The sequence below is a fragment of the Brevibacillus sp. HB1.3 genome (assembly GCF_013186635.1).
Taxonomy (GTDB): Bacteria; Bacillota; Bacilli; order Brevibacillales; family Brevibacillaceae; genus Brevibacillus; species Brevibacillus brevis_D.
Window position 1 is genome coordinate 115344 of sequence record NZ_JABMIT010000001.1, and the last position, 115343, is coordinate 230686.

116 protein-coding genes, 1 pseudogene, 3 riboswitches and 2 other annotated features (2 of these 122 cut by a window edge) are annotated in these 115343 nt (G+C 47.1%); of the genes and pseudogenes, 69 read left to right on the top strand and 48 right to left on the bottom strand.

The features are described from left to right. From argS to HPY31_RS00620, 3 genes are all read right to left on the bottom strand, one after another. Positions 1-1423, bottom strand: partial view of an arginine--tRNA ligase gene (gene argS, locus HPY31_RS00610; protein WP_172137649.1) — the 5' portion only. It extends 293 nt beyond the left edge of the window; 1423 of the gene's 1716 nt are visible here — the first part of the coding sequence; its start codon is at positions 1421-1423; its stop codon lies beyond the left edge, outside the window. Next, positions 1424-1663, bottom strand: coding sequence for a hypothetical protein (locus HPY31_RS00615; RefSeq protein WP_172137651.1), 240 nt, complete (start codon positions 1661-1663; stop codon positions 1424-1426). 121 nt (positions 1664-1784) lie between these two features. Beyond that, positions 1785-2309 carry a hypothetical protein gene (locus HPY31_RS00620; protein ID WP_253901634.1) on the bottom strand — a complete coding sequence of 175 codons (525 nt, stop codon included), beginning with the start codon at positions 2307-2309 and terminating at the stop codon, positions 1785-1787. A 138-nt stretch (positions 2310-2447) separates the two neighbouring features. On the opposite strand from HPY31_RS00620, the gene HPY31_RS00625 reads away from it, so the two are divergent. Together HPY31_RS00625 and HPY31_RS00630 are read left to right on the top strand one after the other, a co-directional pair. Beyond that, complete coding sequence (locus HPY31_RS00625; RefSeq protein WP_172137653.1) at positions 2448-3020, top strand: sigma-70 family RNA polymerase sigma factor; 573 nt, start codon at positions 2448-2450, stop codon at positions 3018-3020. Next, a complete protein-coding gene (locus HPY31_RS00630) occupies positions 3011-5215 on the top strand; it encodes a YcdB/YcdC domain-containing protein (protein WP_172137655.1) in 2205 nt (734 codons plus the stop codon). The genes HPY31_RS00625 and HPY31_RS00630 overlap by 10 nt, the downstream gene beginning before the upstream one ends. A 65-nt stretch (positions 5216-5280) precedes the next feature. Here the strand turns inward: HPY31_RS00630 and HPY31_RS00635 are convergent, their stop codons facing one another. Then, positions 5281-5388: a YjcZ family sporulation protein gene (locus HPY31_RS00635; RefSeq protein WP_012685906.1), complete on the bottom strand. Its 108-nt coding sequence runs from the start codon at positions 5386-5388 to the stop codon at positions 5281-5283. A 213-nt stretch (positions 5389-5601) separates the two neighbouring features. Beyond that, positions 5602-5703, top strand: a riboswitch (SAM riboswitch). Positions 5704-5824: 121 nt separating this feature from the next. Between HPY31_RS00635 and metH the strand changes: the two genes are divergently transcribed. Both metH and HPY31_RS00645 read left to right on the top strand, forming a co-directional pair. Continuing rightward, positions 5825-9271 (top strand): methionine synthase, encoded by a 3447-nt coding sequence (gene metH, locus HPY31_RS00640; protein WP_172137657.1) that lies wholly within the window; start codon positions 5825-5827, stop codon positions 9269-9271. 26 nt (positions 9272-9297) lie between these two features. Beyond that, a complete protein-coding gene (locus tag HPY31_RS00645; protein WP_253901635.1) occupies positions 9298-11169 on the top strand; it encodes a bifunctional homocysteine S-methyltransferase/methylenetetrahydrofolate reductase in 1872 nt (623 codons plus the stop codon). A 63-nt stretch (positions 11170-11232) separates the two neighbouring features. Here HPY31_RS00645 and HPY31_RS00650 read toward each other — a convergent pair whose 3' ends face one another. The 5 genes from HPY31_RS00650 to HPY31_RS00670 all read right to left on the bottom strand — a co-directional run bounded on the left by HPY31_RS00650 (position 11233) and on the right by HPY31_RS00670 (position 15765). Next, complete coding sequence (locus tag HPY31_RS00650; RefSeq protein WP_172137659.1) at positions 11233-12222, bottom strand: phosphotransferase; 990 nt, start codon at positions 12220-12222, stop codon at positions 11233-11235. A 73-nt stretch (positions 12223-12295) separates the two neighbouring features. Then, a complete protein-coding gene (locus HPY31_RS00655; protein WP_172137661.1) occupies positions 12296-12874 on the bottom strand; it encodes a mismatch-specific DNA-glycosylase in 579 nt (192 codons plus the stop codon). Between the two features lie 114 nt (positions 12875-12988). Then, positions 12989-13138: a hypothetical protein gene (locus HPY31_RS00660; RefSeq protein WP_172137663.1), complete on the bottom strand. Its 150-nt coding sequence runs from the start codon at positions 13136-13138 to the stop codon at positions 12989-12991. A gap of 208 nt (positions 13139-13346) precedes the next feature. Beyond that, positions 13347-14066: a 3-ketoacyl-ACP reductase gene (locus HPY31_RS00665; RefSeq protein ID WP_172137665.1), complete on the bottom strand. Its 720-nt coding sequence runs from the start codon at positions 14064-14066 to the stop codon at positions 13347-13349. A 178-nt stretch (positions 14067-14244) separates the two neighbouring features. Beyond that, positions 14245-15765: a carboxypeptidase M32 gene (locus HPY31_RS00670; RefSeq protein WP_172137667.1), complete on the bottom strand. Its 1521-nt coding sequence runs from the start codon at positions 15763-15765 to the stop codon at positions 14245-14247. A gap of 186 nt (positions 15766-15951) precedes the next feature. On the opposite strand from HPY31_RS00670, the gene HPY31_RS00675 reads away from it, so the two are divergent. Together HPY31_RS00675 and HPY31_RS00680 are read left to right on the top strand one after the other, a co-directional pair. Next, positions 15952-17550, top strand: coding sequence for a peptide chain release factor 3 (locus HPY31_RS00675; RefSeq protein WP_172137668.1), 1599 nt, complete (start codon positions 15952-15954; stop codon positions 17548-17550). A gap of 70 nt (positions 17551-17620) precedes the next feature. Further along, complete coding sequence (locus HPY31_RS00680; protein WP_172137670.1) at positions 17621-18217, top strand: histidine phosphatase family protein; 597 nt, start codon at positions 17621-17623, stop codon at positions 18215-18217. Here HPY31_RS00680 and HPY31_RS00685 read toward each other — a convergent pair. Genes HPY31_RS00685 through HPY31_RS00695 form a run of 3 tightly spaced genes read right to left on the bottom strand, consistent with a single transcriptional unit; the run spans position 18214 to position 20442 of the window. After that, positions 18214-18753 (bottom strand): GNAT family N-acetyltransferase, encoded by a 540-nt coding sequence (locus HPY31_RS00685; protein ID WP_172137672.1) that lies wholly within the window; start codon positions 18751-18753, stop codon positions 18214-18216. The genes HPY31_RS00680 and HPY31_RS00685 overlap by 4 nt on opposite strands. Then, positions 18754-19842, bottom strand: coding sequence for a M24 family metallopeptidase (locus HPY31_RS00690; protein WP_172137674.1), 1089 nt, complete (start codon positions 19840-19842; stop codon positions 18754-18756). Positions 19843-19890: 48 nt separating this feature from the next. Further along, on the bottom strand, positions 19891-20442 hold the full coding sequence (locus HPY31_RS00695) for a helix-turn-helix domain-containing protein (RefSeq protein ID WP_016739815.1): 552 nt from the start codon (positions 20440-20442) through the stop codon (positions 19891-19893). A gap of 171 nt (positions 20443-20613) precedes the next feature. On the opposite strand from HPY31_RS00695, the gene HPY31_RS00700 reads away from it, so the two are divergent. Continuing rightward, the gene (locus HPY31_RS00700; protein WP_172137676.1) at positions 20614-21762 is read left to right on the top strand and encodes an MFS transporter; all 1149 of its coding nucleotides are present in this window, start codon (positions 20614-20616) and stop codon (positions 21760-21762) included. A 186-nt stretch (positions 21763-21948) separates the two neighbouring features. Beyond that, positions 21949-22932, top strand: coding sequence for an ABC transporter substrate-binding protein (locus tag HPY31_RS00705; protein WP_172137678.1), 984 nt, complete (start codon positions 21949-21951; stop codon positions 22930-22932). Between the two features lie 56 nt (positions 22933-22988). Here the strand turns inward: HPY31_RS00705 and HPY31_RS00710 are convergent, their stop codons facing one another. The 5 genes from HPY31_RS00710 to HPY31_RS00730 all read right to left on the bottom strand — a co-directional run bounded on the left by HPY31_RS00710 (position 22989) and on the right by HPY31_RS00730 (position 27841). Next, positions 22989-23783 carry a DUF817 domain-containing protein gene (locus HPY31_RS00710; protein WP_172137680.1) on the bottom strand — a complete coding sequence of 265 codons (795 nt, stop codon included), beginning with the start codon at positions 23781-23783 and terminating at the stop codon, positions 22989-22991. A 39-nt stretch (positions 23784-23822) separates the two neighbouring features. Continuing rightward, positions 23823-24626 (bottom strand): alpha/beta hydrolase, encoded by an 804-nt coding sequence (locus HPY31_RS00715; protein WP_172137682.1) that lies wholly within the window; start codon positions 24624-24626, stop codon positions 23823-23825. After that, entirely contained in the window at positions 24623-25624 is a 1002-nt protein-coding gene (locus tag HPY31_RS00720; RefSeq protein ID WP_172137684.1) for an ABC transporter substrate-binding protein, read from the bottom strand. Before HPY31_RS00720 ends, HPY31_RS00715 begins: the two co-directional genes overlap by 4 nt. Positions 25625-25670: 46 nt before the next feature. Next, complete coding sequence (locus HPY31_RS00725; RefSeq protein WP_172137686.1) at positions 25671-26861, bottom strand: helix-turn-helix domain-containing protein; 1191 nt, start codon at positions 26859-26861, stop codon at positions 25671-25673. Positions 26862-27013: 152 nt separating this feature from the next. Continuing rightward, the gene (locus HPY31_RS00730) at positions 27014-27841 is read right to left on the bottom strand and encodes a sulfurtransferase (protein WP_172137688.1); all 828 of its coding nucleotides are present in this window, start codon (positions 27839-27841) and stop codon (positions 27014-27016) included. A 99-nt stretch (positions 27842-27940) separates the two neighbouring features. Between HPY31_RS00730 and HPY31_RS00735 the strand changes: the two genes are divergently transcribed. Next, entirely contained in the window at positions 27941-28540 is a 600-nt protein-coding gene (locus HPY31_RS00735; RefSeq protein WP_172137690.1) for a DUF502 domain-containing protein, read from the top strand. Positions 28541-28635: 95 nt separating this feature from the next. Here HPY31_RS00735 and HPY31_RS00740 read toward each other — a convergent pair whose 3' ends face one another. Together HPY31_RS00740 and HPY31_RS00745 are read right to left on the bottom strand one after the other, a co-directional pair. Further along, complete coding sequence (locus tag HPY31_RS00740; RefSeq protein ID WP_172137692.1) at positions 28636-28881, bottom strand: hypothetical protein; 246 nt, start codon at positions 28879-28881, stop codon at positions 28636-28638. A 65-nt stretch (positions 28882-28946) separates the two neighbouring features. Further along, complete coding sequence (locus tag HPY31_RS00745) at positions 28947-29390, bottom strand: DUF2621 domain-containing protein (RefSeq protein WP_012685927.1); 444 nt, start codon at positions 29388-29390, stop codon at positions 28947-28949. A gap of 168 nt (positions 29391-29558) precedes the next feature. Between HPY31_RS00745 and HPY31_RS00750 the strand changes: the two genes are divergently transcribed. The 3 genes from HPY31_RS00750 to HPY31_RS00760 all read left to right on the top strand — a co-directional run bounded on the left by HPY31_RS00750 (position 29559) and on the right by HPY31_RS00760 (position 31399). Continuing rightward, positions 29559-29933: a hypothetical protein gene (locus HPY31_RS00750; RefSeq protein WP_012685928.1), complete on the top strand. Its 375-nt coding sequence runs from the start codon at positions 29559-29561 to the stop codon at positions 29931-29933. A 54-nt stretch (positions 29934-29987) separates the two neighbouring features. After that, positions 29988-30947 carry a tetratricopeptide repeat protein gene (locus tag HPY31_RS00755; protein ID WP_012685929.1) on the top strand — a complete coding sequence of 320 codons (960 nt, stop codon included), beginning with the start codon at positions 29988-29990 and terminating at the stop codon, positions 30945-30947. A 65-nt stretch (positions 30948-31012) separates the two neighbouring features. Beyond that, a complete protein-coding gene (locus HPY31_RS00760) occupies positions 31013-31399 on the top strand; it encodes a VOC family protein (RefSeq protein ID WP_172137694.1) in 387 nt (128 codons plus the stop codon). Positions 31400-31480: 81 nt separating this feature from the next. Here HPY31_RS00760 and HPY31_RS00765 read toward each other — a convergent pair whose 3' ends face one another. From HPY31_RS00765 to HPY31_RS00775, 3 genes are read right to left on the bottom strand one after another with little or no spacing between them, the layout of a single operon-like run. Then, complete coding sequence (locus tag HPY31_RS00765; protein ID WP_172137696.1) at positions 31481-32287, bottom strand: ABC transporter permease; 807 nt, start codon at positions 32285-32287, stop codon at positions 31481-31483. Beyond that, complete coding sequence (locus tag HPY31_RS00770) at positions 32268-33071, bottom strand: ABC transporter ATP-binding protein (protein ID WP_087343928.1); 804 nt, start codon at positions 33069-33071, stop codon at positions 32268-32270. The genes HPY31_RS00765 and HPY31_RS00770 overlap by 20 nt, the downstream gene beginning before the upstream one ends. Positions 33072-33077: 6 nt before the next feature. After that, the gene (locus HPY31_RS00775) at positions 33078-34070 is read right to left on the bottom strand and encodes an ABC transporter substrate-binding protein (RefSeq protein WP_172137698.1); all 993 of its coding nucleotides are present in this window, start codon (positions 34068-34070) and stop codon (positions 33078-33080) included. Between the two features lie 126 nt (positions 34071-34196). Here HPY31_RS00775 and rnz point away from each other — a divergent pair, with 126 nt between their 5' ends. The 4 genes from rnz (at position 34197) to HPY31_RS00795 (ending at position 36322) form a co-directional block, all read left to right on the top strand. Continuing rightward, positions 34197-35153 (top strand): ribonuclease Z, encoded by a 957-nt coding sequence (gene rnz, locus HPY31_RS00780; protein ID WP_172137700.1) that lies wholly within the window; start codon positions 34197-34199, stop codon positions 35151-35153. A 43-nt stretch (positions 35154-35196) separates the two neighbouring features. Beyond that, positions 35197-35421, top strand: coding sequence for a hypothetical protein (locus tag HPY31_RS00785; RefSeq protein WP_016739832.1), 225 nt, complete (start codon positions 35197-35199; stop codon positions 35419-35421). A gap of 26 nt (positions 35422-35447) precedes the next feature. Further along, complete coding sequence (locus HPY31_RS00790; protein WP_172137702.1) at positions 35448-36104, top strand: YczE/YyaS/YitT family protein; 657 nt, start codon at positions 35448-35450, stop codon at positions 36102-36104. Positions 36105-36232: 128 nt separating this feature from the next. After that, on the top strand, positions 36233-36322 hold the full coding sequence (locus tag HPY31_RS00795; protein WP_100169674.1) for a YjcZ family sporulation protein: 90 nt from the start codon (positions 36233-36235) through the stop codon (positions 36320-36322). Positions 36323-36431: 109 nt separating this feature from the next. Here the strand turns inward: HPY31_RS00795 and HPY31_RS00800 are convergent, their stop codons facing one another. Then, positions 36432-36704 carry a stage VI sporulation protein F gene (locus tag HPY31_RS00800; protein WP_016739834.1) on the bottom strand — a complete coding sequence of 91 codons (273 nt, stop codon included), beginning with the start codon at positions 36702-36704 and terminating at the stop codon, positions 36432-36434. Between the two features lie 187 nt (positions 36705-36891). On the opposite strand from HPY31_RS00800, the gene HPY31_RS00805 reads away from it, so the two are divergent. Beyond that, a complete protein-coding gene (locus HPY31_RS00805) occupies positions 36892-37812 on the top strand; it encodes a S8 family peptidase (protein WP_016739835.1) in 921 nt (306 codons plus the stop codon). A 69-nt stretch (positions 37813-37881) separates the two neighbouring features. Here HPY31_RS00805 and HPY31_RS00810 read toward each other — a convergent pair whose 3' ends face one another. Next, entirely contained in the window at positions 37882-38208 is a 327-nt protein-coding gene (locus tag HPY31_RS00810) for a hypothetical protein (RefSeq protein ID WP_172137704.1), read from the bottom strand. A gap of 69 nt (positions 38209-38277) precedes the next feature. Here HPY31_RS00810 and HPY31_RS00815 point away from each other — a divergent pair, with 69 nt between their 5' ends. Both HPY31_RS00815 and HPY31_RS00820 read left to right on the top strand, forming a co-directional pair. Further along, positions 38278-38730, top strand: coding sequence for a YaiI/YqxD family protein (locus tag HPY31_RS00815; protein WP_172137706.1), 453 nt, complete (start codon positions 38278-38280; stop codon positions 38728-38730). Next, positions 38727-39395 carry a phosphatase PAP2 family protein gene (locus tag HPY31_RS00820; protein WP_172137708.1) on the top strand — a complete coding sequence of 223 codons (669 nt, stop codon included), beginning with the start codon at positions 38727-38729 and terminating at the stop codon, positions 39393-39395. The genes HPY31_RS00815 and HPY31_RS00820 overlap by 4 nt, the downstream gene beginning before the upstream one ends. Before the next feature lie 8 nt (positions 39396-39403). Here the strand turns inward: HPY31_RS00820 and HPY31_RS00825 are convergent, their stop codons facing one another. Then, positions 39404-40285 carry a LysR family transcriptional regulator gene (locus tag HPY31_RS00825; protein WP_172137710.1) on the bottom strand — a complete coding sequence of 294 codons (882 nt, stop codon included), beginning with the start codon at positions 40283-40285 and terminating at the stop codon, positions 39404-39406. Positions 40286-40419: 134 nt separating this feature from the next. Between HPY31_RS00825 and HPY31_RS00830 the strand changes: the two genes are divergently transcribed. Then, positions 40420-41637, top strand: coding sequence for an MDR family MFS transporter (locus HPY31_RS00830; protein WP_172137712.1), 1218 nt, complete (start codon positions 40420-40422; stop codon positions 41635-41637). Between the two features lie 280 nt (positions 41638-41917). Here the strand turns inward: HPY31_RS00830 and HPY31_RS00835 are convergent, their stop codons facing one another. Further along, positions 41918-43306, bottom strand: coding sequence for an amino acid permease (locus HPY31_RS00835; RefSeq protein WP_012685948.1), 1389 nt, complete (start codon positions 43304-43306; stop codon positions 41918-41920). Between the two features lie 553 nt (positions 43307-43859). Further along, positions 43860-45278: a sigma-54 interaction domain-containing protein gene (locus HPY31_RS00840; protein WP_172137714.1), complete on the bottom strand. Its 1419-nt coding sequence runs from the start codon at positions 45276-45278 to the stop codon at positions 43860-43862. A gap of 196 nt (positions 45279-45474) precedes the next feature. Here HPY31_RS00840 and HPY31_RS00845 point away from each other — a divergent pair, with 196 nt between their 5' ends. Together HPY31_RS00845 and sda are read left to right on the top strand one after the other, a co-directional pair. Further along, positions 45475-46674: an ornithine--oxo-acid transaminase gene (locus HPY31_RS00845; protein ID WP_172137716.1), complete on the top strand. Its 1200-nt coding sequence runs from the start codon at positions 45475-45477 to the stop codon at positions 46672-46674. Between the two features lie 275 nt (positions 46675-46949). After that, complete coding sequence (gene sda, locus HPY31_RS00850; RefSeq protein ID WP_007725857.1) at positions 46950-47087, top strand: sporulation histidine kinase inhibitor Sda; 138 nt, start codon at positions 46950-46952, stop codon at positions 47085-47087. A gap of 82 nt (positions 47088-47169) precedes the next feature. Here sda and HPY31_RS00855 read toward each other — a convergent pair whose 3' ends face one another. Continuing rightward, complete coding sequence (locus HPY31_RS00855; protein ID WP_172137718.1) at positions 47170-47673, bottom strand: molybdopterin-binding protein; 504 nt, start codon at positions 47671-47673, stop codon at positions 47170-47172. Between the two features lie 373 nt (positions 47674-48046). Here HPY31_RS00855 and HPY31_RS00860 point away from each other — a divergent pair, with 373 nt between their 5' ends. From HPY31_RS00860 to HPY31_RS00880, 5 genes are all read left to right on the top strand, one after another. Continuing rightward, positions 48047-49573, top strand: coding sequence for an AbgT family transporter (locus tag HPY31_RS00860; RefSeq protein ID WP_172137720.1), 1527 nt, complete (start codon positions 48047-48049; stop codon positions 49571-49573). Positions 49574-49706: 133 nt separating this feature from the next. Beyond that, positions 49707-50876, top strand: coding sequence for a MalY/PatB family protein (locus HPY31_RS00865; RefSeq protein WP_172137722.1), 1170 nt, complete (start codon positions 49707-49709; stop codon positions 50874-50876). Positions 50877-50954: 78 nt separating this feature from the next. Further along, positions 50955-51887 (top strand): glutaminase A, encoded by a 933-nt coding sequence (gene glsA / locus HPY31_RS00870; protein WP_172137724.1) that lies wholly within the window; start codon positions 50955-50957, stop codon positions 51885-51887. Positions 51888-51980: 93 nt separating this feature from the next. Continuing rightward, positions 51981-52262 (top strand): Fpa/YlaN family protein, encoded by a 282-nt coding sequence (locus HPY31_RS00875; protein WP_012685955.1) that lies wholly within the window; start codon positions 51981-51983, stop codon positions 52260-52262. Positions 52263-52370: 108 nt separating this feature from the next. Beyond that, positions 52371-52613: a binding site (T-box leader), on the top strand. 48 nt (positions 52614-52661) lie between these two features. Continuing rightward, positions 52662-52899: a binding site (T-box leader), on the top strand. Positions 52900-52962: 63 nt separating this feature from the next. Further along, a complete protein-coding gene (locus HPY31_RS00880; protein ID WP_172137726.1) occupies positions 52963-54297 on the top strand; it encodes a sodium-dependent transporter in 1335 nt (444 codons plus the stop codon). Between the two features lie 57 nt (positions 54298-54354). On the opposite strand, the gene cax is transcribed toward HPY31_RS00880, so the two are convergent. After that, positions 54355-55398: a calcium/proton exchanger gene (gene cax, locus HPY31_RS00885; protein ID WP_172138843.1), complete on the bottom strand. Its 1044-nt coding sequence runs from the start codon at positions 55396-55398 to the stop codon at positions 54355-54357. A gap of 103 nt (positions 55399-55501) precedes the next feature. On the opposite strand from cax, the gene HPY31_RS00890 reads away from it, so the two are divergent. Continuing rightward, entirely contained in the window at positions 55502-55762 is a 261-nt protein-coding gene (locus HPY31_RS00890; RefSeq protein WP_172137728.1) for a hypothetical protein, read from the top strand. A 64-nt stretch (positions 55763-55826) separates the two neighbouring features. Here the strand turns inward: HPY31_RS00890 and sleB are convergent, their stop codons facing one another. Continuing rightward, complete coding sequence (gene sleB, locus HPY31_RS00895) at positions 55827-56594, bottom strand: spore cortex-lytic enzyme (protein WP_172137730.1); 768 nt, start codon at positions 56592-56594, stop codon at positions 55827-55829. Positions 56595-56743: 149 nt separating this feature from the next. Between sleB and HPY31_RS00900 the strand changes: the two genes are divergently transcribed. Together HPY31_RS00900 and HPY31_RS00905 are read left to right on the top strand one after the other, a co-directional pair. Beyond that, positions 56744-58372: a thiamine pyrophosphate-binding protein gene (locus HPY31_RS00900; protein WP_172137732.1), complete on the top strand. Its 1629-nt coding sequence runs from the start codon at positions 56744-56746 to the stop codon at positions 58370-58372. A 75-nt stretch (positions 58373-58447) separates the two neighbouring features. Then, entirely contained in the window at positions 58448-58789 is a 342-nt protein-coding gene (locus tag HPY31_RS00905; RefSeq protein WP_172137734.1) for an Asp23/Gls24 family envelope stress response protein, read from the top strand. 46 nt (positions 58790-58835) lie between these two features. On the opposite strand, the gene ftsW is transcribed toward HPY31_RS00905, so the two are convergent. Continuing rightward, positions 58836-60005: a putative lipid II flippase FtsW gene (gene ftsW / locus HPY31_RS00910; RefSeq protein ID WP_016739852.1), complete on the bottom strand. Its 1170-nt coding sequence runs from the start codon at positions 60003-60005 to the stop codon at positions 58836-58838. Between the two features lie 66 nt (positions 60006-60071). Beyond that, positions 60072-60416 carry a YugN family protein gene (locus HPY31_RS00915; RefSeq protein ID WP_012685963.1) on the bottom strand — a complete coding sequence of 115 codons (345 nt, stop codon included), beginning with the start codon at positions 60414-60416 and terminating at the stop codon, positions 60072-60074. 152 nt (positions 60417-60568) lie between these two features. On the opposite strand from HPY31_RS00915, the gene HPY31_RS00920 reads away from it, so the two are divergent. Both HPY31_RS00920 and HPY31_RS00925 read left to right on the top strand, forming a co-directional pair. Next, positions 60569-61009 (top strand): CBS domain-containing protein, encoded by a 441-nt coding sequence (locus HPY31_RS00920; protein ID WP_012685964.1) that lies wholly within the window; start codon positions 60569-60571, stop codon positions 61007-61009. 114 nt (positions 61010-61123) lie between these two features. After that, positions 61124-62161 carry a MerR family transcriptional regulator gene (locus HPY31_RS00925; protein ID WP_172137736.1) on the top strand — a complete coding sequence of 346 codons (1038 nt, stop codon included), beginning with the start codon at positions 61124-61126 and terminating at the stop codon, positions 62159-62161. A 257-nt stretch (positions 62162-62418) separates the two neighbouring features. Here the strand turns inward: HPY31_RS00925 and HPY31_RS00930 are convergent, their stop codons facing one another. Further along, entirely contained in the window at positions 62419-63057 is a 639-nt protein-coding gene (locus tag HPY31_RS00930; protein WP_172137738.1) for a hypothetical protein, read from the bottom strand. A 110-nt stretch (positions 63058-63167) separates the two neighbouring features. Between HPY31_RS00930 and HPY31_RS00935 the strand changes: the two genes are divergently transcribed. The 11 genes from HPY31_RS00935 (at position 63168) to HPY31_RS00985 (ending at position 74418) form a co-directional block, all read left to right on the top strand. Continuing rightward, entirely contained in the window at positions 63168-63878 is a 711-nt protein-coding gene (locus tag HPY31_RS00935) for a thermonuclease family protein (RefSeq protein WP_172137740.1), read from the top strand. 207 nt (positions 63879-64085) lie between these two features. Next, positions 64086-65795 carry a methyl-accepting chemotaxis protein gene (locus HPY31_RS00940; RefSeq protein ID WP_253901638.1) on the top strand — a complete coding sequence of 570 codons (1710 nt, stop codon included), beginning with the start codon at positions 64086-64088 and terminating at the stop codon, positions 65793-65795. A 24-nt stretch (positions 65796-65819) separates the two neighbouring features. Continuing rightward, on the top strand, positions 65820-68267 hold the full coding sequence (locus HPY31_RS00945; protein WP_172137742.1) for an EAL domain-containing protein: 2448 nt from the start codon (positions 65820-65822) through the stop codon (positions 68265-68267). Positions 68268-68309: 42 nt separating this feature from the next. Then, on the top strand, positions 68310-70760 hold the full coding sequence (locus HPY31_RS00950) for an EAL domain-containing protein (RefSeq protein ID WP_172137744.1): 2451 nt from the start codon (positions 68310-68312) through the stop codon (positions 70758-70760). A 140-nt stretch (positions 70761-70900) separates the two neighbouring features. Further along, positions 70901-71104 carry a copper chaperone CopZ gene (gene copZ / locus HPY31_RS00955; protein WP_172137746.1) on the top strand — a complete coding sequence of 68 codons (204 nt, stop codon included), beginning with the start codon at positions 70901-70903 and terminating at the stop codon, positions 71102-71104. 102 nt (positions 71105-71206) lie between these two features. Next, a complete protein-coding gene (locus HPY31_RS00960) occupies positions 71207-71833 on the top strand; it encodes an NAD(P)/FAD-dependent oxidoreductase (protein ID WP_172137748.1) in 627 nt (208 codons plus the stop codon). Positions 71834-71869: 36 nt separating this feature from the next. Then, positions 71870-72193: a metal-sensitive transcriptional regulator gene (locus HPY31_RS00965; RefSeq protein WP_305793566.1), complete on the top strand. Its 324-nt coding sequence runs from the start codon at positions 71870-71872 to the stop codon at positions 72191-72193. Positions 72194-72324: 131 nt separating this feature from the next. After that, entirely contained in the window at positions 72325-73197 is an 873-nt protein-coding gene (locus HPY31_RS00970) for a cupredoxin domain-containing protein (RefSeq protein ID WP_172138859.1), read from the top strand. Positions 73198-73330: 133 nt separating this feature from the next. Next, positions 73331-73558, top strand: a complete 228-nt coding sequence (locus HPY31_RS00975) for a spore coat associated protein CotJA (protein WP_016739863.1) — start codon at positions 73331-73333, stop codon at positions 73556-73558. Further along, positions 73555-73827, top strand: a complete 273-nt coding sequence (locus HPY31_RS00980) for a spore coat protein CotJB (RefSeq protein WP_064199847.1) — start codon at positions 73555-73557, stop codon at positions 73825-73827. The genes HPY31_RS00975 and HPY31_RS00980 overlap by 4 nt, the downstream gene beginning before the upstream one ends. 21 nt (positions 73828-73848) lie before the next feature. Beyond that, positions 73849-74418: a manganese catalase family protein gene (locus HPY31_RS00985; protein WP_012685975.1), complete on the top strand. Its 570-nt coding sequence runs from the start codon at positions 73849-73851 to the stop codon at positions 74416-74418. A 38-nt stretch (positions 74419-74456) separates the two neighbouring features. On the opposite strand, the gene HPY31_RS00990 is transcribed toward HPY31_RS00985, so the two are convergent. The 3 genes from HPY31_RS00990 to HPY31_RS01000 form a co-directional block, all read right to left on the bottom strand. Next, positions 74457-75572: a copper amine oxidase N-terminal domain-containing protein gene (locus HPY31_RS00990; RefSeq protein ID WP_253901680.1), complete on the bottom strand. Its 1116-nt coding sequence runs from the start codon at positions 75570-75572 to the stop codon at positions 74457-74459. Between the two features lie 76 nt (positions 75573-75648). Continuing rightward, positions 75649-76464, bottom strand: coding sequence for a copper amine oxidase N-terminal domain-containing protein (locus tag HPY31_RS00995; protein WP_172137752.1), 816 nt, complete (start codon positions 76462-76464; stop codon positions 75649-75651). 64 nt (positions 76465-76528) lie between these two features. Beyond that, the gene (locus tag HPY31_RS01000; protein ID WP_172137754.1) at positions 76529-78196 is read right to left on the bottom strand and encodes a ribonuclease J; all 1668 of its coding nucleotides are present in this window, start codon (positions 78194-78196) and stop codon (positions 76529-76531) included. 169 nt (positions 78197-78365) lie between these two features. On the opposite strand from HPY31_RS01000, the gene HPY31_RS01005 reads away from it, so the two are divergent. Further along, a complete protein-coding gene (locus HPY31_RS01005) occupies positions 78366-78785 on the top strand; it encodes a thioredoxin domain-containing protein (protein ID WP_172137756.1) in 420 nt (139 codons plus the stop codon). Positions 78786-78873: 88 nt separating this feature from the next. Here the strand turns inward: HPY31_RS01005 and HPY31_RS01010 are convergent, their stop codons facing one another. Continuing rightward, the gene (locus HPY31_RS01010) at positions 78874-79314 is read right to left on the bottom strand and encodes a protease complex subunit PrcB family protein (RefSeq protein ID WP_172137758.1); all 441 of its coding nucleotides are present in this window, start codon (positions 79312-79314) and stop codon (positions 78874-78876) included. A 61-nt stretch (positions 79315-79375) separates the two neighbouring features. Between HPY31_RS01010 and HPY31_RS01015 the strand changes: the two genes are divergently transcribed. Further along, entirely contained in the window at positions 79376-81271 is a 1896-nt protein-coding gene (locus HPY31_RS01015; protein ID WP_172138861.1) for a hypothetical protein, read from the top strand. 71 nt (positions 81272-81342) lie between these two features. Beyond that, positions 81343-81798, top strand: coding sequence for a YlbF/YmcA family competence regulator (locus tag HPY31_RS01020; RefSeq protein ID WP_172137760.1), 456 nt, complete (start codon positions 81343-81345; stop codon positions 81796-81798). 1 nt (position 81799) lies between these two features. Here HPY31_RS01020 and HPY31_RS01025 read toward each other — a convergent pair whose 3' ends face one another. Next, a complete protein-coding gene (locus tag HPY31_RS01025; RefSeq protein WP_012685983.1) occupies positions 81800-82129 on the bottom strand; it encodes a hypothetical protein in 330 nt (109 codons plus the stop codon). Between the two features lie 74 nt (positions 82130-82203). On the opposite strand from HPY31_RS01025, the gene HPY31_RS01030 reads away from it, so the two are divergent. Both HPY31_RS01030 and HPY31_RS01035 read left to right on the top strand, forming a co-directional pair. Further along, positions 82204-82548 (top strand): YlbG family protein, encoded by a 345-nt coding sequence (locus HPY31_RS01030; protein ID WP_007725782.1) that lies wholly within the window; start codon positions 82204-82206, stop codon positions 82546-82548. Between the two features lie 143 nt (positions 82549-82691). Then, positions 82692-83456 (top strand): LamB/YcsF family protein, encoded by a 765-nt coding sequence (locus tag HPY31_RS01035; protein ID WP_172137762.1) that lies wholly within the window; start codon positions 82692-82694, stop codon positions 83454-83456. Between the two features lie 29 nt (positions 83457-83485). Here HPY31_RS01035 and HPY31_RS01040 read toward each other — a convergent pair whose 3' ends face one another. Genes HPY31_RS01040 through modA form a run of 3 tightly spaced genes read right to left on the bottom strand, consistent with a single transcriptional unit; the run spans position 83486 to position 85675 of the window. Further along, entirely contained in the window at positions 83486-84151 is a 666-nt protein-coding gene (locus tag HPY31_RS01040) for an ABC transporter ATP-binding protein (protein WP_172138874.1), read from the bottom strand. Positions 84152-84166: 15 nt separating this feature from the next. Further along, positions 84167-84853: a molybdate ABC transporter permease subunit gene (gene modB, locus HPY31_RS01045; protein ID WP_172138872.1), complete on the bottom strand. Its 687-nt coding sequence runs from the start codon at positions 84851-84853 to the stop codon at positions 84167-84169. Positions 84854-84877: 24 nt separating this feature from the next. After that, a complete protein-coding gene (gene modA, locus HPY31_RS01050; RefSeq protein ID WP_172137764.1) occupies positions 84878-85675 on the bottom strand; it encodes a molybdate ABC transporter substrate-binding protein in 798 nt (265 codons plus the stop codon). 142 nt (positions 85676-85817) lie between these two features. On the opposite strand from modA, the gene HPY31_RS01055 reads away from it, so the two are divergent. The 5 genes from HPY31_RS01055 to HPY31_RS01075 all read left to right on the top strand — a co-directional run bounded on the left by HPY31_RS01055 (position 85818) and on the right by HPY31_RS01075 (position 89873). Further along, positions 85818-86777, top strand: a complete 960-nt coding sequence (locus HPY31_RS01055) for a helix-turn-helix transcriptional regulator (protein WP_172137766.1) — start codon at positions 85818-85820, stop codon at positions 86775-86777. A gap of 198 nt (positions 86778-86975) precedes the next feature. After that, positions 86976-88835: a stalk domain-containing protein gene (locus HPY31_RS01060; protein ID WP_172137768.1), complete on the top strand. Its 1860-nt coding sequence runs from the start codon at positions 86976-86978 to the stop codon at positions 88833-88835. Between the two features lie 4 nt (positions 88836-88839). Next, positions 88840-89361, top strand: coding sequence for a shikimate kinase (locus HPY31_RS01065; protein ID WP_172137770.1), 522 nt, complete (start codon positions 88840-88842; stop codon positions 89359-89361). Positions 89362-89417: 56 nt separating this feature from the next. Further along, entirely contained in the window at positions 89418-89579 is a 162-nt protein-coding gene (locus HPY31_RS01070; RefSeq protein ID WP_007725773.1) for a YqzE family protein, read from the top strand. A gap of 39 nt (positions 89580-89618) precedes the next feature. Beyond that, entirely contained in the window at positions 89619-89873 is a 255-nt protein-coding gene (locus HPY31_RS01075; protein WP_012685991.1) for a YkuS family protein, read from the top strand. Between the two features lie 33 nt (positions 89874-89906). Here the strand turns inward: HPY31_RS01075 and HPY31_RS01080 are convergent, their stop codons facing one another. From HPY31_RS01080 to HPY31_RS01090, 3 genes are all read right to left on the bottom strand, one after another. Next, a complete protein-coding gene (locus tag HPY31_RS01080) occupies positions 89907-90764 on the bottom strand; it encodes a hypothetical protein (RefSeq protein ID WP_172137772.1) in 858 nt (285 codons plus the stop codon). 110 nt (positions 90765-90874) lie between these two features. Continuing rightward, on the bottom strand, positions 90875-91999 hold the full coding sequence (locus HPY31_RS01085; protein WP_172137774.1) for a YqhG family protein: 1125 nt from the start codon (positions 91997-91999) through the stop codon (positions 90875-90877). A gap of 36 nt (positions 92000-92035) precedes the next feature. Next, complete coding sequence (locus HPY31_RS01090; protein ID WP_172137776.1) at positions 92036-93742, bottom strand: DEAD/DEAH box helicase; 1707 nt, start codon at positions 93740-93742, stop codon at positions 92036-92038. A 221-nt stretch (positions 93743-93963) separates the two neighbouring features. Then, positions 93964-94059, top strand: a riboswitch (glycine riboswitch). A gap of 1 nt (position 94060) precedes the next feature. After that, positions 94061-94180, top strand: a riboswitch (glycine riboswitch). A 79-nt stretch (positions 94181-94259) separates the two neighbouring features. On the opposite strand from HPY31_RS01090, the gene gcvT reads away from it, so the two are divergent. The 9 genes and pseudogenes from gcvT to HPY31_RS01135 all read left to right on the top strand — a co-directional run bounded on the left by gcvT (position 94260) and on the right by HPY31_RS01135 (position 106080). Beyond that, entirely contained in the window at positions 94260-95363 is a 1104-nt protein-coding gene (gene gcvT, locus HPY31_RS01095) for a glycine cleavage system aminomethyltransferase GcvT (protein ID WP_172137778.1), read from the top strand. A gap of 41 nt (positions 95364-95404) precedes the next feature. Next, complete coding sequence (gene gcvPA, locus HPY31_RS01100; RefSeq protein WP_016739879.1) at positions 95405-96757, top strand: aminomethyl-transferring glycine dehydrogenase subunit GcvPA; 1353 nt, start codon at positions 95405-95407, stop codon at positions 96755-96757. Continuing rightward, on the top strand, positions 96750-98219 hold the full coding sequence (gcvPB, locus tag HPY31_RS01105) for an aminomethyl-transferring glycine dehydrogenase subunit GcvPB (protein WP_012685997.1): 1470 nt from the start codon (positions 96750-96752) through the stop codon (positions 98217-98219). The genes gcvPA and gcvPB overlap by 8 nt, the downstream gene beginning before the upstream one ends. Positions 98220-98318: 99 nt before the next feature. Continuing rightward, on the top strand, positions 98319-99398 hold the full coding sequence (locus tag HPY31_RS01110; RefSeq protein ID WP_172137780.1) for an undecaprenyldiphospho-muramoylpentapeptide beta-N-acetylglucosaminyltransferase: 1080 nt from the start codon (positions 98319-98321) through the stop codon (positions 99396-99398). Between the two features lie 71 nt (positions 99399-99469). Then, positions 99470-100300, top strand: a complete 831-nt coding sequence (locus tag HPY31_RS01115) for a lipoate--protein ligase family protein (protein ID WP_087343803.1) — start codon at positions 99470-99472, stop codon at positions 100298-100300. A 462-nt stretch (positions 100301-100762) separates the two neighbouring features. After that, positions 100763-102460 carry a molecular chaperone HscC gene (locus tag HPY31_RS01120; RefSeq protein WP_172137782.1) on the top strand — a complete coding sequence of 566 codons (1698 nt, stop codon included), beginning with the start codon at positions 100763-100765 and terminating at the stop codon, positions 102458-102460. Next, positions 102460-104316 carry a J domain-containing protein gene (locus tag HPY31_RS01125; protein WP_216675395.1) on the top strand — a complete coding sequence of 619 codons (1857 nt, stop codon included), beginning with the start codon at positions 102460-102462 and terminating at the stop codon, positions 104314-104316. Before HPY31_RS01120 ends, HPY31_RS01125 begins: the two co-directional genes overlap by 1 nt. 13 nt (positions 104317-104329) lie before the next feature. Beyond that, positions 104330-104995 (top strand): DUF1266 domain-containing protein, encoded by a 666-nt coding sequence (locus tag HPY31_RS01130; protein ID WP_064199871.1) that lies wholly within the window; start codon positions 104330-104332, stop codon positions 104993-104995. A 557-nt stretch (positions 104996-105552) separates the two neighbouring features. After that, positions 105553-106080: pseudogene (locus HPY31_RS01135) on the top strand (glutathione peroxidase). 126 nt (positions 106081-106206) lie between these two features. On the opposite strand, the gene dat reads toward HPY31_RS01135, so the two are convergent. Next, complete coding sequence (gene dat, locus HPY31_RS01140) at positions 106207-107058, bottom strand: D-amino-acid transaminase (RefSeq protein ID WP_172137786.1); 852 nt, start codon at positions 107056-107058, stop codon at positions 106207-106209. Between the two features lie 318 nt (positions 107059-107376). Between dat and HPY31_RS01145 the strand changes: the two genes are divergently transcribed. Continuing rightward, a complete protein-coding gene (locus HPY31_RS01145; protein WP_172137788.1) occupies positions 107377-108714 on the top strand; it encodes a M28 family peptidase in 1338 nt (445 codons plus the stop codon). Between the two features lie 213 nt (positions 108715-108927). Here the strand turns inward: HPY31_RS01145 and HPY31_RS01150 are convergent, their stop codons facing one another. Then, a complete protein-coding gene (locus tag HPY31_RS01150) occupies positions 108928-109935 on the bottom strand; it encodes a hypothetical protein (protein ID WP_172137790.1) in 1008 nt (335 codons plus the stop codon). 156 nt (positions 109936-110091) lie between these two features. On the opposite strand from HPY31_RS01150, the gene HPY31_RS01155 reads away from it, so the two are divergent. The 3 genes from HPY31_RS01155 to HPY31_RS01165 all read left to right on the top strand — a co-directional run bounded on the left by HPY31_RS01155 (position 110092) and on the right by HPY31_RS01165 (position 112239). Continuing rightward, positions 110092-110655 carry an NADPH-dependent FMN reductase gene (locus HPY31_RS01155; RefSeq protein WP_172137792.1) on the top strand — a complete coding sequence of 188 codons (564 nt, stop codon included), beginning with the start codon at positions 110092-110094 and terminating at the stop codon, positions 110653-110655. A gap of 99 nt (positions 110656-110754) precedes the next feature. Beyond that, on the top strand, positions 110755-111186 hold the full coding sequence (gene mntR / locus HPY31_RS01160; RefSeq protein WP_016739887.1) for a transcriptional regulator MntR: 432 nt from the start codon (positions 110755-110757) through the stop codon (positions 111184-111186). 123 nt (positions 111187-111309) lie between these two features. Continuing rightward, the gene (locus tag HPY31_RS01165; protein ID WP_012686005.1) at positions 111310-112239 is read left to right on the top strand and encodes a patatin-like phospholipase family protein; all 930 of its coding nucleotides are present in this window, start codon (positions 111310-111312) and stop codon (positions 112237-112239) included. A 40-nt stretch (positions 112240-112279) separates the two neighbouring features. On the opposite strand, the gene HPY31_RS01170 is transcribed toward HPY31_RS01165, so the two are convergent. Continuing rightward, on the bottom strand, positions 112280-112639 hold the full coding sequence (locus HPY31_RS01170) for an ABC transporter C family protein (protein WP_016739889.1): 360 nt from the start codon (positions 112637-112639) through the stop codon (positions 112280-112282). Between the two features lie 36 nt (positions 112640-112675). Further along, entirely contained in the window at positions 112676-113623 is a 948-nt protein-coding gene (locus HPY31_RS01175) for a DUF1385 domain-containing protein (RefSeq protein ID WP_016739890.1), read from the bottom strand. 124 nt (positions 113624-113747) lie between these two features. Here HPY31_RS01175 and HPY31_RS01180 point away from each other — a divergent pair, with 124 nt between their 5' ends. The 3 genes from HPY31_RS01180 to HPY31_RS01190 form a co-directional block, all read left to right on the top strand. Beyond that, positions 113748-114260, top strand: a complete 513-nt coding sequence (locus HPY31_RS01180) for a YqhR family membrane protein (RefSeq protein ID WP_253901639.1) — start codon at positions 113748-113750, stop codon at positions 114258-114260. A 140-nt stretch (positions 114261-114400) separates the two neighbouring features. Continuing rightward, the gene (gene aroQ / locus HPY31_RS01185) at positions 114401-114841 is read left to right on the top strand and encodes a type II 3-dehydroquinate dehydratase (RefSeq protein ID WP_172137794.1); all 441 of its coding nucleotides are present in this window, start codon (positions 114401-114403) and stop codon (positions 114839-114841) included. 28 nt (positions 114842-114869) lie between these two features. Beyond that, positions 114870-115343: the 5' portion of a M24 family metallopeptidase gene (locus tag HPY31_RS01190; RefSeq protein ID WP_172137796.1), read on the top strand. It continues 597 nt past the right edge of the window; only the first 474 of its 1071 coding nucleotides appear in the window; it begins with the start codon at positions 114870-114872; its stop codon lies beyond the right edge, outside the window.

Below are 115343 nucleotides of genomic sequence, written 5' to 3' on the forward strand. Positions count from 1 at the left end.
TCGTTGCTGGCTGGTAGCCACCTCTGCGCAGCAGCGAGCATGCACGCGCGTGTGCGTATTGCACGTATGGTCCTGTTTCCCCTTCGAAGGTCAGCATCTCTTCCCAGGAGAAGTTGACATCATTCAAGCGGAAGTTTTTCAAGTCATGGAAAATAACTGCGCCTACCCCGACTTGACGAGCCACTTCTTCTTTAGTGGACAGCGTAGGGTTTTTCTCTTCGATGACTTTTTGAACATCAGAAATGGCTTGTGCCAGCACTTCTTCCAAGAGAACAACTTTTCCTTTACGCGTGGACATTTTCTTGCCGTCCTTGAGCATCATGCCGAATGGGATGTGGTGCATATTTGCGGACCACGCATAGCCCATTTTTTCCAACACTTTATAGAGCTGCTGGAAGTGGAGGCGTTGCTCGTTTCCTACGACATAAAGTGCTTTAGCAAAATCGTACGATTCGTGGCGGAAGAGGGCTGCAGCCAAATCACGCGTTGCGTACAGGGTAGCGCCGTCAGATTTTTTGATCAGGCATGGCGGCATGTTGTATTCGTCGAGGTTCACGACCATTGCACCATCGGATTCAGTCAAGAGACCTTTTTCCTCGAGCAAGGTAACAACGCGATCCATTTTGTCGTTGTAGAATGCTTCACCGTGTGTGGAGTCGAAGGCTACGTTCATTAGGTCGTAGATCTTCATGAATTCCTTGAGGGACTCATCACGGAACCATTTCCACAGATGCTGAGCTTCTTCGTCGCCATCCTCGAGCTTTTTGAACCATTCACGCCCTTGATCTTCCAAGGTAGGATCGTTCTCGACTTCTTCGTGGAAACGAACGTAGAGGCTGAGCAGCTCCTTAATCGGTTCTGCTTTTACCTTTGCTTCGTCACCCCAGAGGCGATACGCAACGATCAGTTTACCGAACTGCGTACCCCAGTCACCCAAGTGATTGATACGCACTGGCTCATAGCCTTGCTTTTCCATGATGTTGGCAATCGCGTTTCCGATTACAGTAGAGCGCAGGTGTCCCATGGAAAACGGCTTCGCAATATTCGGGGAGGAGAGGTCGATTGGTACTTTGCGTCCTTCACCGACATGGCTGCTTCCGTATGTGCTGCCTTGGGTAAGGATGGTTCCGATAACTTGCTCGGCCACATTTTCTTGATCCAGGAACAGGTTCACGTATGGACCAACTGCTTGCGATTCGCGCAATGGTGCACCGGAGAGCTGTCCAGCCAGCTCTGCTGCGATCATCGGTGGGGCTTTGCGCAATGCTTTTGCCAATTGGAAGCAAGGGAAGGCCACATCGCCCATTGCAGGGTTTGGTGGTGTTTCCAGCATGCCGTAAACGGCTTCTTTGGTCAGTGTGTCTACGCCCATCGAGGAGAGCGCAGTGGCAATCTTTTCAGCGACTTGGTGTTTGTAGCTCATCTAAAATTCCCCTTTCAAATAAAAAACCTCTACGTCTCCTGTGAAAAAGAGACGAGAGGTTATACTCCCGCGGTGCCACTCTTGTTGTTTTTCCCTTCCATCGGATAGGAAGGCAAAAACCGCTTGATCTGCTGTAACGGGCAGTCCCGGCATAGCCCTACACGATCCGTTGCCCATAATGGCTGGCGTAGGATGTTCAGGCGGCATCTCCGAGGGGCGCTTCCTCACATGGTTTGGCATCGGGCTCACACCGTCCCCGACTCGCTTTCGTCCTCACACAAGGAGTACTATCCTCATCAACGATTCATTTGTTTCTCTAGAATTATAGCTGTTTATACCATCATGATGCAAGGTGCCTCGATCAAGGTTTTTTTAAAATCTTATCTAATTCCGCGAAATATTGCTTGGTCAGCTTTTCCCTTTCTTCCGGGCTGAGGTTATCTGCGTTCATCATTTGCTCTTTGTACTGCTCCAGCTTTTCGAGCATGGCCAGCTCGGCAGCAGCCGCATCGTCCAGATCGTAATTTTCAGATGGATCGAACGGGATCAATCGATTGTCATTCCCACTGCGTAAATAAGCGGAGCGCCAGTTCTCCGGAAACTGGTAAGGCTGTTCGCCAAACATAATCGCTAAAATATCGTCGGATTCAATTGGCAGGAAGTGATCGTAATCATCTCTTCTGCCTCCCTCGGACAAGTTAATGTGGGACAAAAAATAGTGGAGATAATGTTCCCCGGTTTCTGTATTCTTAACGATGGAATACGTTTCAAATTCGGATTTGGATAGTTCTTTTATGGTCTCCAAACAGGACAGAAATTTGTCTTTTTCTCGTGCTTGCATGTCATCCATGTCATCTCGTTCCTTTCGCTCTACAATAAGCCTCATGATAGCAAAAGCAATGTGCGCTGACAATGAATGCAACGCAACGGAGTGTAGCAGAAAAAATAGTTGGATAATCTTGTCACAAAAATAAGCCAGCTGGATCAAATACATATCAACACGAAACAAGGAGGTGAACAGCGCGTGAATGCAAGTGCCAAAAGTAGCGAAGCAGACTGGACACTGCAATTGACCAACGAGGAGAAGCTGACGAGGCTCATGAGCGAGTACGGAGACAACATCGTGCAGCTCGCCTACTTGATCGTCAAGGATCGGGGAATCGCGGAAGACATCACCCAGGAAGTGTTCCTGAAGGCATATCGGGGTCTGGATCAGTTCCGCCATCAGAGTAGCGTGAAAACGTGGCTTTACCGAATCGCGATCAACGAGTCCCGCAAATATTTGCGTTCGTGGTCCTTTCGCCAGATTTTTTCTACCTACCTCTCCAAAGAGGAAGCACCCCCGGAAGAGGTCGACACCGCAAACGTTGAATCGGCAGTCATCGGACGAATGAGCAAGGCACAAGTAGCGGAGCAGGTGATGAAGCTCTCGCCGCTGTACCGAAAAGTGATGGTACTTCATTACTATGAGGATTTGTCGATAAGAGAGATGGCGCAAGTGCTGGATATTTCAGAAGATGCCGTACGAACCCAATTGTCACGGGCCCGAAAACATTTTAAGGCATTGAGTGAAAAGGAGGGATTGGAATGGACGTAGATAAGCAAATGCGTGAAGCAGTACGGAGCGCAAGTGAGGAATCAGTGGAGGAAGTGAGGTTTACAAAAGAGATGGAATTGCGGATCAGAGGTGCGATTGCAAAGAATAAACACAAGAATCGAAACAGAATTTTCGTGGCTGGTTCGCTGGCAGCTTGCTTGGCGGTTACTGCTATGGGCATGCACCAGCAAGGCTGGTTTCCACAGATGCCAAGGGGTAAAAATGTAACGAATGCGATTGCTACAACTGCTACGAAAACAAACAATAAAGAGGCAAATCCGAACAGTGTAAAGGTGCCGCCGGAAGAGGCATTTTTACCATTGAAAAAGGCGATCCCCGCCTTGAGCAAGATGACAATAAGAGTGGATCGTACAAGCTATGGATTCAGTGCACTAACTTTACTGGAAGGGGATACTGCGCGTGCCAATGTTGTCTATGATACACAGACAGGACAAATTGAGAGCTTTACAATTGATGGTGATCGAGGAGAACAGAAGGACGAGAAATTGCCATCAGCCAAGACTGCGGAGAAAGCAGCAAGCGCATTTCTTCAAGCTTTTTTAGGGGAGGAAAGTAAGACCTATCAGCTCGTCGAGACTCAGATCTACACCGACGAGCATATGGTAAAAGGCCCATGGATGAGCGTGAATTATCAACGGATCGAAAACGGCCAGCCCGTTCCGTTCGACGTATTGTCGGTTGGAATTGACGAACGTGAGCAAGTCGCGTTTTTCGGGCGATTGAACAAGAGCGAACAAGCCTTTTTCACCAAGCTGACAGATGCCATGCCCGATTTGAGCCCATCCCTTCTTCTTTTGGATAAAGAAAAGAACCACGATGGCATGTCATTCATTTTGGGGAAAACGAACAAAGAGGGTCATGAAGTTTCTCTTGTGATCACTGGCAATGGTCAAGCATTGGAACATTATAGGCTTCTGTTTAAGGATGAAAAGGAAGCAAAGAGCCAGAAAAGAGCAGAAGGAGCAAAAGCATTGGAGCAAGAGCGACAGTTCCTGAACAAGCTGCTCGGGGCTGATAGCGAGAACTATCGGTTGTTGGACGCCAACCATCCGGGATTGTACCTGAGATATTATAACGGGATGCCGGTGTTGTCTGATGAAATAAGCATCGAAACAACCGACTCTGGCCACCTCGAATATTTCAATAAGGGGCTCGAATCATTTGAGCCGTCGCAGTACCCGGATGTATCGACTGCTGTGTCAGAAGAGGTAGCCATCAAAGAGCTGAGCGAGCATATGAAGCTTCGATACGTGCAGAATCCGAGAATACAGCCACAATCAAAACAAGGGGATATGTGGCAGCCCATTCTGGAGTACACACCAGCTGTTTCCTTCATGCAAAGAGGACGTGAAGATGGTCAGGAGTGGTATATCGACGCGACCAATGGCAAGATGGTGTATGGAACGGGAGATAACGGGCTTGCTTATGATCAGTTGAATACGAAGGAAGCACATCCGATCGAATCTCCAAAGGAATACGTCAAGGTTCGCTCCAAGGATGAGGCAAAAGCGTTGCTGCAGGCGGAATTCGGCATACAAGTGGATGACTCGACCTATAGAGAGAATAACCGTGACGGACGCAAGGAATACGTCTGGAATGATAAAAATGACAAGTATATCGGCGTAGAAGTCCTTGCAGAAACAGGGAGTGTTGTTGGGCTGGGAACACCGCGTTCCAATACAGCATTGACAGTAAAACGTGAACAAGCGGAAAAGACTGCACTCGCCTTCCTGCAAAAGTACGTCGATCCCGGCGTAACAGAAGTGCAATTGGCGCAAGTTATACAGCCAGGCGAAGCGAATCCTGTGTCATCGGGCGAATGGGAATTCAGATATCTCATGAGCAAGGATGGCATTCCAGTACAGGATCGCTGGCCAAAAGTGGCTTATTCAGTAACAGTCGATCCGTCTTCTGGCAAAGTGACAAAGTTCGAAAACTACAGAGAGACGCACGAGTTGGTGGAGCTTCCAGCATCCGACGAGATCGTCTCGAAAGACAAGGCTGTTGAGGCGTATTTACGCGTCATGCCTTTAAAGCTGGTCTATTTGATGAGAGATGTGGATGGGCAAAAATTAGCTCAACCAAAGCTGGCGTATGTGCCGTGGAGTGACGAAAAGCTGGCGTTCAAATATATTACTCTGGATGCCGTGACAGGCAAGATCATCACCAAATAACAAGAAAAAAAGGCTATCCCGCAGCCATTCCTGATGGCCTTTGGGATAGCCTTTTTTACACGTATCTAACACTCGTCACAGGAACACCCGATAATAACCAACAGGATAAACAGCACGAGCACGATTGCGAAGCAGTCACCGAAGAATCCGTTACCGCAGAAAGATGTACTCATCTTTGTTTCCCCTCCTTTCCGTTATACTCCAGTCTATACACGAATGCCGATATTGGACTGGGCGGATGCCCAGCTTAGGCAAAAATGGGCGCGTAAGAGGGGAGGCTCCGTAAAAAATAGACAATTCACAATTGACGGGGAGACAAAGGGGGTGTTAAGATACTTGCAAACATTCAAGACATTTCGCAAACTAACTAAATGACAAGTGTACGACTCTTATCCAGAGAGGCAGAGGGACTGGCCTGATGAAGCCTCGGCAACCGGTAAAAATCCGGTGCCAATTCCAGCAAAGCTACGTGCTTTGAAAGATAAGAGGATGTCTCAGGCGTTTTCGTATCTGCTGACAAATCCTCTTCTTTCAAAGAAGAGGATTTTTTTATTTTATTTACCCAATTATGGAGAATAAGCCGATGCAAGGGAGAAAAGGGGCACGTCAATGAAACCAACTTTTCGCGAACAGCTTTCCCGGAAAATTCTGATTCTGGACGGTGCAATGGGCACCATGCTTCAACAGGCGAACCTGACCGCTGATGATTTCGGCGGTGAAGCCTATGATGGCTGTAATGAACTCCTGAACCTGACCAGACCAGATGTGATCCGTTCGATTCACGAGAAATATTTAGAGGCGGGTGCAGACATTGTCGAGACAAATACGTTTGGTGCTGCTTCCATTGTTTTGGCTGAGTACGATGTGGCAGAGAAGGACCTTGAAATCAATATAGCGGCAGCACGCTTGGCCAGAGAAGCGGTGGATGCCTATTCCACGGAGGAGTGGCCGCGCTTTGTAGCAGGTGCAATGGGACCTACGACCAAAACCCTGTCGTTGACAGGTGGTGTCACTTTTGAAGAGCTGGTCGAGGCGTATTATCGTCAGGCAAAAGGTCTGATTCTTGGCGGCTCCGATGTTCTTCTTCTGGAAACCTCACAAGATACGTTGAACGTCAAGGCTGGCGGAATCGGGATTCGCAAAGCTTTTGAAGAGCTTGGACAGGAGCTTCCGGTGATGCTGTCAGGTACGATTGAGCCGATGGGTACGACGCTGGCGGGCCAAAACATCGAGGCGTTTTACATCTCCTTGGAGCATATAAAGCCTGTCTCTATCGGTCTGAACTGTGCGACAGGACCCGAGTTCATGCGCGATCATCTGCGGACTCTGTCAGGAATTGCCCAATGTGCGGTCAGCTGTTATCCGAACGCAGGCTTGCCAGACGAGAATGGCCATTACCATGAAACGCCACAGGGACTTGCTTCGAAAATGCGAGCATTCGCTGAACAGGGCTGGATAAACGTCGCTGGGGGTTGCTGTGGAACAACGCCTGACCATATTCAAGCGATGGCAGAAGCCTTGAAAGACTGCAACCCGCGCAGTACCGCTGTAGAACCGCTGAGCGCGGTCTCCGGGATCGAGGTCGTTTACGTCGAAGATGACAATCGTCCCTTGCTAGTAGGAGAGAGAACCAATGTCATCGGTTCCAAAAAATTCCGTGAAATGATTGCAGCCGGACACTATGAAGAAGCATCTGATATTGCCCGAGCCCAAGTAAAACGTGGCGCACACGTCATCGATATATGCTTGGCTGACCCCGACCGTGATGAATATGAAGATATGGAAAAATTCCTACAGTTCATCGTAAAAAAAGTAAAAGCGCCTCTCATGATCGACTCGACAGATGCCAAGGTCATGGAACTGGGACTTCGCTATTCGCAAGGAAAGGCGATTCTCAACTCGATCAACTTGGAAGACGGGTTGGAGCGATTTGAGGAAGTCGTTCCGCTTATTTACAAGTTCGGTGCCTCCGTTGTCGTTGGAACGATTGAAGAAGCGGGTATGGCGATCACTCGCGAAAAGAAGCTGGAGGTCGCGCAACGCTCGTACGACATTCTTGTCAACCAGTACGGAATAAAGCCACAGGATATTATTTTCGATCCACTCGTCTTTCCAGTAGGGACAGGGGATGAACAATACATCGGCTCTGCAAAGGAAACCGTAGAAGGCATTCGTTTGATCAAACAAGCAATGCCTGCTTGCAAGACGATCCTGGGTGTCAGTAACGTTTCCTTCGGCTTGCCTCCTGCGGGTCGGGAAGTGCTGAATGCGGTCTTCTTGTACCACACCACTCTCGCAGGGCTTGATTACGCCATCGTCAATACGGAAAAGCTGGAGCGCTACGCTTCGATACCAGAAGACGAGAGAAAGTTGGCAGAAGCCCTTCTATTCGAGACAAATGATGAGACATTGGCGGCCTTCACCGAATTTTATCGCCAAAAGAAAAAGGAAGTCAGTGTGGAGGTTTCCTCGTTAACGCTCGAAGAACGCTTGGCCCGTTATGTAGTCGAAGGCTCCAAGGATGGTCTCACGGAAGACCTGAAGCTAGCTTTGGATAAATACACACCACTCGAGATCATCAACGGTCCGCTGATGGCTGGGATGGAAGAGGTCGGTCGACTGTTCAACGGCAATCAGCTAATCGTGGCAGAAGTATTACAGAGCGCAGAAGTCATGAAGGCATCTGTCTCATTTTTAGAGCCGTTCATGGAAAAAAGCGATGCCGCTGCCAAGGGGAAAATCTTGTTGGCGACAGTCAAGGGCGATGTACACGACATCGGGAAAAACCTCGTGGAAATTATTTTGTCAAACAACGGCTACAATGTCGTGAACCTGGGGATCAAGGTACCGCCAGAGCAACTAATTGCCGCATGCAGAGAAGAAAAGCCGGATGCCATCGGTCTGTCTGGACTCCTGGTAAAATCCGCGCAGCAAATGGTCATTACAGCCCAAGACCTGCGTGATGCAGGCATTGATATCCCGATGATGGTTGGTGGTGCGGCGTTGACGCGCAAGTTCACATCGAACCGGATCGCACCAGAATACCGTGGAGTTGTTTTATACGCAAAAGATGCCATGGATGGTTTGGAGCTCGTGAATCGTCTGCAAAATCCGGAAGAACGTGATCGATTGATAGAGGAACAGCAGCATCTGCTGGAAGCTGTCGCAACGGCTCAGCCTGTTGTTGAGGAGAAAAAAGCACCTTTGCCAGCTCGTTCAGCCATTAGCAGAACCGTTCCAATCCATCTGCCGCCCGATTGTGAGCGACATGTTCTGCGACAATACCCGCTGAGCCATCTGCAACCGTATTTGAACCTGCGGATGCTCATCGGAAAACACCTCGGTGTACGCGGAAATGTAGATAGATTGATAGAGGAAGGCGACGAGAAGGTACTGGAACTGTACGGCATTGTGGAAGAGCTATTAAATGAAGCGAAGCAAAAAGGAACCATTACGACACACGGTGTGTATCAGTTCTTCCCGGCTCAGTCAGATGGCAACGATATTTTGGTCTATGATCCAAAAGACCACAGCAAGCTGCTGGAGCGTTTTTCATTCCCACGTCAGCTGGAAGAACCTCATCTCTGCCTGTCCGACTTCTTGCGACCGGTTGAGAGCAAGGAAATGGATTATGTCGGATTCCTGACCGTAACGGCTGGGGGCGGGATTCGCGAAAAATCAACTGAGCTCAAAGAGCGTGGTGACTATTTGCGCTCTCATGTCCTCCAAGCCTTGGCATTGGAGCTGGCAGAGGCATTTGCTGAGAGAATTCACCACGTCATGCGCGACGTGTGGGGCATACCGGATCCGGTTGAGATGACGATGCTGGAGCGCTTCGGAGCCAGATACCAAGGCATTCGTGTCTCCTTCGGTTACCCTGCGTGCCCGAACCTGGAAGATCAGGCGCAGTTATTCCGTCTATTGCGTCCAGAGGATATCGGCGTTCAGCTGACAGAGGGCTTCATGATGGAGCCAGAGGCGTCCGTATCGGCGATGGTATTTGCTCACCCAGAAGCGCGTTATTTCAACGCAGGTCCATCTATTTTTGAAGTGTAAAAATAAATGAAAATGGGAGAGAAGGGATGGAGTTGACGACGAGAAAGAAAGATTTACGAGCCTACTTGAAAGACCATCTCCTAGTAGGTGATGGTGCAATGGCGACCCAGCTGCACGGGCTGGGCGTCCCGGTTGGCGTCAGCTTTGAGGAGCTGTGTTTGTCCAACCCTCGTTTGGTGCATGAAGTTCATACGTCTTATTACCAGGCCGGTGCACGTTTCCTAGAGACAAATACGTATTCTGCCAACCGAGATGCATTGAGCCGTTACGGTCTGGAGCATAAGGTAGCAAGGATTAACCGGCTCGCAGTCGCCATTGCTAGGGAAGCCGCACAGGATGATGCTTATGTAGCTGGGAGCATCGGATCGATTTTGGCTGGACGGGTGAAGAAAAAGGTTTTGGATGAATACCGTGACCAGTATGAGGAACAGGCCATTGCCCTGTTACATGCGGGGGTAGACGGACTGATTCTGGAGACGTTCTTGGACTTGGAGGAGCTGCTTCTGGCGATCGAGGTAATCCGCCCGCTCACAGATGTCCCTGTAATCGCGCAGTTAGCCACTTTGGAAGTAGGGCGCACACGTGATGGTTACGCTTTGACAGATGCCTTTTCCGAGCTGAAAGCAGCGGGCGCTGACGTGATCGGACTAAACTGTCGCCTTGGTCCTGCTGAACTCTTACGCTCGTTTGAAAATACAGTGATTCCAGAAGATGCACTCTTATCCGTATTCCCGAATGCGGGGCGTCTGGGGATGACTGACGGAGAATACGCTTTTAAATCATCACCTGAATATTTTGGACAGAGTGCGCTTCGCTTGCGTGAGCAGGGGGTTCGGTTGATTGGTGGGTGCTGCGGAACCACACCTGCACATGTGAAGGCGATTGCGGATGCACTTGAGTCTCTTGAGCCGCAAGCGCGTGTGAACCCGACCATCGTTGCTGGAGATCGTCCTACGATTTCTGTGCAGAACACGAGGGACAGGGAGAAACCAAGCATTGTCGAGCGTGTAAAAACAGCAACGACGATCATTGTCGAGTTTGATCCGCCACGTGATCTGGATGCAGACCAATTTCTCCACGGATGCTGTGAGCTGCACAAAGCAGGAGCAGACGCGATTACGTTGGCGGATAACTCGTTGGCGACAGTGCGCATGAGCAACATGGCTCTCGGGGCCCTCATGAAGAGCAGACATGGAATCGATCCGCTCTTGCACCTTGCTTGCCGGGACCGCAATCTGATTGGCCAGCAATCGCACTTAATGGGGCTACACGCTTTGGGGATTGACCAAATATTAGTAATTACTGGCGATCCATCACGCTTTGGTGACTTGCCAGGTGCTAGCTCAGTATTTGACGTGACCTCGTTTGATCTGATTCGCATGGTGAAGCAGTTGAACGAAGGTGTTTCGTTCTCAGGACGTCCGTTAAAGCAAAAAGCCCAATTTATCGTGGGCGCAGCCTTTAATCCGAATGTCCGAAATATGGATGCTGCCGTTGCCCGCTTGGAAAAAAAGGTTGAGGCAGGCGCGGATTACATTATGACGCAGCCTGTGTACGATGCGGAGTCTATTCGGAATGTATACGAGGCGACGAAGCATATCGGCATTCCTTTCTTTATCGGGATCATGCCGCTGACCAGCTCGCGCAATGCGGAGTTCCTGCATAATGAAGTGCCCGGAATCAAGCTGTCGCCAGAAGCTCTGGAACGGATGAAAAAGGTACAGGGAGAGGCTGCCAGACAGGAAGGAATCGCAATCGCGAAGGAATTGGTCGATACGGCCGTCCGTTACTTCAATGGCATCTATCTGATTACACCTTTCAATTATTACGAGATGGCGGCAGAGCTCATTCAATATACCCGCCAACAAAGCTCTTTGGTGAGGATGGCTCAGACGTAACGGTTTGCGCCAGTTAAATAGGGAAGGCCTATGTGTATAGACAGGCTATAGCCAGCCTTGCGTCTAATACACATGGGCCTTCATTTCGTCTAGCATAAACGCGGTTTTGAGAGCTTCCCGATTACAAAACTGTTGAATCTCAGCAAGGTTCATCTGATCATACTGCTTTTTGCGTAAAAAACGTTCAATGATATGCGGGAAAGCGAGATCGACAAAGAGTAAATGCAGTTGCCTAATCGATAGGGGATTTTCTTGGAGATAACCACGCAATAAATGAGAGAACAATTCCTCGCTCCACTGGTCATTTTTTCGCATAGCAAGGGATAGAACACGCGCAATGTCTTTGGACGGAAAATCGTAGCGAACGTCCTCCCAGTCAATGATCGCAATTCTTTGATTACTGACGAGCAGATTCCCATTGTTAAAATCTCCGTGACAGAGGAAGTGTTTGGTCAATGGCTCCCTTTTCCATGTCGAGAAGTATGAAGAGGAGAGTAAATGTTCCTTGGCACTCACTCCTGCTTGTTTAAAAAAAGGAAGATATTCCGCGATAGTGGCGTATTTTCGATCATTTTTCCCGGTGTGTCGAAGCTCCCACTTCTCAAGGGCAGCTAAATCTGTTTTGTACTCCACGGACCATTTCTCTGCGCCATTGTAAAGTTTGCCGTACTTGGAGGAAAAACCGAGCGATTTCGCATGAATTTTGCCTAATACCGTGCCGATGCGTTCCATTCGAAGAGGGGAAGTATACGCAATATTTGGCCAGGAGAGCCTTTGGTGGAGAACGAAATGCTTTTCTTTATGCGTGATGTAGCGCTTATTATTTTTGGTGCGTTGAATGTCGGGGATGTGTACGCCGTTTTTACGCAAATGCGCTTCTGCATGCAGGATGAAATGTAAACGTTCCTTTTCCAGAGGCAAAGCTTTTGCGATGAATTTGCCATTGGTTGTTTCCAAGTAAATGACGAGTGACTTGGGTGTATCTCGAATGGTTTTGTGTTGCAAAACAGTCATATCGTATTTGTTCTGGATTTTTTTGATGAGTTCGTCCACTGCTGATGCCCCTCCCTGCGTACAGAGCTACAAGTATTGTACGGAAGAAGAGGTATGGTTGACACGAAAGGCCCTACTTAGCAGGTGAGGGTAGAGGGTGCCAATTCATCTCGCGTAAAAAATGACTCAGCTCTGTAAACTTGGCGATGCGTTCCTCACGTGTAAAAGATGCGTTAGCCCCACTGGTAGACGGGACGACAAACACATAGCTGCCAGACCAATCTTCTGTTTCAAAGTACCTGATTGGTTGCAGCCCCAGTGAAATTGCCGCTTTCTTTTGTCCAGTCGCGCGACGAAAAGCAGTAATACCGTTAAAACAAATGACACGAGGTCGGTAAGTCTGGATCATTTGGACGAACAGATCTGCACCTGCGGCGTAATCCTCGTTGCGTAGGTCTGTTGCGGACCGGGTAGGACGTGAGACCAGATCGGTAATGCCATAGTTGTAGTCTAAGAGGGTAGCCGTTTCCTCGGGCAAGAGCTTGTGAGGTGTCAGGCCGCCTTCGTACAATCCGCGCCAAAACAGGTTGGCTGGATTGGCGTAGTGGAAACCCGTTGTAGCCGATATACGTCCTGGATTGATACCGCAAAATAAAACCGCCAAATCACGGCGAATGTACGTGGGCAACCATTTTTCTGTGAACTCGACCAAAGCGAACCCCTCCTGTTTACCACATTGTAGCACATCAGTGAGCGCTTTCAGAAAGAAGCAAAAAAAGCTGCCGGACTCGGCAGCTTCAAGCTATATAGGCTCAAGTATTGGATCTTATAACTGGGGAAGCGGATACGGCAGCACTTGCTGTGGCTCATTGAACGTGAATTGCTCCATTTCATTCCGGACGTATCTTTTCGTCTCGAATGGAACGACTTCTTGTTCTTCATTCCCCCACAACCAATTCGACAGCATTTGTACCATAAGGATACCCTCCACTTTGTGGAAATGTTTTACATGTTCATCATACTCCAGTTGAGGGCAGTTTTGGTTGGGCAGGTGTGAATAAGGCGTGAAGAAATGGTGGATAGAAAGTGAACAAAAATGAAGCGATTTCACAGGACTTCGCAAAAAAGCGAAAAGAAATCCGCCTGTACGAACGGACTCTTTTCGCTTTTTTGCCATGTCATTTCTATGGATTGGTGGACCACAGTCCAGCGGATTTCACAAAAATGCGTTTGTTCAGCTTCAGCTGGCTAACCACGAACTCAGCAATATCCTCAGGCTGCATGGTCTTCTCTGGATTTCCGTCTGTCAGACCCAAGTCCAAAGCCAAATCGGTAGCTACCGTACTCGGCGTTAGCGCCGTGACTCGGATGTTGTGTTTGCGTACTTCAAGAGCCAAAGACTCCGTCAGACCAAGAACACCGAACTTGGATGCGCTGTACGCACTGGTAAGAGGAGCACCTTTTTGTCCTGCCGTGGAAGAAATGTTGATAATGTCACCGGCGTTTTGCTCCATCATGCCTGGAAGCACTGCGCGAGTCACGTAATAGACGCCCATCAGGTTCACTTGGATGATTTGCTCCCATTCGCTTGTTTCCAGGTCCATGAACTTGCCGAATTTGGCAACGCCCGCATTATTGATCAGAATATCAATCTGACCCAGTTCATTTTTGATAGAAGCAACAGCTGTTGTAACAGCATCGTAATTGGATACGTCTCCGGTCGCAATCGCTACCTTGACGCCGTATGCTTCTACTTCCTTCGCGACTTGCTTCAGATTTTCCTCAGAGCGAGCCAAGAGACCGAGATGCACGCCTTCCTTCGCCAGGGCGATCGCAATTGCGCGGCCAATACCTTTACCTGCACCCGTAATGAATGCGGTTTTTCCTTTTAGTTCGATAGCCAAACGAAAAACACTCCTTTTTCAAGACAATAGGAATCTCATGTATATTGTGCAGTGTACTAGCATTTATCCCCGGAGGGAAGGATGCACTTTTATGTACGTAGGTTACGAAAAGTAACTTTACAAAGTGAAAATGTCCTCCCTGAGTAGGGAGAACATTGGAAAGTAAGGGGAGAACTGCTTACAGCTTGTATACCTCTGTGTATTTTTTCTCGAGGTAATTCATCAAGTAAGTTGCATTTGTACCTTCGCCTGTAATCGCTTGAACGAGTTCACGAGGGCTCTTCATTTTACCGTACTGATGGATTTTTTCCTTGAGCCATTCACGGATCGGCGCGAAATCGCCTTTTGCGATCAGGTCTTCGTAACCGTTAATCTCATTCTCCATAACGTGGACGAATTGTGCCGCATACACATTACCCAGCGAGTAAGTCGGGAAGTAACCGATCATTCCGCCTGACCAGTGTACATCCTGAAGTACACCCAATGCATCTGTCGGTGGCTCAACACCCAGGTATTCTTTCATTTTTTCGTTCCAGATTTTCGGCAGATCAGCCACTTGAATGGTCTGGTTGATCAAGCCTTTCTCGATTTCGTAGCGGATCATGACATGCAGGTTGTACGTCAACTCATCTGCCTCTGTCCGGATAAAGGAAGGAGTAACAGCGTTAACCGCACGATGCAGATCTTCTACAGACACGCCTTCGAACTGGGTAGGGAACGCTTTTTGCAGGTCCGCGAAAAAGTGATTCCAGAATGGCAGACTGCGTCCGACCATGTTTTCCCAGTAGCGGGATTGAGATTCGTGAATCCCCATGGAAGTACCATCGCACAGAGGCGTGAACAGCAGGTCTGGATTGATGTTCTGCTCATACATCGCGTGGCCAGCCTCGTGAATACAACTGAAGAGCGCAGAATTGAAATCATTTTCAGCGTAGCGTGTCGTAATGCGGACATCTCCAGGGTTGAAGGTGGTGCAGAACGGATGCGCACTGCGATCCATGCGGCCAGACTTGAAGTCATACCCGATTTTCTCGAGGATATAACGGCTGAATGCTTCCTGGTCTGCCACTGGGAAGTTTTTCGTCAAGAAGGAGGTGTCTGGCTTGTTCGGAGAGTCGGCGATCGCTTTTACCAGCTTGACGGTTTTCTCACGCAAGGTGGCGAAGATCGGATCGAGCTGATCGACAGTCATGCCAGGCTCGTACATGTCCAAGAGGGTGTTGTACTTGTTTTTGCCGTCATAGCCCCAATATTCGATGAACTCGAGCTGGAAGTTCACGATTTTCTCGAGGTATGGCTGGAACATGGAAAAGTCGTTGTTGGCACGAGCTTCTTCCCATACCGTTTCTGCCTTGGCGGTTAGTACAACGTACTCCTGATGTCTGTCAGCAGGAATTTTCTTGTTGCGGTCAAATTCCTTTTTGCATTCCAGCACACTGTGACGGGTAATTTCATCCAATGTTTCGAGGACAGATGGCTCACTCAGCTCTGCCAAAAGCGCTTCCATTTCTTTAGACGTCGCCAGCTTGAATTGCTCGCCAGCCAACGTGCCGATGATTTCGGAACGGGCATCCATTCCATTGCGAGGCGCTTGTGTAGCCTTGTCCCAATAAAGAACGTTCAGTGCTTGCGTGTAGCTGGTTATTTTCTTCACACAGTCACGGAATTCTGCGGCACGTGTTTCTACAGTCGTTGACATAGGGTTCCTCCCATAAATTTTTCATGTTCTGGTAATGGATAGGTAAGTCATGCAGTCAAAAAATTTTTACTACTGAATATTATATCGGTTTAACGAAAAATTACTAGGTGGATGCGGCAAGCATTTGTCGGTATAATCGTAGAGGAAACGAATGTGTTACTTATTTGCGATGACAGGAGAATGAAGATGAGTCAATCCAATCCCCAATGGGAAAATGAGATAGCAAAACGCCGTACCTTCGCCATCATCTCCCACCCGGATGCGGGTAAAACGACAATGACGGAAAAGCTGCTCTACTACGGCGGAGCCATCCGTGAAGCAGGGGTGGTCAAGGGTCGCAAAAATTCCAAGCATGCCACCTCCGACTGGATGGAGATCGAGAAAAAGCGTGGAATCTCCGTTACGTCCAGTGCGATGGATTTCGAATACAACGGACACCATATCAACATTTTGGATACACCTGGTCACCAGGACTTCAGTGAAGATACGTACCGTACGCTGACGGCTGCTGACGCTGCTGTGATGATTATCGACGTAGCAAAAGGGGTAGAGGCACAGACGATCAAGCTGTTCAAGGTCTGTCGGATGCGGGGTATTCCGATTTTTACGTTCGTGAACAAGCTGGACCGCCACGGTAAAGATCCATTCGAGCTCTTGGAAGAAATTGAGCGCGTATTGGGTATTCGTTCTTATCCGATGAATTGGCCAATTGGGATGGGCAGCTATTTCAGCGGCGTATTTGACCGTATGAAGTCCCGTGTCGAGCTGTACCAAAGCAATACACAGCACGAAGAGATTTCCTTTTTCCCTGTAGAGGGAGCAGAAGATCCATTGATCGGTGATCGTGTCGGTCAAGAACTGTGGCAGCAATTGCAGGACGAAATCTCGCTGCTGGATGTTGCAGGAGATGAATACGATCCGGAACTGATCAACAAAGGGCAACTGACGCCTGTTTTCTTCGGAAGTGCCATCAATAACTTCGGTGTACAAACATTCCTGGATAACTTCCTGCAAATGGCGCCAGCACCTTCTGCGAAGAAGAGTACAGAAGGATTGATTGATCCGTATACGAATGCGTTCTCCGGCTTCATCTTTAAAATCCAAGCCAATATGAACCCAGCTCACCGAGATCGGATCGCTTTCTTGCGTATTTGCTCCGGCAAGTTTGAGCGGGGGATGGCAGTCAAGCACGTCCGTCTTGGCAAAGACATCAAATTGGCGCAGCCGGTACAGTTTATGGCACAGGACCGCGAAATAGTCGATGAATCGTTCGCGGGAGATGTCATCGGTCTTTTCGACCCGGGCATTTTCCAGATCGGCGATACACTCTGCGTCGGAAAATCGTTTGAGTACGAAGAAATGCCGCACTTCTCGCCGGAGTTTTTCTCCAAGGTGATGGTGAAGGACGCGATGAAGCACAAGCAATTCCAAAAAGGGATCATGCAGTTGACCGAGGAAGGGACGGTGCAGTTATTCCGTACCCATCCGATGGAAGAGCTGATTCTTGGTGTCGTAGGTGTGCTGCAGTTCGAGGTACTGGAATACCGTTTGAAAGCCGAGTACGGGGTAGACATCATGCTGACTCGTATGCCGTATCAAATCGCTCGCTGGCTCGAAGGGGAGAAAGCAGACCTCGATGCTGTGAAGAACCGAACCGTTTCCGACCGTTATGGCCGTCCGGTTATGCTGTTTGAGAGCGAGTACCAGCTGCGTGTCGCGATGGATAAGTACTCGAATATCAAGTTCCACGAGAGTTCTCTTGGTTTGAAATCCGTTCATTCTTAATTGAAAAAGGAAATGCAGGGCCTCCCGTTCACGGTGAGGCCCTCTTTATCCCTCAGGAGGAGGCAAAACAATGCAAATTTTGTTGATTCGACATGGACAATCCGAAGCTGACATTTTGAATGTACATGAAGGTAAGGCAGATTTTTCTTTGACAGAAGTAGGGCGTAAACAGGCACGGCTCATGGCAACACGTGTTCTAGAGCAGTTTCCTCCAGATTTTATTTGGGCGAGCACACTCAAGCGAGCCAGTGAGACCGCCTCTATTTTGGCTGAGACAGTGGGGTGTTCGGTTCAGTACATACCCGAGCTGCAAGAGCACAATAATGGGGACCTGGCAGGCAAGCCCTTAGAGGAAGTCCCGTTTCCATGGGGAATCTTGCCGCACGAAAAGCTGGGCGGAGATGGCGAGAGCAAGATCGAATTCCGCGCACGCGGGGAGCAAATCTATTCCGCAATCAGACATCTTAGTACTTCCTATAAAAGAATCGCGATTGTTTCCCACGGAGGCATGATCTCAAGAATCATCGAAAGCTTCTTACAACTGCCTGTCTTGCACGACATTTACTTTGCCACAGGCGACACTGGTATCCACTTGTTGGAGTATAACGAATACGGACGTCTGATCCATTTCACCAATTCTACGACTCACTTGGACAGCATAGCCTAGAATTCGATGGCAAAAAACCTGACCTCCTTCGTATCATTGGGAAGGGTAATCATCCCTTTTTCTTGCAGACCGATTTTCTTTAGAAGATTGGCAGAAGATGCATTATCGGGGTGGGTGATTGCTACGATGCGCTTTAAGCCGAAAACTTCTTTTCCGTGGGCAAGAACGGCAGAAGCTGCCTCATAGGCGTAGCCTTTGCCCCAGTATGCGGGTAGTAAGGCAAAGCCGATATCGACATCCTCCAACGAATCTCTCTTGATCAGTCCACATAAACCGATCGGAACATTTCCTTCCTTCAGCTCGATCAAATACAGGCCAAAGCCATGCTTTTCATACATCGCGACAGCGCCATTCAAAATAAAGTTGCGGGCTTCTTCCGTCGTACGAAGACCACGATCGCCAATAAAACGAATCCAAGAAGGCTCATTCATCAGTTTCAAGACAAAATCAGCGTCTTCGGCAGTTTGCCAGCGGAGGATGAGACGATCTGTTTCCAGTACTTTCAAAGAAACGACACCAGCCTTTGCTTTTATCATTTATCCGATAATTTGCAGCTCTTTGGGAAAGGATGTCAATACTTCTACGCCTTCCTTCGTGACGAGCACATTGTCTTCAATGCGAATGCCACCGATCCTCGTGTTATAAATGCCCGGTTCAATCGTGAAAACCATGCCTGGGATGAGCTCTCCTACCGCTAGGCTGTGAACGTAAGGCGCTTCATGGAGCTCCAGTCCGATCCCGTGCCCGACACGATTGATAAAAAATTCTCCATAGCCCCGGTCCGCAATGACAGCTCGTGCAGCTAGGTCAACATCTGCGATAGAAGCCCCTGGCCGAACGGCCTGTATCCCGGCCAGATTCGCTTGTAAGACCGTATCGTACATGTCCAGCAATTCTGCACCCAGTTGACCGACAGCAAAAGTACGAGTCAGGTCCGATACATATCCATCGACATACACGCCAGCGTCAATCAACAAAACTTCTCCTGCCGCAATCACCCGTTCCCCTGGATCACCATGGGGCAGTGCTGCTTTTTCTCCAGCCAGCACAATCGTTGAAAAGGAAGGGCCTTGTGCTTTTAGCTTCTTCATCTGGTATTCGAGCTCTGCGACAACGTCTAGCTCCGTCATCCCTATGGATATCAGCGGGAGCGTACGGCGTAGAGATTCCTCCATGACCCAAATAGCCCGCTTGATCGTAGCGATTTCAGACGCATCCTTGGCCACACGTATACTGCATAGCAAGTCACCGACATCCACTGCTTCTGTAGCGTGCACGGTGGATACGAGTGCCTCGTATGTTTTTGCTGTCAAATGGTTCTTCTCTACACCAATGTGAGAGAGGGAAGAGGGCAGCAAATGCCCCAGCACGGTTAGCGCATCCTGCGAATCGTCATGCGTGTAAATCATAATGGCGGGACAAGCCTCCCGTGCTTTGTCAGCGTCCAGCAGTGGAACGAAGAGGAAGGGGGACTCGCCTCTCACCAAGACGAGGCCCATAAAACGTTCATGTGGCTCTGTCAAAAATCCGGTAAAATAGTACACGTTTTTGGGATGCGTAATCAGCAATGCGTCCAGTTTCCTGCTTTCCATATACGCGTGCAGCTTTTCCAGTCTTTCTTGCATCCAGATCACCCTTTTTTATTGGTAGACATGCGGATGAGACACGTTGCGTTAGGTTCTAAAAATGACAGGTGTCAAAACGGACAGGATCTCGGCTTCTTCAACAGTGGAAGGATTGTACCACGTATGTAGGAGAGAGGAAGGAAAGTGGATCGTGTCTCCTTGCTCGAGATGGTATTCTGTTTCGTCGACGACGATGGTGACACATCCTTTAACGACGTAATAAAACTCTTCACCGGGATGCTGAAAGGCGACATGCTTCGTCTGTCCGGGTGGCAACACGTTGAGGAGGGGCTCAAGTGCTCTGTCGGGGAAATTCCCACCGATTCGAACGTACTTTACCGGTGACCCTTCAATCTGCAATGTTTTACGCTTTGCAATGGGCGTGTGGTACGAGACATCTTTTTCTACTTCAAAGAAGTACGTAATGGGGACACCCAGACATTCCGCAATTTTTTGCAGGGAAGTAATCGCGAGCGAGCTGTTGCCGCGCTCTACTTGTGATAAGAAGCTGACGGAGAATCCTGATTTCTCACTTAAGTCCTTTAAGGTAAGCTCCTGCTGGATACGAAGTGCTCGTATTTTTTTGTAAACGTGCTCCAAAAAGTCACCTCCTGTTCAAAAAGTAATTACGGTATTACAGTAAATATTACGGTAATACAAAAATAATTGCTACATTTATTCCGAATCTTCCTTCTTCTTTTTGTATCCTACTTGTACCATTCCCTTCATATACTGGGACAAAGACAGGCCGTTTGAGAGGAAGGGAATGCTTTGAGGGCTCTCTTGTTAGTGGTTTTGTTTCTGGTTGCCTTTGACATGCACGCGCAGACGCCTCTTCTTGCGCCGTATTTAAACGTATTGGGTGTATCCGCTGCGATGATCGGCTTTGTGCTCGGCGGTTATGCGATCAGCAATTTGACAGGAAACCTGCTCGCTGGCCCTTTTCTTGATCGCTATCCGAAAAAATGGTTTATCGCAGGTGGGTTGATTTTGGCTGGCGTAATGCTGATTGGTCAAGGCATCGTGCAAAATACAGCGGGCTTCTTTACCTTTCGGCTGATGCTCGGGTTTTTGATGGCGTTTGTATCTCCTGCTTGTTCTGCCTTGCTCGGAGAAACAGGGAAGACGGCACTTGAGCAGGGCGAGATCATGGGGAAAAAGGGATTGGTCCTTACCGCGGCAGGTATCGTATCTCCGGCAGTCGGTAGCTTTTTGGCGGTGCAGTTCGGCTATGGTCAATCATTCGTGATTCTCGGCTACATGATGATGATTGCGGGCGTTTTCGCTTGGATGATGCTACCCGAAAGAATAGAGGGAAGCACGTTGTCAACGCCACGAAGCAAAGGTGGGGGCAAGCAGAGCCTTACTGCCATCCTGGAAAATCGAATGCTGTATCCTGCGTTTCTCGGGGGATTTGCGATCATTTACGCACAAGGAACGATCATCTATGAAGTGCCTTTGCTCATCCAAAAACAAGGAATGTCCCCCGCCGTTACTGGCATATTGTTCAGCTTGAAAGGGTTGGGGGCACTTGCGATTTTGTGCCAGTTTTGGCTGCATCGGATCCCAGTTGAGACGAGAACGTTTGCCGGATTGGGTGTGCTCAGCCTTCTTCTGTACGCGCTGGCAATCGGGCTGGCGATTCCGATTCACGTCATGATGTTTTTCTTCGGTGCGTGCTTTGGGATGCTGTTCCCAGCTTTTGCGACCGTTTTGACGGTACATTCACCGAGAGAACAATACGGTAGCGTGTTTAGTATTTACTCAGCGATATTGTCGATCGGAGCGGTATTGAGCCCCGTATTGGCAGGCTTGCTGGGGAATTGGCACCATTCCTACTTCATTGCGTTTTTTGTAACCGCGGGTGTCTGCCTGATCGGGGGACTGCATCGATTCTTGTTAAGCGGGGTTCCACGCTAAGAGGATAAGGACTTTCTGCTAGGGAGCAGAGGGTCTTTTTTGTTTCCATAAAACAAAAAGTTGAGCATCTTACCATAATCGGCTATAATACCCATTGTGATTATGATAATTATTCTCAATTAAAATGCGTTCAAGTTGGCAATTTTTCGTTGCTTGAGGGCATGAAGCAGATGGGGGAACGAACCAATGAAGAAAACAGCCAAACTTTCGATAGCCAGTGTCGTATTGGCAAGCCTCGTTACAATCGTGAGTGCTTGCTCTGGCCAGCAAAACGCTGCGAGTCCAGAAACACAAGCGAGCAACAGCCAGACCGCGACATCAGCGGCTGAAGCCCCACGGGTACTGAAGGATGCGATGGGAAATGAAGTAACAGTCCCAGCCCAACCGCAGCGCGTGATCGCTTCTTATCTGGAGGATCATTTAGTAGCGTTGGGAGTGAAGCCAGTTGCTCAATGGTCAGTAGGGAACAGCCAGGTACAAGGCTACCTGCAAAAAGAGCTGGCGGGTATTCCAGCGATTCCTTATGATCTGCCGCCAGAGGTCGTGATGAGCCACAGCCCTGACCTGATTATTTTGGAAAGCGCGACCCTAATCGAAGGGGACAAGTATAGCCAGTACTCGAAAATCGCTCCAACTTACACCATTGGAAAAGAGAAGAACAGCGATTGGCGTAAAGAGCTCCTGACTGTAGGAGAAGTCCTCAACAAGGGGGAAGAAGCGAAGAAGGTGCTGGCGGATTACGAGACATTTGCAGCCGAGTCCAAGCAAAAGCTGCAGAAAGCGATCGGGGAAAAATCAGCGGCAGCACTGTGGATGACGGGGAAAAATGTGTACGTAGCACGTCAGGACTTGTCTAGCGGCGATGTGCTTTACAAGGATCTTGGGTTTAAGGTTCCTGCCATCGTTCAGGAAATCTCCAAGTCAGGAGATGCAAATTGGAACGCGATTTCCATGGAGAAATTAGCTGAACTCGATGCCGAGTATTTGTTTATCGTAAACAGTAATCCGACTGCTGTGGAACAGCTTCAAAAGGATCCAGTATGGACGAATATCCCTGCTGTGAAGAATGGAAAAGCGTATACGTTTGCGAAAGATTCCAGCTGGCTTTACACAGGCGTCATTGCCAATCGTCAAATGATTGAGAAGGTACTCAGCAACGTTATGAAATAAAGAAGAGAAAGCCTATCCACCCCTTGACGTTTCGTACGAAAGAGTGGATAGGCTTTTTATATGTGTTTCTTGCTATCTTGGGATTGGGACCTTCTGGATTTCACATGCTTCAACTCCGCCACGATAATGAAGCTCACGATGACGAGCAAAAACCACGAGCTGATTTTACTAAGATGCACGAGCTCCCAGCCTGCTCTTTGATTCGGATAATTCCAAGCGCCAAGAAACGTCGCTATATTTTCCGCAATCCAAATGAAGAAACCGATCAAAAAGTAACCAAGAGGGATGGGCATGAAAAGCCGCTCGTTCGCGACAGTGAAATAAACACGTGTTTTCCAGAAGACAATGAAAATAGCTGCCATCAGCACCCAACGCAAATCCCCAATATAATGGTGGGTGAAAAAGTTCAGATAGATCATTGCGCCCAAAATGGTGGCGATAATCTGATTTGGCCAGCCAGAGAGAGAAACCTCTAAGCGACGCCACGCTTGACATAAGTAGCTCGCGACACTGGCGTACATGAACCCACTGTAGAGAGGAACGCCAAACACCTTGCTGTACGCATCCTCTGGATAGCCCCAAGATCCCATATGTACCTTGAATATTTCCAAGCACAGCCCGATCACGTGAAAGACCGTGATGACCTTCAATTCGTCCCGAGACTCCAAGCCGCTCTTCACCATGAAAATCTGGAAGAGCAGGCAGAGCAACAGCAGGAGATCATACCTCGGCAAACCAGGAATGGTGACGAATTTGGACAAGGCGAGCGAACCAAAAATAAAGACCGGAAACAAGCAAGACATGGCTTCTTGATAGCCGAAATGAAGCAATAGACGCATATATCGTATCATTAGTCTGTCCTTTTCGTTTACGAAAGTAGTTTCAGAGGGCTAATCCGCAAGCACAAACCGCACAAGTCTATTAATAGCGGAAGGCAGCACGCTTACGTGGCCCTCATCTTCGAATTTGATGTAACTCACTTGAACACCTTTGGTAGCGAGTGGTTCCATGCGCTCGACGACCTGTTGTGCACCCTCGACCATGAAGGTGAGCTCATCGCCGCCAACAATGACAAGCAGCCTTATTTCATGATCACTTTTCCATTCGGTGATGAAGCGTTCCTGCTCTCTTAATACTTCGTCATTGCCCCACCAGACGGAAGGGCTGCCTGAAACGACGTGTGAGAAAAGCTTCGGGCGAGAGAACATCGTATACAGGGTGAAATGACCGCCCAAGGAATGGCCGAAAATCGCCTGTTTATTCGGATTTACCTGCCATTCGGAAGAAATAGCTGGCATCAGCTGCTGTTCAAGGAAATCGAGGAACATATCAGCTCCACCATGCTCGGGCCAAGGCTGCCCATTCGGTCGGTCAGGAAGTGTAGCTGCATCCACAGGCATGGTCAGATCGTAACAACGGCGGTCCATGTCAAATGGTAGTCGGGAGGGATAGCCGATTCCTACAACAATGGCTGGGTTGTAGCCCTTGGGCTTGCGGGTTTGCAACTTTATTGTCTCCGCAATTGTTCCGAACATCGCATCGCCATCCACGGCATAAATAACCGCATACCCCTCAGGAGGGGCCTCAGCTTCTGGAATTGCAATCATAATCCGATAGTCACGACCATGGCTTGATTGCAGTGTCCATTCCACACAATTATGAGGGGAGTAGCTATTTATCTCTATCATTCTCATTTTGCAATCAATCCTTTCACATCGTCAATGACTTTCCTATGTGCGATCAGGCCGCCACTTAACCAGTGATCTCCCTCTACTTTAAACGTACGACCGTTCTTCACAGCCTGCATGCTTTTCCAAACAGGACTCTCTGTTAATTCTTTCTCGAACGTATCCCCCGTACCAGCGTCATTGATCAGGAAAATATAATCCGCATCCAGATCAGGTAAGCTCTCCAGTGATAAATGGATGTCGCCGCCGGATACAACCTGGCTCGGCAAAAAGCCTAGCTCATTGGTAAGTACATATCCACTAAAGAAATCGTACTTGATGAAGAACATGCCTCTGCCATTGAAGCGAATGATCGCTGCTTTTTTGCCTTGGATATGAGGGGCCAGCTCCTTTTTGGCTGCCTCGACATGCTCCTTATAGGTCTGCAAAGCTTTTTCAGCTTCCGCCGACTTGCCCAACAGATCGCCAATCACTCGTACGGAAGAATCAAGATCAGCATTTGCTTGCTTGAATACATACGTCGGCGCAATCATCTTATATTTATCGTACACGCCGCTTTCGATATGGTTGGCATTGTGCAAGAGGATGAGGTCTGGTTCATGGGCCATAACCGCTTCCGGCTCTGGAGGCAATCCGCCTGTGAACGCAATGGACGGCACATATTTTAGTTGATCTTGCAAATACATTTTCGGTCTTGAGCCAGACGACCACTGCACGACCGGAGCAACGCCCAGTGCGACCAAAGTATCTTCCAGATTGGGAGCGAATATTTTGGCAGGTGCGGCAGGCAACGTCAGCTCGTTACCCATTTCATCTTTTAGTACCCGCGGGTAGGCAGGCTGGTCAGAAGAGCTCTTTGCCGATCCTGCTACATTCCCAGTCGCGGAAGAATCGACCTTCTGCGCTACTGCCTCACTATTTGCATGGTTCCCGCAGCCTGCTGCCAGTCCTGCAACGAGCATCGCCGTGGTCAGCATCAGCACAAGGCTAGTTTTCTTTTTCATAAAAGTGGAATCCCCTCTCGATGATAATGTTTCTCGCTGGAAAACATTATAATTCACCCAAGAAAGGGGCTCCATGGACAACACCTTGAATGGCATTTGGACTTTTCCCCGTTATCATCAGCACGATCTCATCCAGCATTCGGTTCATGGCAACCGGTGAATACTCGTACCACGGGTTAGAGGGCAAGGAGTAGAGATAGCCATGTTGAACAGCGCGAAGTTCTCTCCAAAGCGGATGATGCTGGAGAGTCAGCCAGCTTAGGCGTGTCGATTCATCCAGACAAACGAATAACAGGATTCGCTCCGGGTCATAGCTCGCGAGCTGCTCGAGCGTGATTGGCCGATTGCAAGGTTCCGTTTCCTCTTCCACAAGAGAAAGTTGCAAGTCATCGCACAAAAGCTCCTTCATTCCCTTGTTGTTGTAGAGATGGATGCCCTCGCGATAGAGCCGAATGATTGCAATTTTATCTTGTTTGAGCACGGACTGCAGATCTGCGCGAACGGCAGCAGCCTTCGCTTCATAAAAAGCGATCCAAGAGTCACAAGCTGCTTCTTTGCCCGTGTAGCTGGCAACTTCACGTAATTGCTCTCTCCAGCCAGAAGATTGGAGAGTGAAGACGTCTATGCCATGTGCGGACAAACGTCGCCTGGTAGTCTCGGGAGGCTCTATGTGGCTAATGACAACATCCGGCTTGGCAGAAAGAAGCCTGATTTCCTGATTGTCATCGTTCCACGGTGTTTCGACTGCTTTTAACTGAACCGCGATCTGTTGCTGATACTGCTGATAGTAATAGGGGGTCCACTTCGCATCCAGGGGAGCAGCGACTGGTATTATCCCCAGTACGACTAGATGTCCCAACAGGGAAGGGGAGTAGACGGCAACTTTGCGTTCGGATGCTCTTTCATACGCGGAAGGGGATACACCCACTTCCTTCTTGAACTTCCGACTAAAGTAAAACTCATCGCTATACCCGATTGTTTTCGCAATATCCCGCAGCTTCATATTCGTCTCACGTAACAATCGCTTGGCGTGATTGATACGCAGACTCGTTACATAATCCATAACACTTTGTCCGTAAGCCTTCCTGAACGAATCGCCAAAATAGCTCGGACTCAAGTTCGCCATCGCTGCCAACGTAGTTACGTTTAATGGACGATCGAAGTTACAGATTATATAGGTGCGAACCTCGCTGAGTGACATTTGGCGATTAGGCTCGTATTCTTCGTTATGCTTCATGAATCCATCCACCTTTTCAGGCACGTGCACAAGTTTATGATAATGATAATTATTATCTATGAGTGGTGGCGAAAATGATAGAGGAAGAAAAAAATAATGCGACCGCTCCCCAGTATCGTAGGGAAGCGATCGCCGCCATTCCAATTATGGAATTACTCTTCGCCGGTAGCTACCGGATTATCCGGATACGAGCTCCAGTCACTCCAACTGCCCAAATACAATTTCACATCGGTTCGACCAGCAGCATGGAAAGCGAGCAAATTCGAGCAAGCCGTCACACCTGAGCCGCAGTAGACGATCAATTCTTTATCAGCGTAAGGAGCGAGACGCTTTTGCAGCTCGTCTGCCGGAAGCATCGTCTGATCAGCACCGAGGTTGTCCTTGTAAAAGAAATTGTGCGCCCCGGGGATATGACCTGCTTTTGCGTCGATCGGTTCGTTCTCACCGCGGTAGCGTTCTGGCGCACGAGAATCGAGTAATACAGTGTGCTCGCTGCGCTTTTTGACACCTTCCATGTCAACCAGCATGTCGTGACGGACATGGGGGACGAACTGACGAGCTTGTACAGCAGGTACTTCTGCTGTTACCTCATAGCCAGCCTTTTTCCAAGCAGCATATCCGCCGTCAAGTACAGCTACCCGATCATGACCAAGGTACCGCAGCAGCCACCATAGCCGTCCTGCCATTGCCATTTCCTGATCATCGTAGGCGATGACGGTCGTGTTGGCATCGATTCCCGCATTTGAAAAATGGGCAGCCAGCAGATCCGCATCTGGCAGAGGATGACGTCCGCCATGCTCGCTTTTCGAGCCAGAAAGGTCACGGTTCAGATGAAAGTAGAGGGCTCCCGGGATGTGATCGTTCTCGTATTCCTCTGCACCTGCTTCAGAAGCACTTAAAGCAAAACGACAATCGACGATCACCAAATTTTCATCGTTCAGATGATCCTTGAGCCATTGAGGTGTGACAAGTGCTTGCATGAATCTCCCTACTTTCTCTTTTTTTCTTCATCATAGCAGATGGCAATCCAATCAGGTACAATAATTACGGGATTGTGGTTAGGAGAGAGGAGAAGACAGATGAAGCGTTTCATTCGCTATTTTTTAGAGGGGTTATTGTTTGTCATTCCTTTGGCAGTGACGATTTATATTTTGTACTGGATTTTCACGACCGTGGATAACTGGTTCTATTTGCTGGTCCACAAGTGGTTTAATCTCCAAATTCCAGGACTGGGTGTTCTCATGACCATACTGGGCATCACGATTATCGGCTTCCTTGCATCCAACGTGCTGACACGCGGAGTGCTTTCGCTCGTATCCACCGTCTTCGAGAAAGTGCCGTTTATCAAACTCATCTATACGTCCATCAAGGATTTGATCGGAGCGTTTGTAGGAGAGAAGAAGAGCTTTGACAAGCCAGTGCTCGTGATGCTGTCCAAGGATGGAAATGCAAAAGCCATTGGGTTTATTACAAAGGAAAGCCTCGATTCTTTCGGTCTCTCAGACCACGTAGCAGTCTATCTGCCGCAGTCGTACAATTTTGCAGGAAATCTCCTGTTGTTTCCGAGTGATCAGGTACAGCTTCTCGATACGGAAAGCTCAGAAGTCATGGCATTCCTGGTATCAGGTGGGGTATCCGGAGGGCAGAAAGACGTAACCCAAAAAAGCAGCGATGCTTAAAATCATACAAACCTCCAATCCCACTAAGCTTGTGGTTTTGGAGGTTTGTTGCAAGACACCCAAACGAATTGGAGTGCCTTCTCATTCTATTAACGTTAGCTACTAAAAAATGAACTATGGCTGGAATATTTGCGACGATAGTGACGATGACCGTATGTTCGATGCCCGGTCTTCCATGAGGGCCGATATCGGTAATCACTGCTACTGCTGTATTTGTGATAGCCACGTCCGGTCATTTTCCATAAGAACCGGGCGCCTTTCTTAAAGAGGACCGCCACAATGACAATCGCAACGATCAAAATAACGAAACCGATTCCCAAAATCGTGAGTAGGACTGACATCCACATCTTCTCCTTGACAAAAAGGTCTTACCATTTTCTACGGACGACTCCATAGGAAGTTTCAATTATCCCTCGGCATTCAAATATTTCTCATAGGGCGTATAATCGATTTCTTTGGATTTCAGGTGGGCGATGAGCCATTTGTGGTCACGCTTGGGGGTTGCTACAATGTACCCCTTTACAATCAAATCTGTTGTAATGGTGGTTGCTTTCTCTTCCAACGCGATCTGGCCGATTTTCGCTGCGATGGATCGTCTTGCAACATCACGAAACAACTGTGGCACAGGATCAACCAGTTCATTGAGCAAGGTCAGACCCTCATCTGTCCAGAGCGCACGTGTCTGATCAATGTAATGGTCCTGCCAATCCAAGTCAGATTTTCCGTCTTGCTTGGGCATGGACTTGAGAAATTTGCGGAACATGAAGTACCCGCCAATCGCCATCAGGCTTACGAGAACAATGGTCCAGCCAACGATAAACAGGGAAAACCCTGTAGACATTTCACCCATACCTTGTACACCTCATTACCAATATCCATTCATTAGTAAAAATTGTACCTTATTTTGGTTCGGGCAACAAACTTTTTGTGCGTTTTCCTATCCTTGGGGGTTTGCTCTTCCCAAGAACACATACAATTTAGTATGATTAGAATTAATCTTTATTGGGAGTTGACGCTCATGTTCAAGCTTGGACAACGCGTCGTCATTGTTGCCGACTCCTTCGAGCAAGGTTTGCCTTTGGGTGAATACGGTTACCTGATTGCTCGTGACCGCAATCCGGACAGCGCATTTTCTTGGGTTTTACGCATTCCAAAAATTGATAAGCATATCGCCGTTGTAGAAGAGGATATCGCCTTGGAGGAGCAATTGCTGGAAGAAGAAGCTAATCGCATCTCGCATGAGGCATTACTTGACTTTGCATTGGCGACAAGGAACGAAGCACTGTTTCGACAACTGATGGGCATGGAAGATGCAGAAGAGGCAAATGACGAACCGGCGAAGGAATCAATGGAGGAATTTATCCGTAAAGTAAATATCAAAGCATGGATCTAATTGGCGATACAAGCATTTGACACTTTTGTGAGGAAATGAAAGCGAGGCTGTTTCATGTCTGAATTTGTGACGTTTACCAATGAATTTGGTCAAACCATCGATATGTCCCGAGAGGATTACCAGAAAAAAATAATTCCGCAAAATCTGGATAAGTACTGGGATGAAAAAGATAAGCTTCGCGATTTTGCGATGGAGTTGGTGAAGGGTCAATTTCACGAGCAAGCCGCTGTCGCTGCCGACAGGCTTCTCGAATTATACGGGCCAATTGAGTCTGCTCTCATTTTCCGTGCAGTCGTTCATATGCAGGCGAGAGAGTTTGAAAGCGCTAAAAAAATCCTGACAGATTGTCTGGAACGATTCCCGTCATCGGGTACGGCTTGCACCAATTTGGCAAAAATCTTCGCGTTTGAGGGAGATGAGCCAAAAGCGTTCGAGACCCTACATACAGGTCTGCACAAAGACCCGAATCAAGAAAATGGCTTGAACATGTTTGTCGAGAGCTTCATGCAAAGAGGGAAAAAGGATGAGCTGAAAGGGCAACTGGAGGCGCTGGCAAGTAAAGAAGGCGCTTGGAGACCACAGCTTCAACTAGCTCGTATTGCTTTGACGGAGGAGGACCTCCTGAATGCGATGAAGTGGTACACGGTAGCGATTGAAGGAGCGAAGGACCGCTTTGAGGTCGTGATGACGGTGACTGGAGAATTGGGACAAGCAGGATATGTCTATCAATTAATTCAGATTTGTGAAAAGTTCTGGACGCCGCACTTCCCGTATCCATATGCAGGCTTCAACTATGCCAATGCTCTGTTGGCGACCGATCAGATGGAAAAGGCAATTGACATCCTACGAAACATGCAAGAGCATTTGCCAGATAACTACAAGCCAATGATCGACCACTTCCTGAATCGGGTACCTGGAGCGCTCGAAGTGGAAGCAGCCACCAAACAGAAAGTCGTCGAGAGCCAAATGGACGATCCGATGACGAAAAAGAGCAAGTGGAAGTTTTGGAAGTAAATGAATAGCTAGGGCGCCCGGCATTTCGCTGTCGGGCGTTTTTCTGTAAGAAGGGGGACTGTACGATGCTACATCATGTGGAAATGTATGTCTCCAATCTGGCACGCTCCAAAGATTTTTGGGGCTGGTTGCTCGAGGGGGAGCTGGGCTATACGCGGTATCAAGAATGGACCAGTGGAGTAAGCTGGAAGCAGAATGGTACCTATCTGGTTTTTGTCCAGGCAGAAGGGCGATTCCTCGACATTCCGTATCATCGTTGTCGAGTCGGTTTGAATCATCTGGCATTTTACGCACGGGATCGAGAACATGTGGAAAAGCTGCGGGAGGAAGCTGCTCGTCGCGGTATCTCTATGCTCTATCAGGATCGGTATCCGCATGCTGGAGGCGAGGGGCATTATGCATTGTTTTTCGAGGACCCAGATAGAATAAAGGTCGAGATCGTGGCTCCCTAACCTTGTCAAAATATACTGGCCCATGAAAAAACGGTGCAATCATCCCCGGTAGATGGTTGGCACCGTTTTTTTAGAAGCCATCTATTTGAACTGGCTGGTGAGCCGCCGCTCTATATAGGCTACACCTTGATACATCAGGGTAGCGATGACCGCGATAATGGCTAAGCTCATCATGACCAGGGTGAAATTAAACACTTGGAAGCCGTATATGATCAAATACCCCAAGCCTTGCTGGGATACGAGAAACTCTCCGACGATAACGCCTACCCACGAAAGTCCGACATTCACCTTCAGTGTTGCGAGGAGGGTTGGGATGGTAGCTGGCAAAATGACGAGCGTGAAGATTTGCCGTTTGCTCCCTCCGAGTGTTTGCACGACTTTGACGTAATTTTGATTAACTTCCTTGAAGCTGGTGTAGACGTTGATCGTGGTGATGATAACCGAGATCGCGCATCCCATGGCTATGACGGAGAGCAAACCTGGACCAAAGCCGACGATGAAAACCGGACCGAGCGCTACCTTTGGCATACTATTGGCTATGACCAGGTAAGGCTCTAGTACACGGGAGAGAAAAGGGGACCACCATATAATCGTAGCCATGACGGTTCCTAGAATCGTTCCTAAAAGAAAGCCGATAATCGTTTCCCATACGGTCAAGCCGACATGTGGGAGAAGACTGCCATCTTGCAGCTGCAACCAAAATTGAGCCCAAATCTTGGAAGGGTAGCTGAAGATGAGCGCATTAATGGTATTGGTTCGAGCCAATAGCTCCCATAAGCCAATAAATACGAGAAAGAGGAACAGTTGTGTGGTAAAGACGGAAAAGCTCATTCGCTTTTCTAGCTGCAAGTAGCGGCGGTGGACGGATTCAATTTCCTTTGGCTGCATCAGACACTACCTCCATCTCTTTCCACACGCGATGGAACAAGTCTTGGAATCCATCATGATTTCTGGCGGCGAATGGCAGAGCATCCCGGATTGGACTGGGTACGACAATCTCGCTGTTGATGCGTCCCGGGTTGCGTGAAAAGATATAGACGCGATCGCCCATCGCGATCGATTCGGAGAGATCATGTGTCACAAGGACTGCCGTTTTTTTATGCCGTCGTAGCGTTGAAAAGATCAAGTCTTCGAGCTTCAGTTTCGTCTGGTAGTCCAATGCCGAAAATGGTTCGTCAAGCAACAGCACATCAGGTTGACAGGCGAGTGTTCGGACGAGGGCAACCCGTTGCCGCATGCCACCCGACAGCTGCAAGGGAGAGGATTTGCGCACATCGGACAGCTCCATTTCATCCAGCAGATGCAGGGCGTATTCTTCTGTTTCCTTGGTACGGATGCCTTGGATATCGAGTCCGAGAAACACGTTGTCCTCGATGGAGCGCCAGTTGAACAAATAATCTTGCTGTAGCATGTAGCCAACTTGCCTAGACGTTCCGTTGACTTTTCTACCGTCGATCCACACCTTGCCTGCTGTCGGCTTCTCAAGCCCTGCAATGAGGGAGAGCAGCGTCGTCTTTCCGCAACCGCTGGGACCAACCAGACAGATGAATTCGCCTTCCTCCACGCGCAGGTTAATGTCTTGGACCGCCATGAACGCCCTGGTCGTGGATAAATAAAGATGGGTCACGTGGCCGAGTTCTATTTTTGCCGGCGTAGAAGAAATCTGCTTCATGAGGGCCTATTTCCCTTCTTTGGATTGGATAGCAAAAGTGGTGTTTACCAGCTTGTTGTATTCAGCGCGTTGCTTTAATTCACCAGCGGAATCCATGATATCCTGTAGCTGGTTCCATTCCTTTTCGTCCAGAATGGGATCTGTGGCATAAGAGCCCTGTTCCAGGTAACGCTGTACAGCGGTTTCCAGAATTTTTGGATCGATCTGCTCGAAGTACTTGCTTATCACATCAGCCGTTTCTTTTGCACTGTGGCTGGCAACCCACTGTTGCCCTTTGTAGACCGCATTGGTAAACTTTTGAATAGCTGCTGCGTTGCTGTCGATATAGCTTTGTTTTGTCATGAAGACCGTGTAAGGAACGGTTCCGCTCTCTTTGCCAAAAGAGGCAACGACATGGCCGATTCCTTCCTGTTCAAAGCGGGAGGCTTCCGGCTCAAACAGCTGTACATACGCTCCGGTACCAGATGCGAAGGAAGACGCGATATTTTTGAATTCGATATTCTGAATGAGTTCCAGGTCGCCTTGCGGATTGATATTGTGCTTTTTGAGTACATACTCTCCAACCATTTGCGGCATGCCGCCTTTCCGTTGCCCCAAGAAGACATTGCCCTTTAGCTTGTCGAAAGTAAAGTCATCCATTTTGGTGCGGGAGACGAGGAAGGTACCGTCTGTCTGAGTAAGCTGCGCAAAATTGACAACGGGATCGGCAGCTCCTTGCTGAGAGACGTAGATGCTGGTCTCGGAGCCGACTAGCGCGACCTCGATGCCGCCAGATAACAGAGCTGACATCACTTTATCTCCGCCGGGTATGGTGGAGAGCTCCACTTCCAGCCCTTCTTCCTTGAAAAATCCTTTTTCAAGTGCGACATATTGCGGGGCGTAAAACAAAGAACGAGTCACTTCACCAATTCTTATTTTTTCGGGAGTGCTGGAGCAGCCAGACAAGACGGCCGTCATAGCGAAAAAAGCGGCCAGCCCCAGCGCTAAAAATCGTTTCATGATTAGGAGTCCCTCCTTGCTAGGCTTTGTATGTTGTAGGCTATGCGCCCAGACAAAAAAGGGTGAATGCCTAGAGATAGAGACAGGCACATAATGAGGGAAGGCCACAAAGGAGATGGATATAGCGTGATCGTTACATTTTTAGGCACCGGATCAGGTGCACCCACTACGCGAAGAAACGTAAGTGGGATCGGCTTGCGATTTTTACAGGCAGGAAAATGGTGGTTGTTTGACTGCGGAGAGGGGACTCAGCACCAGCTACTGCGTGCGCCGATGAAAATTAGTCAATTGGATAAAATCTTTATCACTCATCTGCATGGGGACCATCTGTACGGACTGATCGGACTGCTTGCGAGTCGTTCTTTGCGCAATACTGAACCCACTCCGTTAGAGCTGTACGGACCACCAGGGCTCGACCGATATTTTCGAGGTATCATGGAGGCAAGCCCGGTTCATTTGCAATATCCATTAGAAATAAAGATCGTCAGTGAGGGCGTAATCTACGAGGACGAAGAGATCGTGGTGAGCTGCCGAATGGCGAAACATCGTGTGCCTTCGTTTGCTTATGCCGTAATGGAAAAGGAAAAGACAGGAGCATTTCAAGTAGAGCTGGCAAAGCAGGCTGGAGTGCCGTCAGGGCCGTTATTTGGAGCCTTGAAGAGAGGAGAACAGGTCACACTCGAGGATGGTCGTGTTCTGGACGGAAAGGACTTCGTTGGAGAGCCGCAGCCAGGGCGCAAAATCGTCTTCAGTGGAGATACCGAGCCGAGCCAAGCGGTTTTGGAGCTGGCAACAGGGGCGGATTTGCTCGTCCATGAAGCGACCTACGCCCATCACGACAAGGAGCTGGCGACCAGAAGCGGACATTCCACAGCACGCGAGGCTGCACAAATTGCCAAAGAGGCGGGCGTAAAAGAACTGTGCCTGACTCACTTCAGTCCACGTTACGAAGATGAAGACGGAGATTTTTCGATGGAGGATCTGTTGGCAGAGGCGCAGCAAATTTTCCCAGCTACCCAATTGGCTGATGATCTCGGCAGCATTTCTGTAAAGCGAGAGAGAAACGATGGGAGAAAGCAATAATCCCTGCTATAATGAATGATCACAATGGAGGAGGTGGGGGAGCATGAAGCGGATTACTTTTACTACACCACAAGAACTCATTCAACATTGTCAGTCGGAAGAAGTCAGCCTCGTCGTCGAATATCGAGACGATGTGAACAAGCAGCGCCAGGTCATTTTGACGGGAGAGCAGCTTGCCGAGGCACAGACCTACCTGAACTTCTCCAAATCTGAAGCGTATTACCGGAAGGACGGACTTTTTTACGAAGTCATTGCAGGCTGGAAGTAAAACACATCGTCAGGAGATGAGTAGACGTGTCTGGCAGAGGGTTCAACCGGTCGATTGCAGTTCGCTACATGATGTTTGTCCTTGGCTTGTTTGTTGGTGCATTCGGTACGGTGCTGGCCATTAAAGCAAATCTGGGCGTAGCCCCTTGGGAAACCTTTCACATCGGCTTGCAAAAGACATTTGGATTAACGATTGGTCTATGGTCTCAGATCGTAGGAGTCGTTGTCATTTTCGCCACGTATTTGGTGGCAAAAATCAAACCTAATTTTGGAATGTTCTTAAATATGGTTTGCTTTGGCGTTTTTCTCGATCTTATCTTATGGTTGGATTTTATTCCTGAGGTGCAATCAATCTGGGCGAGAGTCTTGATGTTTCTCGCAGGTGTTGTTGTTTTGGCTGTCGGAATCGGGATGTATTTGTCTCCTTCTCTAGGAGCGGGTCCGCGCGACAGCTTCATGCTGGCGATGAACGAGCGTCTTGGCTGGAGTATTCAGCGAGTTCGCCTCATCATAGAAGTAACCGTTCTGCTTGCAGGCGCTGCTTTGGGCGGACCTGTGTCAATCGGCACGATACTAATAGCGCTGTTAACGGGACCATTGATTCAACGGACGATTCCGTTTTGGCGTCAAATTATGAAAAAGCCGTACGCTCTGCCAGAGCCAGTTGAAAGACAAGCGAGCTAATCTCCACTCCATTTGCCAGTACCTGTGTAAAAATACGGGAAAAACGGTCGTGTATAGGCGAAGGTCCAATCATCCTTGAGCATTCGCACATACAGTATGACTAGTTGCTGGCAAAGGAGGGAAAGCGAATGAGTCTGTTCAACGGAGGATTTGACGACTTTGCTTTAATACTGGTGTTGTTCGTATTGCTCGTTATCGTTGCTTGCTCTTGCGACTAACGAAAACACTAGGTAGCTTCGCCAGAAGGGAGAGCGATTTTTCGCTCTCTCTTTTGTTTTGCAAAAAAAAGCTTCGCCATAGAGAGGCGAAGCAAAGGGGAGACCTATCCTATCCGAGGCGATCGTGAACTTGTTTTTTTACACTGGACATTTGCTGGTCGGATAATTTGACACCGACCGCCTTGCTGACTTTTTTAATCAGCTCGCTTAATTTCTTGTCGTCCCTCAAGTCTTTCATGGAGAAGTCTTTTGCCAGCGACCGGACATCGCCCATCGTCCATTTTTTCTTGCTTTTCTTGTTGATGGATTTCAATAAATCACGTGGATTGCCCTTCGCTTTGAGCTTGACTTTTGCCCTTGCATTTCCTTTTGCTTTTGCCATGATGCAACGCTCCTTTCAAAAGAATACGTCTGCCCTATGCAGTTATATGGAAAAGCAAGGGGGTTCGCTTGGACAGATTCACGTCGTTATTCGCCTATTTTGCTTAACGTTGTGCAATGGCCCAAACCCATAGGGGGAGCCGTGACATAGGATGAGTCAGAACGATGCATGACAGGAGGCTAGTGGGTTGAAAATTGTCAGCTTTCATCGGGATACGCCGTTTACCGAGATACTGTCAGATTTGAAAACCAAGGTTCTGACGAAAACCGAGAGACTTCCATGGCGATGCTATGATGACCTTTCTTGCTTGTGTGTCAAACAAAAGATTTTTGAGCAGCATGAGGAGCTTTTTCGAAGGTACAAAGCGATGGTGGAGGAGAACATTACCGTAAGCGTCCATGCGGAAGGGGAGGATGAAATCCCGTGGGGCGTGAGATATGTCGGGGCACAGAGATTGTGGCGAAAGGGTCGTGGAGCAGGCGTCAAGGTCGCTGTCATCGATACGGGAATCTCCCGCGATCATTTTGATTTGAAGGATCAAATAAAGGGCGGCATCCAGCTTGTCCGCGGCAAACAAAATGGACACGGTACGCATGTCGCCGGGATCATCGTAGCTGAGATGAACCAAAGAGGAATTGTCGGAGTGTCTCCAGAGGCCCATTTGTATGACGTTCGTGCTTTTGATTATGATGGTCAATCATCTTTGTCGACCATTTTGCAGGCCCTGCAATGGTCGATTGCCAATAAGATGGATGTGATCAACATGAGCTTTGGTATGCCCCAATATAGCGAAGCAATGGCAAGGGCAGTTGGTCGGGCCCATCAACAAGGAATCGTACTGGTAGCTTCGGCAGGCAACGGAGGGGGAGAAGCGGAGTATCCAGCCCGGTACGATGGTGTCTTAGGGGTTAGTGCAATAGATCAAACGGGAAAATTGGCATCGTTCAGTGCGAGAGGCAAGGGTGTAAATATGAAAGCACCTGGAGTTGATATTCTGTCTACGTGGCCGGGGAATCAGTTTAAAAAGCTGAATGGCACTTCGATGGCTGCGCCACATGTAGCAGGGCTGAAGGCGCTAGAAATTGGTCGCAAGCGAAAAAGAGCATAGCGACCCTACGAAAAAAACAGCTCCGAGGCTAGAAATGAAGCCAAGGAGCTGTTGCTTTTTACAAACGAATTATTGATGGATTTTGGTGTCATGGTCTTGCTGGACACGGAACCATATATTAAGATCGTTAATAACACTGGCCAATTCGTGGATCTCGCTGTTTAATTCGCAAGATCTGACGAAATTTTCTTCTTCGGACATTTGGTTGGTTTTCTCAATGATAACCTTCTCTACCCGGTGTATTTGATCTGGAATGGACGCGCGGATTTCTTCCCATTCTAGCAACATGTCCGCTCTTTCTACAGTCGAATAATCTTCCCATTCCAGATGCAGCACGGGAAGCCGTATACCTAGCCGTTCATCATGGATAAATTGATAGCGCAAAGGTGAACTCACTCCTCTCCACCTCCATCATACCAAAAATGAATCCGTACGGGGAGAGAAATACACACGAAAGGAGCAACCATGTCAAAAGGACGTGTTCTTATCGATGCGGATGCTTGTCCGCGCCAGGCACTCTTAACTGCCCAAGCATTGTGCAAGGAGCTCGACTGGCTCTGTCTGACCTTTGCCAGTTATAATCATCAAATCGGCAACGCAAATCATGTGACGGTAGATGCCGGCCCACAAGCGGTAGATATGAAGCTCGCGAATGAAACGAGTTCAGGAGATGTCGTGGTGACGCAAGATATTGGTCTGGCGGCGCTCATTCTCGGGAAGAGGGCCCATGCCCTGACACCACACGGGATGGTTTTTGACCCGGAACGGATTGCGTTCCATTTGGAAGAACGAAATGAAAAAGCGAGATATCGACGCGGGGGAGGTCGTACGAAGGGGCCTGCTGCTCGCACGCGTGAAGACGATCAGCGATTTGCGGAGTCCTTGCGCTTTTTGATGGAAAGAGGAGATCAACAATGAATCAGACAACGAGAAAAAATGGATATGTAGGCGGAGCACTTACATTTGCGGTACTTGCTACGATCATGTTTGCCCTCTATGCATCGGGGAAAGTGGCAGGTATGGATCAAGCTGCCATTGCATTTGCGGAGTCGATTCGCTGGGATGTTGGGACTGTTTTTTTTCGATGGATAACCAATCTGGGCGGAGGCATGTTTCTTGTACCAGTAGCGGTGATTATAATCGCTGTCCTATACATAAAGAAATATCGTGAGGAGGCAATGTTTGTTCTCATTTCCCTCGCTGTCAGTGAAGTTGCAAATGAGCTCTTAAAGCTTTTTTTTGCCAGACCTAGACCGAGTGGCGTCAATCTGATTGAGCTTCCGGAGTCCTTTTCGTTTCCGAGTGGTCATGCGATGATTGGGCCAGCCTTTTATTGCATGGTCGCATTTTGGATTGCCCAATGGTTTGCGGAGAAAAGATGGTCGTCGCTCGTTCAGCCAGCGGCTTTTATTTTTGTAGCATTGCTCGCGTTCAGCCGTGTGTATTTGGGCGTTCATTATTTGAGTGATGTGCTTACCGGCTTTTTCCTATCGATGTGCTGGTACTTTCTCCTTCGTCTTGGCTATGAAGAAAGGATGGGGAGACGAAGCACAGTCGTCGACCCCGTACCTCATTCCAGATAATCATGAAGCTAGGTGGAATACCCTAATTCACTCATTAAACTCAGCCATTTTTCTACGCTGGGTTTATTTTTTTTGTCCTTCGGCAAGACGATGTACGCCGAGCGTTTGGGAGGCTTATTGCCTGTTATGATCAGTTCCTTCAAGGTACCAGCCGCGAGATCGGCTTTGACGGTAGAGCGCGTCAACAAGCTCACGCCGAGACCTTCTTTTATCAGATCGATGGCGAGCTCCGCTTTGTCTACGGTTAACTTGGGTACATAATTACGCGGCAGTGTCTGTCTAATCCACTCGTTAAACGGAGGGCCCCAATTCATGTACAGCAACGGGAGATTGCGCAGCTCGCGCGAATTGACCTGTGTAGATGCGGCAATGGGGCTCTCTGGAGAGCACACTAGGACGATTTCATCATCCCACGTTGGAATGACTTCAAAGTTGGGCAAGGATGGGGGAACGTATACGATTCCGATTTGAATCACGTTGTCTAGCAAATACTGGATGACATCGGATGAGTGGCCTGTCTTTGTGCTAATCGCAATTTGTGGATAGCGATAGTGGTACTCTTTCAAGATCGGCTCGAGGGTAGAAGTCCAGATCGCATTTAAGCTGCCGATTGATAAATAGTCTTCATAAGGCTGGAGTGAAGCAACTTCATTTAGGGCTTCATGGGACAGTTTGAGGATTCTCTCTGCATACGGTAATAGGGTTAAGCCCGCTTGCGTAATTTCAACACTTCTTTTATCACGAATGAAAAGAGGTTTGCCAACTTTTTCTTCCAGTTGCTTGATTCGCATTGTCACCGTAGACTGGACTAAGTGGAGCATTTCCGCAGCCTTGGTGAAATTTTTCGTTTGGGCCAATGTGTAGAAAGCGCGTAATTGTTCGAAGTCCATACAGTTGGAATCCCTCTTATCTAAATATTTGATTACCATATACAAAAATGTTCGTTTCCAAAATTATACCCTGTTCGCTAAGCTGGGGATATCCTTATTTCATGTGGGCTATCGGGAGAGCGAGGGGTATTGGAATGAAGTGGGAATGGTGGCGAGAAACGCCCTTTTCAGTGAAGCTCTTGTTAAGTACATCTTTTATGATGAATATGGGTTTTTATGCATTAATCCCCTATCTCACTTTGTATTTGACGGGCAGCATCGGTTGGACACTGGCGATGGCAGGGATTGTCCTGAGTGTCAGACAGTTCTCCCAGCAAGGTCTTGCCTTTTTAGGTGGTGTGATCGCGGATGCTTTCGGATACAAAGGGGCGATGTTCCTCGGATTGGGCGTACGTGCCGTTGGTTTTGCGATGTTCGCTTTTTGTACCGAGACATGGCACTTTTTTGTTGCCGCGATTCTTTCCGGTTTGGGTGGGGCGTTGTTTGAGCCTGCTTGCTCTGCTGCCTACGCCATTATTACACCTGAGGCCATTCGAAAAGAAGTATTCTCCCTTCGCAATGTGCTAGGCAATATTGCGGTTGTCGGTTCCCAAATCGTGGGGACAGCACTCTCGGCTATTGATTTTACGTACATTTCGCTGTTTGCAGGGGCCGTTTTCGGAGTGAATACCATCGTGATCTTCTTTTTCTTCCCACCGATTCGCGCCACGAATACACGGCATAGTATATGGGAAAGTATGTCTACGGTAGTGAAGGACAAGCTGTTTGTAAGATATACCTTTATTTTGATGGGGTATTATTATTTGAATATGCAGGTGTTCTTAACGATTCCACTGTTTGTTGAAAATGTTACACATAGCAAGGTGAATGTAGGGATCGTGCTTTCTGCGCTTTCGCTGTTTGTGATCTTATTTCAAATGAAAGTGACACAATTGCTGGAGGGTTACCCGCAAAGGCTTACCTTGATTGGCATCGGGACGTTGTTTATGAGCGTGGGACTATTTTTGTTCACGTTTGCCGATTCTTTGTGGCTTATCCTCTTGGATGTGTTCCTTTTTGCACTGGGTACCATGATTGCTGTTCCGAATCTGGTGGATGTCGTTCCCCGTTTTGCTCCCAAGGACTTGGTGGGCGCCTATTACGGCTTCAACGGGTATTCGATTGCCATCGGGGGTTCATTTGGACAGGTAGCGGGAGGATGGGTGTACGATGTCGGGCTGCGTTTGCAAATGCCGTGGCTGCCGTGGACCATTTGTTTGGTCATCGGGTTTGGGGTGGCCTGGATGCTGCATCGTATGGAACAACAAACCGGACAAATCGGGAATGATCTAAAGAAAATAGCTCGATCGTAAATATTTTTGGGCGAAATGAAACATTTTCCATCGTTCATACGTATATAACGATAGAGATGATTGGCGCAAGAAAGTGAGGGAATTTTATGGAAGATATGAAAAAGCTAAAGCGCATGTTGCTGGTAACGAGTTCCCTTGGATTTGCAGTCTTTGCCATGGTAGTCGTTACGGAAATTGTCCGAATCTCATTGTAGCATTGCCAAGCCTAACGCATCGCATATAAAGCACGAAAAGCTTGCAGTCCCTTCTTGAAAGGGGGCTGCAAGCTTTTCTTTTTGATTTACGCTTCGAGTTTCTTTTTAAAATGGAATTGATACACGCAGATCGCAATGATCATGAACGGAACCCCGCAGTACAAGGCGATGCGCTGTTCTGGATCGAATGCCAGACTCACGAGAACGAGCAAGTTCAAAATCAAGGAAATCAAAGGCAGTATAGGGTACAAAGGTGTACGGAACTTCAGATCCTCCAGCTTGCCTCCGTTTTTCAGGTAATGACGACGGAATGCGAGCTGCGAAGCGGAGATGGAGATCCATCCTACCTGTGCGCCGAGACCAGCGATAGACAACAGTACCATGAACACCGTATCTTCGGCAAAAATACCGGAGAGAAGAGACAAGAGAGCGATTGCAAACGTAATCAACAAAGCGTTCATCGGAATCCCTTTTCCATTTACAGCCCCAAGCTTTTTCGAAGCCATTCCTTCTTTGGACAGGGAGTAAAGCATACGAGTTGCTGCGTACAAACCAGAGTTGGCAACAGAGAGAAGTGCTGTCAGGACAACGAAGTTCATAATATCAGCTGCATAAGGAATCCCAATGCTGTCAAATACGACGACAAACGGACTTTCAATCACACCCGCCTGTTGATGTGGAATCATCCCTGCCACAATGGCAATCGCCAGAATGAAGAACACGAGTGTACGCCAAACCGTTGTACGAATGGCCTTCGGAATCGTCTTCTCGGGATTCTCACTTTCTCCAGCCGCAATCCCGATTAGCTCGGTACCTTGGAAGGAGAAGTTCACGGTGATCATCGTCATCAGCAAGCCTGTAATTCCAAAGGGGAGAAGCGGGCTTTCTGTAAAATTGGTGAGCATTGGCGCAGGCTGACCGTTTTTCAGGTCAATGAAGCCAAACATCGCCGCTCCACCCAAGATGATGAACAAGATGATAGCGCTTACTTTAATGCTGGAAAACCAAAACTCAGATTCACCGAACGCACGAGCCGATAAAGCATTTAATAAGAAGAGCACTACACCGAAGATCGCACACCACATCCAAACAGGTGAGTCAGGGAACCAACGTTGCATCAGCAGTCCTGATGACAACAACTCTAAAGCAACGGTCACTGCCCAACCAAGCCAATACAACCAGCCTACACCAAACCCAAGTGATGGGCTAACAAAGCGAGTCATATATGTTTGGAACGAACCAGCCACTGGCATGGCAACTGTCAGCTCGCCCAGACATAGCATAGTCAGGTACATGATAAAGCCGCCGACTAAATAGGAGAGAATGGCACCAACTGGTCCTGCCTGACTAATTGTATAACCTGATCCGAGGAATAACCCGGTTCCGATTACGCCGCCAAGAGAAATCATAAAGAGGTGTCTGCTGTTCATCGTGCGTTTCAATTGATTGTGCTGTTCCATGTTGCTTTGGGACATATAACCCTCTCCTTCACGCGAGTATGTTAAATGGATGTATGCGTTTTCAGCGCGATAGCCATATATGCTCTGCAAGAATGATACCAAATGAAATACTTTATGAAAATATTATTTTTGAGGGATTTGCTGGCAAAAAGCGCAAAAAGATTCGGCATGTAGATGCAAAATAATTAAAAAAACGCCAAATCTCTTGGCGTTTATTAAAAATGATAAGGAAAAAGTTGGGCTGATAAAATAGCATCTCATGAAATTATCATGCAAGTTTTTAGAGGGGAACGATGAACCAACTAAGCTGGTGAGAAGAAAAAGCGCAGGGCTCCTAGACCTTGAAAACGCCTACCCAGTCGGAACTTCAAAAAGGGGACCACGCTTGTCGAACACTTCTTCTTCGAGAAACGTCCGCCCGTAGGGTGGCTTTGGCTCGACGGTCCCCTTTTTGAAATGGAGACGAGCAGTGAGTCACCCTTGCGGGTGTGTCAGAGTCGAAGAGAACTGTGCTTTTTCTTCTCCTCCACCATGTTGACTCAAACCAGAACGTTTTTATTAATATGCTTTATCCTTTAATCCCCAGCTTACGTAAACGATATTGCAAGCTTTGACGACTGATTTGCAATTCCTTGGCTGCTCTTGAAATATTTCCGTTATAGCGTTCCACAACATGGTGAATATATGCAGTTTCAAATTCTTGCATCGTTTCCTTCAACGGCTTTCCTTCATCCAAAAATGGCAACGTGTGAGGGGAGGGTTGCTCGATTGTTACGGAAACGGCTGGCGTACGACGCAAAAAGTGTAAGGGCAAGTGTTCATAGCGTATGGTTGATTCGTCAATCATCAGATTCATGGCGCCCTCGATCAAGTGCTGAAGTTCACGCACATTGCCAGGCCAGTCATGCTGGATAAAAAATTGCAGAACCTCGTCACTGATGTTTCTTACCTCCATTTGAAACAGCTCATTATATTTTTCGATAAAATGGCTGACCAGCATCGGAATATCTTCTTTGCGATCCCGAAGCGGGGGAAGAAATAACGTGACGACTCCGAGACGATAGTACAGATCTTTTCGCAAATGCGAATTGGCAATTGCTTCAACAGGATCTTCATTGATAGCCGCAATGATACGTACATCGATCGTTCGATCCTTTGTGTCACCAATACGTCTAATCGACTTCTCTTGCAGAGCACGCAACAATTTTGCCTGTAGTGGCATACTAAGCGAGTTGATTTCGTCGAGAAAGAGTGTTCCGCCTTCCGCTTGTTCAAACAATCCAGGTCGCTCTACTGCTCCGGTAAATGCTCCGCGAGCCGTTCCAAACAAAAGCCCTTCAATCAGGCTATCTGGAAGCGCAGCGCAGTTTTGTGAGATGAGGGGACCAGATGCACGCAGACTGGCATTATGAATGCTTTGCACGAACAATTCTTTCCCGGCACCCGTTTCACCGACTACCAATACGGATGAGGAGGTGCGTGCTGCGCGTTTGGCATTCTCTATGACATCGAGAATAGGACCGCTTCTCCCGATAATGTGCTCGAATGTGTAGCGTGACCCGTTTTTTTGCAGCAGGTTTTCTCTGATCAATCGTTCCATCTTGGTAACATCATTTGCGATTTCCATCGCGCCGATGATCTTGCCATTTTCAACGATGGGGTACGTATTGTTGATGGTTGAAATTTCTTTTTGCTTGTCATTGAAATACGTTTGGCGTGTATTGCGAATGCTATTTCCGGTACGCAAGCAAGTGAGCAAGGTACTTTCCTGTCCGGAAGGGAACTGAAAAACCTCTGCCAAAGGTTTGTGCAAAACGTCTTGTCTGGTCATCAATTCCAGCTCGGTCATTTTGGAATTGTAGACAATCGTTGTCCCGTCCGAATCGATGACATGTACACCTTCATTCATTCTGTCCAAAATATGTTCATAAATTCGCAAGAGAGTGTCAGCAGAAGAATTATGCGTAGAAGACGACACTGTGGTCACCAGCCTTTCCTTATGAGGGTATCATAGCATAAAGAGAATGAGTGCAAAAACATTATGCACTGCAAAAGAATATGAATGCGAGATGCAAAAATTTTTTGCTCATTAGATCGGATTAGATCGACTTTGTGGGTTTTTCTTGTTTGGCATCGTTCTTGCTAGATAATTTTAGCAAGTGATCTTGAAGGAGGCTAACGACATGAGTAAAACAAACGTGGTTATTGAACAAACAGAAAAATTCGGTGCGCACAACTATCATCCGCTACCGATCGTTATTTCCAAAGCAGAAGGCGTATGGGTACACGATCCGGAGGGCAATAAATATCTGGATATGCTGAGTGCATATTCTGCGCTGAACCAAGGACATCGTCATCCACGTATCATCCAAGCTCTGAAAGATCAAGCAGATAAAGTAACCCTCACTTCCCGTGCTTTTTACAATGATCAACTGGGTGAATTCTACGAAAAGCTCTCTGCGGTGACAGGAAAAGAAATGATCCTGCCAATGAACACGGGTGCTGAAGCAGTAGAAACGGCTCTCAAAGCAGTTCGTCGCTGGGCTTATGATGTGAAAAAAGTACCAGAAAACCAAGCAGAAATCATCGTTTGTGAAGGGAACTTCCATGGTCGTACTGTCACAGTGACTTCCTTCTCTTCTGCAGAAGAGTACAGACGTGGCTTTGGACCATTCACACCTGGTTTCAAAATCATTCCTTATGGCGATATCGAAGCGCTTAAGCAAGCGATTACACCGAATACAGCAGCATTCATGCTGGAGCCAATCCAAGGCGAAGCAGGGATCATCATTCCGCAAGAGGGCTTCTTGAAGCAGGCACAAGAGGTATGTAAAGCAAACAATGTACTCTTAGTCAGCGATGAGATTCAAACAGGCTTTGGACGTACAGGTAAAATGTTTGCCAGCGATTGGGAAAATGTAGTACCAGACATGTACATCATGGGGAAAGCTCTTGGTGGTGGCGTGTTCCCGATCTCTGCAGTAGCCGCAGATAAAGAAATCTTGAGCGTATTTGAGCCAGGCTCCCACGGTTCTACCTTTGGCGGAAATCCACTCGGATGTGCAGTTGCCATCGCAGCTATGGATGTATTGGCTGACGAAGGTCTTGTACAGCGCTCCCTGGAAATGGGCGCATACTTCATGGAGAAATTGAAAGAAATCAATAACCCGATCATCAAGGAAATTCGCGGTCGCGGTCTGTTCATCGGCTTGGAACTGACTACAGCAGCTCGTCCATATTGCGAGAAACTAAAAGAACTGGGACTCCTGTGCAAAGAAACACATGAGACAACCATTCGCTTTGCACCGCCACTCGTTATCAGCAAAGAAGACTTGGATTGGGCAATTGATCGCATCAAGCAAGTACTGCACGTGACAGAATAAAAGCAACAAGGTAAGCCATCCTGTGAAGGGGTGGCTTTTTTATGTGGGATCATTATGACAGAATAGTCGCATTATTCGTTCGACAAATTTCGACTGACTGTGGATAAAAGGAAAAAAACATCCACAAAGGAAATGCTTGGATGCTTATGAGTTACGCACAATTTGCCCACATGTTACCAACAAGATGTCCACATTGCTTGTGGATATCCGAACGGTTGTTCGATACAAACGCATCTGGTACAATGGGCTCATATTAGAGATGGAGGTGAGCAAAGGTGAAATACTTAAGTGACCAAATGTTGATAGAAGTATATCATCGAGCTGTCGACCTTCAACTAGATGCAGCTTTTATCGAATTGCTTCGCGAAGAACTACAGCATCGGAATATCCGTATCACGCAGTTCAGCGCCTAAGAGCAAAATCATCACTCATACGTAACATATGGCAAAAGCCATCCTCTTTTTTCGAAGGAGGATGGCTTTTGTTATCTTACGCTTACTCCGTGATAAACTCAAAAGCAGTAATTCCTTTAATCGGTTCTTCTTTGGCAAGCAACACTTCCGGCAAATAAAAATACACAGGACCATCCTCTTTAATAGGCCTGCCGCCTTTGGAGAATTGGAGGATGGCTCTTCTTGCCTCGGCAAGTGGAAGAACGACCGCTTCCTGATCCTCGCGGTGAAGACGGACATGAGTCACCTCTGGTAGGGGCTCAGCATTTGTAATGAAGGGATCAAGACGGATTCCGTACTCACCTTCGAGCACTTTACGTTCTTCGGCTAAGCTTTTTCTCTCAGAAGGAAGCGTAGCCCCTTCACGCAACTCCTTATCCCACTGCGTTCCCGTGCCAGCCAAATACTTTGCTTGTGTAGCCAGTGAGCTATCATCTTCGCCAGCGTATGTTTTCAGATCGAATTTGCGTTCATCAAAAACCCAAACGGTTGGATCCAATGTAATAGGGAAAGAAATGGCCCCTTTGAACACGATAACATCAGACATACGTCATTCCTCCGTGGTCATTCATAATCAATCTCTATATTACTATAGACGCGCAAATGACAGCAATTATCCAAAAAGCGAAAAATTCTTAAAATAGTCTAAAAATTATTGACATGCCTTTTATAGATTATATAATCATATTAGAAAGTTATTATGTGAGAGTGAACTTTTCCTGTAATAAGTAGATTCCTACTAAAAAGCTGGAGGCAGATATGAGGCATTGTGTACAAGCCTATCTATTTTTGAAAGGGCTTTCGCAAAAAACATTAACGGCGATGAGCGCTAGGGAAGGAAACCCATATCATTCATCCCGAGGATGGTTGCAAGGTCGAGTGAATATTTGGTTAATTCAAACGATTTAGGGGGCAAAACGATGGCGAAAGGCACGAATGTGCAAGTAGATCTGATGAAGCAAAAAGGTATCCTAAAGTGGATTGAAACAGTAGGGAATAAGCTCCCGCACCCATTTGTATTGTTCATTATTTTGTGTGGCGTATTGATGGTAGTCTCTGCAATCCTTGCAGCGATGGATTTTTCGGTCATACATCCGGCAAAAGGCGAAGAGGTTGCCGTTAAGAGCTTGCTTAGCGTCGAAGGTATTCACTGGATTTTAACGAGTATGCTGAAAAACTTTATTGAATTTCCAGCACTTGGTCTCGTTCTGGCTATGACGCTTGGAATTGGACTGGCAGAAAAAATCGGTCTTTTGACGACAGTTCTACGCAAAATGATGGCAGGCATTCCGGCAGCGGTTGTCAGTTATGCCATTGTTTTCGTGGGTATTTTAGGAAATCTTGCTTCTGATGCAGCCATGGTTATTATTCCTCCACTTGGTGGTCTCGTGTTCTTGGCAATGGGGCGTCACCCGATTGCAGGCTTTGCAGCTGGTATGGCAGGTGTATCCTCCGGTTTTACGGCGAACTTTTTCATTGCTGGTACAGATGCTCTCTTGGCAGGGATCAGTACCGAAGTAGCGAAAACAATTGATCCAAATGCAATGGTTACACCAGTAGATAACTGGTTCTTCATGTCAGCTTCCGTTGTGATCCTCGCTTTCTTTGGAGGATGGATTACCGATAAAATAATCGAACCACGTCTTGGTACGTATCACGGAGATCGAAACGTACAATTCGAAGAAGTAACTCCGCAAGAAAACAAAGCACTGCGCAAAGCTGGCATCGCAGCGTTGATGTTCGTAGTCATGGTAGGGTTGCTGGTCGTTCCAGAAGGTTCCCTCCTGCGCGATCCAAAGACAGGTGACTTCTTGACCTCACCATTTTTGAAAGGGATCATTCCCATCATCCTGCTGTTCTTCGTGACCGTATCGTTCGTGTACGGTAGGGCAATGGGATTGATTAAAACATCGAAGGACATTCCGCATTACATGTCCGAAGCCATCAAGGATATGTCGGGCTTTATTGTGCTAGCGTTTACGGCAGCACAGTTCATCGCGTTCTTTAACTGGAGCAATATTGGGATTTTGATGGCTGTCAATGGTGCAGAATACATGACAAGCATGGGCCTGACAGGCTTGCCAATCATTATTGCGTTCACACTTTTCACAGGTATCTGTAGCTTGTTTATCACGAGTGGTTCAGCGCTGTGGGCGATCCTTGCACCTGTATTCATGCCAATGCTGATGCTGTTAGATTACAATCCAGCGTTTATCCAAGTCGCTTACCGGATTGCAGACTCTGCAACCAATACGATTTCACCTGTGAATCCGTACATCCCGCTTTTCCTGGCTTTCTATCAGAAGTATAATAAGAATGCAGGGATGGGAACGATTTTCTCTACCATGACGCCATTTGCGATCGTTTTCTTGGTTGTATGGATCTTGCAATTGACAGCATGGTACTTCCTGGATCTCCCGTTCGGTCCCGGGGTATACGCTCGTTAATAGATCCAGTATTGAAAAGAGCCGAGAGCCACTCATCGAAGTGGCTTTTTTCGTTGGCAAGAGAGCTTGGACAATTGGAAAAAACGGTTTATGCTGTGTAGGTAAGGGAAGGGACTACGGGGAGGGAACGAACGTGTACGATTTTGATCAGCGCATAGAACGCAGAGGGACAGATAGTGTCAAATGGGAGATTCAGAATCCAAAAGTGAACGGAGAAGGGATGCTTCCGCTGTGGGTGGCGGATATGGATTTTGCTTGCGCTCCCGAAATCACGGAGGCATTGATCAAACGAGCGAATCACCCGATATACGGATACACGTTGAAGTCAAATGCCTTTTATCAGAGCTTGAAAGAGTGGATACACAAACGATTTGGCGTAGAGGTAGACGTGAGCTGGATGACAGGGATACCTGGAGTCGTTCCCGGCATACATGTAGCGGTAGAGGCCTACACAGCCCCCGGAGATAGTGTCTTGATCCAGACGCCTGTGTATCATCCTTTTTATCATGCAGTCGAAAACCGCGGACGTCATGTCGTTACCAGCCCACTCTTGGAACGTGACGGCCGTTATGAAATGAATTGGGATGATCTCGCACAAAAGCTGAGCGACCCGCGGGTGAAGCTCATGCTGCTTTGTACACCGCATAATCCGATCGGGCGAGTATGGACCAGAGAAGAGCTGGAGCGCTTGGGAAGATTGTGTGTAGAAAATGGCGTCCTTGTGGTTGCCGACGAGATTCATTCAGATTTGGTCTATGAGCCAAATGTTCATACGCCTTACTATTCGCTGGCACCGGAATTAGCCAACCAGAGCGTTACCTTTCTATCAGCCGCCAAAACATTTAATTTGGCTGGTCTGTACACTTCTTATTTGATGACAGAAAATCAGCAGTTATTGCGGAACTTCCAGGTCACAGCATCCAAAATGGGCTATGAGAACCTAAATTTGTTTGGGATGGAAGCAACGATTGCCGCCTACCAACATGGAGAAGCATGGCTGGAAGAACTGTTGGTCTACTTGCGTAAGAATGCAGACTTTGTACATGAGTTTTTATCGACTCGTATTCCGGGGGTATCCATGGCAATTCCAGAAGCGACATACCTGGGATGGATGGATTTTAGACAGTTAGGATGTAATCAGGCGGAATTGAACAAACTGATTCGCGAAGATGCAAAGCTCGGTTTGCACGATGGCACGACGTTTGGGCCAGATGGTGCAGGCTTCATGCGAATTAATTTTGCTTGCCCGAGATCGATTCTAGTCGAAGCGATGGAACGATTGGAGCACGCTGTTCATAAGTAGGGATCATTTGACATGTCCCTTGCAGAAATCTACAATCGAATCTGTATACATCGACGTAATAGACTGAGGGGATTTTCAATGGATTTGAAACAAGCGTCCGATCAATTGGAGCAAATACGCAACCAATCACTTGAGTTTACATACATGGGGAGTGTAGCGTCCTATATCCCTGAATTGGCAAAAGTCGAACGACATCAATTGGGAGTAGCTGTATGCTTGCCCGATGGGACGATCCTTTCTGCTGGAGATGCAGATGTGCCATTCTCGATGCAAAGCATCTCCAAGATTTTCTCTCTGATCGTCGCCTTATGCCAAAACGGGAAGGACTACGTTTTTCGGCATGTGGGGAAAGAACCAACGGGAGACCCGTTTAATTCGATTATAAAACTGGAGACGACCGAATCTCATAAACCACTGAACCCGATGATCAATGCAGGAGCCATTGCCGTTGCGGGAATGATTCGTGGTGCCAACGTGGACGAGCGGCTAGATGCTGTGCTGGCTTTAATGCGGAAAATGACGGGGAATCCTCATCTTTCTATCAATCAAGCTGTTTATTGTTCTGAAAAGAAAACGGCTGATCGCAATCGTGCCCTCGCTTGGTTTCTAAAGGACAGTGGCATACTGGAAACGGATGTAGAAGAGACGCTTGATCTGTATTTTCGCCATTGCTCGATAGAGGTGACAGCGAAGGATGTAGCTACACTAGGGATGGTGCTTGCAGCAGACGGAATTCTCGTGAATACGGGTGAACGAGTGATTCCAGAAGAGGTAGCGCGAATCTGCAAGACTTTCATGGTGACTTGTGGGATGTACAATGCCTCTGGGGAGTTTGCAATTGACGTAGGAATTCCCGCGAAAAGTGGCGTTGCTGGCGGCATTATGGCAACCGTGCCACAGCGTATGGGGATTGGTGTGTTCGGTCCGTCCCTGGATGAAAAAGGAAATTCGGTAGCCGGTGTCAAGCTGTTGGAGCTGCTCTCAAAAGAGTGGAAGCTTGGTATCTTTTAGCTTCTTGCAGTTGATCTGTCTTCTCCCCTTTTCAAATGGCCCAGAATCGCGTACTATGTATGATAAGGATGGAGGCAAACGGAGGGATAGGTTTTGACAGAAATTAAGGTTCCCGATCTGGAACAAAAAGCGCTAGCGTTGCTTCAAGCAGACGCCGATAAAATTTACAAGCTGATCGACGTACAGATGGAAAACCTGACCATGCCGCAGTGCCCACTGTATGAAGAAGTGCTGGATACGCAAATGTTCGGGCTTTCTCGTGAAGTAGAGTATGCGGTCCGCTTAGGACTGATTAGCGACGACATCGGTCGAGAAATTATGGGTTCATTGGAGCGTAAATTGGCCCATCTTCATGAACTGTTTAATCAAAGGTAAGGCGAGGAGAGCGGCGATTATCCTCGCTTTTCATTTTATTGAGAGAAAAAACACTTGCCTATTTCACGTATTTATATTAAATTAAAGTCTATAATTTTTTATTAATTTTGAAATGCAATGACGGAGACTAGTATGCGGAATCACCGCTTGTCAGGGAGAAGCTGCCTTAGACTGAAAGCAGCTTTGAAGCGCGCCCCGTAGAATTCCCTCCTGAGCAGCCCTCTTAATGGCAGGTTGCCTAGTAGGAGGAATCGGGTCATTCCCGTTATCAATGATGGAGAGAAGTGCGTAGGGGGAATCTGTATCCCGTGCACTTAATCAGGGTGGTACCGCGAATAACTCGTCCCTTTTTTGGACGGGTTTTTTTTATTTCGGAAAAGCCCAACAACTGAATCATACAAACAAGCAAGGAAAGAGACTAGTAAACGGACCTGCTGCATGACAGGGAAGGCTGCCATAGACTGAGAGCAGCCTGATGTAAGCCCCGTTGAATTCACTCTTGAGCTGACCTCTGAACGCAGGCGCCGCCAGTAGGAGAGTCCGGGTCATACCCGTTATCAATGACGAAGCGAGGCATTCCCTATCAGGGATGTCTAAGTAGGGTGGTACCGCGAGAAATAAATAACTCGTCCCTTTTTGGGGCGGGTTTTTTTGTACCCATTTTTCAGAATGAGAAGAATATATTTGGAGGGTGAAAACTATGAAACAAGCCGAACAATGGACGAGCAGGCTCGGCTTCATCTTGGCAGCAGCAGGCTCAGCGATTGGACTGGGGGCCATTTGGAAATTTCCATACATGGTCGGAACAAGCGGCGGTGGAGCGTTCTTTCTGTTATTCATTATCTTTACGCTAGCAATTGGTCTTCCCCTGTTATTAGGAGAATTCACAATCGGACGTAGTACACAAAAAGAGGCGATCAGTGCGTATAAAACAATTGCGCCCGGCTCACTCTGGCATTGGATCGGTCGCCTTGGGGTGACTACTTGCTTCTTGCTCTTGTCCTTTTACAGTGTAGTGGGAGGATGGATTCTTAGTTATCTTCTTCGCGGGTTTACTGGTCAATTGCAAGGGCCAGCGTACGACAAAGTGTTTGGTGATGTTATCGGTGATCCTGTTGGTGCAGTAGTTGCGCAGTTGGTTTTCATGCTCATTACCGCATGGGTAGTCGCGAGAGGCGTATCGAGTGGAATTGAGTCCGCTAACAAGTACATGATGCCAGGTTTGTTCCTTTTATTCATGGTATTGATGATTCGTTCCTTGACATTGGATGGGGCGATGGAGGGCGTTTCCTTCTTTCTGCGTCCTGATTTTACCAAGCTGAGTGCGCAATCGATCTTGTACGCATTGGGTCAATCCTTTTTCGCGCTGAGCGTCGGGGTGTCCGTCATGGTCACGTACAGCTCGTACCTTGCCAAAAACGAAAGTCTGGTTCGTTCTGCTGGATCGATTGTCAGTTTGAATCTGCTCGTATCGCTATTTGCCGGTTTGGCCATTTTCCCTGCCGTCTTCTCTCTTGGAGTAAAGCCAGAAGCAGGGCCGGGATTACTGTTTATCGTACTGCCTTCCGTGTTTGAAAAAATTGCGTTCGGTAACATTTTTCTGTTAATCTTTTTGGCTCTTTTCCTTTTTGCTACATTGACTTCGGCTTTTTCGATGCTGGAAATTATCGTTGCATCTCTTGCAAAGGGGGACGAAGCAAAGCGCAAGCGTCTTGCCTGGGTGATGGGTCTGCTGATTTTTATTGTTGGTGTTCCGTCGGCTTTGTCATTCGGTGTATGGAGCGAGGTTACGCTGTTCGGAAAATCTATCTTTGATGCGATGGACTTTTTGGTCAGTAATGTCTTGATGCCGTTGGGAGCGTTGCTCATTGCGATCTTCGTTCCGCTGAAAATGAAGCGTGAGACTTTGATAAACGAGCTGGGGGCGCATACTTCTCTGGGCAAACGCATGTTTATCATTTGGCTTCTCCTGATTAAATATGTAGCACCTATCGCGATTCTCGCCGTTTTCCTGCAAATGCTGGGTCTCTGGTAAAACAACGAAAGGCTTCGCCACTATAAGATGGCGGAGCCTTTGTTTTGTTCCAGTGCCTTACGCGAAAAAAAAGACCGTACCCAAAATAATATACACGGTCAAAAGAAGGACGCCTTCAAACCAGTTCGTGGCGCCATCCCGTGTGATGGAAATTGTTATAAAGGTAGCAACTCCGATTGCTGCCAATTCAAAGGTAGAGAACACGATGTCCATCGGATTGCCTAGCAAGAGACTCATGATGACCAAAGTCGGGGCTACAAACAAGGCGATCTGCAAGCTGGAGCCAATTGCGATTTCGACTGCTGCACCGATGCGTCCTTTTAGTGCCAACAGCATAGCAGCGCTGTGCTCTGCGGCATTCCCGATGATCGCAATGACAAAAGCACCGACGAATAACTCCGACCATCCTAACGATTTGGAGACATGCTGTACGCCCTCTACCAGCCATTCCGAGACAACTGCAACGAAAAAGGTGGAGACAGCAAGCATCAAGAGAGAGACACCCTTTGACCATACCGCATCACTTTCTTGCGGCTCAATATCCGATAAAAAATCACTGTGTGTAATCATGGAAAAGATGAGCCACAAAATGTAGGCAATGATGAGCAGGCTGGCGATGACGATACTGATGATCTCCACCTTGATCACGGGCAGATCGAACATGAAGACAGCCGGAATGAACAAAGCGACGATTGCGAGAGTCATCAACGAAGCATTGTGACTGGCGAGCCGGCTATTGAAGGTTTGTTCCTTGTACTTAAGACCACCCAATAGCGTGCTTAAGCCAAGAACCAACAGCATATTTCCGATGATCGCACCCGTAATAGAGGCTTTGACCATATCGAACAAGCCTTCTTTCACCAGAAAAAAAGCAATAATAAGTTCTGCGGCATTTCCGAAGGTAGCGTTAAGAAAGCCCCCGATTCGGTCTCCAGCATAATGGGCGACGCTCTCTGTCGATTTTCCGAGCCAAGCCGCCAAAAAAATGATGGCCAGTGAAGCTGTGACGAATTGGAGCATTTCATTTCCAGAAAAATAGTGGGCGTAGACAGCTAATGCCATGCTCCCGCCAACTAATGAGAAAAAGAGTTTCAAGTTCATTTCATCACCTCTACGATTTTTACTCATCCCTAGAACCTCATAGGTATAGAGTTCCTGTTCTGGACAAAACTAACCATGAACTAGAAAAGTGAGGTGTTTTTTTATGACCCAGCCTTTGTTGTGCCCGACATGTAAATCGAATCGGATGAGGTTCACTGTCATTGAGCAGACCCCTCGCTATATAAGACTGGACCCACAGTCAGGCGAAGTCGTAGCAGAATTCCATCAAGAAGAGCTTGATATGTTTCACCAGCCGTACAAAGGTGAGCACTACATGATACAATGTGGAGTTTGCGGGACCACAGAACCGGAAGAGCGATTCGTCAAAATGGCTCAGCATATGCAATCACAACGTTCGAAATGAAAACTCGAAAAGGAAAACAGGCACGCAGTTTACGACTGTCGTGCCTGTTTTTTTAAATGGAGTGCTAGCGGCAAAAAATGTGTCTGCCGATCTTTTTAATTTGAGGGCGGCTCCAAATCCAACCGGATGTAGCTGTATCCGGGTTGAAATAATAAATAGCTCCATCTGTTGGGTCCCAACCTTTGAGCGCGTCATTCACTGCTTTTTTTGCCTGCTCGTTCGGTGTTAGCCAAATCTGACCATCCGCAACAGCCGTAAAAGCCCGAGGTTCGAAGATAACGCCCGCTGGTGTATTGGGAAAGGACGCGTTTTTCGTCCGGTTTAGAATAACAGCCGCCACTGCCACTTGGCCAATGTAGGGCTCTCCACGCGATTCTCCGTACACGGCATTCGCCATCAGACGCAGGTCGTTCTCCGATATTCCGGCTACATGATACGTAGGCTTAGAAGGCGCAGAAGGAGTCGATGGTGCAGGGGTTGCGGTTTGTGGCACCCCGAGATCAGAAGCAGTGGGCTTATAATTTTTCGTTGCGTTGTACAGCTTTACTTTCGTTTGCGCACCAAGGACACCGTCTATGGGTAAGCCAAACTCATACTGAAAGTTACGTAGCGCCCAATAAGAACGCCACCCGAATACGCCGTCTACTTTTCCTGTATAAAATCCAAGGTGCTTCAAGCGATACTGCATCTCACGCACGTCTGAGCCTTCTTCTCCTACTTTAACGATCTGCTTGCTGAATGCATCTGAGCGTAAGGGAGATACCATAACCGCCGTTGTAACGAGAAGTGCGAATACTACTACAGCTAGCAGCCATTTGACAGGCTGTTTCATTTCTTACCCTCCTTCGGGTATGGATTTGAATATCAGTTGATTATTGTTAGGTTCTCCAACTTCCGTCATTTTGGCCTTAGTAAAATATTGGAGAATGCGTAGACTACGAGTACATGTATTTGAACTTTGTCCTGGAAGGGGAAGATTTGATGCAGGTCGCGCAATATTTGACGGAACAATTGATTCGTTGGGGAGTAAAACGAATATATGGGGTGGCAGGTGACGGAATCTTTGCCTGGCTGGATCAGATCGCGAAGCAATCCGACATCCAATACGTTGCTTGCAAGCATGAATCTGCTGCGGCCATGATGGCAAGTGCGGAAGCAAAGCTGACAGGAAATCCAGCTGTTTGTACCGCGACAATGGGGCCGGGTTTCGTCAATCTGCTGAATGGACTTGCAGATGCGCATACGGATCGTGTACCCGTCATTGCGATTACAGGTCAAGTGGAGACATATAAGCTGGGTGGAGCCTACAAGCAGTTTGTCTCTCAAGAAGACATGATACGTCCCATCAGTTTTTATTCGACGACGATTACGCATCCAGATGCGATCCAAAGTGTTCTGCACAAAGCATTTGTCACGGCTATGCAGCAAAAAGGAGTAACACATCTCGCCATTTGCAAGGACGTCTTTACCCAAACGACTTCAGAGGCTGTCCTTGCAGCACTTCCACGCATTCCACATGCCATATATCCGGATCGGATGGAGATTGAGCTCTCAGCCGAGCAGGTTGCAAAGGCACAAAAGCCTGTCGTTCTACTTGGAATCGGTGCCCGCAAGTCGGCAGATTTGTGTGTAAAGCTAGCGGAACAGCTAGGGGCAGGCGTGTTGCTGTCGCTCGGAGCAAAAGGGACGATAGAGGAATCACATCCACTTGTGATTGGCGGATGGGGAGAGGGGGGCAGCGAAACAGCTTTACATGCTTTAGCGGAAGCCGATTTGTTGCTCATTTTGGGAGCCAGCTGGTTCCCTCGCGCCTTTTTACCCAAGAAACTTTCCGTCATTCAAGTAGATCATCAGCCTGGATCGATACATGCACATCCCTACCTCCAGTCTGTCACGGCTGAATTGGACGATGTCCTGCCGATCTGGATGAGACGTTTGCAATCGCGCAGACAGGATGATGCGTGGCAGGAACAAATCAAGCGTTGGCATGGCGAGTTTGGCGAGGAGACAGAGCAAGCTGTTATTCAACAAGCGAGTGAACAAGTAAAGCCACAAACCTTGATGCATACGCTTGGGGGAGTGGTCAATGAAGATGCGATTATCGTCCTGGATACAGGTGAGCACACGATCTGGTTTAATCGTGCGTTCCGTGGGAAAAAACAGACCCCACTCTTTTCAGGAAAGTGGCGAACAATGGGATTCGGGTTGCCTGCGGCTGTAGCTGCAAAGCTAACCTATCCTGAGAAGCAGGTCGTCTGCATTGCCGGGGATGGAGGATTGCAAATGAATCTGGCGGAATTGATGACAGCGGCCCAACTCCAGCTTCCGATTGTAATTCTCGTGGTAAACAATGGGACATTAGGATTGGAAGAGGTCAAAATGAGTCAGGCGGGCTTGACCCCTTTTGGAGTGAAATTGCATAATCCAGATTTTCAACAATTGGCGAAAGCTTGCGGGATCAGTGGCAAGGTTGTTAAAGAGGTACAAGCTCTGGAGCCTGTATTGCGAGAGGCGCTTGCTGCAGATCAGTTGACACTCGTTGACATTCATTGCACATCTCCGACACTAACGGAGAGAAAAAAACAAATTTCCTTCCAAGCCCAAGCATGATTTGTTTATAATGAAAGAAAAGGCAAATGAAATCAGTGGGGGAAGAACGAAACGGGCGAAGAGGAGGGCGTCCTGATGGCTGACAGGCTTGGCGAAATCCGAGTGGCAGATCAGGTAATCGCAATCATTGCTGGCGTTGCTGTAGAAGAAGTGTTGGAAGTCACAGTCCGTTCAGGCGGAATTTATCAAGATTTGGCGAAAAAGCTGAATGGCGGCGCGAAAGGCATTACCGTATCCGTAATAGAAGACAGGGTCACCATTGACATGCGTGTGTCCGTCCGTTATGGGGCGCAGATTCATCACGTCTGTCATGTCCTACAGGAAAAAGTAAAAGAAGCCGTGGAAACATTGACAGGTCTTTATGTAGAAGCCGTGAATGTACGAGTGGAAACAATCGAATTCCTTCGAAATGAGTAAGAAAAAAGGGATACTGGACTCATCCGGTATCCCTTATGCTTGTTTTTTACATGGCGTATGGCTGTTTTTGTAATTGCTCTTCTACCTTCTGGCGACTGACTTCCCGCGATATACTGAGCAAAAAGCCTGTGGCAAGCAGACATACGAGTAAGGAGGAACCACCATAGCTGATAAACGGCAATGGTACACCTGTCAATGGAATCAAACCCGTTACTCCGCCAATGTTTAAGATCGCCTGAATGGCGAACATGCTGACCACACCGATTCCTGCGAGACTGGCAAAGGTGTCTTTTACGCGCAGACAAATATGGATGCCACGCAGCAGGAAAAGCAAGAAAATCAAGAGGAACACAGAGGCACCGATAAAGCCAAGCTCTTCTGTCATGATTGAGAAAATAAAATCGGTATGCCTCTCGGGCAAATACAAATACTTTTGAATGCTTTTTCCAAAGCCTGTCCCAGTGAGGCCGCCATGTGCAATCGCAATCCAGGATTGAATAATATTGTAGCCAGTGCCACTCATATCACTCCATGGATCGAGGTAGGATGAAATCCGATTCAAGGCATGGGGTTTTGCTGTGATGTATACCAAAAGTGCAACGGTCACAGCTGGTGCACCTAGACCGACCAGTTGACGAATTCTGGCCCCACCGCAGATCATGACAATCAAAGCGCACCCGAGCAGGATGGCAGCAGAACCGAGGTCAGGCTGGACGACAATCATCATAAAAAACATCCCCGTTACCATCAGTGGGGGCATCAATCCAGATTTCAGCTTTTGTATTCCGTTCCCTTTTTTGGAGATGATCGCTGCCAAGTACAGAATAAGACCAAGCTTGGCAAACTCCGCAGGCTGAATAGTTGCAGAACCGATTTCAAACCATGATCGAGCTCCGTTCACTTCCTTACCAATACCCGGAACAAGAACCAGGAGCAAAGAAAAGAAGCTGACGATCGCAATCAATAAGAAGTTTCTCTTATAAAAGGAGAAGGGAATGTTCATGGCCACCAGCATCCCAACGACACCGAGCAGCAAGAAAACGGATTGACGCTTCACGAAATAAAGCTCATCTCCGCCACAGTAATCACATCCTCCGCTTGTAAAGCTCGTCAACGCGAAAATGGAGCTGGAGCTGAGCACCATGGTTATCCCAAACCCAACAAGTAGGGCGGTCAAAAACAGGAGCAAGAAGTCAGGTACGCCCCTCGTCTTCATAAAAAATACCCCCCTCTACGTGAAACAGAGAGGGGATTCCTCTCTGTACACTGTGCATTTCATTTTTTAGTGTGAGGACAGCTTTTCACCCAGCATTTGCAGCTTCAACTTCGCTGTTTTTACAACGGAGTCTGGCATTGGGTAATCGTAATCCAGCCCGTGTGGGAAAAGGTGTTTGCCCATGTAAGGATCTTCGAGCTTCAGTACTGCGTGCGTATCCTCAAGCTTGCCTTGCGTCACGTTCGCTTCGATGCGCAGGTAGAAGACGTTGCCTTTATCTTGGATTTTATAATCGTATGTAGCATGCTTGTAATCCCAAGCGCCGCGATCAAAGCCGAGTTCGCTCATATAATGCTCCAGATCGGCGAAAAAGACTTCTTTCGTGCCAATACCCGTGTCCTTAATGACCATTCTTTTTCCTCCTAAAAATGGGTGAGATATTCACTCATTTAATCATAGTCTGTTTTTGGAAGAAGCGCAATATATCATACTCTTTCTTGCGAATGAAACGATAGGGGAGCGGACAAACTACAATCGTTGATTAGCAAAAGGAGGAGAATGAAATGGCAAAGCTGGAAAATCGTACCCTACGTGAAATTATGACAAAAGATGTCGCTACTGTGACGCTTAAGGATAATGTGTATGAAGTGGCTTGCAAAATGCGCGATTGGAATGTAGGGGTCATTCCGGTTGTGGATGAAAAAGAAGATGTGATCGGTGTCATTACAGACCGCGATATTGTGATTCGCGGTTTGGCTGAAAAACATGAAGGATCGACTGCCACCGAGGTGGTCATGACCCGAGACATTATTCTTGGTCAGCCGGGAATGACGGTTGATGAAGCTGCAAGGGTTATGGCCCAGCATCAAATTCGTCGTCTGCCCGTTGTCGAGCATGGCAAGCTGGTTGGAATTGTGGCGTTGGCAGATATGGCTGTTCGTCAAGTCCATCACGATGAGGCGAGTGATGCTCTCCAACAAATTTCTGAGCCAGCGCCACATTAATCAGATAGAAATCAGCTGTCGGGAGGAATCCGGCAGCTTTTTTTCTTTCTGTCTGTACATTCACGCTGCGTCAAGGTTTATGATAAGGAAAGAATGAAACAGGGAGAGAGTTCCATGCAAATCAAAGACATGGCCCATCGCTTGCAAATAACCCCGCGTGCGATTCGATATTATGAAGAAAAAGGGCTGATCAAGCCATCGAAAGCAGATGCGTCCGGGTATCGCCAGTTCACGGAGGAAGATGTCTGGAGACTGCAAACCATCATTACCCTGCGCGAGGTCGGGATGGCGGTAGAAGACATACGGGAGCTTCTGATTCATATGAAAGATCAGGAAGGCACTCTTCTCCATTATTTAGAGCTGCAGCGTTCGTTTATGTATACAAGGTGGGTAGAAATGAGCAAGGTCATCCAAACGACAGAAGCGATGATTGAGCGGGTAAAGGGTAGGGAATCGATTGATCCAGCAGAGCTGTTTACATTGGCAGAGGCGAACAAGCGATTGAAGCAGACGCGGGATAACTGGGTGGATCGATGGAATTTTAATGAATGGGCGGAATGCTACGACGAGTGGGTACATGGCGGGAATGGTCATGAATCGTACGAAAACGTACTGGATGAGGTGGTAGCAGCCGTTGCAGTCAAACCAGGAGAGTGCGGCTTGGATGCTGGAACGGGAACTGGAAACCTCGCTGGGCGTCTCGTGAAAAAAGGAGCCAAGATGAGCGGGTTCGACCAATCTCCGCAAATGCTGAAGCAATGCAGACAAAAACACGCGGAGGTCGAGACGAAGCTGGGAACCTTTTTCGCCTTTCCGTTTCTAGAAAATCGGTTTGACTTTGTGGCTACGAGTTACGCCCTGCACCATTTGACGGATGATCAAAAGCAGCTTGCCTTGGCGGAATGTCGCCGCGTATTAAAACCAGGGGGACGGTTGGTTATTGCCGATTTGATGTTTGAGGATCAGACGCATAGACAAGCTCATCTTGAAGCCCTAGAGGAAGCAGGACAGACGAAAGTGATAGCAGATATTCAGGACCGCTGTTATGCAGATCGCTCCCGATTGCTACAGGAGCTTGTTCATCTTGGTTTTACGAATGAAGTAAGACAGCTAGGTACTTATACGCATTTGATCTTGTCTACATGTTCGTAGTACATTTTTTCGAACACGAATTTCACTTTTGGGCTCTTCCAACTACTGACACGTGTCTAGCCTTTTGCATAGGCTGTAACGAGAAGGAAAGGAGGACTCCACCATGGGTCTGTTCGACGGTTTTTTTGATCGCGAAAACGAGGAATTTATATGGATTATTATTGTCGTGGTCGTCCTGTTGTTCTTGTTTAGTGCCGATCGTGATTAAAATCTGGACGTATAGACAAAACGACCTTGGGCGAAGGTCGTTTTTTTCGTTACACAAAATGGACTTCTCTATCCAAAACATGCTCGCGCGGTGGCAGTTCCCGTGGCAATGCGTAGGGGGTCAAGGAGAAGCCAACACTATCGAGTTGATCAGGAAGGGCAGGGCTGACCATAAACTGCAGGGAGATTTTTCCCTCAGAGCCGCGCGCTCCGTTTTTGCGTACATGGTGCTCCTGTGAGCTTTTGATTTCAAGCATGAGATGTGGGCGTAGCATACCAATGTCTTCATAATCAGTCAATCCTGATTTTATCTCGACATGAACGATGCTCAAATTCTTGTGTTGCATGGCATGTGTCAATGTGTAGGTAAAACCATCAAGCACAGTTGTTTTCATAATAGGCAGCACACCGATCAATTCACCGTATTTATCAGGGAACACGGGCCTTATTTCAGAATTTAATGTGTGCAGAAACCAACCAAGTTCAGCTTCATCCATACCGTATTTCTCAGCCCATTCCTGTCGGATTTCCTGGGGTGGGGTTAATCTTTTCCCGTTTGCAAGCATTTTTCGCTCACGAAGTAGCTGAAGAATACTTTCGTCGATTTTTTTACATTCGTCGTTGTACTGGTTTGGTACAAGTTGAAATTCAGCCCAACCCATCAAAAATCGCTCCCTTTTCATTTTCATTATTTTACCAAAAACCTTGATTGTTTGTACTTTTTTCTCTCCTATTGACCTGCGCGGGCAAATCCACTACGCTGGAAAACAATGCAACATAGAAGAGGAGAAGGAAGTTTATGAGACGATTTGCTATGTATCTGCTCGCACTTACTCTTTTGCTAACAGCATGTGGAGCGTCCGGCCAACCAGAAGCCAACGGAGAGATGGATGCTGTGATCAAACGAGTGGTTGATGGGGATACATTCGAGCTGGATAGCGGAGAAAAAGTCCGTATGATTGGCGTAGATACCCCGGAGACAGTGAAGCCCAACCATCCAGTCGAACCGTATGGGAAAGAAGCGAGCAATTACTCCAAAGAGCTTTTAACGGGCAAAAAGGTTAAGCTGAAGTTCGATGTTGAGCCCTATGACAAATACAAGCGTTTGCTTGCTTACGTATATTTGGAAGACGGTACCTTTGTCAATGAAAAGCTCGTTCGTGACGGCTACGCCCGGATCATGACAATCCCACCGAATGTAGCCCAAGCCGAGCTGTTCTTGGCAGCAGAGCGGGAGGCGCGGGAGCAGAATCGCGGATTGTGGGCTTTAGAAGGGAAGCAGGAAGAGGCTCCTAAGGAAAAAGCCAAGCCAAAAAAACAGTCCAATAACAATAAAGCAGCAGACACTGCACCACCAGAAGGCAAGACGATCAAGGGCAATATCAATAGCAAGGGCGAGAAAATCTATCACGTTCCTGGCTCCGCTAGCTATGAGCAAACAAATGCGGAGACGTGGTTTGCGACGGAGGAAGAAGCGCAGCAAGCAGGTTTTCGAGCGCCAAAACGATAAGACATGTAAGGAACTTGAGCCTCATAAATGGAAACGCAAGCCTCGTCTGCTTTGGCAGTCGGGGCTTTTTCCTTGGAAATGTTACAGAACGATGTTTTATGATAAAAAAGGTCAAAAGTCCTATATAAAATGCCGTTATATAAGAGAAAGGGATTATGAAACAACTCGCATTTTTCACAGAAAGAAGAAATCATTCGTAGAATTACGATGGAGGAAACAACTATTATGAAGTTGACGGTAAGGAGAAAGCTTCTTTTAGGATTTTTGGCCGTGTTATTACTTTTAGTGGCAGTAGCAGGAATTGGTTTTTCTCAGATTTCTTCCATCGATTCCCGTTATGGGAGGATAATTGAAGACAGAATCCACAAGGAGATGTTGTCCAAGGACATTATTGCTAGTGTCAGTGAACGACAAAAGTATGCAAGAGGATATGTCATCGTAGGCGATGACAGCTACCTGACAGGATATTCAAAAGCAAATGACCGTTATAAAGAGCTCACAGCAGAACTATTCCGTTTGGGCATGATTTCTGAAGGGCAAAAGCTCGTCACAGAGATGAACGAGCTACATGCCCAACACGAGGAAATTATCGATCGGGTTGTCGCGTTAAAACAACAAAACAAGGTAGAAGAGTACACGCGCTTGGTCAAGGATGAATGTACGCCAGTCGGCGAATTGTTTATTCAAAAAGCCCAGGAATTTGTTGCTCTCGAACAGAAGCTCTTGGAACAAGATTTAGTGGAGTTGGAAAGCGGTATTCAATCTACGAAGCTCCTGGTTGTTTTGCTTAGCGCGCTGGCGCTTCTCACAGGAGTCGGTATCGCCTTCATGATTGGACGTGCCATTTCTCATCCCGTTTTACTGATCACGCAGGCCGCAGAACAAATTGCCGCAGGGAACTTGGCACAAGCAGATATTTCGATCAAGAATCGTGACGAAATCGGCGAACTTGCCCGCCATTTTAGCCAAATGAAGCACAATTTGCAAGATTTATTAGAACGAGTCTCCTTCCATTCACAACAAGTAACCGCATCCTCCGAGGAATTGACAGCCGGCTCCGAATTAACACGTCAGACAGCAGAGCACGTATCCCAATCGATCCAAGGTATTGCAGCAGGTGCTGAGCAGCAAGTAAATGATGCTGAACATGCCACACAGCTTGCTGTGAGCATCTCGCAGGTTATGCAGCAAGTATCAACGAGTATGGAGCATGCGATCAGCTCATCCGTTGAAGCGAACAAAACAGCAACGGAAGGTAATGAAGTGGTTGCCAAATCAATCGAACAAATGAATGAGATTAATGAAAGAGTGAGCTCTTCTACCGAAGTGGTCAATATGCTCGGCGAAAAATCAAAAGAAGTTGGCTCAATCGTTTCGATTATTACGGAAATCGCGAGTCAAACGAATTTATTGGCGTTGAACGCAGCGATTGAAGCGGCGAGAGCGGGAGAACAGGGAAGAGGATTTGCGGTCGTCGCAGATGAAGTTCGCAAATTAGCAGAGCAATCCGCGCAAGCCGCTTCGCAGATCGCTTCCATCATCGGGGATATTCAAAGGGATACGGAAAAGGCGATTCACGTCATGAGTCAAGGGGACGTAGCTGTTCAAGAAGGAGTCATCATGATCGAACAAGCTGGGGTTGCCTTCCATAAAATTTTGGGGGTAGTAGACGAAGTCTCGAAAAGAACACAAGAAATGTCGGGACAAATCAATAAAGCCAATGACGGAACGGTTTCCGTTGTGGAATTTATAGAGGGAATTGCGCATGTTTCAAGAATGGCAGCGGAAAACACGCAAAGCGTAGTTGCTTCTGTACAAGAACAAACAGCTTCTATGGAACAGATTACAACCGCTTCTAGCACACTCGCCGAAATGGCAGAAGAGCTACAGCATTCCATCCAGAAGTTTCAATTGTAATGCGAAAACAGGCGGGGGTGCCATGTGTTTAATCATATCAGAGATGTAAAGTATGCATTATCTGCATTGGAAGAGTCATCTGTTATTTCGATAACAGATGAAAAAGGAATCATCACCTACGTCAATCACAACTTCTGTCAAATATCCAAGTTTAGTAGAGAGGAATTGATCGGAAAGAACCATAACATCGTCGATTCAGGTTTCCACCCGCGAAACTATTTTAAATTGCTATGGGATACCATCAGCCGAGGAAAAGTATGGAAAGGTGAGATGAAAAACCGGGCAAAGGATGGGACGGAATATTGGCTTAACATGACATTAGTTCCGTTCATGAACGATAGTGGATTCCTTTATCAGTATGTAGCAATCGGGACGGACATCACGAAACGAAAGCTGATGGAAGAGTCTCTTTCAAAAACGATGAAGGACTTGCACGATATCAAAAATGCACTGGATGAATCTTCGATTGTAGCGATTACAGACGACAAAGGCGTCATTACTTATGTAAATGACAAGTTTTGTGAAATCTCCAGATACGAAGTGGATGAACTAGTTGGAAATACACATCGGGTCATTAACTCTCGCTATCATTCCAAATCGTTTTTTAAATTGATGTGGGAAACGATCAAGCAAGGACGTGTCTGGAAGGGTGAAGTGAAGAATCGCGCCAAAGATGGCACTGAATACTGGATGAATACGACCATCGTGCCATTTCTGGACGACCGGGGGGTTCCGTATCAATATGTTTCAATCCGTACAGACATTACCGACCGGATTGAAGCAGAGGCAGCTTTGGCAGAAGCCTTGCAGAACGATTTTCGCAGGACGGTCCAAAACTTGCAAAACTGTGTGTTCAAGATCGTGACAGATCAGAAAGGGAACATCACGTATACCTTGTGTGAAGGGAAAATTGCCGAAGAGCTCGGGCTAACATCTGAGAGGATGTTGAGAAAAACGTCGTATGAAATCTTTCCTTATGAGGTAGCGGAGCAAATGGAAAGTTATTTTCGCAGAGCATTTGCTGGAGAGTCTGTCACCTTCGAACTAAAACTATCCGGAAATGATTATTACATTACGTTGTCACCTATTGAGGAACACGGAGAAATCGTGGAAATGGTAGGCTCCATGATTGACATCACTGAGCGAAAAAAGGCGGAAGAAACGATTCGCTACATGGCTCATTACGATTCCTTGACCAACCTGCCTAATCGAACGCTTTTTCATGAAAAACTCGCAGAGGCGATGTTCAAAGCAAAACAAAAAGATGAGAAAATCGGCGTTATGTTCATCGATTTGGATCGATTTAAAAACATCAATGACACGCTTGGTCACTCCATTGGGGATGTCCTTTTACAAGCAGTAGCAAATCGTCTTCTTTGTTGTTTGCGAAAAGAAGATTCTGTTTCTCGACTGGGTGGAGATGAGTTCGCCATTTTTCTCACTGGTGTCACACACAGGGAGGTTGGAGAAATTGCGCAACGTATCATCACGAGCATGTCCGAATCGATTACGTTAGACCATATCGAAATCTTTATCACACCAAGTATCGGCATCAGCATGTATCCAGATGATGGAGACGATATTGAAGCGCTACTGAAGCATGCAGACGCTGCCATGTATTTGGCAAAAGAGCAAGGGAAAAATAATTATCAATTTTTCTCGGAGGAGCTGCATCAGGTTTTAGCGAAAAAACTACAGCTTGAAAGAGAGCTGCGAAAAGCTTTGGATGAGAAACAGTTTACGCTGCACTACCAACCGAAGATTCATTTGCAGACGGGCCAGATTATTGGCATGGAGGCGTTGATTCGTTGGGACCATCCAGACCTTGGTCTCATTCCGCCTATTCAATTTATTCCGATCGCAGAAGAAACAGGCTTAATTGTACCGCTTGGAGAATGGGTAATGCGAACGGCTTGCCAACAGACAAAAGCGTGGCAGGAAGCAGGCTTTTCACAGCTGGCTGTTGCGGTCAATATATCCTTACGCCAATTTATGCAAAACAATCTCATTGAGATGATTACCTCGATCCTTGAAGAAACGGGGTTAGCACCGCAATACTTGGAGCTGGAAATCACGGAAAGCATGGCGTTAAATGTAGACTATACGATTCGGATTTTGAATCGCTTGAAAGGTCTCGGGATTAGCATCAGTATCGATGATTTCGGGACGGGCTACAGTTCTTTGAGCTATCTGAGTCAATTTCCGATCGATCGGCTCAAAATCGACCAATCCTTTCTCCGGAATTTGAATCCACAGAATCAAGCGATTATTAAAACGATCATCCATATGGCACATAACATGAAAATTGCTGTTATTGCAGAGGGTGTAGAAACACATGAACATGTTGATTTTCTAAAGGAACAATTGTGTAATGAAGTGCAAGGGTATTTTTACAGTAAACCGCTGCCCACGAAAGAAATCGATTCCTTCTTGCAGGTAAATCGTTATGGTGAGTCAGGCAGCATGGTTTAAGGGAGACCATCGAGATTAACAAAAGGAAAGCGGTGAAGGAGCTTGGATCACCAGATACATGGGACGTATGATAGTTTCCTTGTGATACTATCTTATTTAATCGCGGTTGCAGCTTCTTTTTCTGCTCTCAACCTGGCAGCCAGAGTGAGTAAAAGTAAAGGGAAGCATCAGCTACTCTGGTTGATGTTTGGTGCCACAACGATGGGGCTTGGAATATGGTCCATGCATTTTGTCGGAATGCTGGCACTTACCCTCCCCATAAAGGTTCTGTATGACATGGAGTATGTCATTCTATCCGTCATCCTTGCCATTTTCGTCTCAAGCATAGCCTTGTTTACCATCACGAAACGCAACTTACATGCGAGACAGCTAGGTATCGCGGGAATTCTTATGGCTGCTGGAATATCTGGGATGCACTACGTTGGAATGGCCGCGATGATGATCGAAATTGCATACGATACAAGGATTGTCATCTTCTCCATTATGATCGCAGCGACGGCTTCGGCAGCGGCACTTTGGCTCTTGTTTTACTTTCGCCGTGATCAGTCGAAATACGCGTATGTATACAAATTGGGCAGCTCACTCATTATGGGGGCCGCAATCGCGGGTATGCATTACACCGGGATGGATGCAGCGCATTTCTACGGAACGGAACAGCCGACAAAACAAGTGGGGACGCAGATTGAACCGGAGAGCTTGGCCTATATCATTGTCTTGGCCACTTTTTTACTGATCGGCATTACATTGTTCGGCTTGTTTATCAACAAACGTCTCACGCAAAAAGATACGGTCATTCAGGAAAGTGAAAGCTGGTATCGTTCCCTTTATAAAAATAATGAGTACGGCATTATTTCCTTAGATACAGGTGGATGTATTATCAAAATGAACCCAGCTGTCACGAAGATTGGCGGACTGCGGGAGGAAGAATTCCTCAACCAGCATGTATCGAAAATTCGCATGCATATTGTTGAGGAGCAAAGGGAACTCACAAAAGATTCTTTTGCCCAGTCTTTTACGCCCAATCGAAATAATTTTGAGACGACCATCTCTCATCCGAACGGAAATCGCGTAGAGTTGAGTGTACTCAATGTCCCGGTTGAGATTGAGGGAGAAGTGGTGGGGAATCACATCATTGTGAAGGATATTACCGAAGAGAATCGCGTGAAAGAAAAAATCAGGTATTTGGCCTATCACGATGAGCTGACCGACTTACCGAACCGAAGAAAGTTTAATCAAGTTCTTCATCAATCCATTGAAAAAAGCAGCCAAGATTCATCGAGCTTTGCCGTCATGGTTATCGACATCGATCGTTTCAAAATGATCAATGATTCCTTGGGGCACTCCTATGGCGATATCTTTTTGCAGGGGGTCAGCGACAGAATTTCAAAGAGTGCGAAAGGGTACCACGCAACAATTGCCCGGATGGGTGGAGATGAATTTACCATCCTCTGCGAAACAGGAGCGGATCGCAGGGAAGCAGCGAGTTTAGCCGATAAGATCATTGATGCATTGAAACAGCCATTCACGCTAAAAGACAGTGAATTTTACATATCTGCAAGTATTGGAACGGCGATATTCCCTGACCACGGCACGGATGCTGTCGCGTTGCTCAAAAAAGCGGATACAGCTATGTACGAGGTGAAAAAACAGGGAAAAAATGGTCATCTCTTCTACACGACTGATTTTGACGCCCAATTGCTAGAAAATATTGAAATAGAACGTGATCTCAGAAAAGCAATTGAACGAAAAGAGCTGGTGGTATACTACCAACCTCAATTTCATTCGGAAAGTAATCGTATGATCGGAGTGGAGGCACTGGTCAGGTGGAATCATCCAACCAAAGGGATGCTTTCACCAGGAATGTTTATCCCTATTGCTGAAGAAACAGGGTTGATCTATGAGATCGGTACATGGGTGCTTCGGGAAGCGTGCAGGCAAATGAAGCAGTGGCATGATAAAGGGGGGCCGTTGATACCCGTCTCTGTCAATTTGTCCTCCCATCAATTCCATCAACGGAACCTGGTCCAGTACATCAAAAATATTCTCGAGGAAACCAAGCTTGCCCCGCACTTTTTGGAATTGGAAATCACGGAGAGCATGATGATGGACCCGGCAGTATCAATCAGCATCCTTCATGAGTTAAACAAAATCGGAACGAGAATCAGCTTGGATGATTTTGGAACCGGTTACAGCTCATTGAGCTATTTGAAAAAGTTCCCGATCCACAAGCTAAAGATTGACCGTTCCTTCATAACAGACCTGTCTCGAAATGATAACGATAAAGCCATTGTGGCCACTATCATCTCGATGGCGAAGCATCTGAAATTGGATGTAATCGCAGAAGGCATTGAAACGAAGGATCAGTTGGATATTTTGACAGAAAATCATTGCAAGGAAATTCAAGGGTACTATTACAGTCGCCCATTATCTGCGAATGAGGTGGAGCGAGCGTTTTTTGTTCCGATAAGAACGCATTTCAGCCAAGAAGCGTAAGCAAAACTCCCTGTCTTTTATCGATGGGGAGTTTTTTTACAGGTACATAGCAGGAAAAATAAAATTGGGTATTGTATACCATACAGGGGTATTGTAAAATGTAATCAAGTTAAGCTTCCCAAAACAAAGGAGGATGTAAAATGAATGTCACTTTGAACGTACAGGGAATGTCCTGCAATCACTGCGTCATCTCCATAGAAGGTGCTCTTCAAAAACTAGACGGGGTTAGCAAAGCAACGGTAAGCCTTGCTGACAATCAGGTAAGCGTGACTTTTGATGAAGCCGTTGTTTCGCTGGACAATGTGAAAGAGACGATTGAAGATCAAGGATACGATGTCGTTTAAGCGAAAGTTGCGGGAAAGGCTGTGATTGTAGAATTGCAGCCTTTCTTATCCTTATTGATTGACTGAATATTACGAATTCAATCACTCTAGGAGGAATGCCTTTTGAAGCGTGTACAGTTTGCCGTAAGTCCAGAAATTCGTGTCGGCGGTTCTGTGCTTACTCCAGCAGATATGGTGGTGATCGGTCAAATCGTTGGCGAGGATGCGCAAATTGAACTATCGATCTTTCAGCAGCTGATTGTCGAGATGAATGAAGAGAAGGCTGGGGATGCCAAAAAAGCGCTGCGTGAAAAAGGCTTACGCGTGTACGAAACGGGCTCTGTTGTGAAGAATTTGTCTGTCTGCTCTTTTTGCAAAGGAGCAGAGATTGAAGGGCTTGAGGCAGCGAGAAATTTGAATGATACGATTGCAGGGATGGCCGTTCCTTTTACGATGAGAGTTGGTTATACGGGCTGTCCCAATGCCTGTGGAGAGCCGTTGGTAAAAGATATCGGGATCGTCAAGCGAAAAGAAACCTTTGAAATCTACGTCGGAGGCCAATCGAAAACAATGGAGGCCAGAACAGCCGAGCTCCTTGTCGAGCAGGTGAAGGAAGAACAATTATCCTATATCGTCGAAAGCATCATTACACTGTATCAGACGCAAGGGAAAAAGAGAGAGAAGTTTTTCAAGTTTGTCGAGCGATATGGATTGGAAAATGTCCGAAAAGAATTGGGGCTATCTTCCTGACAGGTGTTTGCGAGGCAGAGTAGAGGAGGAATCGTATTGTCAAGTGCAGAATTGAACATTGTACAGTCTTGTCATACGTCTGATCGAAACAGTCATCATTCGGAAAAAACCAAGCAAAACTTGCAGGCGCGACTCAATCGGATTGAGGGACAGATTCGCGGGATTAAAGGCATGGTGGAGAAGGATGCTTATTGTGATGATGTCTTGAATCAAATAGCTGCGGTACAATCTGCCTTAAATTCAGTGGGACGTATTCTTTTAGAAGGACATATGAAATCCTGTGTGATAGAACGCATCCAAGAAGGGGACAGCGCAGTCATTGACGAGCTGTTAGCCACGATGAATAAGCTGATGAAATAAAAGCTTCAGATAATGTATGAGCCCTCTCGACAGTAGTCAGAGGGTTTTCGCGTTCGTTTTGTCCTATTTAGTTGGCGTAGGACATACTTTACAAGGAGGGAAATATACTCGGGGGTGGTATCTTGAGCGCGGTGTATCAGATCCTGATCTACGTCGGTTTCGCTTACGTTTGCTTCACATGGTTTATCTGGCGACGAAAGCAGGGTATCGATCATATGCAAGGCATGATGAGCACGATGTCTGTCAGTATGACGATTGGCTTGATCGGAGGGTTGATCTTCGGCGATGTTTACAGGGGAGATCTATATGTATCCACCATGTGGGGAATGCTGGCAGGTGGATTGTCTGGTTTTCTGCTAGGAGTTCCTCTGTCGATCCTGAGTATTGTAGAAGGAATCTTATCGGGCATCATGGGCGGGATGATGGGTGCCATGCTGGGAGAGATGGTACCCAGTGAAAAGGTAGAGTCTCTCCTGTTTGTTTTCGTCATGCTCTTTACCGTATGTATGCTGCTCGTTGCCAAGCTAATTGATTTTCATAAAAAAGAAACGAAGTGGTCCTCCTTTTTTCATCATCCAAGCACTCCAGCTGTGTTGCTCCTCGCTATCTTCTTCTGGTATCAATCATTACCGTTTCCATCCCCGGCTCTTTATGCTGGTGATCGCACGACAGAAATCAACCTCACAGCCGTCGACTTTTCCTATAAACCGAACCAATTTACCGTTAAAAAAGATACGGAGATCAAAGTCGTCTTTCAAAATGAAGGCAATGTAGAGCACGATATTCAGGTTGTTTCTTATGGGAAAATTGTAACCATTTCAGATTCAAGCAGCGAACATCATCATGGAGGAATGGCTGAGGGTGTTGTACATTTGCACGCCAAACCGGGAGAGTCTGTTGAAACAGTGTGGAAGGCATTGGAGGAAGGAACCTACGAATTTTATTGTACGATCCCGGGACACAAGGAAAGCGGTATGATTGGGAGTTTGCAAGTGACGGGTTGAAGCAAAAGGGGAAGAGAATGCCTTTCTTTTGCGAGAGGTTTTTCTTTTGGGGGTAGCAATCACGCCTACTGGGTGGGCTGCATAGTGTAGTCATGAAGGAACAGACATTGCAAGTTGGAGGAGGATATTGGCATTGCATTCGCAAACACGCGATTACTTTCCGTACGTTGGTCCCTTCGATCCTTGTCCGCCAATTCGGGTGAAGACGTACCAGGTCCCCCCTCAGCTGTTCATGACGTTTCAGCCGGAGAACTTACCACAATATAGCCCGATGGAAGCGTTGAGATTAGGTACGTTATGGCCGGCACTTTTTAGCCCCTATGATCCCAGACTGAGTCATTTGGGGAGGGGGCACGCATGACAGCTGAAAATAGATTTGGCGACGAACAATATTACGCATTGCTTGAACAGCTACAAGCGATCGATTTTGTACTGGTAGAGCTCAATCTTTATTTAGATACTCATCCAACCGATCAGAATGCGCTTCAGCAGTTCAATGATTTAACGGAGCAACGCTGGGTTTTGGCAAACGAATATGAGAAATTGTACGGGCCTCTGCAAAATCTTGGCCGTAGCTATTCAGGCTATCCGTGGCAGTGGAATGATGATCCATGGCCTTGGCAAGTTTAGAAGAGAGGGATAACGAAACCGATGTGGATCTATGAAAAAAAACTGCAGTATCCGGTTCGTGTCAGTAAGTGCGATGTGAGAATGGCGAAATATTTGATTGAACAATACGGAGGGGCGGATGGAGAGCTGGCAGCCGCTCTGCGCTATATGAACCAGCGATATACGATCCCGAATAAAGTGGTCGGATTATTAACGGATATCGCTACCGAAGAGTTTGCGCATCTCGAAATGATTGCCACGATGGTGTATAAGCTGACCAAAGACGCGACTGTGGAAGAGCTGAAGGAAGCGGGACTGGGTGAGCATTACGCCAACCATGATCGTGCACTCTTTTACAACAATGCCAGTGGTGTGCCGTGGACGGCAGCCTATATAGCTGCCAAGGGCGATCCCATAGCCGACCTTTACGAGGATATTGCAGCGGAAGAAAAAGCCCGCGCGACGTATCAATGGCTAATTGACATGACCGATGATGTTGATTTGCAGGACAGCTTGAAGTTTTTACGGGAGCGGGAAGTCGTTCACTCTATGCGTTTTCGCGAGGCTGTAGAGATTTTGAAGGAAGAGCAGAATGCGAAGAAGATATTTTGAGGGTGAAAAAAGAGAGCTGGTGGGCTCTCTTTTTGTTTCTATGGCTGTTGCTGTTCAAAGGCTGGCGGAACAACTATGATGGATTTTTTTCCTCGATTTTGTGCAAAAAACACATGACATTCCAACATTTCCGCGACGTCTCGTAACGGTACAACCAGAATGGTGTTATTGTACAGCTTCGCTTTTGCAGGGACAGGGATTGGCTGACCATTTAGCACAAAGCGATCGCCGCCAACTGGAATTTTTAGCGTGTTATAGTTATCTTGGATAAGTGTTGCGGTTTGTGTAGAATCGTCCCATTGGATAGTTACTCCAAGTATATCTGCTAGTTCTCGAAGGGAAACATAAGTGACATTGTTTTCGGCAAATACTTGTTGAACAAGCTTTTTGTTATCCACTGTTATACTCATTGAAGTGTTTTCTTTATATGGTGCAGAGTCTTTGTGGTTATACAGTATATCAATAACTTCAATGTGATTGTAATTTATTTGTGATTTAATAGAATCTATCCGTATTTTGAAAGTCGCTCTTGCAAATTCTCCCGGTTCTAACTTCGAAGACGAAATCTCATAAGAGTGGGTAGCTTCGGGATGGAACTGAGCTTCGCCATCTATATCTCTTAATAAGAGTCCTGTGTACTCGAAAGTAGCTGTTGCCTCTCCTTGATTTAGTAACAGGGCCTCTATGATGTACGTTTCATCTATTAGTTCAGTATACAGTATTGTTGTTTTGATGTTTGATCTCTGTTCTGCTTTCTTCCCTAATGTAAATGTATACGTTGGCTTAAAATCAACCCCTTCATTTGGATGCGTAAATTCAGGAGTTATTTCAAAGATGACTATTTCGAAATTATCGAAATGGTCATCGTCTGGCTCCAAATTAGCGGATTCAAAGTATGTAGGTTTCAAACTGATTTTTTGCCCTTGTTTACTGAATAGATCAATGCTTCCTTTAAGGTTGATAAGTTCATATTCACTGACATTTCCCCAACGCAAGAAAGCTGACGCTTTTCGACTTCCATCTGGTCTTTTTTCGAATGTTAAATCAGTCAATTCAAATTGTAAAGGATTCTTCTCCAATGATGCCAAGGAAACTGGAACTGAAGCAAAGAAAATAAAAAAGGTCAAAGCAAGGCACGTAAAAAGTCTCACCATTTTCACCAACTCAAATCACCCCAAGATTGAAAATATCATGTTAGAAAAGCATTCAGTAAAGAAGGCTTTTCCCTTCTCATCTATAAAGAAGATCATTCGGAATGACGACGATGGTTTTCTGACCCCCTTTATGTTCAAAAACAACATAGTAATCCAGCATTTCTACAATATCTCGTAAAGGTACAACCAGGGTGGTGTTATTGTACAGCTTCGCTTTTCCCGACACAGTAGTTTCGCGACCTTGATCAATAAAGCGATCACTGCCAACCGGTATGACTATTTGTCTATCGTATTCCATGAAGTTGTCTCTCAGGATGAGCGTTGCCGTTTGGGTAGGATCATTCCACTGGATCGTAGCACCAAGAACGTCGGCTAACTCGCGAAGGGAAACATAAGTGACATCATTTTCAACAACGTTTTGTTGCACAAGCTTTTTATTATTTACGGTCACAGTCACTGCTGAGTCGTCTTTATAAGGAGCAGAGTTATCGCGGAGAATCAAAATACTAATTTTTCTGATGTCATTTATGTTTTTAAACCTAGAATCAATAAAATCTAAGGGCAGTTCAAATTTTGCTTCTACAAAATGTCCCGGCTCTAGCTTCAACGATGAATTGATAACAGTGTGGCTAGTTTCGGGGTAGAAGTGGTCCATTCCGTTTTTGCCCGCAAATGAGAGACCTGCGTAGCTAAAATTTGTAGCGGTTGCTTCACCTAGATTAAGTAATAGGGCATAAATAAAAAACGTGTTGTTGTCCTCTGATCTTCCATAAATCATTGAATCTACAATGACATTTGCCTTGAGTTCTGCCCCTTCAGACTCTGGAACTGAAGCAAAGAAAATAAAAAAGATTGCAAGAAAGCACGCTAAAAGTCTAACCATTTTCACCATTTCAAATCACCCCAAGATTGAAAATAACATGCTGGAAAAGCCCTCCTAAAAGAAGGCTTTTCCCTCACACATCCATAATAATCGGCAGGATCATGGGTCTGCGCTTTGTTTTGGCATACACAAATTTCCCAATTGACTCCCGCATCCCTTGCTTCAGGCGGTTCCACTGACTCACATTCGCTTCCTGCAAATTGGTGATCACCTCGGATGCAAGTCGAGTCGCTTCTTCCAACAGGCCCTCTGATTCCGGGGCATGAATGAATCCGCGGGAAATAAGGTCTGGACCCGACAAAATCTTGCCGTCAGTTTTACTGCGCGTCACAACGATTACGAGAATGCCATCTTCCGAAAGATGTTTGCGATCCCGTAATATTCCATTCCCTACATCCCCGATTCCTAAACCATCCACCAAGGTATTGCCGGCAGGGATTTTTCTTTCTTGCACAGCCACACCATCCTGAATATCCACGACATCCCCATTATTTATTATGAAAATGGACTCGAAATCAACGCCGACGGATTCAGCCAACTGACGATGTTGATGGAGCATCCGATACTCGCCGTGAATGGGGATAAAGTATTGTGGCTTCATGAGAGTCAGCATGAGCTTCAATTCTTCCTGGAAGCCATGACCGGATACATGCATGCCTGTTCCAGAGCCATATATAACATTCGCTCCCATAATAAACAAGTTGTCGACGATGCGCGCTACATTTCGTTCGTTCCCTGGAATGGGGGAGGAAGAGAGGATGACGGTATCGCCGCGTTCTACTTTTACGTGCCGATACCCGGAGGTCGACAACCGTGATAAAGCAGCCATGGGTTCGCCTTGACTTCCAGTGCATAGAATAGCGACACGGGCCGGATCGAGCTCGCCTACTTCTTCTATTTCCACCAGCATGCCTTCCGGGATATGCAAATAGCCTTGTTCCGATGCAATTTTGACCACATTGACCATACTTCGGCCCAATAATGCCAGCTTTCGATTCGTCGCTTCTACGGCATCAATGACTTGTTGAAGACGGTATACATTGGAGGCAAACGTTGAGACAAATATTTTCTGATGTGCCTTACTGAATGCTTCTAACAAACGATCGCCCACGTGTTTTTCTGATGGAGTAAAGCCTGGGCGCTCCGCATTGGTACTCTCCGACAACAAGGCCAATACACCTTTCTGCCCGATTTCAGCCATTCTGTGCAAATCGGGGGATTGCTTATGCACAGGTGTTAAATCAAATTTAAAATCGCCAGTATGCACAATAGCGCCTGCTTTTGTTTCAAATACAACACCCAAGCAATCTGGAATGCTATGGTTCGTCTGAAAAAAGCTGATTGTGAGTGATCCAAATGAAATGGTAGAGTCACGATCAATGGAGATGAGGGTGGACTGATGAAGCAAATTATGCTCCTTCAGCTTTAATTCGATAAGACCTAACGTTAAGCGAGTACCGTAAACAGGGACATTTAATTGTCGCAAAAAATATGGGATACCCCCGATGTGATCCTCATGCCCATGCGTGACGATCAAGGCGCGTACTTTTTCTTGATTTTCTAGCAGATAACTAATGTCCGGTATGATCAGATCAATTCCTAAATAACTCTCATCCGGAAACTTCGAGCCACAATCGATGAGGACAATTTCATCCCCATATTGAATCCCATACATGTTTTTGCCGATTTCATATACTCCTCCTAAAGCAAAAATAGAAAGAGCTTCATTCCATGCATTCATAGCAGTAATGACCTCCCCAAAGGATCTTGTGGTTACTTTTACCTATTGGAATGCTGAGTATGTATGGATAACAGGTGAGATCAAGAATCAAGAGGCAAAAATGGATGAATGAAGCAATCTGGAGTCGGGCACACTGGGGTAAGACTCATTTTGGAAGGGAGCAGCTCCGGTGAAAACCAAACGATTTCTTTTCCGCTTATTTCTATTGATTGCGATTGCGGCTGGGGTGGAATGGTTTGTGTACGCGAACCAACAAGCGCAAACCGAAGTGGTAGCAGACGAGTCGCACGCTCATCATGCAGCGCCGACACTCGCTGTGACGCATACCCTTGTAAAAGATGATTTGCAACTCAAATTGGCCGTTACGAACTTTTCTTTTTCTATCGAAAACATGGGGAAAGAAAACAAGCACGGGGAAGGCCATGTTCATTTGTACCTCGATGGGAAAAAAATCGCCAAAGTATTTGAGCCTAGCTATGTCATGAAGGATATCCCTGCTGGGAAGCATGAGGTCAAGGTAGAATTGGCACATAATAACCACGAGTCGTATGGTGTAGCAGAGAGCTTTTCCATTGAGGTAAAGCCCTGATAAGCAAGGGTAACTGTTGGGAAAAGGAAAAAAGCCGACTTCGATGCGCCTTGTGGCTTTCGAACTGTCGGCTTTTTTCGTGAATAGACTAGCGCATGAGTACGCTAACTTTTGCTTGCTGGTCTGGCAGGGCAATCACCAAAGTTGGATAGCTGATGACTTGGATTTTCATCGAACCCGGAGCTGGTGCTTGTACCCGAACGTGTACGGCAAAGTCATGAGGGCCAGTCCGCTTGACTTGGTCCGCCACTAAACGATATCCTCCTGTAGGGCGCTGTCCCGCACCCACGACTACATAGGATTTTCCATTGGCACGAACGATGGTGTGTCCACCATTTTTTCGAACGGTCTTCAAAGCTTCCTGCACAGCCGGAGGATAGGGAGCAGCAACGGCCTCATAACCAGCATTTGCTTGTACAGCCTCTTTCGCCACAGGCTCAGATACGATAGGATGTTGAGGTGACAAGACTTGTGTACCGGTTACTGCCAAGGTTGCGGTTAAGAGTAAACTAGGAAATACTTGCAACATCAAAATCCCTCCAATTGATAAAAGTAATGAATCGATCATCATATAGACTGAGGTGACAGGCGTGCGTGTGAAGGATTCGCTGGAATACCTGTCCGAATCAACGCGACAAGCGATTCTACATGAACAGACCAAACGATATCAGATTGCCGAAGAGCAAGACTTAACAGCGAGATTATTGGACCCCGTTTTTATTGGCCAAGCATGGGAACAGGCAGATGAGCTTGAACGAACCGTGATCCGGCTTTTCGTAACCAAAGCGACGAGAGGCTTTTTTAGCAAACGAACGTGGGAACGCGAAACGGCAAAAGAGCACAGGCATCTGTCAGTCGGCTTGACGAAATTGCGACGGCTTGGACTGATCTTGACTGTACGGAAAATGTGGAGTGAAATCGGCTATTTGATGCCACAAGAGGTTCGGGAACAGCTGACGAATCAAATGCTGCCGGAGGCCTCTGCGGCTTTTGTTTCTCTTTCAAAAACGCTCCCTTATTATATATCAGCAGGCAGAGGGATACAGCTGGATCTTTTTGGGCTTTTGTTGTTTGTTCGAGACAACCACATTCCCATTACGCAAAAAGGAAGCATTCATCGCAGGATGTCGCAAAAAATGCTGCCGCTACTCTCGTTTACAGACGAGCATGTAAAAGGAATCGTAATTCCACCGCTCGATCAGGAACAAAGAGAGGGCTTATCCTTGACGGTTGTTCTTGATATTGCGCTCAGACTTGGCTTGGTGTATAGGGAGGAGCGAGAACTCGTACTCGATCTCCACCGAACGAAGCAATGGCTGCATCAACCGCCGCTCGTACGTTGGGAAGAGTTGTACCAACTCGTCATGGAACAATTTTTGCCGCACGGTGACTGGTGGGAATTTTTCATTCAATTGATGAGACAGGTTCCTGTCGAGCAATGGTGTTCCATTCATGAACAATTACGCATGCTAAAAGAAGCAGGATTTCCTTTGCCAGACAATGCAGAGGAGCTGATTGTGGAGCAATGGCTGCATGTACTGTTAGGCATGGGATGGATTCAGCTCGGAATGGACGAGGAGCGTGGGATTTTTTGGCGTTGGAGCAGCTTGCCGCGATTATCGTTGGAGGAAGGCTGGTTTGTGGATCCCACAGGTGCCATTACAATCCCTCCGCTTGTCCCGTTGTTGGATGTTTGGGAGATCAGTCAATTTTGCCAGCTCCAATTTGATGGGCAATTGATTCGGGGTGAATTGCAAGCAAGGCTGTTGCAAGCGTATTTGGCGCAAGGAGGGACGGAGGAGCAAGTCATTGAAAAGCTCCGAGCCTCCTGTGTTCATCCGTTGCCTGAGAGCTTGGTTGAGGTTGTGAGCCAATGGGCGAGAACAGCGAGGCAGATTCAAATAGAGCCGTACTTCCTTGTGCGGACAGCACATGCAGGATTTCTGGAGGAATGGCGCGAAATTCCTGACTTTCGCCCATTTCTTACCCAAGTGATCTCGCCAACTTCGTTTTTGATTCCTTTCTCGCAGGAAAAAGAATTAATCCGTTTACTACGACACTTTGGTTATGAGCCGCAAGTGCTATCACATGTTGCTAGTGCAAGCAAAGAGCTCCAGCCACTCCCAAACAGTCACGCGGGGAATAAGGGCTTGCTTCTCATCGAACGGCCTTGGGACGGTTATGCTATAGAAAACACGTTCCCTGAGCAAAATGAGCAGATCGCAGCCCTTCCCAAAATGTGGACGAAGCATTTTCAATCGTATCATCCACAATCCATGCGGGATTTGTTTAAGCGCGCAATCGAACTGAAGCTGGAAGTCGAGATCCAGCAAGGTGGAAAAGAAAAGCTGCAAGGGCTACCGACAGAAGTACGCCTGGAAATGGGGTACTGGATGGTTACGATTGCTGGACAGGGAGGCAAACAGTGTTACCGTCTCGATAGCATCGAGCGAGTGCGCATTGTAGTGCCCGAATATCTGTACTAAGGGTGTGCATCGTGATACAATCAGGAATGACGTAAAGTTTCAAGCTTTGCGGCGAAAGGAGGTCTCGCTTTATGGAAACATTGGAAGCAGTGGATATGACGCAGTTGATCATGGGTTCTCATGAGCTGTCCACGATGATTAACCAATCGCGCGAGGTCTCGGAGTATCTGGAGGCCAAACGCCAAGTGGAAGCAGATGAGGAAGTGCAACGTCTGCTCGTCGTGTTCGAGGCTAAGAAGGAACAGTACGAAGATGTGCAACGGTTCGGGAAGTATCACCCGGATTACAATCATATATCCAAAGAAGTACGGGAACTGAAGCGCAACATTGAACTGAGGGATTCCGTACAGGCATTCAAGAGAGCAGAGGATGCTCTGGATGAGCTCTTGTATCAGGTAAGTAGAACCATTGCTCATTCCGTCTCGGAAACGATCAAGGTTCCGAGCAACAATCCATTTTTAGAGGCGCAGGGCAGCGGTTGCGGAACAGGTGGAAGCTGTGGCTGTAGCGTGAAAAAGCCATCGTAATTTACGCTGTTCCCGATTCATTTTGGCGTAACAGAAAGCAGTCTTCACAAAGATTGCCGCAGCAAAATTGCTTTTCGTCAGGTACGCGAAAGCGGAAGCGATACACATGCTGTACGTCATCAGAACGCACGTAAATGCATTCTGGCTGTAATTTGGTATCAGTGGTCAGGCGCTCTCCTGTCTCCATGAGCTGGTTTGTAAGCAGAGGAGCAGGGAGCGTACTGCATACATAGAAAAAGAGCTGGCCAGCATAGGTTTGCCAACTGCTATGGGTCACGATTTTTTCGCGGTGAAGCGCTTCCTCGAATTGATGATAAAACGTAGCCAGCATAGACCACGATTCCTTTCTGTATAAGCTATCACCAGTAAGTATACCACGATTAGGAAGGAGACCGACGGCAAAACATGAGAGAGCGACGTCTGGGGGTCGCCGTGTGGGTGAAAAACACGCGTGCCGCCAAAAATTTACGCAAATTTGGCACCATTCATTACATCTCCAAGCGCTTAAATTACGTTTCGATGTATGTGGATGCCAATTTGTTGGACGAAACGATTCGTATTATGGAGAAGCTGCACTTTGTAACGAAAATTGAACGTTCCCATCGCCATGAGATCCCGGTAGAGTACAACAATGCCAGACCGGATAAGGCAAAGGAATACGATTATAAACAAGAAAAGAACCAGGTAATGGCACTAGCAGAGACTTTACAGACAGAAGAAAGCAGTCAAGCAACCGTTGGTTCGACATAGTTGTTCATAAGCTGCCATTTTTCGGCAGCTTTTTTGCTTTTGTTAAACTGGCGTACATGGTATGCTAAAGTGGAAGAAAACGAGCAGCCACGCGTATGAATGCGTTTTCAAATGATAGAGTAGCGAAAGAAAGGTGAGCATACATGATTCATCTGGATATTAACTGCGATATGGCAGAGGGCTTCAGCAGAGGTCGACAATCAGAGGATTTGGGGATTATGAAATGGATCACCTCCGTTAATATTGCTTGCGGATTGCATGCAGGGGATCCCCATATTATTTGCAGAACAATCGAAGCCGCACTCAAGCATGATGTGAAAATCGGGGCACATCCCGGTTATGCAGATATTCAAGGATTCGGACGTCGTTCGATGAACTTGTCTGTCAATGAAGTGTATGAGCTGGTGTTGTATCAAATTGCAGCCTTGGCAGGTACTACAAAAGCACTCGGCGGGGAGCTTCACCATGTGAAATTGCATGGCGCGTTGTATAACGAAGCGGCCGAGCGGCCAGAGCTCGCAGAAGCGGTTGTCCAAGCCATTGCAGATATTGATGAAGATCTGATCCTCTATGCACTGTCTGGCAGCAAGCTTGTAGAAGCAGGCTTGGAACACGGGCTTCAAGTGGCAGAGGAAGTATTTGCAGAGCGGGCTTATTTGCCGAATGGTCGATTGGCGCCGCGTGAGCTGGAAGGAAGCGTACTGATCAGCAAGGAAGAACGTATGGAGCAGACACGACAGCTCGTTTTAAAACAAAGAGTAATGACGGTCAATGGCGAGCACATTGACTTGGCGGCCGATACCCTTTGTGTCCATCATGAGAGCCATGACGTACTGCAATTCCTCGGCGAAGTACATAAGTGGGCAAAACAAAACGATGTGAAAATTGAACCAATCACAGCTCGATAGGTAAAAAGCCATCCAGCAATGCCAACCCATTATCGGGAAATGGACGTTGCTGAATGGCTTTTTTCATTTTTTCGTTCTTTGATTGTGCCATTATCGATCAGGAAAATGACATCAGCGAGCTTCTCGGCTTCTTCACGATCATGGGTGACCAACAGAAAAGGGATGTTCCACATGGCGTGAAGGCGAAGTAACTCATCCTGGCATTGTTTACGCGTATCTGCATCCAGGGCCGATAAAGGCTCATCAAGGAGCAGAATATCTGGTTCAGTCGCAAGTGCACGTACGAGTGCCACCCGTTGTTTTTGTCCCCCGGATAACTGGTGAGGATATTTTTGCAACAGATGATCGATTCCCACTGAGGACAACAATGGAGCCAAATTCAGTTCATGCCCCTTTTTTAAGCCGTATCGAACATTTTGCTCGACGGTCATGTGAGGGAACAGTGCATAATCTTGAAATAAATAGCCGATGCTGCGATTTTGTACAGGAAGCGGCTTCTGTCCTTCGCGATAAAAGACGTTCTCGTTTAATTGGATCACGCCAGTATCAGGATGAACCAGACCTGCAATACTGTTCAATATGGTTGTTTTGCCAGAGCCGGATGGTCCAAACAGCACAGCAATTTCCTTTTGCACCGTAAAGGACACATCCAAAATAAAATCAGGCAAACGCTTCTGTATGTCGAGAAAGAGCAATTCCATTCACCTGCCTTACTTTTGATTGGCGTACCTGCGCACATTGCGACGACTCCACCAATTCAGCCAGAGAGTCGTACCCATCCCCAAGGAAACAATAATGATGACCCAAAACAATGCCTTATCCATTTGACCAGCCTCAACAGCAAAATAAATGGCGACGGGAATCGTATCGGTTTTCCCAGGGATGTAGCCTGCGAGCATCAGCGTAGCACCAAACTCCCCTAAACCACGGGCAAAAGAAAGAACAAATCCAGCCAATAGGCCAGGCCAAGCCAAGGGAAAGGTAACGGTCCAGAATAAGCGCCATTCCGAAGCCCCCATCGTGCGTGCCGCATTCTCCAAGCGACGATCCACTCCTGTGAAGGCAGCGACTGCACTCTGATACATCAGCGGAAAGGAAACGACAATCGAGGCAATAACGGCGCCTGTCAGGGTAAAGACGACGGTAATATTGAACCAATCATGCAGAAGCTGACCGAGAAAACCGTTTTTCCCGAAAAGCAGCAACAGACCGAAGCCAACAACAGTGGGGGGGAGGACAAGCGGAAGCAAAAAGAAGGACTCCAGCACATTCTTCCCCCAAAAATCCTTTTGTGTCATCCATCTTGCAGAAACCATTCCGAGGATAAAAACAAAGGAGGTGGAGAGCGCAGCAACTTTAAGGGAGAGCATCAAAGGAGTAAGATTTGTTTCAATCACGCTTGCCACCTCCATTCCGTTCGTTTATTGAAATCCGTACTTCTGTAAGATCGCTTTTCCTTTGTCGCTTGTCAAGTAGGCTAGAAAAGCTTTTGCTGCATCTTGGTTCTTCGATGCGCTGACGACCGCACCTGGATAAACGATCGGCTTGTGCCATTCAGGCTTGGCTGTCGCCAATACCTTAACATCTTTCGAAGCGGCAGCATCACTGGAATAGACAATACCGACATCCGCGTTACCGGATTCTACGAAGGTCAAAACTTGGCGAACATCGCTGCCAAATACCATTTGTGCGGAAAGAGAATCCCACATTTTCAGCGTATCCAATGTTTCTTTCGCATATCGCCCAGCTGGGACTGTCTCAGGCTCACCGACGGCAATATGCTTGATCGCTGCGTTGTTCAGTTCTTCAAAAGAAGAGATAGCGACAGCACTTTTGTTACCTGCAATGAGAACAAGCGAGTTTTTGGTGAAGTCTTGGCGTGTGTCTTTGGCGATTAGTTGCTGTTCTTCTAGACCGTCCATGTCTTTTTTGCTAGCAGACAAAAATACGTCAGACGGAGCACCTTGCGTAATTTGTGTGGCGAGTTTGCCCGAGCCACCGAAGTTAAAGGTGAGAGTCGTTCCTGGGTGTTCCGTTTCGTATTGCGTTTTCAACTCATTCAAGGCATCCGTCAAGCTAGCAGCAGCAGAAATCATCAGTTCTACTTTTACTGCATCGGTTTTGGCTGGTTCAGTTGCTTGTGGTGCGGTTTGTGTTGTCGAGCAAGCAGTTAGCATCAAGCAAAATGCTGTCAATAAGGCAAACCAATGCTTCTTCATAAAAAAGACCTCCATAATTATATTTAGTTATAAGTAATTATAACTGGGCATAACTAGATTATATGGATTCGTAATGAATAATCAATTGCGATTTTACGACACTTGTTTGACAATAGAGCAAAGGGGATAACGGAGGCGGGACATGAGTCAACAAAATTCTTACACCACCGAAGAAATAGCGAAAATTTTACGTATTTCCAAGCTAACAGTCTACGATCTCATAAAAAAAGGAGAGCTGCCCGCATATCGCGTCGGTCGGCAAATGCGTGTAGACGAAAGTGATCTGGAAGCGTACAAGGCGAAGGCAAAAGGAGTATACAGACAAGCCTCAGCCGTTAGCATCCCGCAGACAGAACAAGCCCAACAATCGGCACGATATGAGCAGAGTGGTACAGGCCGCAATATCATTATTAGCGGGCAGGATGTGAGCTTGGACCTACTGGCGGGCCATTTGGAGAAAAAGGATGAGGCATACCGACCGCTTCGCTCGTACGTGGGCTCTCTGAACAGCCTCGTGGCAATGTATACGGGTAAAGCTGATATCGTCAGCACGCACTTGTACGATGGGGATACCAATGAATACAATGTCCCGTATATTCGTCGCATTTTGTGTGGACATCGTTTTGTTGTCATCAATATGTTGTCACGTTGGGCCGGATTCTACGTACAGGCAGGTAATCCAAAACAGATCAAAGCATGGGGTGATTTTACGAAGCCGGGCATCCGCATGGTCAATCGGGAAAAAGGGTCCGGTGCACGAACGTTGATTGAAGAGCAGTTTCGACTGGCAAAGATAGCGGGGAGTGACGTGATTGGCTATGAACGGGAAGAGTCCAATCATCTGGCAGTCGCAGGAGTCGTGGCCCGGCGCGAGGCAGATGTAGGAGTGGGCATTGAAAAGGCGGCTTCACTCGTGGGAGTGGAGTTTGTCCCAACTGTGCGTGAGCGATATGACCTCGTCTTGTTGAAAAACAAGGACAACGATCAGCTCATTCAGGCTGTTCTTGATGTTCTCGGGTCGCGTCCATTTCAAAAGGAATTGGAAGCAGTTGGGGGCTATGATCTTAGCCAGACCGGAAAAATTATGTACGAAACCTGGTAAATACTAAAGAAAGCTGCCAATCATTACGATACAATGAGTGGCGGCTTTTTTTATTTTCAGCAGATACAGATGATTGTCAAATATGGCAGTTTCTCTACAGAATCTCCTGAATTTCTACTCAGCTTGACATATATTTGCTACAATGAAACAAAAACATTTAGCGCCTGCCGCCGGGCGGTTTATTATTTGGGGGCTGTCATGAAATCACTACATAAAACGAGCTTACTAGTATGTGTGACGATCCTCATTTTTTTTGGCTCAGTTGGAGTCGTCGCGTATTGGCCAGCTATTTCTCAAATCATTGCCATGAATCATTCATCTGAGGAGGCGCAAAAGTTCGTTGATCCATTTTCTTATGATCCGCCTCTGCCGTCTTATGTTAAGGATTTGAACCCTGTCTATAAGATTCAAGCTGAATTACATACGTCCGAAGCAAAAATAACGGGAAACATGACCTTGGAGTTCGACAATCCGAAAACGCCAGATGTACGATTGTATATTTACGATTACCTTTGGAACAAAATGACGGTGAAGTCGATTCGCTACAAGGACAAGCCGCTTTCTTTTGAACGTGGTCAATCGCTGGTGAAGCTGGCAAATCCGCTTGGCAAGGAGCTCCGTGGCGCTTTAACCATTGAATTCGAGAACCCGGTTCCACGCAGAGGCACACGTTTTGGGGTGAAAGACGATATTTGGACGTTGACGACATGGTACCCGATGCTCGGTGCCCAAAATCAAAAAGGCGTTTGGTATGACCCACCGCAACGCGTTGATTTTGGTGATCCATTCGTTTACCACTATGGAGATTATGATGTGTCATTTACTTCTCCACAAGGCTATAAATGGGTCAGTTCATGGGGCAGAGGGCAAACGAAGTCAATCGGTGGCAATAAGCAGCAAGTCCATTATCAAGCAAAAAAATTGTTGAACTTTGGGCTGGTGGGAAGTCCTCTTTATCACATTGAAACGATTCAATTTGCTCCGAATTTAACGGTTGACATTGCTTCCGTTGATAAAGGCAACATTGAAAGAATCAAAACCATTGCTCAATCGGTCTTTCCTACTTTCATCGATATGTATGGGCCGTTGCCGTATCCGAACGTGGCGATTGCGGAAACAAGTACGGGGACGACGTACGCTATGGAATACGCAAACCTCGCCGTATTCAAAAGAGACATGCATTACAACAATCTGATTGATCATTGGCTGCCGCATGAGGTGGGGCATCTTTGGTGGTACAACAGTGTGGCTACATTGGAGTCCTCGCATGGGTGGCTTGATGAGGGTCTGGTGGAGCTGGGTGTGTCTCATTACTTGCAGAAACGTTATGGTGCCCAATCAGCTACGACTCTGCTGGATACGTACAACAGGGATGTCAAACGTTTACAAGAGCGTTATCCAAATGGAAAGCTCGACAAGCCATTGCAGAAGTTTTCTACCGAGGAAGAGTTTAAGCTGACCTGGTATTCTCGGGGAGCACTTCTGTTCGACAACCTGCGCCGCAAAATCGGTGACGATGCCTATAAGCGATTCTTACAGCGCGTCCAGCAAAATTATCATGGCAGTGTCATTGGTGCAGAGCATCTCGATCAGGCGCTTGGACAAACCTTGCAAGGGGAAGCCAAATATTTCACCCTGTATACCAATAGTGCAAATAAGAATGGCTTTGGTGCTGTACAACTGGAACCTTATATCACCACAATCATCAATAACATGAGCTTTTATCCATCGATTCCTGCTCGGGTCACCCACAAGACGGTTTATATTCCGTTGCGTGAGCTCGGCGAGAAAATGGGAGTAGCGATTAGCTGGGATGACAAGAAACAAATGATCCGCGTAAAAGGAAATGGACGCGAAGTATTTATAAAGGAACGGGAGCGCTTTGCTGAAGTGGATGGCAAGCGAATAGATTTAGGTAGCCCGCTAATTGAAATCAAAGAACGTACGATGGTTCCACTGTCTTTTTTTGAAAAAGCATTGGGATATGAGACGGAGTATAATCAGCAACAAAAAACAGTGAAGATTAATACCTACCCAACGATTGGAAAGGGGCAGTAATGAAATGAAAAACCTGGTGTTAGTCGGATTTATGGGAACGGGAAAAACCACGGTTGGCGCCGCACTCGCTGCCTCTTTAGAAATGAAGCATACGGACTTGGATGATGCAATCGTAGAATGGGAAGGTCGCAGTATTCCAGAAATCTTCACGGATCAAGGTGAAGCGTATTTCCGTGACGTCGAGACGAAACGTCTGGCGCAATTATTAGCTGTAGGATCTCAGGTAGTAACAACTGGGGGAGGAGCTGTATTACGGAAGCAAAACGTAGAGATGATGTTGGAGCATGGCATCGTAATCGCGCTGCATGCTACGGAAGAAGAGCTCATCAAGCGTTTGGAAAAGGATACAGGCCGTCCGTTGTTGGCAGGAGGAGTCGCGACAAGGGTAAAAACCTTAATGGCGGAGCGCGCAGGTGTATATGATTTCGCGCCCATTCAGGTGGAGACGACAGGAAAGAGCCTTTCCGATATTGTACTGGAAATTACGAGGCAAGTGGTTGAAAGAACACAGGACGGGGAACAATAGAGGGGACAGCGCTTGCGCCGTGGTGTGAACCGCGAGTAAGAAGGAGGTCAAGTGCGATGTCCTTTCAGGAATATTTAAAGTACCTGACGAAACTGTTTGTTCAGTACATGGATACTCCAAAAGATGAACGCCGTTTACGTAAGACTCCACGCGAGTCCTGGTCGTCACGCTGGTTTGGTGCCATTCCGATGTCCATACGACTGTTGTGGCGCAAATAAAATTGGTGGAATCTATCATGAACGAGGCGGAGGGTGCATATGGCGAGAGTAGCGGTAGAAAATTCCTTGTCTGAAGTGTGCAAGATGCTGCGTCAAAATGGTTACGAAGTTGTTGATTTAGGCAACTGGCAGCAGGTGGTAGATGCGATTGTCATTACAGGACAGGATATCAACGTACTGGGTGATCAAAACAAAACGATTACAGGAGCTCCCGTCATTAATGCAGAGGGAATGACCGCCCATGAAATTTTTCATGCCGTTCATGAGCGTCTCTCTCCTACAGAACATCGGTGAATAGAAAACGTAAAAAACAAGCTCTCCAACCGGTTATTCGGCAGGAGAGCTTGTTTCGTTTACGAAAAATCGTCCGACCCGATGGGCATATGAATACGGGACAAAGCGCAGGCCCTCATCCCATACACCGACATAAGCGTTTTGGTCATTCCATAAATGCAGGGAACCGACGACAAAGGGGGCCAAAACCTGTGACTGGTGAATCGGGACGGCTAATGTTACCGGTGAGGCATAATTTTGTTTCCACAATTGGTTCCAGGACACGTCTGTATCCGTTGTACTCAATTGGCTGACCCACCCGATATGATCAAAAGGATCAGACTCGGCTGCGCTTAAAATTCTCATTTGTGTCAGGCGTTGGCCATTTTGTATGAGCTGCTCGCCTGCGAAAGCATCGACAGCGGGCTCGCTAATTTGAAAGGAAGTGGGATACATTTCTCCTGTTTTTGCATTGACCATTTGTGTATCTGACTTCTGGGTGATCAGCCAGTAGGAAGCGAACCCGTCATAAACGGGCTCCGCCGCGATTTCCTTCGGAGCAAAGGCGTCATCGAACAAGATGTACTCCCCGACACCGTATTCCAGTAGAACAAATTTCTCATGGGAAGTGGAATCAGGTGATTCCCCTATCACCAAATACCCTACCTGCTTGTCCGCTTTTTTTATACTTACCAGCCATTGATGCTGCCCTGCACCAAGTGTTTGCACATCCGTCTTGGCGTCCTGCCATTGCTTGAATTGAGGGTCTCGGCTTGCGATTGCATCCATCCATTCTCGAATTTGTTTTTGGAACTGCTTGTCCCAGCTTGCTTCGTCTTGCGCATATGCTAGTGAGGAAAGCAGCATGAGAGACAAAAGAGCAGCGATAAAAGGGAGAAATCGTCTGGTCACAACTTTGCACCACCTTTTGTAAAGGCTTAACCTATTCCTATTGTAACCAGCTATGACAAAAAGATTTGTTGCAACGTGTCTTTTCTGTTTCACATTTTCTCGTTGATCTTTTACATGATTCGCCCTGATGCGGGGAGATGTCGCATGCTTTTTGCTTTCGATGACCGCATGAGCGGAGGAGCGGAGGATAAATAGAACAAACCACCGTTGATGAACGAAACCTCGATCCGCGGCTCGTATTGCCATACCAGCTCGTCTTTTCGGCGTTGTCTCTCCTCATCTGGCGTGCTCTTTTTCCACTCTGCTTGATGAATCTCTTCGCGTGGGGTGGTTTGGATTCCGTTTGTACGTAAAAAGTCGAGGATTCGTCCGCCAGACGCCCGGTATTCGTCAAAAGATGTTGGCTGTTCGACAGAAGTTGGTCTAGCTGGATCAGGCTCGGGGTGGAGGGCTTCTTGTTCGAGTGACGGCTGCGCTTCTGTTTGCTCTACTTCTTCTTCGGTTTCGTCTGCTTTTGACTGTTCCTTTTCAGGTTCGCGCCGTGCCAATTCTTCATAGTACGCTTCCAAGATAGCCAATTCTTCGCTTAAACGCGTGCGCGCTTCCTCTGCCCAATGCTGATCTTCTTGTTCCAATGTATGTTCGACTTCCTGTTGTGCCATTTGGAGGGCTTCCTGGATGGTTACCTTTCGATCCAACGTGTAATAGTAGTCAGGGATCGCAGGGGTTAAGGAAAGTGAAAATAAAAACGAAGTGAAATCCGTCACCAACCGCGGCTGATGCAAATTAATCCCCAGGTACAATAAAATGTCACGTCGCTTGTCACAGAGCAGGGAAACCTTCAAATTCATCCCGAGCCAAGGCACGAGAGGGGTTGACCGGCGCTTGCCGGCATTGCCTAAAAGCCCCCCTTGTTGCTCGTACATACAGACAAAGCTGCCATGCTTTTTGGTTGAAGCGAAAATTTGTTGCATACGGGTAGCCCCTAGATGCAGATGCTCGGATCGCAATCCTTCAGGCGTTGAATCCGGATGAAAAGTAAAGGTGAGCACCAATGGCTGATAAGCCAAGTTCATTTTATCCACCCAGCTCCAGTAAAAAGGGCGATTGCCGATATCTTTGTCCACCTCGACGGGGAGTTTGACTGTGAAATAATCCGGGTGAGATTCGACGATATGGGCAGAAAAAGTCGCCAAATAGCGCTCGACAAATTGTCTGACCTGTTGTTGCTGCATCAGGAGACCTCATTTCTTTTTCGTTTCCAACAAGAGTTATTGGTCAGCCGCCTCAGAGAGCGGGACGTCTTCTTTTGTTATTTTGCTTGCTCGAATCGCGTGTCCAATGTTATCGAGCTTTAGCGCCATTTCTTTGGAGGATCGAGAATCCATAATGATTTGAATCAGATTATCTTCCAAGGAGTGGTTTAGATTCAGGCGTTCCACAATATCATCGAGTTCACCGATGACCATTTCAAACAGGTCGATTTTTTCATACAGGAGTTTGAGAATATGCTCCTCGATCGTTCCTGTTGTCGATAAATTGTAAATGTGCACATCCCTTTTTTGTCCTAGCCGATGGACGCGGCCGATTCGTTGCTCCACTCGCATGGGATTCCAAGGCATGTCGTAATTGATGACTTGATTGCAGAACTGCAAATTGATCCCTTCGCCGCCCGCTTCCGTCGCGATCAGGACTTGTGCACGATTTTGGAAAAGATCCGTCATCCAGTCCTTTTTGCTGCGTTTAAAGCCACCGCGGAAGGGGACAGAAGTGATCCCATGGTCGTGCAAATACTTTTGTAAATAGTTTTGTGTTGCCCGGTACTCCGTAAAAATGATCACTTTGTCGTTGATTTGTTGAATGAGCTCAACTGTTTTGGCGGCCTTGGAATGCGTCTCTATTTGTTTGATCATCTCCACTAGCTCAAGAATTTGCGTGCGCAAAGGAGAGTCCTCGCCGGTACGCTGGTGCATGTTATACAGTGTCATAAACGCAGCTTCCTTACTGGAGCAGACCTCACGCTGCAAGGTAATCAGTGCGAGAGAGTTGAAGCCACCAACCCCAAATCCTGTTTGGTATTGCTCGCGGACAAAGCGGGTCACCCCTTCGTACAAGTTCATTTCCTCAGGGGTTAGGTCAATCGGGATCGACTGAACACGACGGCTGGTGAATTGGATACCGCCATCACTTCGTTTGTTGCGAATCATGACCTTTTCAATTTCTTCCCGCAATTTCTCGCTGTTTTTGGATTGGCGTTTGCCCTCTACGTAATTGGTAGAGAAGGTGGATGTATGGCCGAGGTGACCTGGCTTTAACAAATTGATGAGGTTGTACAGCTCGTCCATCTCGTTTTGAATGGGAGTGGCAGTAAGGAGCAGGCAATATTTTTTGCGGATCTCTTTGACGAACTGATAGTTGCGGGTCCGTTTATTTTTGAGTTTATGGGCCTCGTCGATGATGAGCATGTCGTAATCGATGTCGAGTACGTGACGTCTGTGCGGATCGCGTTTTGCTGTATCTATGGATGCGACAACGACTTCGTGCTGCCGCCACATGTATTCTTTTTTTTGCGCGACTGCTGCAATGCCGAATTTTTGATGAAGCTCTTTTGTCCATTGAATCACGAGAGAGGCCGGAACCAGGACGAGAATTTTTTTAGCCAAGCCGCGAACCATATACTCCTTCATGATCAACCCTGCTTCGATCGTCTTTCCCAGACCGACCTCATCTGCGAGAATGGCACGACCACGCATCTCTAACAGGACGCGTTTGGCTGTCTCCAACTGGTGAGGAAATGGTGATAAGAGTGGAAGGTATTTCAGACATTGTAGTTGGTCAAAATCGCGAACAGCCATCGCTTCCTCGGCTTCCAATGAGAGCTTGAACAGCTCCCACTTATCCCAAGGACCATCTTCTTGCATTCGTTCTGTAAGCGGATGGATCCAACTCGTATCAAATGAAATAGGAACATTCGGCATATAAGATACTCCTTTTCATAGCTCTGCCATAACTTTCATGGTTAATGCCAAAAAACTGAACATTTATGTATTGTCAATGTGTTTTGTTAAGTTTTTCTGAATCTGACTGTTAATTTGTATATTTTCAACTTTGAACTCTCATGGTAGGATAAAGAGGTAGTACATCCACTAGTATGGAAATGTTAGCAAAAACTTATGTATGACCATGAAACAACCGCGAATGAAGGTAGTAGGGAGAGACTGCTGGAACGTTTGGCAGCGCCGAAGGAGCAAGCCGGTAACGGTGAATCTCTCAGGCAAAAGTACCTCTACTGGACGCAACTCTGGAGAGAGCTCACATTCATATGAGCCACCAAAGGGGAAACTTGCAAGTGGGAACGATATACCCCCACCTGATTCGCAAGGTAACTCTCAGGTACCAAGGACAGAGGAGGAGAAATGGGCACCATTATTTTGGTGTACCCGTTTTTCCCCCTCTGTTTTGTTTTGGATTCTTATTGTTCACAGGAGGTGCCACATGTCCAATTTGAAACGTACGCCACTATTTGATTCTTATGCAAAGTATGGCGCGAAAACCATCGACTTCGGTGGTTGGGATCTGCCGGTGCAGTTTACAAGCATTGGTCAAGAGCATGAAGCCGTTCGGACAAAAGCTGGTCTATTTGATGTTTCCCATATGGGAGAAGTGGACGTAAAAGGGGAAAACGCTCTTACTTATCTCCAGCGTGTGACTACGAATGACGTGTCTAAGCTGGCAGTCGGGCAGGCGCAGTACAGTGTACTTTGTTACCCAGATGGGGGAACGGTAGACGATCTGCTTGTTTACAAGTATGCAGATGATCATTACTTGCTCGTCATCAACGCGGGGAATATCGACAAAGACTATGCGTGGCTAGAAGAACATCTGATTCCAGGCGTAACGATTGAGAATATTTCGCCACAAACAGCACAAATCGCCATTCAAGGTCCTCTGGCAGAATCCATTCTGCAAAAGCTGACGACTACAGACTTGTCTCAAATCGGTTTTTTCCGTTTTGAGCGTGATGTGCAAGTGAGCGGTATTCCAGGTTTGGTCTCCCGCACTGGCTATACTGGCGAAGATGGCTTCGAGATTTATTTGGATGCCAATCGTGCAGCAGAGCTGTGGGACATCTTGCTGGATGCTGGAAAAGAAGAAGGTCTGTTGCCGTGCGGTCTCGGTGCGCGCGATACGCTTCGTTTTGAAGCCAAGCTGCCACTGTACGGACAAGAGCTCAGCAAAGACATTACGCCGATCGAAGCGGGCATTGGCTTTGCTGTCAAGGTAGACAAAGAGGTGCCGTTCATCGGTCAAGAAGTGCTGAAGGCACAAAAAGAAAACGGTGCCCCACGCAAGCTGGTAGGGATTGAAATGATCGATCGTGGGATTCCGCGCACGCATTACCCTGTCTATGTGGGGGAAGAGCTCATTGGCGAAGTGACGACGGGAACACAATCTCCAACCTTGAAGAAAAACGTCGGTCTCGCTCTCGTAAAAACCGAGCATGCTGCGTTAGGTACACCAGTAGAAGTAGAAATTCGCGGAAAACGTCTGAAAGCAGAAGTTGTTGCCGCTCCATTTTATAAACGCCCAAAAAACTAAACGATCCACCACATACATCCTTTTAGAGGAGGACAACGTCCGTGAAATACCGCTACCTGCCCCAAACTGATCAGGACAAGCGCGAAATGCTTGAAACGCTCGGCATTTCAAGTGTAGAAGAACTGTTTGCTGATATTCCGGAAGAAGTACGCTTCAAAGGTGCATTGAATATTCCAGAAGCACTTTCCGAGCCAGATTTGGTGAAGTATTTTACACACCTCGCGAATAAAAACGTAAATTTCAGCACGCATGTTAACTTTCTAGGTGCGGGTGTTTATCAACATTACACGCCGAGCACAGTTAATCACATGCTGCTTCGCGGTGAATTCTTTACCGCATATACACCGTACCAGCCAGAGATCAGTCAAGGTGAGCTGCAAGCTATTTTCGAGTTCCAAACGATGGTATGTGAGCTGACTGGCATGGAGGTAGCGAACTCCTCGATGTATGACGGCGCAACTTCTTTGGCGGAGGCAGCGATGATGGCTGCTGGACACACTGGCAAAAAGCGCGTAATCGTTTCCCGCGCTGTACATCCAGAAGCGCGTGGTGTTTTGAAAACATATGCCTATGGACAAAACGTTGAGCTGGTTGAGGTAGGTATCAACAGCGATGGCGTTACGGATACAGCGGCTCTGGAAGCGCTTGTTGATGAAAATACAGCAGCAATCATCGTGCAGTATCCGAACTTCTTCGGAAACGTAGAGGACTTGGGAGCGATTGAACCAATTGCGCACGGAAAAGGCGCACTGTTGATCACATCCTCCAATCCGCTTGCGCTGGGTGTACTGGAGGCGCCGGGCAAATTGGGCGCAGATATCGTAGTGGGCGACATGCAGCCATTCGGTATTCCAGCATCCTTTGGCGGACCACATTGCGGATACTTTGCTACCACATCCAAACTGATGCGCAAAATGCCAGGTCGTATCGTCGGTCAAACGAAGGACGAAAATGGCAAGCGCGGCTTCGTATTGACGCTGCAAGCGCGTGAACAACATATTCGTCGTGAAAAAGCGACTTCCAATATCTGCTCGAACCAAGCGCTGCTCGCATTGGCTGCATCCATTGCCATGACAGCACTCGGCAAGCAGGGTGTACAAGAAATGGCAATGATGAACCTGCAAAAAGCTCATTATGCCAAGAATGCCCTGCAAGCAAAAGGCTTGGAGATTGTATTCACTTCTCCATTCTTCAACGAGTTTGTGGTGAAGTTGAACAAACCAGTTGCAGAAGTAAACAAAGGCCTGCTGGCTGCTGGAATCATTGGGGGCTATGATCTCGGTCTGGACTATCCAGAGTTTGCAAATCATACCTTGCTTGCAGTAACTGAGCTGCGTACCAAAGAAGAAATCGACACATTGGCGGCTGAATTGGAGGCGATCACACGTGCGTAACGACCAGGAGAAAGCACTGATCTTTGAAATGAGCAAACCAGGCCGTGTGGGCTACAATTTGCCGGCATTGGATGTTCCAGAAGTAGAAGTAGCAAGCCTTTTGCCAAAGCACCTCATCCGCGAAACGCCGGCTGAGCTGCCAGAGGTATCTGAGCTGCAATTGGTTCGTCACTATACCGAACTGTCTCGTCGCAACCACGGGGTAGACAATGGCTTCTATCCGCTTGGTTCTTGCACGATGAAATACAATCCGAAAATTAACGAAGACGTTGCTCGTTACGCAGGTTTTGCGCAGACACATCCGTACCAACCGGAAGAAACCGTACAAGGCGCTTTGGAGCTGTTGTACAACCTGCAAGAAGAGCTGGGTGAAATTACAGGCATGGACGCAGTTACCCTGCAACCAGCTGCTGGTGCTGCGGGTGAGTGGACAGGTCTGATGATGATCCGCGCTTACCACGAGAGCCGTGGGGAAGCGCATCGTACCAAAGTAATCGTGCCGAACTCCGCGCACGGTACAAACCCGGCATCTGCTGCTGTAGCTGGCTTGGATACCGTAACCATTGCATCTGACGAGCGTGGATTGGTTGACATTCAAGCGCTGCGTGATGCAGTAGGACCTGACACGGCTGCTTTGATGCTGACGAACCCGAACACTCTCGGATTGTTTGAAGAAGATATCGTGGAAATGGCGAAAATCGTCCATGAAGCTGGCGGCCTCTTGTACTATGATGGTGCGAATGCGAACGCGATTTTGGGAATTGCCCGTCCGGGAGACATGGGCTTCGACGTAGTGCATCTGAACTTGCACAAAACGTTTACAGGCCCTCACGGCGGCGGTGGCCCGGGTGCTGGTCCGGTCGGCGTGAAAAAAGTTCTCGAGCCATTCCTGCCTACACCAATCGTAGCGAAGAAGGAAGACGGAAGCTTCTACTGGGACAGCAATCGTCCGGCTTCCATCGGACGCGTAAAAGGCTACAACGGAAACTTCGGTATTCTCGTTCGTGCATACAGCTATATCCGTACGATGGGACCAGAAGGTTTGCTGCAAGTTTCTCAAAATGCGGTGCTCTCCGCGAATTACATGATGCGTCGACTGGCAACGGCTTATCATCTGCCATTTGATCGCGTCTGCAAGCACGAGTTCGTTCTGTCTGGAGTGAACCAGAAGAAGCTGGGCGTACGCACGCTCGATATTGCAAAACGCTTGCTCGACTTCGGTTATCACCCGCCAACGATCTACTTCCCATTGATCGTCGACGAGTGCCTCATGATCGAACCGACTGAAACCGAGACAAAAGAAACGCTCGATGAGTTCATCGACGTTATGCTGCAAATTGCCCGCGAGTGTGAGGAAACGCCAGAAATCGTTCAGGAAGCACCTCATACCACTGTCGTCAAACGTTTGGATGAAGCGACAGCGGCGAGAAAGCCGATCCTGCGTTATCAACCGCAAGCATAATTCTAGATTCCAGGAAAAGTCGCCTGTTGTTACGGGCGGCTTTTCTTTCTGAATGATGCTATCATGGGGGAAGAAGTAGTAGGGGAGGGTTCGAACCGAATGAAGAGAAGGATAGTTTTCACCGGTGGTGGTTCGGCAGGTCATGTTACTGTGAATCTTGCGCTCATTCCCCATTTTATCAAGCTGGGCTGGGAAGTCGCCTACATTGGTTCTGAGAATGGAATCGAACGTGAGCTCGTCGCCAACCATCCAGATGTCCGCTATATTGGCATTTCTTCAGGAAAACTGAGACGCTACTTTGATTGGAAAAACATGAGTGACCCGCTGCGAGTCCTCAAAGGCACTTGGCAAGCTTTTCGCTTTCTCGGCAAATGGAAGCCGGATGTGATTTTTTCTAAAGGAGGCTTTGTTTCCGTTCCGGTCGTATTTGGGGGGTGGCTAAACCGTCTTCCCGTTGTCATCCATGAATCTGATCTGACACCCGGTCTCGCAAACATGTTGGCTGTCCCTTTTTCTAACAAGGTGTGCGTAACATTTCCGGATTCGCTTTCGAAAGTACCGAGTAACAAAGGGATTCACGTAGGTGCAGTCGTGAGAGAAGAGCTGAAGCAGGGGCGAAAAGAAGCAGGCTTGGCGTACTGCTCCTTTACCACCAAAAAGCCTGTCCTGCTTGTCATGGGAGGAAGCTTGGGAGCGCGCCGAATCAACGAGGCGGTACGTCGCACATTGGATAACCTGCTGGAGCATTTTTTCATTGTACATATTTGTGGCAAAAATCAAGTGGATGAAACGATTCAGGTAACAGGCTACAAGCAATTCGAGTATGTTCAGGAGGAGTTGCCTGATTTGCTAGCGATGGCAGATCTTGTGGTGTCTCGTGCTGGCTCCAATGCCATTTATGAGTTTTTAGCCCTGCAAAAGCCGATGCTCTTGATACCGTTGTCCCGTGAAGCAAGTCGGGGTGATCAGATTTTAAATGCTCAGTCCTTTGAAAGGCAGGGCTTGTGTCATGTTCTGCTGGAAGAAGAGCTAACGGATGATCGCTTTTATCAAGCAGTGAATGACTTGCAAACGAACAGGGAGTCCATCTTGCAGCGAATGCGCAAAGAGAATGAGAAGAAAACAGATGCATTGGCACAGGTCATGGCGATTTTACAGGAGACAGCTCGCTCAAAATAGCGCATCCGAGGCTTGCCGTCCCTCGTGCCAGAAGCGTACAATGAAGGCGTTGTGAATGAGGAGGTACATAGATGGAACAGTGGCGCTATATCGTGACGGAAGCGATGTCACCCGCAATGAATATGGCAGTAGATGAAGCAATTTTGCAGTTGCACAGTGAGGGGAAGGTTCCCCCGACCGTTCGTTTTTACACGTGGGACCCAGCGACACTGTCAATTGGTTATTTCCAGAAGGCCATCAAGGAAATCAACCTGGAGGAAGTTCAAAATAGAGGATTGGGCTTTGTTCGCAGAGCGACAGGAGGACGTGCTGTTCTCCACGATCAGGAGCTGACATACAGTGTCATCGTATCCGAAGACCATCCGAAAATGCCTTCGAGCGTGACGGAAGCCTACAAAATCATCAGCTTGGGACTGCTGCACGGATTCCAAAATCTTGGGCTCTCGGCGGAAATGGTCTCCTTGGCAAGTGAAGAGGAGAAGGAAAAATACAATTCTCCAGGGTCATCGGCCTGCTTTGATTCTCCCTCCTGGTATGAACTCGTGGTAGAGGGGAAAAAAGTAGCGGGAAGCGCACAGACCCGCCAAAAGGGTGTTATTCTTCAGCACGGCTCTATCCTTCTTGATATGGACGTGGATTTGCTATTCTCACTCTTGCATTTCCCATCGGAGCGGGTAAAACAACGGATGATCGATAGCTTCCGACAAAAAGCAGTGACGATCAATGAAGTAAGCCCTCGGCCAATCAGTCTCCAAGAATCGATAGAGGCGTTCTCGAAAGGCTTTGCATCTGGACTGGAAGTGGAGCTGATCCCCTCAACGCTTACGGACGAAGAACTCGCTTTGGCAGAAGAGCTTGTGCGTACGCGCTATGCCACAGACGAATGGAATCTGCGTCGTTAAAAAAGAGTAGCTCTCTCGGATTTATGTGTATACCGGGAGAGCTTTTTTCATTACACGAGTATGTCCAGTGAAAATAATGTACTAAATCGAATATACGGGCAGGATGATCAAATACAGTGGATGGAGAAAATGCACTATTTTTGATTTAGTCCACACTTCGTTCATGGATTGACGAATAACAAAACGTGGAAATGGCACTTTCGATGTATCGGGTTCTTGGTCCACAGACATTACACAGTCAGTAGCTGTGCCTTTCGTTGGGAAGAATGGATTTCGATTCCCATTTTTTTCGCGACCAACAGAATATCGTTATAGTCCTTCAATGTCGAAGAGTGACAGGAACCATATTATAAACCTTTTGTTTTTGATCGATTTTTAATACTATAAATACTATTGAATATAATTACTAAATAACGGTTGAGTTGTTATACATTACATGAGAAATCAGGGTATTCATATTCTATGACAACAATAGGTATTGATTTGGGAACATCGAATAGTCTGGTAGCTTTTTGGAGTGATAACGGTCCCGAGCTAATACCGAATGTGTTGGGAGAACACCTTACTTCATCTGTTGTAAGCATCGATGACAATGGTGAAATTCTGGTCGGCCAAATTGCAAAAGAGCGTCTCATTACCCATCCCCATGTAACTGCAGCAGCCTTCAAACGGTATATGGGTACAGAAAAGCTGTTTAAGTTGGGGCAGTATTCATTTTCTCCTGAAGAGCTTTCCTCTTTCGTCCTGAAAGCCTTGAAGGCAGATGCTGAAGCATTTTTTGGATATGAGGTTACGGAAGCGGTGATTAGCGTTCCGGCTTATTTTAATGACTCTCAGCGAAAGGTAACCAAGCGTGCTGCCGAATTAGCCGGGTTAAAAGTAGAGAGGCTCATCAGTGAACCTACTGCCGCTGCGATCGCGTATGGACTTCATCAGGAAAAGTCCGATACCAAATTCCTGGTCTTTGATTTAGGTGGAGGAACCTTTGACGTTTCTATACTCGAATTTTTTGAAGGAGTCATGGAGGTCAAATCGATAGCAGGAGATAACTATCTTGGTGGCGAGGACTTCACAAAGATACTCGCTGCCTATTTTGTTGAAAAAACAGGGATGGATTCTGAGGCTCTAGATGCCAAGGCACACTCTGCCATTGCCAAACAGGCGGAACTTTGTAAACGGATGATTGGCCGGGATCTGATCGGAAAAATGAGCTTTACCATAAATGGCAAAACACATGAAATCAGCTTGGATCGAAATGAATTTGAGAAGCTTGCAAGCCAGCTCTTGCTTCGTTTGCGCCACCCGATCGAGCGAGCATGGAGAGACGCATCTCTTACTCCTGAGGAGCTGGATGCTATCATTCTCATCGGTGGTGCCACCAGAATGCCGATAATCAAGTCGACTGTTAGCAAAATGTTTGGACGCTTGCCCTACTCGCAAATCAACCCAGATGAAGCGGTAGCGATTGGAGCTGCGATTCAAGTTGCTCTCAAGGAGAGAAACGAAGCCTTAAAAGAGATTATTCTGACGGATGTATGCCCTTATACGCTTGGAACCGATATTGTGAAAAGAACGGCAAGCGGCTTTGAGGATGGACATTATCTGCCGATCATTGAACGTAACACGCCCATACCTGTGAGCAAAGTAAAGCGTCTGTATACAGTCAATGATGATCAGACTGCGATTCTCACCGAAATATACCAGGGGGAGAGCCGCCGTGTCGAGAACAACATCAAACTGGGGGAGCTCAAAGTAGAGGTGCCAAAAGGTCCCGCAGGCCAGCAGTCTATAGATATCCGCTACACCTATGATATTAATGGGATCTTGGAGGTTGAAGTTACTATAGTCAGTACTGGCTTGAAAAAGAACATGATTATCGAGAAAAACCCAGGAAGCCTGTCACCTGAGGAGATCGAAGCTCGTCTTAACGAATTGAGAGATATCAAAATCCATCCGCGTGACAGGGCCGAAAATAGACTATTGCTTGCTCGGGGGGAACGGATGTATGAAGAATCCCTTGGGGACAAACGCACAGAAATTGCATATTTACTGGAAAAGTTCGAAGCTGTGTTAGCCACACAAGATCAGCAACTGATAAAAAAGGCAACTTTAGCGTTTAAAAAACAACTGGATCATTTAGAAGGGTGGTTCGACTACTAATGGGTGTGTGGGAAGTACTGGAGATTGAACCCACAGAAGATATTCCATCGATTAAAAAAGCCTACTCCCAAAAACTGAAGGTTCACCACCCCGAGGATGATCCGGAAGGCTATCAAAGGCTAAGAGAAGCATATGACTATGCAATGAAGGTTGCGAAAAAGGGAGCCATCAAAGAAACAGGCCCGTCGTTCAGCGATGAAAGCAACATCCATATCTGGCCCAATCCTCCCAACACGGTCGAGCTAACAGTTGAAACGATAGACCGACCAGAAGAGATTGACCCAGTAGATGAATTCATGGAACAAGTTGAAGAGGTGTATTCTGATTTCTCTTCCCGTATCAGCCATGAACAATGGTCAAAGCTTTTAAATAACGATATTGTCTGGAATGTAAGGCTCAATGAAATAGTAGAAGTAACATTATTGGATTTCTTGCATGAACATCGGTTTCTCCCTAAAAGAGTTTGGGAATCCATCGAATACTGTTTTCGTTGGCGTGAACTAGCAACAGAAGATCCGGACGATCGAATGGAGCATTTCACCGAAGAGTTTTACCATTTTTATTGTAGACAATTGGATGAACCTGCTCTTCGTTATACCTTTATACAGCATGCAGCTGATTTAGACTACGATGTGTTTCTGAACAAGCGGGAGACGGCATATCAGGCACTTAAGGAAAACAATCTGGAACTGGCAGGTCAATCGCTTGATGAAGCCTATGCGATGTATTCAGATGATCCTGACTTGCTTCGGCTACAGGGTGAATACTTCCTTCGAATGGGTGAAAAGGAGTCTGCTCTTGCTGTAATGGAACACGGAATCCGCATTTATCCAGATGACATCGATTGGTATCTGATTCGATCTCGGATATGGTATGAAACCCATCAATTCGTAGAAGCAAAAGACGAATGTCTGTACGTCCTCTCACGTATGCCTGCCAATATGGGTGCCCTGCGTCTGTTGGGGAAATGCTTCATTCAGCTTGGTGAGTTAGAGAAGGCAGAGGAGAACTACTTGAAGATATTGGAGAGTTTTCCGAATGATATCGATGCCATAACCAGCCTTGCCCATATCCGTTCTGAGATGGTGGAGCGGGCCAAGCGGAGGACCTTTTTCACCAGAAGATCAGTCATAAAGAGATTGTATAAAAAGCTTGGGAAGCCAAATTTTTTTGGCAGTGTGAAACTGTTTTGGATGCAGATGCCCAAAGCAGGTGTCGTATTCATTCTATCCTTCATTCTTTTTCTACATGTTTTGTTATCTAATCCTTTCATTAATGATTCCGGATTAACACCTATCTCCTATCTAAAAAATAGGATTCATCCTGTAGAATTATCTTCCACTGAGGTGCTGAATCAACTGGATTATTCTGATATCGCCCAAATAAAGCTTCCCAGTGTTCATTTTCTAGGAATAACAGAGTATCATTTAAAAGCCCAAACCGGTGCTATCAGTACTCGATATAATTCTTCCTACAGTAAGCAACGTAATTGGGCTCGAAGCATTCTCCCCACAGCGTGGTTTTATGTTGCTAAGCTTGATAACTCATCAATCGTTTTATTGGTCTCAGATGCCAATCAGGCAGTGCAAATACAAAAAAGTAATTTCATTGATTCGCCAGGAACAATCGTGAAAATGCCGCAAGAGTTACCTGAGTATGTATGGGAAGTTTTGCAGATTACAGACTTTGGATCCAAATACAAAGATTCCAAATTTGTTGTCGATAAACTAATTGTTGTACATAATGTCACTAATGAAGTTCCCGTCAAAGCAGTGATTTATTCCGTATTGTTACTAGTTCTCTATGCATTGTTGCTTCGACTGATTGTCAGGACCTACAAAACGGTACGATTCTAATAAGGAGGAACCGATGGCACCCACCGTTCTTACATATAATCAGAAGGGTCACAGATTATTTCTGCGAGCTCTTTCGTCTGTTTGCTTTAGCAAAAGTGGAGCCTACTATTATGCGTTATATCATGAAAATTTAAGTAGACGAACGTGCCTATTTCTTCTTAAGGAAAAACAGATTACAGATAAGACCGCACTAATTGATACAATAAAATGGCTCATATCGGAAGGGAAGAGGGAAGAATTCAATCGTCTCCGTCATTTCTTATTTGCTTTTTCCGAATCAGAACGAACGGCATACATTCAAGCGTTACCCGAGGACCATCAATCGAAATCTCAGTTGATTCTTGTCGATTACTATTCGAGATGTCTACCTTCAGAGGGGATTGCTGCTCATGACTATGCTTGGTGCGTCCTTTTATCCAGAGCTGGTTTGAAACTCGGTTACTTGCAAAAGGATCAGGCAATGGAATATATGTTAAGTGCTGCAAGACTGGCACAACAAGCGTATTCCGGATGGAGTGAATATATTGCCGGTTTTGTGGCAGGAATTGATTTTTTGATTCCGGATACGTCTTTCCAAACTGCTAAAGAAAATCGAGGTTTCTACACCAAGCTGCTCGCCTCTAGGCACAGTCCCATGCGTCAAGTTGATTGGAATGTAGCTCTCAACAGTAATAAATGATCTGACCTTCGTGAAATATCAGTCCTCAATCGTACCAAGAAGATGTAGGGCTGGCTTGATTTTGAGTAAACCAAACAAATGTTCACAACATAGAGTGGGCACCAACACGTCCTCGTCGATTAACACGAGGGCGTGTTTTTAAATAGAAGTATGGGATTATATGGGGATATTGGAATGATATGAGACGCAAATAATTGCCCATCCGTCTTACCATTGGTTGGATCGATGCTCTAACCGGCAAAGTCACAGGGGAAGAAGCTGAACTGGCAAGGGAGCTCGTCAAGGTGTCCCGCCAATAAATGACGTAACAGCCGATTTGCTCTCGCAGCAATATCGGCTGTTTTTTGGTGCGCCTAGCATGGGCGTCGTTGTTCACTGAAAAGTCCAGTCCTAGTATTTCAAGGCACCGAATGATTTGGATGATATAGTTTATTCCTATTAACATTATTAATACTATATATTAGGCCAATAGTGGACGTGGCCTTATTATGTAATTAAACTGCGGACGTCTAAATTTCGGTTTTGCAAAGGCAACATCATAGGGGAGGAACGATATCATGTCGATTTATGATTTTCAAGTCACCTCAATTAATGGAAAGCTTGTTGAATTGTCAGCTTACCGAGGGAAAGTTCTTGCAGCTATTCTCGTCAATTCGCTGGTCTTCAAAAGCTTTACGAAAGTTACCATGAGCAGGGGTTTGAAATACTTGGGTTTCCTTGTAACCAATTCAACGAGAAAGAGCCAGGGAACAACTCGGAAGTGCGGGAATATTGTGAGAGCAACTTTGGAGTGACCTTTCCGTTATTTGAGAAGATGGAGGTTAGAGGTCAGACTGCTCATCCATTATTTCAATTTTTAACAGAGCAAGCGCCATTTCAAGGTTTTTGATACTCAGACCTCGGACGGTCAATGGATGCAGAGTTTTCTGCAAGAAAAGTATCCTGACATATACGCTGGTGTTGAGATCAAGTGGAATTTCACAAAGTTTTTGATCGAACGGAACGGTCATGTATACGGAAGATACGAAACAACGACGAAACCATTGGAAATAGTGCCAGTAATTAAATCACTGCTTTTAAAGTAAATGAATATTTTCGGCCATTCAATTAAACATCCCCTGTAAAGGCTAAGAAATGGCCTTTGCCAAAAAAAGAAGAACTAACGAAGACGTTAGTTCATTCATAAACTCCAGACTAAAACGTTATTTTCATTACACGAGTACACTTGTGTTGATATGCTGTTCAAACAAGTCTTGTAGCGTAAGCACGACAGGACCTGGCTGTCCGTTGCCGACTGCGACACCATCTACCGAGATGAGCGGCATGATTTCCGCGGTAGTACTGGTGAGGAATACTTCATCGGCCTGCTTTAAGAAAGCAATGTCGAATGCTTCTTCATGGACAGTGATGCCATTGGTCCGAGCCAAATCAATCACCACTTGGCGAGTAATTCCGTGGAGGATCAGATTGTCAGCCTGATGCGTATACAGCTCGCCATTTTTCACGACAAACAAATTGGAAGCGCTGCATTCTGTGATGACGCCGTTGCGGTGCAGAATCGATTCTTGGGCACCTGCATCCTTTGCGTATTGTTTGACGAGAACAGCGCCTAGCAGGTTGAGCGTTTTGATATCGCAACGCAGCCAGCGGATATCTTCAACGAGCTGAGCGGTCAAGCCTTTCTTCATATCAGCGACAGGGCGGTCCTTACGACGGACAAAGCCCATTATCACAGGCTGGATTCCGGAGGGAATATCGTGTACACGTGGAGCTGTGCCACGAGATACTTGCAAGTAAAGGCTGGCGTCGTCATTCTCCGTGATGTTGTTCTTGGTGATCAGCTGATTCGCTAAGTCTGTCAGCTCATCTGAGCTCCATGGAAGCTCCATTTTTATTTCTTTGGCACTTCGAAACAATCGGGATAGATGTCCATCCCATTGATACATGCGCCCCTTATAAATGCGTACTACCTCATAGATGCCATCCCCAAAGTTATAACCGCGGTCTTCTGGATGAACTGCGACTTGCCCTTCTTCTACCCATTTCCCATCTACATAGAGCATGGTACTTCCCCCTCAATGGATTCCATTCCGTTTCTTTCAAACGGTTTTTTGTTGATTCCACCTTAGCAAAAGGCAAGGACATCGGTCAATTTGAAAGTCGCCTTTTCTTTATCAATAATTTTACGGAGTAAAGCCCCTTTCTATTAAGATTTCATATGGAAGGAAGTCACGCGAAAAATCGACGTTTTGGGCAGAACAAAGCGAAAGCTGTCCAGGGATGGCGCAGGATGAAGTTATTTGACTAACTATTCTGACTAGACTCGGTTTGTCGTAAACGCCCATAATAAATAGCAAAGAGCAAAGGAAAGGGAGAATGCCATGCGATCTGTCCGTCATTACGCGCTATGTGCCCTGCTTGTCTGTGGAACGATATTGCCGATACCCTTCCTTTCCCATCGTGTTCATGCAGAGAAAGCTCAAGATTGGATCGATAGTGAACGCTTGTACAGCCATGTCGAGCAATTGGCAAGAACAGCCCGTCCACCTGCTACTGAAACGGAATTTGCGGCAGCTGTCTATGTGGAAAATACACTTCGCTCTTACGGGTACAAGACAAAGCTCGATCCTTTTTCTTATTATACGTACCGAAAGCCAACGACTCTATCCCTGACGATGGAAGAATGGCCGGGTCAAAAATGGACAGTAAGTGGATTTACTTTTGGGATCAATGGAACAGCGACAGCAGAAGTGGTGGATGCAGGCTTGGGTAGAGCGGTTGATTTTGCGAATGATGCCTCACGGGGAAAGATTGCCTTGGTCAAACGAGGCGAGATTCCGTTCGGAGAAAAAGTACGCCAGGCAGCGGCTGCCGGAGCTGTTGGACTGATTATCTGGAATGATCGGGAGGAGGGCTGGAATGCTTCCCTAGGCGAACCTTTGGATATCGCTGTTCCTGTAATCGCTTTGTCCAAGGCGGATGGCACCAAGCTCCAAAAACGCATCATGGACAAACGGCCCGTAAAGGGAACCGTCAAGGTAGAAGGAGCCGTAACGACCAAGCAAACCTCGTATAATATCATGGCAAGCCGAAAGCCCAATCAAAGTGACACCGGGCAGGTAATCATGGTTTCTGCTCACCATGATTCCGCCGGGTTATCAGCTGGGGCAAATCACAATGGCTCCGGTGTAGCGGCCTTGCTTGAGATAGCTCGAAATATGGCGGACAAGCCGATTGATACGGAAGTGAGGTTCGTCAGCTTTGGCGCGGTTACGTCGGGAAGCAGAGGCCCAATTGCTTATGCGAATGCCTTATCAGCCAAAGAGCGACAAGCCATCATAGCAGCCTTCTATGTCGAGGGGGTGGGCAGCCAAAAGACAGAGCTCGTTGCAACCAATCCGCTGGGTAAGGAAAATCTGCCAATCCAACTCCTAAGAGCAGCGGGGGTGTCTCCTAGCGATAAGGCTGGGACGCGTGAACGAATCGGCGCCGCAAGCTCTTTAGGCGCCGCAGGTATTCCTACGGCACTTGTGACGAGTGCAGGGGCGGGACAAGCAACAGATGACTCTATCGCACAGATGGATTGGGAACAAATGGTAAAGGCGACGAAGGCGGTCCTTTCAGCGATTCACAAAGTGACAGAACAAACAACGCCAGCTTATCCGATGGGTTCTCCAAATGGGGGACAGCTAAGAGCGGAAAGTGAGGCCCTGCAGTAAACGTCTCCTTCGGGGGACGTTTTTCATTTGTGGTAAAATGAGGGAGAGAAACCATGGATAGAGGAGGCCTACGTGACGATGAATCCGTTGAATATTTTGGTGTTTATCCTTGTGTTCTTGGTCGTGGTCGGAATAGTGAATTGGCTCCTATAGTGCGAAAAAAAGTGGCCAAGACTCTGTCTTGACCACAGGAGCTACGAGTAAACGATCAGGTCAATTCGGTTGCTTCCAAACGTACCAGCCCATTAAGAACATGCCGCAATAGGTCGCTGCACTGGCGATGGCAGACATACTCCATGGAACAACGAGTGCGAGAAGAGAGAATACAAATACGGTAAGCAGCATGGCGACAATCAGCGGAAGCATTTGCAGATGTTGACGTGTCGCTATTGGATGTGACAACGAATAGAGTAGGGCGGCGACGATGACTCCGCCATGCACAAATGAGAGAATAGCGAGAAGCCAATCGCCACCTGCCATCATTTGAACTAAAATTTGTTTGATGGGCAGTACAGAAGCGTGGGAATCATGCCAGTGGGCAAGAAGAATAGCTTGACCTAACAGCGTGAACAAAAGGAAGATTCCGGCTCCGATCATTGCGCCCATCCGAACCGTTCGCTCATGGGACGCACGTACTGCCAGTGGTAAAGTCGTGGCCAAGCCGATGAGAAAATGCAAGGCTAGGAAAAATACGGCGTGAATCAGCCAGTTCACATTCAGTTGATAACCCAAGCTCGGTATTGGTACATGGGATTGTGCGCTGAAAATCAATCCGAATAATAATAAACCGCCGGATAGAGATATGGCTGTTGCAGTGACAATCCATCGCCAACGATTTAAGATAAAGAAGACGGCTGCAATGGTCAGAAGGATGAACCATAGAGGAGAGAACTCCTCCAAAAGGAAATCTGCCTGTTGGCCAAGCATGATTCCTGTATACCCCAATAGCAGAATGTGGGTGATGGCAGATAGGCTAGAAGCGAACGCTTCGCCAAACAATACGTAGTACAGCTCGTACAGGGAGCGAATTTGCTTGCGATGGCAAAAGGTCAACAGCTGGACGCCGAACCAGCCGAGGCCAAGAGCCGCAAGGGCAATACCTATTGTCCCCCAGGAACCGAAATAAGTAAAAAAGCGTAACCATTCATATCCGCCCAAGTAGAATCCACCTAATGCAGACCCTGCAAAAAGTACGGCGATATACCAAGCGACTTTGTCCATAGGCATCATCCTCACTTGCAACTTGGTACAAGTGTATGAAGCAAACAGGCTTGTTCAGAACAGATGATATTAAATAAACATAAATGTTTACAAATTATACTTAATGGAATATAATGAGGAACATACCAGTATTTAGATTATCGATGGGGTGAAACCATGAAAATTGTAGGAATAGCCGGAAGCATGAATGCCAATTCTACGACAAAACAAGCGATTCATATTGTTCTTGAAGCCGCAAAGGCTGCAGGTGCCGATGTTGAAATGATTCATCTGGCGGACTGGAAGCTGCCGCTGTACGATGATCGTGACGATACCAGTACGTACCCTGAAATTGTCCATCGATTTGTCAAAGCTGTTTCTGAAGCAGATGGACTTGTGATCGGTTCGCCTGAATACCATGGCACAATGACAGGTGCTTTGAAAAACGCCATTGACTTCCTGGAAGGGCGCATTTTGCGTGACAAGCAGGTTGCCATCATTGGTGTAGCTGGTGGCAGCATGGGTGCTACGAACACGGTCAACACCTTGCAGTTAATCATGCGCAATCTACATGCATGGCCGTTGCCATCTAGTCCTTCCATCCCAAGTGCTTACAATGCCTTTACACCAGAAGGCAAGCTCAAGGATGAGCGATTGCAGGCGCGCATGGAGCAGTTGGGTCAACAACTCGTACAATATGTCCAAATGATGAATCCATCAACAGAAAAACAGCTGCGATAGGCACTTTTCTCTTGCAAATGCTTCTCATTACGCGGTATCATATTTCTACGTGCCTTTTTTGGCAAGATGAAATAACGGTTTGGAAATGAGGGGTTCACAATGCCGCCGACGCCGAGTATGGAAGACTATTTGGAACGCATTTACAACTTAATTGAAGAAAAGGGCTATGCTCGTGTCTCCGATATTGCTGAAGCGTTGGAAGTACATCCCTCTTCGGTCACGAAAATGGTTCAGAAACTAGACAAAGACAAGTATCTCGTTTATGAAAAATACCGTGGGCTTGTCTTGACGCCAAAAGGGAAGAAAATCGGGAAACGCCTTGTGGACCGTCACACTCTTCTAGAAGAATTTATGCGGATCATTGGCTTAGATGAAGAGCATATTTATCAGGATGTGGAAGGAATCGAGCATCACCTGAGCTGGGAATCGATTACATGTCTGGAGTATCTGGTTCAGTACTTCGAGGCAGATCCAAAGCGTATAGAAGAGCTTCGTAACATTCGATTGTTAGATGAGCAAAAAGAGGAATAGTCTATATCGTTATCGTATTATAGCGCAAGCCGATCAGGCTTGCGTTTTTTTCTTTGTGGTAACGGAAGAGCTGTCGTCTTATACATGGAAAATGGGGGGGAATTTTAGGGAGGGGAACACAAGGTGAAAGCAGATGCAGTCTTTGAAGGTGGCGGCGTAAAAGGAATCGCTTTTATCGGTGCCTTGCGAGTCATGGAGGAGAATGGATACACATGGGAAAGACTCGCAGGTACCTCGGCAGGCTCCATTGTTGCAGCTTTGCTCGGCGCAGGCTACTCCAGCCATGAGTTGAAACCGATCTTTGAAGAGCTGGATTACCTTCACTTTCTCAAACGCTCAGGGCTGGTTAGGCTCCCTCTCATCGGACCAATCTATGAACTAGTCGTGCGGGAAGGGATTTATCGAGCAGATCGAATCGAGTTGTTCATAGAGGAGTTGTTATTACGAAAAGGGGTACGAACATTCGGAGATCTTCCTCCCGGTAAGCTGAAGGTTGTCGCATCTGACGTCACAAACGGAAAAATGCTTATCCTTCCCGATGATTTGGCACGGTATGGTGTAGAACCCGATCATTTTCCTGTGGCACGAGCTGTTCGTATGTCTTCCTCCATTCCGTTCTTTTTTCAGCCTGCAAAGCTGACAAGTGCTGGACATGTGCATTACATCGTCGATGGCGCATTATTGAGCAACTACCCCGTTTGGTTGTTTGATGTACCGGGGACTCCGCGGTGGCCGACGATTGGTTTTCGCCTGACTGATGATCAAGACAAGAGAGAAGCGACTAGAATCAAAGGTCTTTTTTCCTTCTCCAGGGGATTGCTGGCGACTATGCTCGATGCTCATGACCGCCTGTATGTGGAAAAGGCAAAAGCCGTTCGGACGATTTTCATCCATACATTAGGGGTGAGAACCACTCAATTTCAGCTGTCAAAAGAAATCAGGCAACAATTGTTTGAGTCAGGGGAGGCAGCGGCTCACAAATTTTTGGCACAATGGGATTTTGAAGATTACGTCAAAGTGTTTCGCAATCATTCACCGAAAATACTGGTCTAACAAAAAAAACAGGTCGCCGATTCAGGCAACCTGTTTTTTATTAGTGGGAGATATTATTTTGCGATTTCTGGTCTTGTTTCTCTTTTTGCTTCCCTTTGCTGCCTTCGATTACACGAAACGGATGATCTTTTCGCGAGGGAGTCGACTGCTTTTTCACTGCTTGCCGAGCGATGGAGGGCTTTTGCTTCACCTTGACCTTTGGTTGTCTAGGTTTGCCTGCTCCTGCGCCTTGTGAAAAGAAGGAGCCGGTTTGTAAATAGTTGCGCACGACCAAGAATAGGACAACGGACAATCCCAAGATGACAATCGTACTGATAGGATCATTGAAGAGGGTGACCAAAAATCCGTAAATCGCCAATACAATCACGATCAGAATCACTGGTGGAATGCGGCGTAACATAGGGCTTCACCTCTATGGGAATAAAAATGCCTCACGTTATCCGGTCGTAACCATTCTTTCCTGCACGTGCTTCTGATCAAGCTCCCGCATCTTTTGGAAGGAAGCGATGGCTACCTCGACTTGGCTGTCATCTGGTTCACGAGTTGTGATCTTTTGCAACCACAATCCTGGATAACCAAGGTAACGTAGGACGGGTACATCACGGAGCTTGTTTGTCCACTGCAAAACCTCATAAGAGACGCCGATTACCAGTGGCAAAAGAACAATGCGTTGTACGACCCTCTCCGTCAGGGAGTCATAACTGAACAGGGAGTAAATTACTACACCGACGAACACTGAAAAAATGAGAAAACTGCTCCCGCAACGATAATGCAGAGCGGAAAATCTTTGTACATTGGCTACTGTTAATTCTACCCCGGATTCGAATGCGTTAATCACTTTATGCTCGGCTCCATGGTATTGAAAAAGCCTTTTAATCAACGGAGTTTGTGCAATCGCAGTAATGTAGCCGAGGAGGAGCAAAATTTTAAATCCGCCTTCAGCCAACGTTTGAGGAACGCCATCCGGTACCCATTTTCCGAGTAAAAAGTCTGCCAGGAAAACGGGAACGAGTGTAAATACGAATTTCCCGAACAGGAAGGAAAGTACCCCGACAACAGCAACACCTAAAATCATGGTGAGCTTCGATGGACTTTCAGAAGCTTCTTCTCCAGACTCCATACTGTATTGTTCAGAGGCGAAGTTGAGATGTTTGGCCCCATTGGCGCTGGCTTCGACCAAACCAACAATCCCACGCAAAAACGGAATCTTTTTTAGCGTAGTAATCCATTTATATTCGGACCTTGGGGATTCAAAATACTCAATTTCATGATTTTTTTTGCGAACAGCTGTAACGGTTGTGGTTTTGCCACCGAACATAACACCTTCGATGACGGCCTGACCGCCGTAGCTAGGTACGTTTTGTTGCGCCAATTCAATCACCATCCTTACCACTATATTAACGGAAATGGCGACTTGAAGCTACAAGGAGTTCGTATTTTTCCAACAAATGTAAAGCGGAAGTGAAAAGCTTAGAGGAAGAGCATACTAGAGAACAGAGGTGATGGAAATGGAAATAAGCAAGACAGGACGAAGGCACAAGCCAGCACGCATATCCCATACAGAAGAAGGCAGGCAAGGGAGTAAAAGAGTCTCCTTCTCGAAGATTTTGGAGGTGGCATTCTGGGGAACGATTATTTGGGGGCTCGTTCGATTGATGGCGCACTTTTTGCACATGACCCCGTACGGAGTCGGAGCATTTGCACGTCCCTTTATCGGTATCGAGGACGAAAATACGTTTGCGAGCGTGTGCCTTGGTGGTATCGTGCTGTTCGTTGAAGCAGTCGTTGCTTCATTTGTGTTCAGCTTGCTATTTAGCCGGATCCGTGCGTGGTGGTTGGGGCTTGTCTACGGGGCGGTCATGTTAGGGATAGCGGGTTTCTTCTTTCATATCGGACATTGGGAGGTTGCCACCTTAAGTACGGAAGGCGCTTGGTATTTGACGTTTGGCTTGTTCATTGGGATGACAATCATGCTCGAGCAATCAGACGAGAATCATGCATGGAATGAGTACACAAGGTAGGAGGATTTCTCCGTTCCTTGTCAAAATGGATGTAACAATGTTCGAAATGTTGCTTTGGCGAATGACTGCTTTGGATTCAGAGCGGCTTGTGGTAAAATGTTTCATTAATAAAAAAACTTTTATAGGGAGAGGGATGGTCGATGACTTCCGTCTTGTTATTGAACGGGCCCAACCTGAATTTATTGGGGACAAGGGAGCCGGATGTTTACGGAAGGGAAACGCTGGAGGATGTGGTGACAATCCTGACGGGTGTCATGGATGAGTTGGGCGGAAAGCTTGAGCATCTTCAATCGAATCACGAAGGTGCCCTCATCGACGCGATTCATCAAGCGAGAGGTGTCCATGACGGCATCCTGATCAATCCAGGCGCATTCACCCATTACAGCTATGCGATCCGAGACGCTTTGGCTAGTGTGGCTCTTCCGACGATTGAAGTACATATTTCCAATATTCACGCACGGGAACCATTTCGCCATCACTCAGTCCTCGCACCTATTACGATTGGGCAAGTTGTCGGGTTGGGGATCGATGGGTATGAATGGGCATTAAGAGCGCTCGTCCGTAAAGTCGAAAAAAAATAAAAGCTTTCAAAAAGGGGAAAAGGCTGCCATGAAACAACGTCTGCATAAATTGCGCGAGGCACTTACACAAGTTGGAGCAGAGGCGTTTATTACCGAAAAAACAGAGAATCGCTTCTACTTGAGCGGTTTCACCGGATCAACGGGATGGGTAATTGTCACGGAAACAGAAGCGTTCCTCGTCACTGATTTCCGCTATGTGGAACAAGCGCAAGAACAGGCACCTGAATTTACAGTGGTCAATAACGAGAGAAAAGCTGTGGAAGCGATGGCAAAGCTCTTGCAAGAAAAAGGGATCAAGCGCTTGGCATTCGAGAGCAGCGTGTCCTTTAGCACGTATCAAGAATGGAACAAAGGATTCGACGGAGTAGAGCTGGTGCCAACAAGCGGTCTGCTTGAAAAAATTCGCATGTTTAAAGACGAATCCGAGATGGTTATCATTCGTGAAGCGGTTCGTATCGCGGAAGCAGCATTTACGCATATTCAAGGCTACATCAAGCCAGGT

Bases quoted from the DNA above. Each gene is read 5' to 3' on its own strand.
- HPY31_RS00615 (WP_172137651.1), bottom strand. From the start codon at position 1,663: ATGCCAAACCATGTGAGGAAGCGCCCCTCGGAGATGCCGCCTGAACAT.
- HPY31_RS00620 (WP_253901634.1), bottom strand. From the start codon at position 2,309: ATGAGGCTTATTGTAGAGCGAAAGGAACGAGATGACATGGATGACATG.
- HPY31_RS00630 (WP_172137655.1), top strand. From the start codon at position 3,011: ATGGACGTAGATAAGCAAATGCGTGAAGCAGTACGGAGCGCAAGTGAG.
- HPY31_RS00635 (WP_012685906.1), bottom strand. From the start codon at position 5,388: ATGAGTACATCTTTCTGCGGTAACGGATTCTTCGGTGACTGCTTCGCA.
- metH (WP_172137657.1), top strand. From the start codon at position 5,825: ATGAAACCAACTTTTCGCGAACAGCTTTCCCGGAAAATTCTGATTCTG.
- HPY31_RS00645 (WP_253901635.1), top strand. From the start codon at position 9,298: ATGGAGTTGACGACGAGAAAGAAAGATTTACGAGCCTACTTGAAAGAC.
- HPY31_RS00660 (WP_172137663.1), bottom strand. From the start codon at position 13,138: ATGGTACAAATGCTGTCGAATTGGTTGTGGGGGAATGAAGAACAAGAA.
- HPY31_RS00670 (WP_172137667.1), bottom strand. From the start codon at position 15,765: ATGTCAACGACTGTAGAAACACGTGCCGCAGAATTCCGTGACTGTGTG.
- HPY31_RS00675 (WP_172137668.1), top strand. From the start codon at position 15,952: ATGAGTCAATCCAATCCCCAATGGGAAAATGAGATAGCAAAACGCCGT.
- HPY31_RS00680 (WP_172137670.1), top strand. From the start codon at position 17,621: ATGCAAATTTTGTTGATTCGACATGGACAATCCGAAGCTGACATTTTG.
- HPY31_RS00685 (WP_172137672.1), bottom strand. From the start codon at position 18,753: ATGATAAAAGCAAAGGCTGGTGTCGTTTCTTTGAAAGTACTGGAAACA.
- HPY31_RS00690 (WP_172137674.1), bottom strand. From the start codon at position 19,842: ATGCAAGAAAGACTGGAAAAGCTGCACGCGTATATGGAAAGCAGGAAA.
- HPY31_RS00705 (WP_172137678.1), top strand. From the start codon at position 21,949: ATGAAGAAAACAGCCAAACTTTCGATAGCCAGTGTCGTATTGGCAAGC.
- HPY31_RS00710 (WP_172137680.1), bottom strand. From the start codon at position 23,783: ATGATACGATATATGCGTCTATTGCTTCATTTCGGCTATCAAGAAGCC.
- HPY31_RS00715 (WP_172137682.1), bottom strand. From the start codon at position 24,626: ATGAGAATGATAGAGATAAATAGCTACTCCCCTCATAATTGTGTGGAA.
- HPY31_RS00720 (WP_172137684.1), bottom strand. From the start codon at position 25,624: ATGAAAAAGAAAACTAGCCTTGTGCTGATGCTGACCACGGCGATGCTC.
- HPY31_RS00725 (WP_172137686.1), bottom strand. From the start codon at position 26,861: ATGAAGCATAACGAAGAATACGAGCCTAATCGCCAAATGTCACTCAGC.
- HPY31_RS00730 (WP_172137688.1), bottom strand. From the start codon at position 27,841: ATGCAAGCACTTGTCACACCTCAATGGCTCAAGGATCATCTGAACGAT.
- HPY31_RS00735 (WP_172137690.1), top strand. From the start codon at position 27,941: ATGAAGCGTTTCATTCGCTATTTTTTAGAGGGGTTATTGTTTGTCATT.
- HPY31_RS00740 (WP_172137692.1), bottom strand. From the start codon at position 28,881: ATGTCAGTCCTACTCACGATTTTGGGAATCGGTTTCGTTATTTTGATC.
- HPY31_RS00745 (WP_012685927.1), bottom strand. From the start codon at position 29,390: ATGGGTGAAATGTCTACAGGGTTTTCCCTGTTTATCGTTGGCTGGACC.
- HPY31_RS00750 (WP_012685928.1), top strand. From the start codon at position 29,559: ATGTTCAAGCTTGGACAACGCGTCGTCATTGTTGCCGACTCCTTCGAG.
- HPY31_RS00755 (WP_012685929.1), top strand. From the start codon at position 29,988: ATGTCTGAATTTGTGACGTTTACCAATGAATTTGGTCAAACCATCGAT.
- HPY31_RS00760 (WP_172137694.1), top strand. From the start codon at position 31,013: ATGCTACATCATGTGGAAATGTATGTCTCCAATCTGGCACGCTCCAAA.
- HPY31_RS00765 (WP_172137696.1), bottom strand. From the start codon at position 32,287: ATGCAGCCAAAGGAAATTGAATCCGTCCACCGCCGCTACTTGCAGCTA.
- HPY31_RS00770 (WP_087343928.1), bottom strand. From the start codon at position 33,071: ATGAAGCAGATTTCTTCTACGCCGGCAAAAATAGAACTCGGCCACGTG.
- HPY31_RS00775 (WP_172137698.1), bottom strand. From the start codon at position 34,070: ATGAAACGATTTTTAGCGCTGGGGCTGGCCGCTTTTTTCGCTATGACG.
- HPY31_RS00785 (WP_016739832.1), top strand. From the start codon at position 35,197: ATGAAGCGGATTACTTTTACTACACCACAAGAACTCATTCAACATTGT.
- HPY31_RS00795 (WP_100169674.1), top strand. From the start codon at position 36,233: ATGAGTCTGTTCAACGGAGGATTTGACGACTTTGCTTTAATACTGGTG.
- HPY31_RS00800 (WP_016739834.1), bottom strand. From the start codon at position 36,704: ATGGCAAAAGCAAAAGGAAATGCAAGGGCAAAAGTCAAGCTCAAAGCG.
- HPY31_RS00815 (WP_172137706.1), top strand. From the start codon at position 38,278: ATGTCAAAAGGACGTGTTCTTATCGATGCGGATGCTTGTCCGCGCCAG.
- HPY31_RS00820 (WP_172137708.1), top strand. From the start codon at position 38,727: ATGAATCAGACAACGAGAAAAAATGGATATGTAGGCGGAGCACTTACA.
- HPY31_RS00825 (WP_172137710.1), bottom strand. From the start codon at position 40,285: ATGGACTTCGAACAATTACGCGCTTTCTACACATTGGCCCAAACGAAA.
- HPY31_RS00830 (WP_172137712.1), top strand. From the start codon at position 40,420: ATGAAGTGGGAATGGTGGCGAGAAACGCCCTTTTCAGTGAAGCTCTTG.
- HPY31_RS00835 (WP_012685948.1), bottom strand. From the start codon at position 43,306: ATGTCCCAAAGCAACATGGAACAGCACAATCAATTGAAACGCACGATG.
- HPY31_RS00845 (WP_172137716.1), top strand. From the start codon at position 45,475: ATGAGTAAAACAAACGTGGTTATTGAACAAACAGAAAAATTCGGTGCG.
- HPY31_RS00855 (WP_172137718.1), bottom strand. From the start codon at position 47,673: ATGTCTGATGTTATCGTGTTCAAAGGGGCCATTTCTTTCCCTATTACA.
- HPY31_RS00860 (WP_172137720.1), top strand. From the start codon at position 48,047: ATGGCGAAAGGCACGAATGTGCAAGTAGATCTGATGAAGCAAAAAGGT.
- glsA (WP_172137724.1), top strand. From the start codon at position 50,955: ATGGATTTGAAACAAGCGTCCGATCAATTGGAGCAAATACGCAACCAA.
- HPY31_RS00880 (WP_172137726.1), top strand. From the start codon at position 52,963: ATGAAACAAGCCGAACAATGGACGAGCAGGCTCGGCTTCATCTTGGCA.
- cax (WP_172138843.1), bottom strand. From the start codon at position 55,398: ATGAACTTGAAACTCTTTTTCTCATTAGTTGGCGGGAGCATGGCATTA.
- HPY31_RS00890 (WP_172137728.1), top strand. From the start codon at position 55,502: ATGACCCAGCCTTTGTTGTGCCCGACATGTAAATCGAATCGGATGAGG.
- sleB (WP_172137730.1), bottom strand. From the start codon at position 56,594: ATGAAACAGCCTGTCAAATGGCTGCTAGCTGTAGTAGTATTCGCACTT.
- HPY31_RS00900 (WP_172137732.1), top strand. From the start codon at position 56,744: ATGCAGGTCGCGCAATATTTGACGGAACAATTGATTCGTTGGGGAGTA.
- HPY31_RS00905 (WP_172137734.1), top strand. From the start codon at position 58,448: ATGGCTGACAGGCTTGGCGAAATCCGAGTGGCAGATCAGGTAATCGCA.
- ftsW (WP_016739852.1), bottom strand. From the start codon at position 60,005: ATGAAGACGAGGGGCGTACCTGACTTCTTGCTCCTGTTTTTGACCGCC.
- HPY31_RS00915 (WP_012685963.1), bottom strand. From the start codon at position 60,416: ATGGTCATTAAGGACACGGGTATTGGCACGAAAGAAGTCTTTTTCGCC.
- HPY31_RS00920 (WP_012685964.1), top strand. From the start codon at position 60,569: ATGGCAAAGCTGGAAAATCGTACCCTACGTGAAATTATGACAAAAGAT.
- HPY31_RS00925 (WP_172137736.1), top strand. From the start codon at position 61,124: ATGCAAATCAAAGACATGGCCCATCGCTTGCAAATAACCCCGCGTGCG.
- HPY31_RS00930 (WP_172137738.1), bottom strand. From the start codon at position 63,057: ATGAAAATGAAAAGGGAGCGATTTTTGATGGGTTGGGCTGAATTTCAA.
- HPY31_RS00935 (WP_172137740.1), top strand. From the start codon at position 63,168: ATGAGACGATTTGCTATGTATCTGCTCGCACTTACTCTTTTGCTAACA.
- HPY31_RS00940 (WP_253901638.1), top strand. From the start codon at position 64,086: ATGGAGGAAACAACTATTATGAAGTTGACGGTAAGGAGAAAGCTTCTT.
- copZ (WP_172137746.1), top strand. From the start codon at position 70,901: ATGAATGTCACTTTGAACGTACAGGGAATGTCCTGCAATCACTGCGTC.
- HPY31_RS00980 (WP_064199847.1), top strand. From the start codon at position 73,555: ATGACAGCTGAAAATAGATTTGGCGACGAACAATATTACGCATTGCTT.
- HPY31_RS00985 (WP_012685975.1), top strand. From the start codon at position 73,849: ATGTGGATCTATGAAAAAAAACTGCAGTATCCGGTTCGTGTCAGTAAG.
- HPY31_RS00990 (WP_253901680.1), bottom strand. From the start codon at position 75,572: ATGGTGAGACTTTTTACGTGCCTTGCTTTGACCTTTTTTATTTTCTTT.
- HPY31_RS00995 (WP_172137752.1), bottom strand. From the start codon at position 76,464: ATGGTGAAAATGGTTAGACTTTTAGCGTGCTTTCTTGCAATCTTTTTT.
- HPY31_RS01000 (WP_172137754.1), bottom strand. From the start codon at position 78,196: ATGAATGCATGGAATGAAGCTCTTTCTATTTTTGCTTTAGGAGGAGTA.
- HPY31_RS01010 (WP_172137758.1), bottom strand. From the start codon at position 79,314: ATGTTGCAAGTATTTCCTAGTTTACTCTTAACCGCAACCTTGGCAGTA.
- HPY31_RS01020 (WP_172137760.1), top strand. From the start codon at position 81,343: ATGGAAACATTGGAAGCAGTGGATATGACGCAGTTGATCATGGGTTCT.
- HPY31_RS01025 (WP_012685983.1), bottom strand. From the start codon at position 82,129: ATGCTGGCTACGTTTTATCATCAATTCGAGGAAGCGCTTCACCGCGAA.
- HPY31_RS01030 (WP_007725782.1), top strand. From the start codon at position 82,204: ATGAGAGAGCGACGTCTGGGGGTCGCCGTGTGGGTGAAAAACACGCGT.
- HPY31_RS01035 (WP_172137762.1), top strand. From the start codon at position 82,692: ATGATTCATCTGGATATTAACTGCGATATGGCAGAGGGCTTCAGCAGA.
- modA (WP_172137764.1), bottom strand. From the start codon at position 85,675: ATGAAGAAGCATTGGTTTGCCTTATTGACAGCATTTTGCTTGATGCTA.
- HPY31_RS01055 (WP_172137766.1), top strand. From the start codon at position 85,818: ATGAGTCAACAAAATTCTTACACCACCGAAGAAATAGCGAAAATTTTA.
- HPY31_RS01060 (WP_172137768.1), top strand. From the start codon at position 86,976: ATGAAATCACTACATAAAACGAGCTTACTAGTATGTGTGACGATCCTC.
- HPY31_RS01065 (WP_172137770.1), top strand. From the start codon at position 88,840: ATGAAAAACCTGGTGTTAGTCGGATTTATGGGAACGGGAAAAACCACG.
- HPY31_RS01070 (WP_007725773.1), top strand. From the start codon at position 89,418: ATGTCCTTTCAGGAATATTTAAAGTACCTGACGAAACTGTTTGTTCAG.
- HPY31_RS01075 (WP_012685991.1), top strand. From the start codon at position 89,619: ATGGCGAGAGTAGCGGTAGAAAATTCCTTGTCTGAAGTGTGCAAGATG.
- HPY31_RS01085 (WP_172137774.1), bottom strand. From the start codon at position 91,999: ATGCAGCAACAACAGGTCAGACAATTTGTCGAGCGCTATTTGGCGACT.
- HPY31_RS01090 (WP_172137776.1), bottom strand. From the start codon at position 93,742: ATGCCGAATGTTCCTATTTCATTTGATACGAGTTGGATCCATCCGCTT.
- gcvT (WP_172137778.1), top strand. From the start codon at position 94,260: ATGTCCAATTTGAAACGTACGCCACTATTTGATTCTTATGCAAAGTAT.
- HPY31_RS01110 (WP_172137780.1), top strand. From the start codon at position 98,319: ATGAAGAGAAGGATAGTTTTCACCGGTGGTGGTTCGGCAGGTCATGTT.
- HPY31_RS01115 (WP_087343803.1), top strand. From the start codon at position 99,470: ATGGAACAGTGGCGCTATATCGTGACGGAAGCGATGTCACCCGCAATG.
- HPY31_RS01120 (WP_172137782.1), top strand. From the start codon at position 100,763: ATGACAACAATAGGTATTGATTTGGGAACATCGAATAGTCTGGTAGCT.
- HPY31_RS01125 (WP_216675395.1), top strand. From the start codon at position 102,460: ATGGGTGTGTGGGAAGTACTGGAGATTGAACCCACAGAAGATATTCCA.
- HPY31_RS01130 (WP_064199871.1), top strand. From the start codon at position 104,330: ATGGCACCCACCGTTCTTACATATAATCAGAAGGGTCACAGATTATTT.
- dat (WP_172137786.1), bottom strand. From the start codon at position 107,058: ATGCTCTATGTAGATGGGAAATGGGTAGAAGAAGGGCAAGTCGCAGTT.
- HPY31_RS01145 (WP_172137788.1), top strand. From the start codon at position 107,377: ATGCGATCTGTCCGTCATTACGCGCTATGTGCCCTGCTTGTCTGTGGA.
- HPY31_RS01150 (WP_172137790.1), bottom strand. From the start codon at position 109,935: ATGGACAAAGTCGCTTGGTATATCGCCGTACTTTTTGCAGGGTCTGCA.
- HPY31_RS01155 (WP_172137792.1), top strand. From the start codon at position 110,092: ATGAAAATTGTAGGAATAGCCGGAAGCATGAATGCCAATTCTACGACA.
- mntR (WP_016739887.1), top strand. From the start codon at position 110,755: ATGCCGCCGACGCCGAGTATGGAAGACTATTTGGAACGCATTTACAAC.
- HPY31_RS01170 (WP_016739889.1), bottom strand. From the start codon at position 112,639: ATGTTACGCCGCATTCCACCAGTGATTCTGATCGTGATTGTATTGGCG.
- HPY31_RS01175 (WP_016739890.1), bottom strand. From the start codon at position 113,623: ATGGTGATTGAATTGGCGCAACAAAACGTACCTAGCTACGGCGGTCAG.
- HPY31_RS01180 (WP_253901639.1), top strand. From the start codon at position 113,748: ATGGAAATAAGCAAGACAGGACGAAGGCACAAGCCAGCACGCATATCC.
- aroQ (WP_172137794.1), top strand. From the start codon at position 114,401: ATGACTTCCGTCTTGTTATTGAACGGGCCCAACCTGAATTTATTGGGG.